Source organism: Treponema pectinovorum (assembly GCF_900497595.1).
GTDB lineage: Bacteria > Spirochaetota > Spirochaetia > Treponematales > Treponemataceae > Treponema_D > Treponema_D pectinovorum.
The window spans coordinates 173015-288357 of the sequence record NZ_UFQO01000002.1 but is presented as its reverse complement, the minus strand read 5'-3'; the positions used below and the strand labels follow the sequence as shown (position 1 = coordinate 288357).

107 protein-coding genes and 5 tRNA genes (1 of these 112 cut by a window edge) are annotated in these 115343 nt (G+C 40.5%); 51 read left to right on the top strand and 61 right to left on the bottom strand.

Annotation, left to right across the window (positions count from 1 at the left end; all coding sequences use genetic code 11):
* Both FXX65_RS03680 and FXX65_RS03675 read right to left on the bottom strand, forming a co-directional pair.
* Positions 1–255, bottom strand: partial view of a glycoside hydrolase family 43 protein gene (locus tag FXX65_RS03680; RefSeq protein WP_147615144.1) — the beginning only. Its footprint begins 1311 nt before the window's first position; 255 of the gene's 1566 nt are visible here — the first part of the coding sequence; it begins with the start codon at positions 253–255; its stop codon lies off the left edge, out of view.
* A 20-nt stretch (positions 256–275) separates the two neighbouring features.
* Positions 276–1946 (bottom strand): DNA adenine methylase, encoded by a 1671-nt coding sequence (locus FXX65_RS03675; protein WP_147615143.1) that lies wholly within the window; start codon positions 1944–1946, stop codon positions 276–278.
* A 233-nt stretch (positions 1947–2179) separates the two neighbouring features.
* On the opposite strand from FXX65_RS03675, the gene FXX65_RS03670 reads away from it, so the two are divergent.
* The 3 genes from FXX65_RS03670 to FXX65_RS03660 all read left to right on the top strand — a co-directional run bounded on the left by FXX65_RS03670 (position 2180) and on the right by FXX65_RS03660 (position 4895).
* Positions 2180–2926: an RluA family pseudouridine synthase gene (locus FXX65_RS03670; RefSeq protein WP_147615142.1), complete on the top strand. Its 747-nt coding sequence runs from the start codon at positions 2180–2182 to the stop codon at positions 2924–2926.
* A 109-nt stretch (positions 2927–3035) separates the two neighbouring features.
* Positions 3036–4169 (top strand): omptin family outer membrane protease, encoded by a 1134-nt coding sequence (locus FXX65_RS03665; protein ID WP_147615141.1) that lies wholly within the window; start codon positions 3036–3038, stop codon positions 4167–4169.
* An 84-nt stretch (positions 4170–4253) separates the two neighbouring features.
* Entirely contained in the window at positions 4254–4895 is a 642-nt protein-coding gene (locus tag FXX65_RS03660; protein ID WP_147613457.1) for a cytidylate kinase-like family protein, read from the top strand.
* Positions 4896–4897: 2 nt separating this feature from the next.
* On the opposite strand, the gene FXX65_RS03655 is transcribed toward FXX65_RS03660, so the two are convergent.
* The 4 genes from FXX65_RS03655 to FXX65_RS03640 are packed head-to-tail and all read right to left on the bottom strand — an operon-like array spanning position 4898 to position 12601.
* A complete protein-coding gene (locus FXX65_RS03655; RefSeq protein WP_147615140.1) occupies positions 4898–6184 on the bottom strand; it encodes a hemolysin family protein in 1287 nt (428 codons plus the stop codon).
* Positions 6181–7461 carry a hemolysin family protein gene (locus FXX65_RS03650; protein WP_147615139.1) on the bottom strand — a complete coding sequence of 427 codons (1281 nt, stop codon included), beginning with the start codon at positions 7459–7461 and terminating at the stop codon, positions 6181–6183. Before FXX65_RS03650 ends, FXX65_RS03655 begins: the two co-directional genes overlap by 4 nt.
* Positions 7462–7488: 27 nt before the next feature.
* Positions 7489–8526, bottom strand: coding sequence for a thioredoxin family protein (locus tag FXX65_RS03645; RefSeq protein WP_187116206.1), 1038 nt, complete (start codon positions 8524–8526; stop codon positions 7489–7491).
* Positions 8527–8581: 55 nt separating this feature from the next.
* Positions 8582–12601, bottom strand: a complete 4020-nt coding sequence (locus FXX65_RS03640; protein WP_147615137.1) for a phosphoribosylformylglycinamidine synthase — start codon at positions 12599–12601, stop codon at positions 8582–8584.
* 344 nt (positions 12602–12945) lie between these two features.
* Here FXX65_RS03640 and FXX65_RS03635 point away from each other — a divergent pair, with 344 nt between their 5' ends.
* From FXX65_RS03635 to proC, 4 genes are all read left to right on the top strand, one after another.
* Complete coding sequence (locus FXX65_RS03635; RefSeq protein ID WP_246104339.1) at positions 12946–13482, top strand: hypothetical protein; 537 nt, start codon at positions 12946–12948, stop codon at positions 13480–13482.
* A gap of 257 nt (positions 13483–13739) precedes the next feature.
* Positions 13740–14984 (top strand): glutamate-5-semialdehyde dehydrogenase, encoded by a 1245-nt coding sequence (locus FXX65_RS03630; RefSeq protein ID WP_147615136.1) that lies wholly within the window; start codon positions 13740–13742, stop codon positions 14982–14984.
* Positions 14985–15179: 195 nt separating this feature from the next.
* Positions 15180–15974: a glutamate 5-kinase gene (proB, locus tag FXX65_RS03625; protein ID WP_147613448.1), complete on the top strand. Its 795-nt coding sequence runs from the start codon at positions 15180–15182 to the stop codon at positions 15972–15974.
* Positions 15975–16016: 42 nt separating this feature from the next.
* Positions 16017–16808 carry a pyrroline-5-carboxylate reductase gene (proC, locus tag FXX65_RS03620; RefSeq protein ID WP_147615135.1) on the top strand — a complete coding sequence of 264 codons (792 nt, stop codon included), beginning with the start codon at positions 16017–16019 and terminating at the stop codon, positions 16806–16808.
* Positions 16809–17187: 379 nt separating this feature from the next.
* Here proC and FXX65_RS03615 read toward each other — a convergent pair whose 3' ends face one another.
* From FXX65_RS03615 to FXX65_RS03605, 4 genes are all read right to left on the bottom strand, one after another.
* Complete coding sequence (locus FXX65_RS03615; RefSeq protein WP_147615134.1) at positions 17188–17820, bottom strand: formyltransferase family protein; 633 nt, start codon at positions 17818–17820, stop codon at positions 17188–17190.
* Entirely contained in the window at positions 17813–18916 is a 1104-nt protein-coding gene (locus FXX65_RS03610) for a GNAT family N-acetyltransferase (protein ID WP_147615133.1), read from the bottom strand. Before FXX65_RS03610 ends, FXX65_RS03615 begins: the two co-directional genes overlap by 8 nt.
* Entirely contained in the window at positions 18913–19038 is a 126-nt protein-coding gene (locus tag FXX65_RS09795; protein ID WP_281282660.1) for a hypothetical protein, read from the bottom strand. The genes FXX65_RS03610 and FXX65_RS09795 overlap by 4 nt, the downstream gene beginning before the upstream one ends.
* A gap of 232 nt (positions 19039–19270) precedes the next feature.
* Complete coding sequence (locus FXX65_RS03605) at positions 19271–19957, bottom strand: recombinase family protein (RefSeq protein ID WP_147615132.1); 687 nt, start codon at positions 19955–19957, stop codon at positions 19271–19273.
* 64 nt (positions 19958–20021) lie between these two features.
* Here FXX65_RS03605 and FXX65_RS03600 point away from each other — a divergent pair, with 64 nt between their 5' ends.
* Positions 20022–20216 carry a hypothetical protein gene (locus tag FXX65_RS03600; protein ID WP_456293461.1) on the top strand — a complete coding sequence of 65 codons (195 nt, stop codon included), beginning with the start codon at positions 20022–20024 and terminating at the stop codon, positions 20214–20216.
* Between the two features lie 4 nt (positions 20217–20220).
* Here FXX65_RS03600 and FXX65_RS09860 read toward each other — a convergent pair whose 3' ends face one another.
* The 29 genes from FXX65_RS09860 to FXX65_RS09825 form a co-directional block, all read right to left on the bottom strand.
* On the bottom strand, positions 20221–20448 hold the full coding sequence (locus FXX65_RS09860) for a gp53-like domain-containing protein (RefSeq protein WP_456293460.1): 228 nt from the start codon (positions 20446–20448) through the stop codon (positions 20221–20223).
* 14 nt (positions 20449–20462) lie between these two features.
* Entirely contained in the window at positions 20463–21902 is a 1440-nt protein-coding gene (locus FXX65_RS03595) for a gp53-like domain-containing protein (RefSeq protein ID WP_147615130.1), read from the bottom strand.
* 3 nt (positions 21903–21905) lie between these two features.
* A complete protein-coding gene (locus FXX65_RS03590; protein ID WP_187116205.1) occupies positions 21906–22457 on the bottom strand; it encodes a putative phage tail protein in 552 nt (183 codons plus the stop codon).
* On the bottom strand, positions 22448–23509 hold the full coding sequence (locus tag FXX65_RS03585; protein ID WP_147615128.1) for a baseplate J/gp47 family protein: 1062 nt from the start codon (positions 23507–23509) through the stop codon (positions 22448–22450). The genes FXX65_RS03590 and FXX65_RS03585 overlap by 10 nt, the downstream gene beginning before the upstream one ends.
* Positions 23499–23828: a phage GP46 family protein gene (locus FXX65_RS03580; RefSeq protein WP_147615127.1), complete on the bottom strand. Its 330-nt coding sequence runs from the start codon at positions 23826–23828 to the stop codon at positions 23499–23501. Before FXX65_RS03580 ends, FXX65_RS03585 begins: the two co-directional genes overlap by 11 nt.
* Entirely contained in the window at positions 23825–24397 is a 573-nt protein-coding gene (locus FXX65_RS03575; protein WP_147615126.1) for a phage baseplate assembly protein, read from the bottom strand. The genes FXX65_RS03580 and FXX65_RS03575 overlap by 4 nt, the downstream gene beginning before the upstream one ends.
* Positions 24394–25455 carry a hypothetical protein gene (locus FXX65_RS03570; RefSeq protein WP_147615125.1) on the bottom strand — a complete coding sequence of 354 codons (1062 nt, stop codon included), beginning with the start codon at positions 25453–25455 and terminating at the stop codon, positions 24394–24396. The genes FXX65_RS03575 and FXX65_RS03570 overlap by 4 nt, the downstream gene beginning before the upstream one ends.
* On the bottom strand, positions 25448–26833 hold the full coding sequence (locus FXX65_RS03565; protein ID WP_147615124.1) for a DNA circularization N-terminal domain-containing protein: 1386 nt from the start codon (positions 26831–26833) through the stop codon (positions 25448–25450). The genes FXX65_RS03570 and FXX65_RS03565 overlap by 8 nt, the downstream gene beginning before the upstream one ends.
* The gene (locus FXX65_RS03560; RefSeq protein WP_147615123.1) at positions 26830–28938 is read right to left on the bottom strand and encodes a phage tail tape measure protein; all 2109 of its coding nucleotides are present in this window, start codon (positions 28936–28938) and stop codon (positions 26830–26832) included. The genes FXX65_RS03565 and FXX65_RS03560 overlap by 4 nt, the downstream gene beginning before the upstream one ends.
* A 148-nt stretch (positions 28939–29086) precedes the next feature.
* Positions 29087–29401 carry a phage tail assembly protein gene (locus FXX65_RS03555; protein ID WP_147615122.1) on the bottom strand — a complete coding sequence of 105 codons (315 nt, stop codon included), beginning with the start codon at positions 29399–29401 and terminating at the stop codon, positions 29087–29089.
* A gap of 9 nt (positions 29402–29410) precedes the next feature.
* Positions 29411–29764, bottom strand: a complete 354-nt coding sequence (locus FXX65_RS03550) for a phage tail tube protein (protein WP_147615121.1) — start codon at positions 29762–29764, stop codon at positions 29411–29413.
* Positions 29765–29774: 10 nt separating this feature from the next.
* Complete coding sequence (locus FXX65_RS03545; protein ID WP_147615120.1) at positions 29775–31247, bottom strand: phage tail sheath subtilisin-like domain-containing protein; 1473 nt, start codon at positions 31245–31247, stop codon at positions 29775–29777.
* The gene (locus FXX65_RS03540; protein WP_147615119.1) at positions 31248–31808 is read right to left on the bottom strand and encodes a hypothetical protein; all 561 of its coding nucleotides are present in this window, start codon (positions 31806–31808) and stop codon (positions 31248–31250) included. It lies immediately after the preceding gene.
* Positions 31805–32269 carry a phage virion morphogenesis protein gene (locus FXX65_RS03535; protein WP_281282659.1) on the bottom strand — a complete coding sequence of 155 codons (465 nt, stop codon included), beginning with the start codon at positions 32267–32269 and terminating at the stop codon, positions 31805–31807. The genes FXX65_RS03540 and FXX65_RS03535 overlap by 4 nt, the downstream gene beginning before the upstream one ends.
* Positions 32269–32709 carry a hypothetical protein gene (locus FXX65_RS03530; protein WP_147615117.1) on the bottom strand — a complete coding sequence of 147 codons (441 nt, stop codon included), beginning with the start codon at positions 32707–32709 and terminating at the stop codon, positions 32269–32271. Before FXX65_RS03530 ends, FXX65_RS03535 begins: the two co-directional genes overlap by 1 nt.
* The gene (locus FXX65_RS03525; RefSeq protein WP_147615116.1) at positions 32706–33026 is read right to left on the bottom strand and encodes a hypothetical protein; all 321 of its coding nucleotides are present in this window, start codon (positions 33024–33026) and stop codon (positions 32706–32708) included. The genes FXX65_RS03530 and FXX65_RS03525 overlap by 4 nt, the downstream gene beginning before the upstream one ends.
* Positions 33027–33036: 10 nt before the next feature.
* Positions 33037–33960, bottom strand: a complete 924-nt coding sequence (locus FXX65_RS03520) for a Mu-like prophage major head subunit gpT family protein (RefSeq protein WP_147615115.1) — start codon at positions 33958–33960, stop codon at positions 33037–33039.
* Positions 33960–34943, bottom strand: coding sequence for a phage protease (locus tag FXX65_RS03515; protein WP_147615114.1), 984 nt, complete (start codon positions 34941–34943; stop codon positions 33960–33962). The genes FXX65_RS03520 and FXX65_RS03515 overlap by 1 nt, the downstream gene beginning before the upstream one ends.
* A gap of 46 nt (positions 34944–34989) precedes the next feature.
* Complete coding sequence (locus tag FXX65_RS03510; RefSeq protein WP_147615113.1) at positions 34990–35451, bottom strand: Mor transcription activator family protein; 462 nt, start codon at positions 35449–35451, stop codon at positions 34990–34992.
* The gene (locus FXX65_RS03505; protein ID WP_147615112.1) at positions 35441–35878 is read right to left on the bottom strand and encodes a regulatory protein GemA; all 438 of its coding nucleotides are present in this window, start codon (positions 35876–35878) and stop codon (positions 35441–35443) included. The genes FXX65_RS03510 and FXX65_RS03505 overlap by 11 nt, the downstream gene beginning before the upstream one ends.
* Before the next feature lie 86 nt (positions 35879–35964).
* On the bottom strand, positions 35965–36288 hold the full coding sequence (locus FXX65_RS03500; protein WP_147615111.1) for a hypothetical protein: 324 nt from the start codon (positions 36286–36288) through the stop codon (positions 35965–35967).
* An 18-nt stretch (positions 36289–36306) separates the two neighbouring features.
* A complete protein-coding gene (locus tag FXX65_RS03495) occupies positions 36307–36486 on the bottom strand; it encodes a hypothetical protein (protein WP_147615110.1) in 180 nt (59 codons plus the stop codon).
* Between the two features lie 11 nt (positions 36487–36497).
* Positions 36498–37355: an ExeA family protein gene (locus FXX65_RS03490; RefSeq protein ID WP_147615109.1), complete on the bottom strand. Its 858-nt coding sequence runs from the start codon at positions 37353–37355 to the stop codon at positions 36498–36500.
* A gap of 20 nt (positions 37356–37375) precedes the next feature.
* Positions 37376–39097: a DDE-type integrase/transposase/recombinase gene (locus FXX65_RS03485; RefSeq protein ID WP_147615108.1), complete on the bottom strand. Its 1722-nt coding sequence runs from the start codon at positions 39095–39097 to the stop codon at positions 37376–37378.
* Positions 39098–39099: 2 nt separating this feature from the next.
* The gene (locus FXX65_RS03480; RefSeq protein ID WP_147615107.1) at positions 39100–39954 is read right to left on the bottom strand and encodes a hypothetical protein; all 855 of its coding nucleotides are present in this window, start codon (positions 39952–39954) and stop codon (positions 39100–39102) included.
* 50 nt (positions 39955–40004) lie between these two features.
* Positions 40005–40304 (bottom strand): hypothetical protein, encoded by a 300-nt coding sequence (locus FXX65_RS03475; protein ID WP_147615106.1) that lies wholly within the window; start codon positions 40302–40304, stop codon positions 40005–40007.
* 144 nt (positions 40305–40448) lie between these two features.
* A complete protein-coding gene (locus FXX65_RS03470) occupies positions 40449–41060 on the bottom strand; it encodes a DUF3164 family protein (RefSeq protein ID WP_147615105.1) in 612 nt (203 codons plus the stop codon).
* Positions 41061–41070: 10 nt separating this feature from the next.
* Entirely contained in the window at positions 41071–41343 is a 273-nt protein-coding gene (locus tag FXX65_RS03465; protein ID WP_147615104.1) for a hypothetical protein, read from the bottom strand.
* Positions 41340–41594 (bottom strand): helix-turn-helix domain-containing protein, encoded by a 255-nt coding sequence (locus FXX65_RS09825; RefSeq protein WP_147615103.1) that lies wholly within the window; start codon positions 41592–41594, stop codon positions 41340–41342. The genes FXX65_RS03465 and FXX65_RS09825 overlap by 4 nt, the downstream gene beginning before the upstream one ends.
* A gap of 179 nt (positions 41595–41773) precedes the next feature.
* On the opposite strand from FXX65_RS09825, the gene FXX65_RS03455 reads away from it, so the two are divergent.
* Positions 41774–42547: an XRE family transcriptional regulator gene (locus tag FXX65_RS03455; protein ID WP_187116204.1), complete on the top strand. Its 774-nt coding sequence runs from the start codon at positions 41774–41776 to the stop codon at positions 42545–42547.
* Positions 42548–42559: 12 nt separating this feature from the next.
* Positions 42560–43165: a hypothetical protein gene (locus tag FXX65_RS03450; protein ID WP_147615101.1), complete on the top strand. Its 606-nt coding sequence runs from the start codon at positions 42560–42562 to the stop codon at positions 43163–43165.
* Positions 43166–43213: 48 nt separating this feature from the next.
* Here the strand turns inward: FXX65_RS03450 and FXX65_RS03445 are convergent, their stop codons facing one another.
* Positions 43214–43696, bottom strand: coding sequence for a phage tail assembly chaperone (locus FXX65_RS03445; RefSeq protein WP_187116203.1), 483 nt, complete (start codon positions 43694–43696; stop codon positions 43214–43216).
* Between the two features lie 120 nt (positions 43697–43816).
* Between FXX65_RS03445 and FXX65_RS03440 the strand changes: the two genes are divergently transcribed.
* The 15 genes from FXX65_RS03440 to FXX65_RS03365 all read left to right on the top strand — a co-directional run bounded on the left by FXX65_RS03440 (position 43817) and on the right by FXX65_RS03365 (position 53201).
* Positions 43817–44374: a hypothetical protein gene (locus FXX65_RS03440; RefSeq protein WP_147615099.1), complete on the top strand. Its 558-nt coding sequence runs from the start codon at positions 43817–43819 to the stop codon at positions 44372–44374.
* A complete protein-coding gene (locus tag FXX65_RS03435; RefSeq protein ID WP_147615098.1) occupies positions 44374–44682 on the top strand; it encodes a hypothetical protein in 309 nt (102 codons plus the stop codon). Before FXX65_RS03440 ends, FXX65_RS03435 begins: the two co-directional genes overlap by 1 nt.
* 119 nt (positions 44683–44801) lie before the next feature.
* On the top strand, positions 44802–45194 hold the full coding sequence (locus FXX65_RS09620; RefSeq protein ID WP_187116202.1) for a hypothetical protein: 393 nt from the start codon (positions 44802–44804) through the stop codon (positions 45192–45194).
* Between the two features lie 76 nt (positions 45195–45270).
* Positions 45271–45657, top strand: coding sequence for a DUF4094 domain-containing protein (locus tag FXX65_RS03420; protein ID WP_147615095.1), 387 nt, complete (start codon positions 45271–45273; stop codon positions 45655–45657).
* Complete coding sequence (locus FXX65_RS03415; protein WP_147615094.1) at positions 45654–45938, top strand: hypothetical protein; 285 nt, start codon at positions 45654–45656, stop codon at positions 45936–45938. Before FXX65_RS03420 ends, FXX65_RS03415 begins: the two co-directional genes overlap by 4 nt.
* 3 nt (positions 45939–45941) lie before the next feature.
* Positions 45942–46499 (top strand): DUF3486 family protein, encoded by a 558-nt coding sequence (locus tag FXX65_RS03410; protein ID WP_147615093.1) that lies wholly within the window; start codon positions 45942–45944, stop codon positions 46497–46499.
* Positions 46496–47980, top strand: a complete 1485-nt coding sequence (locus tag FXX65_RS03405) for a terminase large subunit domain-containing protein (RefSeq protein ID WP_147615092.1) — start codon at positions 46496–46498, stop codon at positions 47978–47980. The genes FXX65_RS03410 and FXX65_RS03405 overlap by 4 nt, the downstream gene beginning before the upstream one ends.
* The gene (locus tag FXX65_RS03400) at positions 47974–49551 is read left to right on the top strand and encodes a phage portal protein family protein (RefSeq protein ID WP_147615091.1); all 1578 of its coding nucleotides are present in this window, start codon (positions 47974–47976) and stop codon (positions 49549–49551) included. Before FXX65_RS03405 ends, FXX65_RS03400 begins: the two co-directional genes overlap by 7 nt.
* 3 nt (positions 49552–49554) lie before the next feature.
* Positions 49555–49740, top strand: a complete 186-nt coding sequence (locus FXX65_RS03395; protein WP_147615090.1) for a hypothetical protein — start codon at positions 49555–49557, stop codon at positions 49738–49740.
* On the top strand, positions 49740–51041 hold the full coding sequence (locus FXX65_RS03390) for a phage head morphogenesis protein (RefSeq protein ID WP_147615089.1): 1302 nt from the start codon (positions 49740–49742) through the stop codon (positions 51039–51041). The genes FXX65_RS03395 and FXX65_RS03390 overlap by 1 nt, the downstream gene beginning before the upstream one ends.
* Before the next feature lie 298 nt (positions 51042–51339).
* On the top strand, positions 51340–51555 hold the full coding sequence (locus tag FXX65_RS03385) for a hypothetical protein (RefSeq protein ID WP_147615088.1): 216 nt from the start codon (positions 51340–51342) through the stop codon (positions 51553–51555).
* A 60-nt stretch (positions 51556–51615) separates the two neighbouring features.
* Positions 51616–51819 carry a hypothetical protein gene (locus FXX65_RS03380; RefSeq protein WP_147615087.1) on the top strand — a complete coding sequence of 68 codons (204 nt, stop codon included), beginning with the start codon at positions 51616–51618 and terminating at the stop codon, positions 51817–51819.
* Positions 51816–52124, top strand: coding sequence for a DUF4406 domain-containing protein (locus FXX65_RS03375; RefSeq protein WP_147615086.1), 309 nt, complete (start codon positions 51816–51818; stop codon positions 52122–52124). The genes FXX65_RS03380 and FXX65_RS03375 overlap by 4 nt, the downstream gene beginning before the upstream one ends.
* A gap of 4 nt (positions 52125–52128) precedes the next feature.
* The gene (locus FXX65_RS03370) at positions 52129–52800 is read left to right on the top strand and encodes a DUF2786 domain-containing protein (protein ID WP_187116201.1); all 672 of its coding nucleotides are present in this window, start codon (positions 52129–52131) and stop codon (positions 52798–52800) included.
* A gap of 56 nt (positions 52801–52856) precedes the next feature.
* Positions 52857–53201, top strand: a complete 345-nt coding sequence (locus tag FXX65_RS03365; protein ID WP_222704216.1) for a hypothetical protein — start codon at positions 52857–52859, stop codon at positions 53199–53201.
* A gap of 23 nt (positions 53202–53224) precedes the next feature.
* Here the strand turns inward: FXX65_RS03365 and FXX65_RS03360 are convergent, their stop codons facing one another.
* Positions 53225–55267, bottom strand: a complete 2043-nt coding sequence (locus FXX65_RS03360; RefSeq protein WP_187116200.1) for a pectate lyase family protein — start codon at positions 55265–55267, stop codon at positions 53225–53227.
* A 108-nt stretch (positions 55268–55375) separates the two neighbouring features.
* Positions 55376–57016, bottom strand: coding sequence for an MBL fold metallo-hydrolase RNA specificity domain-containing protein (locus FXX65_RS03355; protein ID WP_147615083.1), 1641 nt, complete (start codon positions 57014–57016; stop codon positions 55376–55378).
* A 126-nt stretch (positions 57017–57142) separates the two neighbouring features.
* On the opposite strand from FXX65_RS03355, the gene FXX65_RS03350 reads away from it, so the two are divergent.
* Entirely contained in the window at positions 57143–58213 is a 1071-nt protein-coding gene (locus FXX65_RS03350; protein ID WP_147615082.1) for a DUF2804 family protein, read from the top strand.
* A 38-nt stretch (positions 58214–58251) separates the two neighbouring features.
* Complete coding sequence (locus FXX65_RS03345) at positions 58252–60321, top strand: hypothetical protein (RefSeq protein WP_147615081.1); 2070 nt, start codon at positions 58252–58254, stop codon at positions 60319–60321.
* A gap of 4 nt (positions 60322–60325) precedes the next feature.
* On the opposite strand, the gene FXX65_RS03340 is transcribed toward FXX65_RS03345, so the two are convergent.
* The gene (locus FXX65_RS03340; RefSeq protein ID WP_147615080.1) at positions 60326–60937 is read right to left on the bottom strand and encodes a DUF308 domain-containing protein; all 612 of its coding nucleotides are present in this window, start codon (positions 60935–60937) and stop codon (positions 60326–60328) included.
* Positions 60938–61074: 137 nt separating this feature from the next.
* On the opposite strand from FXX65_RS03340, the gene FXX65_RS03335 reads away from it, so the two are divergent.
* The 5 genes from FXX65_RS03335 to FXX65_RS03315 all read left to right on the top strand — a co-directional run bounded on the left by FXX65_RS03335 (position 61075) and on the right by FXX65_RS03315 (position 61766).
* Positions 61075–61159 (top strand) — tRNA-Ser (locus FXX65_RS03335).
* Between the two features lie 19 nt (positions 61160–61178).
* Positions 61179–61263 (top strand) — tRNA-Ser (locus tag FXX65_RS03330).
* 34 nt (positions 61264–61297) lie between these two features.
* A tRNA-Arg gene (locus tag FXX65_RS03325) sits at positions 61298–61372 on the top strand.
* A gap of 37 nt (positions 61373–61409) precedes the next feature.
* A tRNA-Ser gene (locus FXX65_RS03320) sits at positions 61410–61495 on the top strand.
* Between the two features lie 25 nt (positions 61496–61520).
* Positions 61521–61766: a DUF5348 domain-containing protein gene (locus FXX65_RS03315; RefSeq protein WP_147613441.1), complete on the top strand. Its 246-nt coding sequence runs from the start codon at positions 61521–61523 to the stop codon at positions 61764–61766.
* A 144-nt stretch (positions 61767–61910) separates the two neighbouring features.
* Here the strand turns inward: FXX65_RS03315 and FXX65_RS03310 are convergent, their stop codons facing one another.
* From FXX65_RS03310 to carB, 11 genes are all read right to left on the bottom strand, one after another.
* The gene (locus FXX65_RS03310) at positions 61911–63341 is read right to left on the bottom strand and encodes a dihydroorotase (protein ID WP_147615079.1); all 1431 of its coding nucleotides are present in this window, start codon (positions 63339–63341) and stop codon (positions 61911–61913) included.
* Between the two features lie 34 nt (positions 63342–63375).
* Positions 63376–63810, bottom strand: a complete 435-nt coding sequence (locus FXX65_RS03305) for an aspartate carbamoyltransferase regulatory subunit (protein ID WP_147615078.1) — start codon at positions 63808–63810, stop codon at positions 63376–63378.
* A complete protein-coding gene (pyrB, locus tag FXX65_RS03300) occupies positions 63810–64730 on the bottom strand; it encodes an aspartate carbamoyltransferase (protein WP_147615077.1) in 921 nt (306 codons plus the stop codon). The genes FXX65_RS03305 and pyrB overlap by 1 nt, the downstream gene beginning before the upstream one ends.
* A gap of 128 nt (positions 64731–64858) precedes the next feature.
* On the bottom strand, positions 64859–64993 hold the full coding sequence (locus FXX65_RS09790) for a hypothetical protein (protein WP_261793805.1): 135 nt from the start codon (positions 64991–64993) through the stop codon (positions 64859–64861).
* Between the two features lie 385 nt (positions 64994–65378).
* Positions 65379–66596, bottom strand: a complete 1218-nt coding sequence (gene fabV, locus FXX65_RS03295) for an enoyl-ACP reductase FabV (protein WP_147615076.1) — start codon at positions 66594–66596, stop codon at positions 65379–65381.
* A 610-nt stretch (positions 66597–67206) separates the two neighbouring features.
* Entirely contained in the window at positions 67207–70749 is a 3543-nt protein-coding gene (nifJ, locus tag FXX65_RS03290) for a pyruvate:ferredoxin (flavodoxin) oxidoreductase (protein ID WP_147615075.1), read from the bottom strand.
* Positions 70750–70878: 129 nt separating this feature from the next.
* Positions 70879–71514 (bottom strand): hypothetical protein, encoded by a 636-nt coding sequence (locus FXX65_RS03285; RefSeq protein ID WP_147615074.1) that lies wholly within the window; start codon positions 71512–71514, stop codon positions 70879–70881.
* Complete coding sequence (locus FXX65_RS03280; RefSeq protein WP_147615073.1) at positions 71511–71846, bottom strand: hypothetical protein; 336 nt, start codon at positions 71844–71846, stop codon at positions 71511–71513. The genes FXX65_RS03285 and FXX65_RS03280 overlap by 4 nt, the downstream gene beginning before the upstream one ends.
* Position 71847: 1 nt before the next feature.
* Positions 71848–74103: a fibronectin type III domain-containing protein gene (locus FXX65_RS03275; protein ID WP_147615072.1), complete on the bottom strand. Its 2256-nt coding sequence runs from the start codon at positions 74101–74103 to the stop codon at positions 71848–71850.
* Between the two features lies 1 nt (position 74104).
* A complete protein-coding gene (locus FXX65_RS03270; protein WP_147615071.1) occupies positions 74105–78079 on the bottom strand; it encodes a fibronectin type III domain-containing protein in 3975 nt (1324 codons plus the stop codon).
* A gap of 170 nt (positions 78080–78249) precedes the next feature.
* On the bottom strand, positions 78250–81501 hold the full coding sequence (gene carB / locus FXX65_RS03265) for a carbamoyl-phosphate synthase large subunit (protein ID WP_147615070.1): 3252 nt from the start codon (positions 81499–81501) through the stop codon (positions 78250–78252).
* A 340-nt stretch (positions 81502–81841) separates the two neighbouring features.
* Here carB and FXX65_RS03260 point away from each other — a divergent pair, with 340 nt between their 5' ends.
* The gene (locus tag FXX65_RS03260) at positions 81842–82330 is read left to right on the top strand and encodes an NUDIX hydrolase (RefSeq protein WP_147615069.1); all 489 of its coding nucleotides are present in this window, start codon (positions 81842–81844) and stop codon (positions 82328–82330) included.
* An 88-nt stretch (positions 82331–82418) separates the two neighbouring features.
* Here the strand turns inward: FXX65_RS03260 and pheT are convergent, their stop codons facing one another.
* Together pheT and FXX65_RS03250 are read right to left on the bottom strand one after the other, a co-directional pair.
* On the bottom strand, positions 82419–84758 hold the full coding sequence (gene pheT / locus FXX65_RS03255) for a phenylalanine--tRNA ligase subunit beta (protein ID WP_147615068.1): 2340 nt from the start codon (positions 84756–84758) through the stop codon (positions 82419–82421).
* A gap of 80 nt (positions 84759–84838) precedes the next feature.
* The gene (locus FXX65_RS03250; RefSeq protein WP_147615067.1) at positions 84839–85168 is read right to left on the bottom strand and encodes a helix-turn-helix domain-containing protein; all 330 of its coding nucleotides are present in this window, start codon (positions 85166–85168) and stop codon (positions 84839–84841) included.
* Positions 85169–85311: 143 nt separating this feature from the next.
* Between FXX65_RS03250 and FXX65_RS03245 the strand changes: the two genes are divergently transcribed.
* The 3 genes from FXX65_RS03245 to argA all read left to right on the top strand — a co-directional run bounded on the left by FXX65_RS03245 (position 85312) and on the right by argA (position 87903).
* Positions 85312–85623: a YhbY family RNA-binding protein gene (locus FXX65_RS03245; protein WP_147615066.1), complete on the top strand. Its 312-nt coding sequence runs from the start codon at positions 85312–85314 to the stop codon at positions 85621–85623.
* A 244-nt stretch (positions 85624–85867) separates the two neighbouring features.
* A complete protein-coding gene (locus FXX65_RS03240; RefSeq protein WP_147615065.1) occupies positions 85868–86536 on the top strand; it encodes an epoxyqueuosine reductase QueH in 669 nt (222 codons plus the stop codon).
* The gene (gene argA, locus FXX65_RS03235) at positions 86533–87903 is read left to right on the top strand and encodes an amino-acid N-acetyltransferase (protein ID WP_147615064.1); all 1371 of its coding nucleotides are present in this window, start codon (positions 86533–86535) and stop codon (positions 87901–87903) included. The genes FXX65_RS03240 and argA overlap by 4 nt, the downstream gene beginning before the upstream one ends.
* 1417 nt (positions 87904–89320) lie before the next feature.
* On the opposite strand, the gene gyrA is transcribed toward argA, so the two are convergent.
* Both gyrA and gyrB read right to left on the bottom strand, forming a co-directional pair.
* Entirely contained in the window at positions 89321–91837 is a 2517-nt protein-coding gene (gyrA, locus tag FXX65_RS03230; protein WP_147615063.1) for a DNA topoisomerase (ATP-hydrolyzing) subunit A, read from the bottom strand.
* 86 nt (positions 91838–91923) lie between these two features.
* Positions 91924–93855, bottom strand: coding sequence for a DNA topoisomerase (ATP-hydrolyzing) subunit B (gene gyrB, locus FXX65_RS03225; RefSeq protein WP_147615062.1), 1932 nt, complete (start codon positions 93853–93855; stop codon positions 91924–91926).
* A gap of 119 nt (positions 93856–93974) precedes the next feature.
* On the opposite strand from gyrB, the gene dnaA reads away from it, so the two are divergent.
* The 12 genes from dnaA to FXX65_RS03165 all read left to right on the top strand — a co-directional run bounded on the left by dnaA (position 93975) and on the right by FXX65_RS03165 (position 104648).
* On the top strand, positions 93975–95384 hold the full coding sequence (dnaA, locus tag FXX65_RS03220; protein ID WP_147615061.1) for a chromosomal replication initiator protein DnaA: 1410 nt from the start codon (positions 93975–93977) through the stop codon (positions 95382–95384).
* Between the two features lie 240 nt (positions 95385–95624).
* Positions 95625–96740: a DNA polymerase III subunit beta gene (gene dnaN, locus FXX65_RS03215; protein ID WP_147615060.1), complete on the top strand. Its 1116-nt coding sequence runs from the start codon at positions 95625–95627 to the stop codon at positions 96738–96740.
* A 6-nt stretch (positions 96741–96746) separates the two neighbouring features.
* Entirely contained in the window at positions 96747–97847 is a 1101-nt protein-coding gene (gene recF, locus FXX65_RS03210) for a DNA replication/repair protein RecF (protein WP_147615059.1), read from the top strand.
* Complete coding sequence (locus FXX65_RS03205; protein WP_147615058.1) at positions 97834–98382, top strand: DUF721 domain-containing protein; 549 nt, start codon at positions 97834–97836, stop codon at positions 98380–98382. Before recF ends, FXX65_RS03205 begins: the two co-directional genes overlap by 14 nt.
* An 89-nt stretch (positions 98383–98471) precedes the next feature.
* Complete coding sequence (rpmH, locus tag FXX65_RS03200; RefSeq protein ID WP_147613418.1) at positions 98472–98627, top strand: 50S ribosomal protein L34; 156 nt, start codon at positions 98472–98474, stop codon at positions 98625–98627.
* Between the two features lie 17 nt (positions 98628–98644).
* Positions 98645–99028 carry a ribonuclease P protein component gene (rnpA, locus tag FXX65_RS03195; protein WP_147615057.1) on the top strand — a complete coding sequence of 128 codons (384 nt, stop codon included), beginning with the start codon at positions 98645–98647 and terminating at the stop codon, positions 99026–99028.
* The gene (gene yidD / locus FXX65_RS03190; protein WP_147615056.1) at positions 99010–99231 is read left to right on the top strand and encodes a membrane protein insertion efficiency factor YidD; all 222 of its coding nucleotides are present in this window, start codon (positions 99010–99012) and stop codon (positions 99229–99231) included. Before rnpA ends, yidD begins: the two co-directional genes overlap by 19 nt.
* A 95-nt stretch (positions 99232–99326) precedes the next feature.
* Positions 99327–101069 carry a membrane protein insertase YidC gene (gene yidC / locus FXX65_RS03185; RefSeq protein ID WP_147615055.1) on the top strand — a complete coding sequence of 581 codons (1743 nt, stop codon included), beginning with the start codon at positions 99327–99329 and terminating at the stop codon, positions 101067–101069.
* Positions 101070–101116: 47 nt separating this feature from the next.
* Positions 101117–101824, top strand: a complete 708-nt coding sequence (jag, locus tag FXX65_RS03180) for an RNA-binding cell elongation regulator Jag/EloR (protein ID WP_147615054.1) — start codon at positions 101117–101119, stop codon at positions 101822–101824.
* Positions 101824–102612 (top strand): DUF6675 family protein, encoded by a 789-nt coding sequence (locus tag FXX65_RS03175; RefSeq protein WP_147613413.1) that lies wholly within the window; start codon positions 101824–101826, stop codon positions 102610–102612. Before jag ends, FXX65_RS03175 begins: the two co-directional genes overlap by 1 nt.
* A gap of 54 nt (positions 102613–102666) precedes the next feature.
* Complete coding sequence (locus FXX65_RS03170; RefSeq protein ID WP_246104338.1) at positions 102667–103701, top strand: peptidylprolyl isomerase; 1035 nt, start codon at positions 102667–102669, stop codon at positions 103699–103701.
* A 218-nt stretch (positions 103702–103919) separates the two neighbouring features.
* Complete coding sequence (locus FXX65_RS03165) at positions 103920–104648, top strand: putative ABC transporter permease (RefSeq protein ID WP_147613412.1); 729 nt, start codon at positions 103920–103922, stop codon at positions 104646–104648.
* A gap of 137 nt (positions 104649–104785) precedes the next feature.
* Here FXX65_RS03165 and uxaC read toward each other — a convergent pair whose 3' ends face one another.
* Positions 104786–106195, bottom strand: a complete 1410-nt coding sequence (gene uxaC, locus FXX65_RS03160) for a glucuronate isomerase (protein WP_147615053.1) — start codon at positions 106193–106195, stop codon at positions 104786–104788.
* 193 nt (positions 106196–106388) lie between these two features.
* On the opposite strand from uxaC, the gene FXX65_RS03155 reads away from it, so the two are divergent.
* A complete protein-coding gene (locus tag FXX65_RS03155; protein WP_147615052.1) occupies positions 106389–109199 on the top strand; it encodes a PD-(D/E)XK nuclease family protein in 2811 nt (936 codons plus the stop codon).
* A gap of 15 nt (positions 109200–109214) precedes the next feature.
* Complete coding sequence (locus tag FXX65_RS03150) at positions 109215–112709, top strand: UvrD-helicase domain-containing protein (protein WP_147615051.1); 3495 nt, start codon at positions 109215–109217, stop codon at positions 112707–112709.
* Between the two features lie 109 nt (positions 112710–112818).
* Here the strand turns inward: FXX65_RS03150 and FXX65_RS03145 are convergent, their stop codons facing one another.
* Both FXX65_RS03145 and FXX65_RS03140 read right to left on the bottom strand, forming a co-directional pair.
* Positions 112819–114381 (bottom strand): UxaA family hydrolase, encoded by a 1563-nt coding sequence (locus FXX65_RS03145; RefSeq protein ID WP_147615050.1) that lies wholly within the window; start codon positions 114379–114381, stop codon positions 112819–112821.
* A gap of 88 nt (positions 114382–114469) precedes the next feature.
* Positions 114470–114542: transfer RNA gene (locus FXX65_RS03140), tRNA-Ala, on the bottom strand.
* Between the two features lie 427 nt (positions 114543–114969).
* On the opposite strand from FXX65_RS03140, the gene FXX65_RS03135 reads away from it, so the two are divergent.
* Positions 114970–115299, top strand: a complete 330-nt coding sequence (locus FXX65_RS03135) for a YkvA family protein (RefSeq protein WP_222704215.1) — start codon at positions 114970–114972, stop codon at positions 115297–115299.
* Positions 115300–115343: the final 44 nt, after the last annotated feature.

Sequence of the window (115343 nt, the reverse complement as noted above, 5' to 3'; positions counted from 1 at the left end):
AATATAATACATTCCATCGTGATACGCAAAAGACGGTGCCCAAATTCCTTCTGCATTTTGAGGATATTTATAGCGAGCAATCGGGATATTTTCCACAGCATAATTAACGAGTTTCCAGTCAACCAAATTTTTAGAGGTTAAAATAGGAAGTCCTGGAGTAAAATTAAAACTAGAAGCAACTAAAAAAAAGTCTTCGCCAACTCTAATGACATCAGGATCGGAATAATCACATAGAATGATAGGATTTTTGTACATGCAAAATATTTTAGCACGGTTCAAGTATTAAATCGAATTTCTGCAATAGTTTTTATTTCTAAAATTTTTGGTTCTATAAAAGAATACAAGTCTGGTCTTGATTCCAATGCGTTTTTTATATTTTTTAACTCTTCGTAAAATATTTGCTTATATTTTTTTTGTGCCAATTTTTTTAATGTTGCAGGAACAAGGCGAATATACTTTTTTTCATTCCCATTTTTTTCTGTACAAAGCAAAAGGAGTTGTTCAAGTTCTTCTTTTTTTGTAGTGCAAATCGTTTTTTCAAGAACAGTAAGTATTTTAAAAAGTTTATCGCTATTAAATGAATAAAAATTTTCTGGAATTCCAAGCGTAAATTTATCTTTACATGGAAATTCAATTTTTTTATTTCCTAATTTTAAAATCGCTTTTTCATCTGTAAAACTGTCGAATTCTCTTTCCAAACGGTGTCGATAAAATCTTCGCTTTAAAAGCATTAAAACTTTTTTTTCTAAAATTATCCTGTCGATTTTTTCTTCACATTCTTTTAAAGCTTTTCGTTGTGTGTCTATTACGAGTATGAATTCTATATCCGCATTAACACGGCTGTTGCTCTGTTTGCCACCGCGATATGTAGTATAAGTGCTGGTTACGATTGAAACATAACCCCTTTCCAAAGCGATTTTTTTCATCTGCTCAAATGGAATTATTCCGTCGGAACTGTAACTTATCAAAATTAAATCTGCATTTATGTTTTTAATCAGCTCGCTGAATGCTGCCACGGCTGTGTCCTTATAGCAATATTTTGAGCGAGTTTTTATCCAATCGGAGCGAATCCCTGCTTTATTTTTTAAAACACCTTTCTCGTTAAGTTCAAGAGGTTCTGGAATTTTATCCCAACATGCAATCGTATTTAAAATGTGATAGTTGCTCCCGTATTGGTGTTGGTTATATGGAGGGTCTAAATAAACGACATCCATTTTTGGAAGTTTTTTGACCAAGCAATTTGCGTCTTCGTTATACACAAAAACTGGAGCCTTGCCGTCAATCAATTCTGGCAGATTCAATTTTATAGGCGATAAAATTCGCTTTAGAGCATCTTTCCCATGACCGCCAAATTCTTTATGAAAAGCCTTAAAAACTCCGCTCGTATTTGTATGAGTTGCCGCCTCGTACAATAAATTTGCAATCAGAACGTTGCGCAAAACCTCATTTTTTGGAGAGGTTTCAGGAAATTCTTTTTCGATATGATTTCGAATTTTATCTATGGCAAGTGCATTTTGTCGCGTATAAAAAAGACGCTCGGTCTTATAATCCGCTTCCAGGATATCATCGCTTTTTGGAGCGTAATATTTTGCGATGTAACAGTCTTTATCCTGTGGGCAAGGAAGAGAATTCATTTTATTAAGAAAAGATAAAAACTCTTCATCGGTATTAAAAAAATTTTTAAGTGATTTTTTGTCCGCTTTTACACAGCCTTCTGCAATGATTTTTGCATAAGGTTCCCAGTCGTTGCAATGAACTTCAAATCCCAAAAATTTTGCAAATCTGCTTACAACTGCACTTCCGCTGAATAAATCTGCAAATTTCAGTTGTTTTGAAAAATCAATTCCAGATTCTTCTAACGCCTTATAAATTAAAGAAAGCAATTTTCGTTTGTTTCCAATGTATGCGATTATCTGTTTGGTTAAATAAGGCGAATCAAAATCCATAAACAAATTCTATCAGAAAAATTTGCGTTATTCTATAAAGCGTAAATCTGTAAATTTTCAAAAAACGATTGGCTTTTTATGTCAATTTTTGAATGAAAAATTTTAACAAAACAAGTCGATTTCTCATCTCAAAATTTTAATCGAAAATTTGAAATCATAAAAATTCTAATCCGCGTTTTCAACTAAAAGCTCGTTTATTCAGTATTTTTTTTACTTATGTTATAATCCGCATTATGAAAACCACGCCAGACTACACAGTCATTTACAACGATGAAGATATTTTAGTTTTAAATAAGCGTTCGGGACTTTTAATAGCAGCAGACCGTTATGATGAAGCTGCCCCTCGTCTTGATTTAGAAGCAGAAAAAGAATTTGGTAAACTTTTTGCAATCCATAGAATAGATAAAGACACCTCTGGATGCGTAATATATGCAAAAAATCCTGAATCGCATCGAAACCTTTCAATTCAATTTGAAGAACGCAAAGTAGAAAAAATCTACCACTGTCTAGTAAATGGAAGACCTCTTTGGCAGACAGAAACAGTTAAATCAAAATTATTGCCAGATGGAGATGCACGCCATAGAACAATCGTAAATACAAAATTTGGGAAACCTTCGGTAACAGAATTTCGCCTTATAGGAGTATGCGGTCCTTACAGTTGGATAGAAGCCCGCCCAATCACAGGAAGAACACATCAAATTAGAGCACACCTTCGTTCAATAGACCTTTCAATCGTTTGCGACCCACTATATTCTGGAAACCAAAAACCAGTCTGCCTTTCAGATATAAAAAAACGATGGAACGGAGACACGTTAACAGAACGTCCCCTATTAAACAGACTTGCACTCCATGCATACAGCATAAAAATTGAACATCCAAAAACTACCGAGCCTATGACATTTACAGCACCTTATCCAAAAGATATGGAAGCAACACGCAAACAACTTCTAAGCATCTTTGGAGTTGACCCGTTGGCTTAGTTACAAAAACCGGTGTTCCGGGCGCCCCTACGGTTGGTCCAAAGGACCGGCTACGCCGCCCTCCACCCCGGGCTAAGATTTTTCGAGTTGGTATGTAAAAAAAGAGCGGATGATATACAAATTAACAAAAATAAAGATAACTAAATTGATTTCTATCTCTTGTCTTCTTTTTCTTTTTTCAACGTTCGCATATGCACAAACAACCACAAACGAAAAAACAACGACCGAAAAAAAAAGCAGTTCTTCCGCAAAAAAAGAATTTTCGTTAAAAATAGAACCTTTTTTAAGCATAAAAAATGGGAACCTTGGCGAATATGTATTTTTAGATGAACCTCAAAAATCGTCAGATTCGGGAAAAACACCAGATAATAAATTGAGCCATTTAAACTGGCAGATAAAAAATGAAATATTCATCGGGACAAAATTCACTGCAGAGTTTAAACACCTTTTTGCGCAAATAAAATTGACTTCGGCAATTCCTCAATCCAGCGGAATCATAAGCGATAGCGATTGGAAAAACATAATGAGTCCAACCTTATCTGAACACCAAGCATATAAAACAAATTATTCAGAAAGCGACAACTACATTAATTATGACTATTCATTTTCGATAAGTGGAGGCTGGAATTTTAATCCAATATCAACTCTAAAAATCAATCCAAATCTGGAACTTGAATATTCAAAAATAAAATTTACCGCAAAAGGCGGCTGGAAATCATACGGAAAACTCGCAACGGATTCTAACGGCAACTCTTTTTATTATCCTTGGAATGATGAAAACACAACTCATATCGACAAAGGAAATATGCCTTCCAATGCGATTGTTCTTGAATACATGCGAGAAACAACATCCTTTTGGATGGGGCTTGATATAGGTTATATTTTTAATTCAAAGTTAACATTTAAAAAAGATTTGGCATTAAATTTTGGATTTAAAATCGCTCCGTATATCTACACTTTTAATCAAGATGACCATCCTTATAGGGCAACCAAACATTTTACAGATATCTGCGAAGGCTTTTTTAAAACCTTTAAAATTTCCCAAGATTTTTCTTATTTTTTTACAAAGGATTTTGCTTTAAACTTAAATATTACATATTCAAAATTATTTACGATTTCTGGTGTAACCTATAGTTCAAACGATAAAAAAACTTGGTCAAAAAGCAACGATTCTCAAGGTGGAGCCTCTGCTTCAACCTTTGAAATTTCATTCGGTTGCAAATATAACTTTTTACAATTTTAATTTTCCTCAATTCCTTATTTTATGTTATAATTTATTCGCAAGCGTAAAGACAAAATCCTTTTATAATTTGTTGGAGGCTAGATTATGAAAAAAATTATAACTATAAGTCGCGAATTTGGTTCTGGTGGAAGATTGATTGGGAAACTCGTTGCAGAAGCGCTTGACTATACTTTTTATGACAAAGAGATTATAGATATGGCAGCACAAGAGAGCGGACTTTCGGCAGATTTTATTAAAAACACAGAACAAAATATTTCTTCAGGCTTTTTGTATAATCTTCTTTTGGGAACAAGTTATTCTGGAACGGCAAGCAATGCTGCTCAAAGCATAGCAGGAAATCAAATACTCCCATTGGCAGATCAAGTTTTTAATGCAGAGCGAAAAATCATTTTAGAGCTCGCAAAAAAAAGCAACTGCGTAATAGTTGGTCGCTGTGCAGATTATATATTGAGCAATTCACAAGAAATCAATAAAAAAGATTTGTTAAATGTTTTTATCTATGGAGATTTGGACGACAAATTAAAAAGAATCGAAGAACTCTATCATGAACCAGAAATGGCTGCAAAAAAGAATGTTATACAAATAGACAAACGCAGAGCAAATCACTACAACACTTTTACAGAAAACACTTGGGGCGAACGAAAAAACTACGATTTAATGATAAACAGTTCTTCGGCAGGCGTAGAAGGCACTGCTAAATTGATAGTAGATATTGCACGCAAATAATTTTAAGGAAGAGTGATTCTTACACTTTTTATTCTTCTTTGACTTTGGTCCTCTACTTTGTAGAGGATTTCATTTTTTCGGATAGTTTCGCCTGCCTCTGGCAGACAATCAAATTGTTCCAAAAGCCAGCCTGCCAAAGTATCGTAATTGTCGCTTTCTAGGTTGAGTTTTAAAAGTTCATTAACATCATCAATTCGCATATCGCCAGGAACCAAAAATTCCTTGGAAGTTACAGGCACTATCAAAGCTTCTGGAGGAACTTCTTTTTGCTCAACATGAACACTGTGCCCAAAAACTGCCCGCATAATATCATCCATAGTTACAATCCCGACATTAGAACCGTTTTCATCAACAGCAACTGCAAAATTTGCATTTTCACGCCTGAATTTTTGCAAAAGTTCTGTTGCCGTCATCGTCTTAGGAATAAAAAGTGCAGGCCGCATACAACGAACTGCAAGGTTTTTGGAATCTTTTCTAACTCTGCCTGCCAAAAGGATATTTTTATAATACAAGACGCCTATCACATTTTCAAAATTTTCTTGGCAAACAGGAAGTCTGCTATATCCAGTTTCTGCAAAAATTTCTACAATTTGACTAAACGATGCATTTTCCGGGACAAACTGAACATGGCTTCTGTGACGCATTATGTCGTGAACCGTTAAATCTGTAAAATTAAAAATTCTGTAAAGCATTTTCTTTTCGCTAGATTCAAGAGTTCCTTCATTTTCTCCTACGGCAATGAGAGATTTTAGTTCTTCTTCAGTTATAAGCTCTTTATTTTCTTTAACAAATTTCGTTAAAACTCGAGTTATAAAACTCGTAATTGAAGAAAAAATACATACGACAGGAAAAAGAATTTTTTCTACGATTATTAAAATTCCTGCAAAAAGTCCCGCAACTTGAACTGGATAAACGGAAGCCACAGTTTTTGGCATAATTTCGCCAAATATTATCAAGATAAAGGCGATTACAAAGGTTGCGTATGCAGAACCTGCATCTCCAAATATTTTTATAGCAACAGTTGCCGCAATACCAGAGGTCAAAGCGGTTACAAAATTTATTCCAATTAAAATTAGAGAAAGAAGTTTGGCGGTATCTTTTTTTAAAAATTGGATTTTTTTTGCCGAACTGTGTTTTTTATTTCCATCTTTTTTAAGCATTTGATGCAAAGTAACACGATTTATTGAAAGAAACGCTGTTTCGCTCGCGGCAAAGAATGCAATTACACAGACTAAAAAAATATCAATTATCAATGGAAGCAAAATTTCATACAAAAAATTCAAAATCATTCACCTCCTGCAATTCTAGTGCAGTGAACGCTTTCAATTCTGAGAAAATCCATTGAATTTACTTCAAACCTATATTCGCCAACATCGATGAATTCTCCCGGAACTGGAATATGACCGAGTTTTTCGCAAATATAGCCTGCAATCGTTTCGTTATCGTGAGAGTCAAGTTTAATGTGCAATTCTTCTGCAAGGTCGGCAAGGCGTGCACTTCCGTCGAGCATATTATCATCTAAATTTTTTATGTGGACGGTTGTGGCTTTTCCTGCCTGTTCAAAATCATCCGCAATCGCTCCAAAAATTTCTCGTTCAATATCTTCGGTCGTTAAAATTCCATCCGTTCCTGAATATTCATCTATTACAATCGCAAAACTCTGTTTGTTTTTTCTGAGCAGTTCTTGTATAGAAGACATCTTTGTCGTTCCCGGAATAAAAAGCGGAGAACGCATATGCTGTTCAACTTTAAAATCGCTCCTAGAACCTTGGTAAAAAAGCAAGTCTTTTATGTATAACACGCCAATAATATTGTCGATGTTTTCATCTTTATAAACAGGAAAACGACTAAAACGCGTTTGCTCAGAAAGTTGAATTATATCCCTATAAGAAAAATCCGTTCCAATCGCTACAACTTCTGGACGCGGAACCATTATGTCGGTAGCGCTTAAATCTGTAAATTTAAAAACACGACTCATCATGTTTTTTTCGCCAGTCTCCAAGACCCCCTCTTCGCCACCAACATCTATAAAAGTCTTTATTTCTTCTTCTGTAAATGTTGCCTGTTTTTTTTGGGTATTGATTCCAAAGATATTCAGCAAGACGCGCGAAATCCCTGTAAAAAAAATTACAAATGGGCGCAAAACAAAAAAGAAAAACGAAACATAGCCGCTAAGTGCAAAAGAAAATTTTTCTGGATAGCGCGTCGTAAGACTTTTTGGAGTGATTTCTCCAAATATCAAAAGGGCAACGGTAGAAATAAAAGTTGCAACTCCAAGCCCCGCAGGTCCAAAGAGTTTTAAAAAGATAGAAGTTAGAACTACAGAAAGAGCAACGTTTACAATTTCGTTGCCGACAAGGAGCATATTCAAAAGTTCTTCTTTGCGTTCCAAAAGTTTTCCGGCACGAATCGCTTTTTTATCGCCCTTTTCTCGCAAAAAGTGAACTCGCAGTTTGTTTAAACCAAGAAATGCACTTTCTGACGCAGAAAAAAGCGAAGAAAGAAGAACACAAGTAAGAGCAATTATTATAAGAAGAATAAAATTATCCGTGGGATAGCCGTCCATAACATTCCTATAAATAAAATCATCTTTTTATTTTGCAGAATTTTGAGAATCAGCTGACGGCTGTTCTGCGTATCGTTCTTCCATCATACGCATCATGCTCAAAATAGTTTCTGCATAAGGACTTTCTGGAGAAGCATCATAAGCTTTTTTAAAATACTCTCCTACTTTTTGATAATCTGTAGTTCCGCTTTGTACAAAAAGAAATCCTGCCGTATAAAAACACTGCTGTTTTTCGTCAGGAGTTAAAAATTTATTTAAAGCCGCCTTTGCAAATTCTTCGCTTGCGGTGAGAGGGTCTTGATTCAGATACGCCTTTACCGCATTCGCATTTGCAAGAGCAACTACGTGCGTACCAACCATTCCTGTTTTGTTATTTTTATCTGCCTTTATGTAATAGGCGCTAAAATCCTGCAACAAAAAGCGAAGTTGTGGGTCGGTAATTTCAAACAATTTATTGATTGCATTGAGCCTGTCTTCTTTTTTTCCTTTTGTAGCAGAAGTCAAAAGATTTTCATATTCCGTAATTTTTGTAGAAAGTGTTTCATAAAATTTAAAGAAATCATCTGCGGATTTTGGTTCTTTATCAAAAATAATTTCCGAAATAACATAGCCTTCTTTTGTGAGCAAAAAGAATGAAGGAGTTGCCTGAATGTTATACATGGAAGCATCTTTAGAATTTTCTTCGAGTTTTGCCATTATCTGTTCTGCATTTTTCTTATCTTCTTCAGAAGCAGTTGGAGAAGGCATTGCAGATTCATAAAGCGAATTTGAAAAATCCAAATTTGCAAGAACATATTTTTTCTGCATTTCGCTCATAAATTCGTTGGTGTTAAAAACAGATTTTTTTAAAGAAGCGCTCGATTGGTCTTGGTCATCCCCAGAAAAAAACAGAAAGATTTTTTTATTCTCTTTTTGAGCGGCAGCCTTAGCATCTATGAGATTATCAATCCAAACTGTTGAATCAATATTTTTTGATGGTTTTCTGATATTTTCCTGAGTTTTATTTCCGCAACTCATAAAAAAAGTTGTAATTAAACAAATTACTGTTAGTTTTACAAAATTCATCATTTTTCCTTAAGTTTACAACTGCCTAATCTTAGAATCAGTTGTATATCAATTTTTATTTAAAGTATCGAACGCCAGCCGCAAATATATTTTGGCAAGAATTTGCCTGCTTGTCGTAAGCGATATTTTTTATCAAATCTTCGCTGTATCCGCCTATGCCAAGAGTTCTTTCAGAGTGCCCCATTTTTCCGAGCACACGTCCGTCTGGGCTTGTAAGACCTTCGATTGCATAAGCAGAACCGTTTGGATTATCTGGCTCATTCATAGTAGGAATTCCGTTTCCATCGCAATACTGGCTAAAAATCTGACCTTTTTCAAATAGCGACTTTGCAAGACTTTCCTGCATTATGATTCTGCCTTCGCCGTGGCTTGCAGGAACATAATGAGGTCTTTCGTCCAATACGGTTTTATCCAGAGCCCAAGGAGAAGTGGCACTAACCATTCGCGTTCTTACAACGCGGCTTATATGGCGATGAATGTTGTTATAGGTCAAAGTTGGATTTTCCTCTTTTGATTCTACAATTTTTCCAAACGGCAAGAGCCCTGTTTTTATCAACGCCTGAAATCCGTTACAAATGCCAAGGATAAGACCGTCCTTATTTTCCAAATGCGCAGTTATCGCGTCTGCAATTCGTTTTTCTCTTATGACGTTTGCAATGAATTTGCCAGAACCGTCCGGCTCGTCCCCCGCAGAAAATCCGCCAGAAAATGCCAAAATCTGCGATTGTGAAATTTCATTTTCGAATGAATTAAGGCTTTCTTCCAAATCTTGAAGCGTTCTATTTCTAAATACAAAAATTTTAGAATCTGCACCAGCAAGGTTAAATGCACGCGCCATATCAAACTCGCAATTTGTTCCAGGGAAAACAGGAATGATGACTCTAGGTTTTGATTTTGATTTATTTAAAACTGTAAATGAATCTTTTTTAGAACGAGCATCTTGGAGAGAAGGATGAACACTCTTTGCCCAATCATTCAATTCTTCATTCTTTTTAGAACTAACAGGAGGGAACACTTTAGAAAGTTTTTCTTCCCAAGCAGAATAAAGTTCATCGAGCGAAATTTCTGTTAATGGCAAAGGATTTAAGCCAGACATTGCAATGCTTATCATCTTGTCTTGCTGAGTGTTTCCAATGCGGACAACTGTCGTGTTTACAAATCCGTTTGATTCAAATTTTTCATCTTCGGTTTCGACAATTATTGAGCCGTATAAAGGAGTAAACAAATCCGCAATCGTATTATTCACATTTCTGTGGAATCCCAAAGCAGTTGCACTTGAAGGAATCGCCGTAAGCTGAACTCCAATTCTGTTTCCAAATGCCATCTTTGTTATGGCCTCTGCAATTCCACCTGCACCAACAGGATACATTGCAAGAATTTTTCCTGCCTTGTTAGCCTCGTAAAGTGCATCTGAGTTCTTTTTGAATGTTTGCCAGTCTGGAGCAAGTTCCGAAGAATAAGGAGTTTGTACTAAATATATAAAGCTTCCTATCTTTTTAAATGAACCTGATTGAACATTTTTTGCTTCGTCATGAGCAACTGCAAAAGAAACCAAAGTATGCGGAACGTTCATATCTTTAAAAGTTCCAGACATAGAATCTTTGCCACCAATAGAAGCACAGCCCATTTCTTTTTGTGCGTCTACCGCTCCCAAAAGAGCCGCCGCAGGATAACCCCAAGTTTTATCGTCCACAGTTCTACCAAAAAATTCTTGGTACGACATGCGGCTTGTGCTAGCTTTTCCACCAGCACAACTAATTTTTGTAAGTGAAGAAAGAATTGCTGTCTGTGCTCCATGCCAAGAAGACCACTGTGCAACTCTAGGGTCATAACCATAAGACATCAAACTTACAGTAGAAGTTTCTCTAGGAGAAAGAACAGGAATTTTTGCAGACATAGCACATTCTGGAGTTCCCTGATGTTTTCCGCCAAATGGGAACAACACAGTGGAAGAGCCTATAGAACCGTCAAATCTTTCCTGCAATCCTCGCTGCGAACAACAAGCAAGGTCGCCTATATTTGCGATAAAGGCATTTTTTATCTGTTCTTTAGAGGGCACATTTGCCGCGCTTTCACCAGTTGCATAGGCACATTCACCCAGAGCATCTTTTACGCTTTCTAAAGGTTCTACCAAGGGAGAAACATCCACAGGAGCAGGATCTACAATTTGAGCCTTAGCGTAATGAGGTGCTCCAGCGGAATCCAAAAAGGAGCGATCCAAATCAACAATCGTTTTTCCGCGCCACTTCATTGTAAGTTTATTTTTGTCCGTTACAGTGGCAACAACAACGGCATTTAGATTTTCTAAATTGCAGAATTTTATGAATTTTTCGACATCGCTTGAGCGAACAACAACCGCCATTCTTTCCTGCGATTCAGAAATAGCAAGTTCGGTGCCGTTTAAACCTTCGTATTTTTTAGGAACAGAATCAAGATTTATATCAAGTCCTGGTGCAAGTTCTCCAACCGCAACAGAAACTCCCCCAGCGCCAAAATCGTTAGAGCGGCGAATCATTTTGCTAACTTCTGGATTTCTAAAGAGGCGTTGAATTTTTCGCTCTTCTACAGCGTTTCCTTTTTGAACTTCGGCAGCAGCAGTTGTTACAGATTTTTCCGTATGAACTTTAGAAGAACCAGTTGCTCCACCAATTCCATCGCGTCCTGTTCCGCCACCAAGCAATATAATAATGTCGCCAGCTTCTGGAGTTTCGCGCATTACAGTTGAATAAGGGCTTGCCCCTATTACAGCACCTAATTCCATGCGTTTTGCAACAAACCCAGGATGATAAATTTCTGCAACCTGCCCAGTTGTAAGACCAATTTGGTTACCATAAGAAGAAAACCCTTGAGCCGCCTCTCTACATAATTTTAATTGAGGCAATTTACCAGACAAAGTTTTATCCATTGAAACGGTCGGATCTCCAGCACCTGTTACGCGCATAGACTGATAAACCCAACTTCTTCCAGAAAGAGGATCTCTTATAGCGCCACCAATACAGGTTGCCGCTCCACCAAAAGGCTCAATTTCTGTAGGATGATTATGAGTTTCGTTTTTAAACTGCAAAAGCCAGCGTTCAACTTCTTCGTTACCTTTTTCAATCGGATTTCCATCTTTATCCGTCGTATAGCGAACATCAACAAAAATCGAGCAGGCATTGTTTTCTTCAGAAACTTCAAGGTCATTAAGAAACCCATGTTTTTTAAGATATTTGCCACCAATTGTTGCCATATCCATCAAAGTCAAAGGCTTATCTTTTCTTTTTGCATAAAGTTCTGTGTGCATAGCCTTGTAATTTTCAAGCGACTTTTTAAAAAGTTTAGCATAAGGACCTTTTTTGATTTTTATATCTTTAAGAACAGTATTAAAAGTTGTGTGGCGGCAGTGGTCAGACCAATAAGTATCCAAAACACGAATTTCCGTTTCAGTAGGATTTCTTCCAATAGATTTAAAATATTTCTGTAAAAAAACAAGATCAGCCAAATCCATTGCAAGACCCATCTTAGCCAAGAACACAGCAAGCTCTTTTTTGCCAAGGCTCGTAAAACCTTCAACAACAGGCACGTCTCCCGGTTCTTCAGTTTTAATTTCAAGAGTTTGTGGAATTTCTTTAGAAGCGAGCCTGCTATCCACAGGATTTATAAGATAATTTTGAATTTTAGAAGCTTCGTCCGCAGAAACATTTCCAGAAAGAATAACCATCTTCGCACAGCGTACCCTTGGAGGCAAGTCTTCAACTTGCATACTATCTTTAAGCGATTGCCTTAAAAGCACCAAGCATTGTTCAGCAGAATCGGCTCTTTGGTCGTATTGCCCCGGAAGAAATTCCCAAACAATAACAGTATCAGAAGGTTCAGCTTTAACTTCCGAAAGAAGTATACTGTCGCTTTGTGGTTCAGAAAAAATTCTCGATGCACTAGCTTTAAATATTTCTTCCGAAACATTTTCAATGTCATAGCGATTAAAATAACGCACTCCTTTAACAGAAGAAATGCCCAAAAAACCGTTAATTTCCGACAAAATACCTTGCGCTTCACTTTCAAAGCCAGGTTTACGTTCTACATAAATACGAAACATTTTATTATTGTAATGATTTAGAAGAGCGAATTCAACGGAAAGAGCACAATACCGTTCTCGACCCGCTTTTACTGCAAGTCCTCGCAAGCACGCTTGCTGTGGTCTTTCCGTGGCAATCGGGGCTAGGCTTTATCGTTTTTAACAAAAACTTTTTCTCGATGCGCAATTTACAGACACAAAAAATTGAACTTTAAAAATAAAACTTAGCCCAGATGGTAGCGGCGCGTAGCGTTGGCGGCTTGCGCCAATGGAGCGACAGCGCAACCGCGGACAGCTGGTTGTGAACAGGCTCTTGCTCCTGTTTGCACTTGAACATATCCAACAAAAAATTATAGACTTGCCTTATGATAAAAACTGATTTAATAAGAGAATTCGTAGATTCAAAAGCGATTGAAGCTGTAGAAAAAATTATAGATACAGAAGATATTTCCGAGATAAACAGCCTTTCAACAGAGATTGCTGGAATTTTTAATACGGATTCTGACTTTGCAAACATTTTTGCAGGTGCAGATGACTCAAAATTGATTTCTTCATTCAAAAAAAACTTAACACTCTTAATTCAAAAAACTTGGGTAGAAAAAGACGACGAAACAATAAAAGAGCAGCTTTTATATAACCTTGAACAGTTTTGTGCTTATGCAGAAGACGGCAAATACAACAGCGAATACGCACGCTTTGGCCATATTTTGACCGATGTCGTTTACCTTATGTTTGGCAATATGTCAAAAGAAGAAAATTTTACCGAATACGCCTTGCGCATTGATCCACAGTTTGGAATTTTCTGGTGGTACATAAAAAACTTGCCAGAAAACGCAAACTTTTCAAACGAAAAATGCAGAGCACTCATTTTGATAGGAATGTATTTTTTGGCAAATTATTAAATGTAAACGCTTGTGTCGATACTTGCTGCTCACACTTTTTTTAACAAATATTGAAATACAAATTATTTGTGAGTGATTACTGCCAAAATACATATTCTTGAAAAAAACTAAAATCGTGTCTTGGAGATTTTTATGGATATAAACGCAATTTGTGGGTCCTTACGAAAAGCCTCTAATCGTCTTTCTTTGCAAACTGCTTTACAGTCGAGTATTTACATATTCTTGAAAAAAACTAAAATCGTGTCTTGGAGATTTTTATGGATATAAACGCAATTTGTGGGTCCTTACGAAAAGCCTCTAATCGTCTTTATTTGCAAACTGCTTTACAAAAAAATGAAGCTTTATCTTGCGTTGCGCTTTCTTTAGAAGAAAATCGTCGAAATATCCTTACGGCGAACTCGTTTGATGTTCAAAATGCACGGGATTCTGGTATGAGCGAAAGCCTTGTGGAGCGGCTTGCTCTTGATGACAAAAAAATCGATTCGATAATAAACTCCATAAATACAATAATTTCACAAGAAGACCCAGTTGGCGAAGAAACTGCTGGCTGGAAAACTCCAAATGGATTGTCCATAAGACAAATTAGAGTTCCGATTGGAGTTGTTGCTGTAATTTACGAAAGTCGCCCAAATGTTACAGCCGACGCCTTTGCACTCGCATACAAAAGCGGAAATTCAATTTTGCTGCGAGGTTCATCTTCTGCACTCGCTTCTAATATTGCAATCCTGAACGCTATAAAACAGGGACTTACTTGTTCCAAATTTGGCATTCCAGAATCGATTGAACTTGCTCCTTGCAAAAGCCATGCAGAAGTTGAAGAAATTTTAACTGCTGTTGGAAAAATTGATGTTGCCTTTCCCCGTGGCGGAGCAAAACTCATAAATACTGTAACGCAGATTGCAAAAGTTCCTGTAATTCAAACTGGAGCGGGAATTTGCCACCTTTATGTTGACCAAAGTGCAGACTTAAAGATGGCTGTGCAAATCGCTTACAATGCAAAAACTCAACGTCCGGGCGCTTGCAATGCGATTGAGTGTATAGTTGTAAACAAAGATGTGGCAAAAGATTTTCTTCCAATGCTCGCAAAAGAATTTGAGGGCAAAGTTGAATTACGCTGCGATGAAATTTCGTATAAAATAATAAGAAGTTCTGCAAAAAAAGCCTGCCCGGAAGATTTTGGATATGAGTTTTTGGATTTTATCTGTGCTGTAAAAGTTGTTTCTGATATTGAAGAAGCAATTAGTTTTATAAACAGCCACAATACAAAACATTCTGAATGCATTGTTACAAACGACCTTAACAACGCAAGAGTTTTTCAGGCAAAAATTGATTCTGCCTGTGTATATGTTAATGCGAGCACTCGTTTTACAGATGGCGGCGAATTTGGCTTTGGAGCAGAACTTGGCATAAGCACCCAAAAATTGCATGCAAGAGGTCCAATGGGAATTAAGGCTCTTACAACAACCAAATATTTGATAGACGGCGAAGGGCAAATACGATAAGGCTAGTGGCGCAAACTATAATCTAGTTTTCTCCTAAAAACTTAGCCCCGATTGCCACGAAAAGACCGCAGCGAGCACCGCTCGCGAGGACTTGCAGTAAAAGCGGGTTGCGGTACACAAATTGTGCTTCTTTTTATTGAAAAAACGCAGACACATTTTATTGCTCAACGCTTTGCCTTACATTAAGATGTGATTATGACGATTCAAGAAGCGATAAAATCTTCGCGCAAAATTGTAATTAAGATAGGTTCCAATACACTTGCAAAACCAGACGGCACGCAAAATACGGAATTTATGGCAGCGTTTGCCCGCCAATGCAAAAATTTAATTGAACAGGGCAAGCAACTGGTTGTGGTTTCTTCTGGTGCGCAAGTTTCTGGCGTTTCTACCTTAAAAGAGTGGGCACGAAAAAAAGATGTGCATTTTAGGCAGGCTCTGTGTGCCATTGGGCAAGTTGAACTTATGTCGCAATGGAGAAAAGCATTTAACGAACAAGGCTTACACATTGGGCAACTGTTATTCACAAAAGAAGATTTTGAAGATTCACACCGTTCGCTAAATATTCGCAACACGCTTTTTACGCTTGTAGACGAAGGCGCTGTCCCAATCATAAACGAAAACGATTCTGTTTCTACCGATGAATTTTCGATTGGCGATAACGACAACCTTTCTGCATTGACGGCGATTCTTTGGAGTGCAGACCTTTTAATTTTATTCAGCGATATAGATGGAGTTTTTACTGCAAATCCAAAAACAGACAAGCAGGCAAAGCTTATAGAAAGCGTAAAATCAATTTCAGAACTTCGAAATTCAATTAAGATTGGCGAAACGAACAGTTTTGGAACTGGCGGAATAGAAACAAAAATTCAAGCAGCGGAAAAAACGACTGTTTATGGAATTCCTATGTTGCTTGCAAACGGTGCTGTGCCAAATATTTTGGACAGACTTTTGGACGGGACTGCAAAGGGAACTTTGTTTTTGGCAGAATAAAATCTGCTCGAAGAAAAACATTTACAAAGGCGTGGAGTTTTTATGAATAAAATATCTTTTATTGGAATGGGAAATATGGCACAAGCTCTGGTCGCAGGCTTTATAAAAAGTCAAAAAATAAAGGCCAGCGATATATTTGCTTATGCTCCAAATCAGGAAAAACTCAGCACGAACTCGCAAAAATTTGGGTTTACTGCCTGCAAAACTTTAAAAGAGGCCGTGCAAAACACGGATACAATTTTTATCGCTTGCAAGCCCTACCATATAGACAGCGTATTAGGCGAAATTGGAAGAGATTTAGAAGATAAAGTTTTAATTTCAATAGCTTTGGGCTGGAATTTCCACGCTTACGAAAAAGCGCTTTCCGCATACACTGTAAAACCGAGAATTCAATTTGTAATGCCAAACACTCCAGCAACAGTTAGCGAAGGCGTTTTTCTGTTTGAAAAATCAAATTCGCTAAAACAAGAAGAAAGAGCAGAAATTTGGGAACTTTTTTCGACACTCGGCCTTGTAGAAGAAATTGCAGACAATCTAATGCCAATCGCTGGTGCAATAAGCGGTTGCGGACCTGCTTTTGTCGACTTGTTCATAGAATCATACGCAGATGCAGCGGTAAAATACGGACTTCCCCGCGAACTTTCATACCGTTTGGTAAGCCAAACTCTTTTAGGTTCAGCAAAACTCCAAAAAGAAACCGAAGAGCACCCGGCCGTTTTAAAAGACAAGGTTTGTTCACCAGGTGGCAGCACAATCCGTGGCGTTACAGCCTTGGAAGAAGCCGGATTTAGAAACGCCTGCATAAAATCAATCGATTGTATAATGTCAAAATAAATTGGATAAAATAGATTTTAACATGGGCAGTCCGAGCGCAAAGCGCCCGTCGGGTGTTACGCGGCTTGGTGCCCGCGGTCCTTGCGGACTTCTGCTACGCAGAACCGCTCCATACCCTACTGCAACAATCGTTAAACAAAAAAGGCTATTCGTTATGAACAGCCTCAATTTTTTTACTACTTATTTAAAAATTATGGCCAGTTTGCAGTTACATTTGTCTTTGACTGTGCTGCTGTTGTTTTAGTCCAAGTATATGGAGGTTCAAATCCTGCTTTATTTGATGTAACACGCAACGAAAAAACGCACTTTTTGAAGCGATAACTGCTCGCCTTAAAAATCACGCTATGTGCAAACGGCTTGCACATAGCGTTTTCTTTTTCTAGCCGAGCATCATAAGTTCGGGTCTGAAAAGGCGGGTGTTCTGGTCTGTGGGTGGCTCCCATGTCGCTAGGCTCTCGTCCTGCGGTGTCGCCGAATATCTGCCTTCCTCAATCATCTTCAAGGTTTCAAGCACCAATTCCACGCCGAGCGGGAACAGAGCCTCGCGCCACAAGTCCTTGTAAGTCCATTCCTTTTTCACAAGAACGGAACGCTGCAAGACGATTGCTCCGCCGTCAACCTTTTCACTAAGCTCGTAAATCGTGCCGCCAGCAACAGTGTCGCCGAAGCGCACCGTCCACTTGACCGCATCACGCCCGCGATGTCGCGGAAGAAGCGAGGGATGATAGCCCACGGCATACTTCACCTTTTCCCGCGTCTTAGTGCTGATGAAGTGGTGGCTGTGCGCCGCTATGATTACGTCCGTGCCGTCGGGAATGTCCGATGAGCGCAGTTTTTCCGAATCGATTATAACAGGACGCGGATTGTCGCAATATGCGGCTTTCTTTAGCCTGTCGTAATACTGACCGTCGGCAGGGCAAGCGACACCTGTAACGGCATAGCCCGCCTTGCACACGGCTTTGTAAACAGCCGCACCGAACGACTTCTGACCCGCAATGAAAACCTTAATCATCACGCGCCCCCTTGTATGCGAAGCCCTGCACCGCCCGGAAATGTCCTCCGAAGTGACCGCGCCCGCCAGTCATCTGGAATGCCGTCTTGCTCGCCTTCTGATAGAGAACCGCGCTTTTCTGCACCCATAGCGGAGAGCGACGCAAAGCCGCCGCCATCTGCGGATGAGAAGTGTGGAACAGCACGGGAAGTTTCTTTCCGCACCGTCCGTTTCCGTCCAAGTGCCACTGGCAGACCGCGTTCAGGAAACGAGTGCCCACGCCGCATCCCTGCCATTCGGGAAGCACGACGAGCCGCGTCGCCCTGTAGTAGCCGTTCTGGAACATTGGGGCGACCGCCACATGAGCCACTGGCTTTCCGTCAACAAGCCCTACAAAATATTGAGCCGCAACAGGCATCGGCAAGTCTAGATAATAATGTGGCTTAAAGTAGTGCCAGTAACTTCCAGTCGTCCGCATGATTTCAACATCGATTTTAGGTCGCCGAAGACACCTCCTTTTATAGACCATCTCGTTCGTGTCTATAATCCAGTCGGGTTCAAGCCATTCCAAGATGTCATAGTGCGGCGAAAGAATGACGGCTTTCCGACCAGGCTCTCGCCGCCAAGCCTTCTGGAACGCGCCCGCGCCGATTTTCGCGACCTGACGGTCAACCACGCTCGTGAACTCGTCAAGCACGACTTCCTTTTTCCCCTCAAGAAGTAGACGCGCAAGAGCCGCCCTGAACTGCTCGCCGTTTGAGAGCAAGTGGAAAGGACGAAGCCAAGAGGGAACGCTCCCAAGCCCCACGGCAGAAAGAGCGGATGTCACCGCGTTGAAGTCGCCGTCCGGCGCGATTGCGTCGATAATCGGCTTGTCCTCTGCCCACGCCTTTTTCAGGTCGTAAATGCCGCCGTCAAAAAATGTCTCGCCTATTGAAGTCTTCCCCGTTCCCGACGCGCCCACGACAACGCCAACCTGCCAGTCGAACTCGTCAATGTCGGTGTCAAGCTCGATGTCCAGCCTGTCGCCCCTCTCGGCGTTGAAAAGGCTCTTTACCCGCGCCGCACGGTATGTTTCGTAGTCAGTGCAACGCTTGTGAACGCTGATTCTTCTCATACTGCCACCACCTTAAGCCTCAAGCCCAAAGCGAGCAGCTTTTCATAAAGCGACTTCTGTTCCGATTCGTCGGTGCACAGAACCACAATGCCGTATTTCGGCTGATATACAAATTCACTCATTTTAAGTCCTCCCACGAGTGATAAAATTACACTGTCAATGGGGACTAAACCTTGAGACGGAAACAACCGATATTCCTAGTATGTTCTGGGTGGAAGCTGGTTATCCAGTAAGTGTTCGTAGCACTTGTCCGCGTGTTCCAGCACGCGGGTTTCTGCCCTTTGTTTGTATGCCTAAAGGATAACGCTTTTTGAGGTTGGGCATATATTAACGCGCATTACAATCTTCTGACAGTTACTGCCCGTGCCGCTCGAACCACTGCTTTTCCAGTATCGTCGGATGCCCGTGCTTTTTCGGCGGTTCGGTCAGCGGCTTCGGAGGCTTGTCATGGAGGTGTTGCCTGATGAACCTGTCGAGCGTGCACCATGTGACGCCCAGTTCCCGCGCGATTGACAGTTTGCTCCGTCCCTCTTTGAGCCACCGCCGTATCTTGTGGCGATGCGGGGCAAGTTTGTAATGCTGGGGTTTCTGTCCGGGAAGGCGACCAATCTGCTTTCCCGCTTTCCTTGCCCGCTCCAGCCCCTGTTTCGTCCTCTCCGAGAGAAGCGTCCGCTCAATTTCGGCGGAAAGCCCGAACGCAAACGCAAGCACCTTGCTCTGGATGTTGTCTCCGAGTTCATAGCCCTCTTTTATCGCGATGACACGCACCTTCTTCTCCAAGAGTTCCTGAAGCACATCAAGAATCATCATCAGCGACCGACCAAGCCGCGAGAGTTCCGTCACGATTATCGTGTCTCCCTCCCGCGCGTCCGAAAGCAATGTTCCGAGTTTCCGTTTCTCCGGCTTTTTCGTCCCGCTGATTGTCTCCGAAATCCACTGCACATGATGAAGCCGCCTGTAGCGGCAGAAATTCCTGATTGCGAGTTTCTGGTTCTCGACCGTCTGCCCGTCCGTCGAGACGCGGATATATCCGTAAATCATAATTACCTCCTTACTTACGGAGGATTATAAAAAGGATTTTGGTTTTAAGGCGAACGGTTTGATTGTGCAGTGGGGAGCTTACCCTAGTAAAGATGACGTTATTATTCATTTTGATATTTCTTTTTCTAATAAGACTTATGCGTTTGTTGCAGGGGGTCGAACAAGAATTGACAAACAAGAAAAAGAATATATCAGATTTTCACCAAACGCAAAAGTTGACGGCACGTTTGGAGGCTATTGGATTGCGATTGGGCTTTAACATCCTATTTTCCGATTGCAATGTAAAAACTTTTTTTGTCATTGAGATAGGTATCTTCCGCGGTAAAAACAGCAAAAGAAAAATCACTTTTGCTAATGTTATACATAGAGGCTCTCGAGCCTCTTCTGTCAAACTCGGGTGTTATAACGACAATCGGAATTGATGCAAAAGGGATTGAAAAAGAACGCTTAACAGAACTATTGCTGCACGACAACGCAGTTCCCCACTGCACCAACAAACCGTTCGTTATTTACCTATACAAAAAAACGAAAGACTTGAATTTATTATTTCGCCGGAATGGTTTGCGGAGATATTAAAACCTTCAAGATTTTTATTAAACACCTTCACCGTTCCTGAATAAGAATCAGCACCTGTGTGGGACATCGAGCCTAAAACGCTTGGAATTTCTGAGAATTTTATGGGGAAAGACACCCTCGTCGGTTCAGACCAATTTTCAGCAACATTTATCCACTGTAAAATCAAACCGTTCATCAATTTTAAATACCCTTTATCCGCTTCAAATTTAGACTCAACAATTGGAACAAGCATTCCATTTGCGCTTCCTGCATGAAAACCGTCTACGGTATCGGCGTTTCCTGCTGTTTTTGCAGAATTTACATTTTTTTTACTATCTGGAGTGTTATCAACATCCCCTAAACCAATTTTTTCTTTTGTTACAGTTTCACTTATTTCTCCTACAAGCTCGTATTGCGAACCATTATATCTGAAGGTATAAGTGCAATTCGCGGAAAGAATGGAAGATGCAACCTCCGACCCTCTGTAATAAATCGGTTTTGCTCCTGTGTTGTTTACATTCAACATAGGAGAATTTGCTGTGTTTGTCATGGTAAATTTAACGGTGATTTCAGCCCCTGTAACGAGATTAAATCCTGCACAGTCGCAGTTTTTAGCCTGTGTAGCCGCTGGTGTAGAACAAACCGCGTAATTTGTGCGGTCAGCGTTATTTTGAATTCCGTTGAATTTAAAACCAAGATGACTTTCTAGCCTTTGTTTTAAAGCATTCCAGCCTACAAGCGCACCGCCTGTCATTTCTGAATTTTCAGCACGACAAGCAAGCGGTTGTTCATCTCCTTTATCTCCCACGCGTGCAATTCCATCTTTTCCAAATCCTAAAACCCCGTTTTTGGTTCCGTCATATTTTTCAGCAACAAGACCGGCAAGTTCTTTCGCGCCGAGAGCTGTTTGCGCTCCCTCTCGCAAATGAATCATATCTTGCTTTGTATGAACGTGTTCAGCGTGTGTGATTTTGTTTTCACCTCTCTGTACAATATCCCCTTGAACAGTCAGTTTTTTTAACTCAACCTCGCCATTGATTATGTCGTCAACTTCTTTCTTGCGTGCAATATCGTCAGCTTCAACAGGAGGAGCAACTTTAGCTCTTCCTTCAGAATCTCGTTTAATCGCCTTGTTCGCTTCCGCCGTGATAGAAAAGAGTTTTTTCAACTGCTCTCCGTCCGTGTTATTCGCATTTCCTCCGAGGTGAGCAATGAGCGCATTTAGGTTGTCAATAATCAAGTTGACCGTGTTTGCATCAAGAAAACTTGGCGGAATATCCGGATTTGAAAAATCTCCGTTTGTAAATTTGCCGTTTTCATCTACGCCCGGAAATTTGACTGTTTTCCCGAACGCCGTAATTTCTTTGTTTGTAGGAAACATTCCTGCCATAATCTATTCTCCATACACGAAAAATAATACTTGATGCGCAAGCATTGCCTGTCGCACTGCGCTTTCAAACTTGTCGCGATTTTCATCCGCACATATTGCATAGATGAACGCCACCCAAAGCCCCGCTGGTGGCGACATAAAACTAAGCCCGAACTGCGTGCGGGCGAACATTGCAGGCTTATACGGAAATTCCACGCTCTTTATTGTCGCACCGTAGGCTTCGGCTATCGCTCGCAGAATTGCGATGTTCACCCCGCCTGCGCGTCGTACCCGAAGAAGCGTTCTGCGTGAATCGGCGTCAAGCCCCTCGTTCGTGCTGTCAAGGTAAATGCGTTCCCAGTCTTCAAGCGTCTCCGTGGCAAAATCAGGATAGGACTCAAGAAGCGCGTCGTTCATGCGCTTTTTGAATGCGGCAAGGCTCTCAGCCCGCGCCGAAAGCACAAGCGGAACATCACCATTCGCGTTCTCCAAAATCTTATCCCAGTATGAGCCTTGCGGGAGCAGTTTTTTTAGTGCGACAAGATATTCGCCTGTAGTGCCGTTTCCTAAATCCATGCGACATCTCCCAAAATCGGATATTGAAGTACCGTGGTGGAAATCTCCCCGCCGGGCAGTGTGAGAACAGCTTTTGAAATAGTCACGCCATCGATGATGACAGTCTGCAATGTTGATTGAGCAATCGTGCATCCCGGTTCAGCCTTCGCATTTAGGTAGACTTTGAGTCGGCTTATTACGAGGTTACGGTTCGATACGGTATCCTCGCCTTCAAGCAGCTGAATGGTCGGATTCACTTTGACAAGTTCCGGTGTTTGCACGGTAAATAGCGATGGTGGGGCTACGCTTTCTATGTACGACTGCACGGTGGCAAGGTTATGCACCTGACTCACGCCGTCAATCTGGTTTCCGTTTATGACTTGGATTAGAAGCGTTCCGAATGAATCAAAAAGTTTTATTTCGAACGCCTTTGAGACTTCCGATGAAGAGTCTACTGCCCATGCAGCCCAATCACCCGGCTTTCCGTAACGCGTGGTGTTTCGGAGCGTGGCAATGACGCGCGAAAGATACTCGTAGTCGGTCTCGCCATCCACGCCGCCCGCGATTCCGTCAGCAGCGACCTTGACGCTTGAATCAAGTCCTGCCGAAAGAGCGGAAGCCACGGTAAGTTCCGAATCCTCGTCAAGATTCGATGCGCTCCCCGATTCCTCTGCCGTTACCCATACTTCCACTGTACCGTCCTCGCCGACCGTGTACGAGCGTGATGTGAAGTAGCGTTTCCCCGCGCTTGATGTATAGACGAAGCCTTTGGGAACTGCTGCGCCCGCAACACCCGTCTGCACAACTTTTCCGGTCGCCGCGCTCGCGTAGAGCGGCGGTACTTGCAGGGAAAAATGCGCACGCAGGTACTCGCCCGTTGCAGTGTCGGGAAATATCTGGTTTACGAGAAAAGAAAGGTCGCCGAGAAGCTGGTGCGTCTCGCCCGCATCCACGGCAGCAAGCACCTTGATGATGCTGTGCCTAGGCGTTCGGTCAAGCGGCTTCAAGCGACTCATGTAATTGTTGTATGCCCTGTCTAGCAAAGTCTGCAATGTTTCCCGTTCAAATGCCATTCCAACTGTCCTTTATCTCTATCGTATTCCCGTCAGGGCGGGTGACTTCCACTCGGTAGGCAATCGTGTCGCGACCTTTTTGTTCGGCTTCACATTCGATTCCGGACGCAAGAGCATCGTCCACAAGCCATTGGAGCGAATCAAGCACCATCTGTCGGAAAGTTCCAACAGTATTTTCGTTCAGTTTCCCACTATGGCGCAGTTTCCATATTTCCGAGCCGAATTCAGCGTCAGCCCACCATCTGCCTTTGTCAGTGCCGATGCTCATAAGCACGACTTCGCGGATGTCGAGCCAGTTCTCCAGTTTTCCGACCGTCATTTTGAAACCCCCGTGCCGTGAAAAGCCTTGTCACTCTCAATGTTAGAGAAATCCTCTTTTTGCGTTACGGCAGAAAGGGCAGTTACGATTGCGGCTTTGTACGCTGCACCGCCGTCCTGAGCGGCAGTCGGGGAATTCTGCAATGCGTTGTAAACCGCATCAGTGCGGGCGGTCAGAACGGCGAGTTGCTTTTTCAGTTCCGCAGCCATTATCATGCCGCCGTTTTGTTTTCCGTTCAGTTCCACAGTTCCGTCCTGTCGGCACACCACGAGCGAACCGCCATTCGCATAGATTGCCACATCGCCGTCACTCAGGTCGGGAATATTCTCGTCATCAGCCGCCTCGACAGGAAAGACACGAACAGCGTCCAAGTTTCCGCCCGCGCAGAGGATTGTGACAGTTCCTTTTTGTGCTTTTGCCGCAAATCCGTAGGGATAGGCGGGCGAAATATTGTCGATTACACGGTTGTAAGCAGTCTGTATCTGAATTGAGCCGTCATCGTTCCGTTTTACGAAATCGCCCGGCTGGAAGATGTTTCTGATTTTTGCGGCTAGTTCGCCAATGCTCAACGATATGCCTCCGGCTTCACAAGCGTTATGTCACAGGAGAACGACTCCGTATCGGCAGTGTATTCCACCTGTGATATGAGCATATTAGCATTTACGCCACAGGAAGGTAGTTTAACTTGGATTAAAAGGTTCACTTCCCAAAAAATTTCCTTGTGGTATGTGCCGCCGAGTTTCCGTATCTGCTCCTCGGTCAAGCCCCAGCCTGAGAGCGTGCAGGTGATTTTGTCCTCGCGCCGCCGAAGCATTTCTGTCTTTGCCCGCCTGTCAAGCTTTTCTTGGTCTACGATGAATTCGGAAAGGTTTATCGTGAGCTTTCGCTTGTTGGGGCAAGTCCAGTCGGTTGCCTTGCCTTGTCTTCCGCCACTGTTTACGATGTATTCGTGAAATTGCTCCGCCCCGCTTTCATGTCGGCGCGGTTCTCGGACATTAACGCCCTCTTCAACGAAAAATCCCCAGTCGCAGATTCCCCGAGCCGGCTTTTCTATGTACAGCCCGCCGAGTTGGTTTGATGTGATGATTAGCCCCTGCGAGTCGGCTACGGTGAGCAGTTTTGCCCACGGGCTTTCGTTCTCCCAACTGAAAGAAAAAACAGGCTTGGTGATGTCGCCAGCCGTTGTCGGAAGGCAGATTACGTCTTCCTTGTCAAAGCCGAACTCGCCCGCAATCTGCCTGAGAATTTCGAGCAAGGTTGGCTGACCGAGTACCGCTTCGCTCCACTTGCTGTCGATTATGTCTCGTGCTGCGCTCCGACCTATGACCGTGATGACATGCTTCTCTTTGTCGGTTTCTTCGTCTATGTCGTCGATATAGACTGTAGTGACGGGATGGAAGCCGTACTTTCCGCCGTAACTGTCGCGCCCTTCGGTTATATACTGGCTCAGAAAACGCACTTGTACGATTCCGTGCTTGTGGAAATTCGCGCGTTCGGCTTCGGGAATATTAACCTCTACATAGTGGCAGATTTCATCAAGCGACTTTCTGACCATAACGCGCGTCCACGAAACATTGATGTATTTTTTTGCACTGGAATTCCAGACTGCTACGGCAACCTCAGACATAAATCACGCTCCCCTTTATGCGGAACGAATCCGCGACTGCGTTCAACGTTCTGATTCGTTCCGCGTCACAGCCGAGATATTCCGCAAGTGCAAGTAGCGGCATAGCCTGTCTGATTTCCCGCGTCAGTTCCACATCGTAGCTGAACGATAGCAATGTCTGCGCACAAGCCGCGCGACATTCGTCCACAGCCGCATAAATGTCCGAATCTTCTAGGGAAAGCGACTCTTCAAGTTTTTGGAACAGCGACCAAAGCCCCTTCTGGCTCTCGTAGGTTTCCGTACTCGCATCAAGTCTTGTGAGAAGCAGTGCGCATACACCGAAAGATGCCACACGGTACAGGTTTTCAAGCGCGGTCTTTGTGTTGTGTTGCATTTCGGTGATTGCCTCTTCGTCGATTGTGTATGTTGCCGCCGAAAGAAACTGCATAAGCGCGTTTTTTTCGTTCCGCTTTATGAACTGTTCTGCGGGATTTGTGTTTGAGTCACCGTCATCACTGTCGCTGCTCCCACTGGAAGTAGAAGTGTCATCATCATCGCTCGCAAAATATGAGGCGGTTTCGGCAATGGCATTCTTGATTTCGAGTATTCCAGATGCGATTCCGAACACGGCGGACACAAAGGCTTGCGCGAGTTCTTTTGGGGCGCGGATTCCCTGCGCAATCAAATTCATAACGGAATTCACTTTGTTCGTCATGTCGTTCATTATGCTTCGCGCTCCCTGCACCCTGCCGATAATGCTTGCAAGTTCTTTCGTCATTTTCCCGAATCCCGATGCAAGCGTGTCGATGTCTTTCGATTTTTCCACGGCGGTTTCGAACACGGATGCAGCCGTACTTTTTAGCGTCTCTGCCGCTCCATCGACATTCATTGCCACAAAACTTTTCGCTGCTTCGTCAAAACGCTTCGTGTCGGAATAGCCCGCCCTGACAAGTTCAATGGAAAACTCGGACATTCCTGTTTTTGACTGTTCTTCATCTATATTCCATTTCTTCACGACAACCTTGAACCGCCCCCAGAGCGGAAGCTCTAGCCAGCCGGGATTGTCGTCGTCCGTTGCGATGCGCAGGGCTTCGGCAAGTTTGTTGCGTTGCGCGATATATGACGAGCCGATGACATGTCCTTTGACCGTTATTGTCTGAGTTTTTTCACCAAGCTGCTTGTTGCTCCAGAAACCATGCGGGTATTCTGCCGTGTCCACATTCTGCCCGCCTGAGAGCGATATTGAGTCGTAGGCAAATACGACCGGTTTTCCTTCTGGTGCCTGATATGAGGAAAGACGGTGTGTGTCTTCCGTTTGTCCGTAAGCCTCGCGCCAAGAATTGCTGTATGGTCTTGGGAGAGATGAATCGAAGTTGAGTGCCGCTGACGATGTACTCATAGCATACTCCTTGCCTCAACCGCGCTTCCTGTGTTCACGCGAATGTTCCTTGCCGTGTTGTTTGCTGTTTCGGCTGTAAGCGTTGTCCGAGTGTCAGTAAGCGTAAGGTTTAGGTTCACATCGGCAGAGCCTGAAAGTTCGGCTGTCGTGCCTGTGAACGGCTGATTTCCTGTCATATACTGGTTTGTCAGTTCGGACGGGAGCATATCAGCGGAAATTGAATTTTCGGGCAGTTGATTTATAAGTGTATCTGAAATCTGTTCTTCATCATTTCCTGCAACTGCGCTTCCGATTCCCTCTCCGATTGCACGACCTGCTTTTCCGCCAAGCCAGGCACCCAATGCACCGATTCCCGCACCAACAAGTGCGCCAACGGCTGTTCCAAGTACAGGAACTATAGAGCCGATAGCCGCTCCAGCTGCCGCTCCTGCAGCGACACCCGCAGCACCGCCAACGGTAGCACCGACTACAGTTCCCGCAGCGTCTCCGATTGCGCCGCCTTTCATCGTTGACTTTTCTTTGTTTGTCAGAGTTTCATCTGCATTTATGGCGGCAACTTCATTCACGGCATTTGGAATGGCGACAAGTGCAGTTCCGATTCCAGCGGCAGCACCACCCATAGCCATTTGAGTTTTTGTTGTGTTTTGTAAAGCCTGTGAAGCCGCTCCGCCCATTCTCTGGAGCGTATTTCCCTGCGAACCCGCGTTAAGCGGAGTTCCTGCGGGCTGTCCTGTCGGTGTTCTGCCCGCCGTTGTGTTTGCCGAGCCAGTAGACGGAAGAGGGCTTGCACCTGCCTTGCCGCCCCAGTTGGTAACATACACGGGCATTCCCATGTCGCCCGCACCACCCATGCTCACAGAAAGGTCTGTTTTGCCGCCGCCTTTTTTTAGCGACACGAAACTTGACACAAGGTTCATCACGCTTGCAAGACCTTTGACGGCGGCGATTGAGCCGATTCCGACCGCGATTCCAGTAAAGATTCTGTTGAATGCGTCGGGGTCTTCCGCAAGACGGTTCAAGAGGTCTGTCAGTTTTTCAAGTGGTTCTGTAAGTTTTGCGTCCGCAAAGCGAACAAAAGCTGTCTGGACTTGTTGCAAGTTTGCGGCGAGCGTTCCTGCCATAGTCGCGGATTTCTGCTCCATCGCACCTGTCGTGTCGCCCAAGTCCATCAACTTCGGATACATATCATTGTAGAAGTTTGAGTATGCGCGGATTGCTTGCATTGAAGTCTGACCGAAGATGTTTCCAAGAAAATCCGTGTTTCCGACTTTTTCCGAAACTTTGAGCAAATCCGCCATGATGTCATTGAAGTCGCGGAATTGCTCCGCATCATCACGGACGCGCACACCGATAGCCATGAGTTTTTGTTGCTTGTCAGGACTGCTCAATTCCGACATTGCAGAGCCGAGTGCTGTAACCGCTATCTCCGCGCTCTTCGTACCCATCATAATAATCTGCATGGCAGCATTCGCGCGTTTAATGTCGTCGGGGGCAGTGCCTATCGGAGAATATGCGGAAATGACCGCAGAACCAGCTTTAGCGAATTCGCCGAAAGTAAATGCGCCTTGGTCGCCCTGCTTGACCATATCGTCCATAAGTTTGGAGATTTGGTCAGCCGTATATCCGAACTTTTGAAATTCCGCAAACACAGAACCGATAGACGCTCCCTGTTCCCCAGTTGCCTGAATTGCAATGGCTATATTGCGGATGTTATCCTCGGTATATTTGAGGTCGCCTGTTTTTGTCATAACGACATCGAGAGCGTCGTTTATGCTTGTGGTGTCTATTTTTATGCTTGAATCGGAAGCCGCCTCAAAAACCTTTTGCTTGAGTGCGTTTACTTGTTCCGCCGATGCGCTTGCGGTCAGCCCGATTCGAGTAAGTCTGTTGTTTAAATTGATTATTTCTTTTGTGGCAGCACCCAAAGAAAGCGAAACGCCCAATGCGCCCGCCGCCGTGCCAAGTCCTGAAAATGCTTTGTCTATGCCTTGAATTGCGGAAGCAGCGGACGATGCGAATTTCTGCACCGTGCCGCCAGCGTCCTTTATTCCCTGAGAAAACTTGTCTTTCAAAAAAAACAGTACGCCCGCCTTAATCTCGTTCATCTATGTCCTCTCAGTCGTTGTGTTTTTGTGTGCCAGTATTTGAGTTCGTCCCATGTAAAATTCATCACGGTTTCGTAACTCATACCGTTAAGAACAGCCAGCAAGTCCACGACCATGCTTGCCACACAGTCTTGGACTTGCTCTATTGTTAAGGATTCTGCTTCGCCGTTTCCTCTGCTTCCGCGTCCGCTTTTTTTTGCGGTTTGATTCCGAAGAATTTAAGCCACGCTTTTTGAAGTTCCACACGGATAACAGCCCAGTCTTCAATGTCGATTGCCGAAACTATGACTTCTGGTTCTCCTGTAAGCGCGGAACACAATGCTTGGTCTGCGCCTATGGAATCGACGGCAAATCCGTCAGTCCGCAAAAAATCGCGGACTTTAGGACGATGGAAGTTCAACTGCTCAACGGTTCTTTCTCCCACCGTAACAGGTGTTTTAAGCGTATATTTCCATTCTTCCATACGCGCCCCTTACACCAGTTTCTGGCTTTTTGCCGAATGGTACTCAATGTCGAATTCGCCCTTGCCGAGTTCGGGCATATCAACCGTCCACGCCTTTGGCATCACATACTGGCTTCCGCTCGTGGTGTAGATGGTGAGCGTGTCGTCCGTGGTGTTGAAAGACTGCGGGTCAATCGAAGCGTTGAGTTTCAACTTCAATTCGGCGTGGGTCGGCGTTTCCACGAAGTATGTGTTTTCGGGCTGCTCGCCGTCCTTAGTCTCCCGCTGATAGCCCGACGGCTTGAATGTGCCACCGTCAGCCTGAATCGGCAGCTCGCCTAAATTTGCCGAAACCACGCGGTTTACTTTGCTTAATCCTGCCATTTCTCGCTCCTTACTGGAATTGGTTCAAGCCCGCACCGATGTAGAACTGACCGATGAGGACTGGTCTGTGCTGATATTCAAGCCGTGTCTTTGAACCCGACTTGACTTCCACAAGAATTGAATCCTTGTATGCCTCGAACTCCTGGCACCATTGGACTTCCTGAATGAAGTAGGACTGGTAGAGTTCCGCAAGGAAACTTCGCCATACGCCCGGTGTCATGACCTTTGAACCCGCGCCGAAATTCTCCTCAGTCCGCGCGAGTTTCCAAGTCTTGAACCGCTTGCGGGCTTCCTGATTGATTTTCGTGCGGATTGCCGAGACGGTCTCCACCACCTGAATGTCAAGGTAGCTCGTGTCACGCGCACCGTCGGTGTTTTCCGTGTAGCTTGTTACAGCCCGCTCAACGAGCATTGTTCCCGTGCTGTCAAGGCGATAGGTACAAATGCCATTTTCAAGCATGGTCTGCCTGTCGTTGAAGCCGAACTCGTCAGCCGCCAAATCGTCAATCTCGATGTACGTTGTGTTTGCAGCCGGGTCGTCGGAAAGTCTGCGCGAAAGAACCGCGCACCATGCCGCCGCCCAGACTGCCGGATGTTGCACGGCGTTTCCGCGCGGAACAAGGATGATGTGCGGGCTGTTGATGGACTGCGCCGCATAGAGCATTGTGTTCTGTGTGGAAGTGTCGCCGAGTTCGCCTGAAAGGGCAACGAAACAGCGACCGTCAATCTGGCGGAGCGCGGTATATCTGTCTTTCAGCTCGGCAGCAAGTGCCTTCAAGTTTGTAGAATCTGTGAATTCGCTTGCCATATAGTGGTAGCGAACCGCACCAAGATTTTCGAGCGGTTGCTCGATTTCCGGCGAGAGAGTGCCAAGAACCGCAGTTTGTGCGGTGATTGTAACGCCGCTTGCGTTGCTTTCGATTGCGACCGTGTTGGAGTTTCCTGTAACGCCCTTTACCACCGAGCTGACCTTTACGGAAACCTTGCTTGTTTCCGTGTCTGTTACAACCTCGGCTTCAACAGGACAGTTTTCCGCTCCGTTGATTGCCGCTGTGATTGCTGCGGCAACTGCTTCGGCGGTCGCACTTTCCGCAACTGCCGCCGAAAGTTTCGTTCCGTTCAAGGTTATTGACACAGAGCCGCTTGCCGCATTGCTTGCCGCAACCGCAAAACTTCTGTTCCACTTCGTTCCGGCTGTCGGCTCTACAATCGGAAGAACATAAAGCTCTTCCGTCGTGTTGTGCGAAAGAAATTCCGCCGCCATTACCGAAGCAGGGCTTCCGTTCCCGAACAGGACTTTAGCCTTGTCCGCGCTCCGCACCTGAACGGCTTTTCCTGCGGTTGCAGTTCCACTAGCCGCCATCGTGGCAATCATAAGGGCGCGTTTCACATCGCTCACGCTTCCCGCAAGCGAATTGTCGATTTCCTGATACTGCCCAGGAACGAGCAGCGAAGCAGGAATTTCAGTAAAAGGTATTGCCATTTAAACCTCCATATCTGCCTTTGAGCCGACCGCCCGTTCCTCAACCTCAAGAGTTCCGTCCGCGCCTTCAAACATTTCAAGTTCATCGTCCGTCGCAATAGTTCCTTCCGGAATCTGTGTCGCACGGACATTCCAAGTCCAAGAGACAGCCCACATTGATATATTGATGCTGTCTAGCGTTCCTGTGTACAGGTTCTCCGCTTCAATGTCCGTTACATCTGTTCCATTGTAAACCGAACCATTGGGTATATTTCTGATAACTGGGATTAAAAGAGAAGTGAGTTTAAGCCCCTCGTCATAGATTTTGTCTGCGTTGTTTGCCCTCACAAGCACCCAGCTCACAAAACGGCACTCCGAGTTGTCCGTTCCCTCGCCGTCGTTTATCTGCATGAGCGATGTAAGCACCGCCGGAGCTTGGGTGGCAAGCCGCCTGATTTCCTGCTCGGTGAATCGCCCCGCGTGTGGGGCAACCTTCAAGTTCTTGAACCTATCTTTGGGAAATCCGTCCTTTATGAGCCTTATGGCTTCATCCCTTATGTCAAGGTAATTGTATCTGCTCATGCCGACCGCCTTTCCAAGAATCCGTTTATGATTCCGATTATTTCCGTCTTGTCGTCCGCACTCAAACCGAGATACGGTCGGGCGGGAATGTTGTTCCACATATAGCCGAACTGATGCACGGCTGCATAAATCTTCGTCGCGCCCACAAGCACTTTCCAAGAATCCGCCTGTTGGGTGAGCGAATCCATCAATCCGCCCTGCCGCCAAAGAATGCCGTTGTACGGATTCGGGTCGCTGAACTTTTTTCTGTAGTAATCCTTTGTGGACTGGGCTATGTCCGCCCAGTCGTCGCCGTCCGGCGTTTTCTTTTCAGCAAACCTGTCTTTGGTTTGCGTTATCATTTCCTCACCGACATCACCGAGCAGCTGCTTGCGTTCGCTTGGTGTCAGAGCCATTTTGTTGAGCCTAGAACATAAAGCTCTCAGCTCGTCGTCCTGTACCGTTACAACTGCGCCAGCCACTAGAACAACCGTCCTTTCTTGAAGAAGCGGGTTTCGGGGATTCCGTTCTCCTCGTCCGCCTCAACGACAAAACTTTCCTGCAAGCCAGGTCCGGAAAGACCGCCCTTGTATTCCTTGTCGATTTTCTCGATAAGGCTCATGGTCGTCTTGAACCATTCCCTCTCGTCCTCGCCCGATGTCACCGTGTCGGTCAGTTTGTGCCGGGCAATATCGGCGCAGAACGAACGGGTTGCAAAATCGAACTGTGGCGGAATGTCGTCGCGTATGTCGCCGTTTTCTTCATCAAGAAGCCACGGAAGACACGCAACGATTATTCCGGTCGCGTCGGCAAGTGCGATTTCTATGCGCTTTGTGTCTAGGTTTTCGCCGTCTGAATCAAGAGGGAGCGTACCTGGTGGGAGACGATCCTCTAGCTCCGTTGCCGTCAAAAGCGACTTCATTTAGAGTCCTTGACTTCAATCCACTTGTCACCCTTGATGCGCTCCACGCAGTCCTCGCTCACTTCGTATTCTGCGAATGTCTTTGTGAGCGTAAGTCCGCATCGGTGGTAGTGCGGCGTGTGGCTTTTGTGGCGGAGCGTCAGCTTGACCGTCTTTGCCTTTTCCTTTTCGGAATCGGCTTCGCCCTGTTGTTCTGTTGTTTCAGAATCAGCGGGTTGCTCCGTCTGTGCGTCTGTCTGATTTTCAGCAGTCTGCTGAACTTCGCCGTTCTGCACGACGGTCTGTTCTTTTTCAGCTTCGGTTTTCCTGTTTGCCATGTCCTACTCCTTATGAAAGCCACGGGTTGACGATGAGTTCAACCACATGGTAGTTGATGTTGCCTTCGCCGTTTTCGAGCGTGTCGCGTTCCAAGATTTTTCTTGCCGCAGCTTCAAGGCTTGCGGGAACGACAAGCGCGGTGGGTCTGATTCCCATCGGGTCGCCGCCGTCGCGTTTAAAACTCTGCGATTGTGCAAGAGCCGCTTCGAAGTTGTCCGCGTTGAGTTCGGCTTTTGAAGCCAAAGCCTGCTGCCACAAACCGTAGCCGAAATTTCCGCGCCAGCGGATTCCGTACTGATACAAATCTTTGGTGAACACGGTGTCGTTCTTCGTGTCGGTGATGGATTCCATCTCCATTCCCGTGCGCTGCTGGAGAATGAACGGCTTTAGCGGGCGGTTCAAGGAAACCAAGAACCAAGCCGAGCCGCTGTCTGAATTGGTCTTTTTGTAGATGTTTGAAACAAGGGATTTTGTTCCAGTTCCGTCGGCATTGGCGAAAACAGGATGTTCCTCGTCAAAGAATTTCTGACCGTCGTAGCAAAGCGAATCAAAGCCGTCTTTGAGCAGAGCCGCAACCCTGCGGTCAAGGAAGTCGTTTGCTTCCTGACCCATACTCTGCGCGATTGCCGAATACTGACCGAGGTTGTCGTCCTCGATGTCCGCACGGTCTACGCCGAGCGTGGACTCGTACTTCTTGTTTTCAATCGCGTAGCTGGATTCAGACATCGATTTTACCACGCGGTCGCCAACCCATTCGCGCATCTGCGGAAATTTCGAGAGCCAACCGTAGGTGTTCGTTTTGCTTGTTGACTTGACTTCCGTCACAAGCCTTTTGTACAAAGAATTTGCGTTCGCGTTCTGGAACGCAATCTTGAATTCCCCGCGAACTGTCGTGCGGAGAGTGTCCAAAGTAGCGTTTGAGATGATTGCCATTATTTACCTGCCTCTTTGATTTTGTTCCAATCTTCTTCCGTGTAGCCCATAGAAGAAGCCCAGTCTTTTTCAGCCGCGTTCAGCTCCGTTTTTTCCTTGCCGTCGGGGGCTTTGTCGGGAACTTGTGTTGCCCCGGTGATTGACGGAGTGGCTGCCACAATCTTCTCGAACTTGGCGAAGCCGTCCTCGCTTGCACAAAGTTCCATGTAGACATCCTTGCTTGCGGGGGCAATCTTTCCGTCCTTTACAGCCTGTTCAACGGCTGCCGTTGCCTTTGCCTTCAAGTTCGCCGCATTCAGTTCCGCGTAAGACTTTTCGGCTTTTTCAGCGCGTTCCTGCATTGCGGCGAGGTCTGCTCTTGGCGCGTAGGCGGCAAGGTCTACGCCCTTGCTCTGCGCTCCGTTCAGCTCGGTCTTGAGCTTCGCGATTGCCGCAAGAGCGTCCTGTGTTGTAGCCGTTTCGGGAATGCCCAAAGCGGCACAAAGTTCTTCGTCCATATTTTGCTCCTCCTCAGTTTCCTGAGATGAATTTAATGCCGGGTTGTCAAGGTTCGGGTTGTTCGTGAGAGCAGCCCGCAAAATTTCGGTGATATTTCCCTCCTTGTCGCGGGTAAACACCGGGCTTATGTACCTGTATTCCTTATTCCTGATTGCCTGTTCGCCGCGCGAGTTCCATTCCACATCAGCCCAGATTGAGCCGTCCGTTTCTGCGGTGAAATTCTTGAACCACCCGAAAGCCGGGGCTTCGCCGCCGTGCGGAGCGGAAAGGTCTGTCGAATGGTTCTCGTCGATTACACAGCCATTCCTCACCGTCACTCGGTCGCTCGCATTCATCTTGGCGCAGAGCGACAAGGGGTCTGAGTTCTTCCACCTGCGACCGTCAACACCGACAATCTCTTTTCCCGCCGGGAGAATCTGAATGCGGCAGGGGATTTTTCCGTCAAATGAGTTGAGGCATAAAAAAAGGCTATCAGTAGTTTTCATACTGATAGCCTAACTCTTTTTTCTGCCGAACATAGTTTAACCGCCGTTACAATTCGTCAAACAATGACGGTTGATTTTTTTCCTGCCGCAATTCAACGGCTCGCGCCCTAAGCCTGTAAATCTGCGTGAATGTTATCTTGTATTCCCTGCAAAGCTCGCCGCGCGATTCGTCTGTTCCGTCATAACGCTCATAGATTTCTTTTGCGACCTCATCGCGGAATGCCCGCACCTCCTGCGGAATATACACTTGAACGCCGCCGAACTGCGACATAATCACATCAAGCATGATTTCCGCCGTTCCGTCCCCCACAGCGTCCGCAAGGATTCCGAAAAGTTGCTCCGCCGTCTTTGAGTTGTCGCGCTTGAACTTCGGAAGGAAAATCATCTGACCGCCGTAATACTGGCAGATTGCACGGATTCCCTTGACGGCTGTCTCATGCTCGCCCTTGCCGAGCCGTGCGGAACAGGAAGCCACCATTTCGGCGGTAAGATTCAGTTCATTTGTCATTGCCGCTCTCCTTGTGGTCGGGGTTGTAGCCAGCGTCCGCCATCATCTTGCGCAGGGCAAGAATTACTTTCTGCGCATCCTTCTTGTCCATGAATCGCGGGTGGTCTGCCCCGGTTATCCGCTTTATGAACCTATACAGGGCACGGTCTGACTTGTCGCGGGCGACCAGTTCCCACATTCCCTTGATGTAGTCCATCTGCTCTTTTTTCGTGTCCCATCCGAGTTCAATTTCCTTTGTCTCAAGTTTCTTGACGCGGAAGCCCAGTTTCTTCGTTGCCCTCAAAACCTCGTCCAGTTCAAAAAGCGTCATGTCGGAGCAACTTGATTTCTTCGCCGTGCTTTCCAAGACCGCCCGATAATCTTCTTCCGAAAGACCCACCTGAGCCTTCGCAATGTGAATCAGCTTAATGAGTTTTGACCTATCCAATTTGCCGCCCCTTTTTCACTCCTTGCCGAGCCGAAAAATCACCCCGCCAACGCTCTTTGCAGTAGTGCGAAACGGGGTAATTTGGTTTATTTGATACTTTTCCCGATTCTTGCTTTTTGCGCCTCTGTGAGTTGATTTCTCTGCATCACGCTTTCCATCGCAAAAGTGGCAAACGACTCAATAGAGCCGAATCTTTTTTGCTCCACATAGCCCGCAAGTTCTCGGTAGTTGTTCACATGGAGCGTGATTGTCTTTTTGTCCTCATTCGGTTCAAGCCAGTTAAACGCGGCTTTGACAACTTCGCTTTTCGCAAGAACCGAAACGCGACCAAGCCCGCGCTCCTCCGCCATTCTCTCCAGAGCCTTGTACTGCTCGTCCGTGACGGTAATCAAAACTTTCTTTCCACCCATTCTCAATCCCCCCCTTCATCAGTGATGTTGCTCTACTTGTGCGCGAAACCTTTTTTCCTGCCATTCAAGAAGACAGCCGTCAACCATTTTTTCAAGCGATTTTGCGGTCAGCAAGTCTTCCTTGTCTCTCGTGCTGAAATACTTGATTTGTGCAAACCGCATCTGCTTGACCATTGCAAAGAATTCCTCTACAACCATTTTCCGCCCCCTTAAAGCGAATTGACCACATCGCGGTCTACCAAGTCCGCGCCAAGCTCGGCGCAGGCGTTCATAGCCATGCGCGTCCAGTTGTTTATGAGGAGCGGATAGCCCACGCTGTAGACCACATTGCGCCGTGTCTGCTTGCGAAGCCGCTCGGCGATTGCCTCGCACCCTTCGTCCGTGATGATTTTTGCACGTTCCTTTCCGAGCCGCTTGAACTTGATGTCAAGGTAGTCTGCGATTTCTTTTCCAGTTCCGAGCGGTTTGAGTTCAAGCACTTCAATTCGGCGGATAACCTCGCGGGCTTCCCAGTTCTGGCTTTCGTCAAGTTTGGCTTTCATTTCCGTCTGACCGATAAGCACGATTGCGAGCAGTTTCTTGAAGCCGTCCTCCAGCTCCCAAAAACGCTTCAAGTATTTGAGCGTCCAGATGTTGAGGTCGTGCGCTTCCTCAATCATGAGAACATGGTTGTAGCCCGCGCGTGAGCTGTTGGTAAGAATAAGCTCAACCTGTCGGCTCTTTGCCTCCAGTGTTCGCTTGGGCTTTTCCGCCGAGCAATCTTGAATGATTGCGTCGCAGATTGCGCTCGTTGTGAGCCGTGCCTTGTCGATTGAGTGCGGCGCGACGATTTTGATTTTCTGACCTTCCGCTTGGATTCTGTCCATAGCGTAGCGGCGGATTGTCGTCTTTCCGCTGCCCGATTCTCCGAGCAGGGCGACCATGCCGCCCACCTTTGCGGTCTGATAAAGAAACTCCGCAATAAAGCGGGTTTCGTCGGTGAGGTAGACATCATCGGCTTTGGTGACATCTCCGTTGAATGGGTCTTGGAAAAGACCGAATTTTTTATACGCTTTCATCGTCAGCATACTTTCATCTCCTTTTGGCTTTACGCCATCTTCTCGGCGGTCACGCCGTCGTATTCTGCAACCAAATCATCGACCATCTGAGCGGGAACTCCGTCGGGATATTCCTTTTTCAGATAGGAAATGAAACCGTCAGGCAGGTAGCCCGCCCTTGCCTTGAATCGTTTCGCCATCTCCACCGTGCTGATAAGAATGTCGTGGACTTCCACAGTTCCGGCGGCAATCTCAACTTGCTTTCCGGTCTGCGTCTTGAGCCACGGATTCTCCTCGTTGCGGATAAGGCTGTGCGTCTTGAATCCCTGACCGTCCGTAATGCCCGCGAACGGAACTGCGGACTTGTCGTCAGCCGCCGCGATTTGTGCAAGTGCCTTCGTGTTCTTTTCGCGCAGGGTGTCCGGGAGGCTCTTGTATTCCTTGCCGAACACGGGCGCGTCAACATCAAAGCCAGCCGCATCGTATTCAATCGGCTTCACCTCGTAACTTACGATTTCGCCCGCGCCGTCCTTGTAGCTCACGAGCGTAAGCGCGTCATCGGAAACAAGAATCGGCTGGACGTTCACCGTCTGACCTACCATGATGTCGGGGAGGTGAGACAGGCTGTAGCGCGTGGCGGTCTTCCGCTTGGGATGCACAAAGCTGATTGCAAGGTCGCCGCCCACCGTGCGCACCTGTATTCCTGTCGTGAAAATCTGGCGGCAGATTTCCGCGTCGGGAAGCTCGCGCAGCTGGTCTTTCTCTATCCAGTTCCAAAGCTGAGTCCTGCTCCCGATTTTCTTTCCGTTGCGGATTATCCGCGTATCGCGCCCTTCAAGGGCGTTTGCGTTGAACGCCGCGCACCACCTTTCCGCCGCGTCGTTCAGCTCCTCAATGGAGCTCACAGGCTCAAGCCTCAGAAGACTCTCGAACTGCCGCTCCACTATGTCGTTTGACTTCTCCACCTGTCCTTTCGCTCGCGGGTTTCCGGGCATGTGCGGCTTAGTCTCCACGCGGAGAGCCTTCAGCGCGTTCGTCACCGGCTTTGAGATGTTTGCAGAGCCGCAGTCCCAAATCAGCAGTTCCGGCAAGCCGTGGAAGTTGTAGAGCGGGTCGCTCTTCTTCCCCCACGCATAGAGCAAAAAGTCGTACATGTTAGCCGAGTTCTCGCCCGCCGCCGCGTAGTATTTCACGCAGATTGTCCCGGAGAAGTGGTCTGTCAGCACATACCGCCAGCACTTCAAGCTCTCCCTGCCTTCAAGGAACGGCTTGTTTTTGTAGACCTCATCGTCGCGCAGGAATTTCTGCCCGCCGTTCGGGGCAAAGTACATAAGAGCCACGGAAGGGTCTGCAAAATGCACTTGGTTCGGGTATTCCGTCCTCATGCGCTGGTAGGGGCTTTGCTTCGCCGTGCTTTCCGTGGAGAGCGTCCGGCTTTTCAGAAGCCCCGCGAGCTGCCTGTTCCCAATCGGAATGTCGAAGCCGTTCTGCATCATAATGCTCCTTGCATTCTCAATGCTCATCGTCTTTTTGCCGTTCTTTCGGAGGCTGTTCTGCAAAAGGGCGGCGACGGCACTAAGATTCTTTTCGCTTATGCTCGAACTGCCCGCGTCGCTCCTTTTCTTGCGGTTGCTTTCCCACCCGCATTCTTTGAGCGCACGGTACGCGCTGTCCTTGCAGAAACCGAATATACGGCACATCTCGGCTATAACCTCGCTCCGCCCTTTTGCCGTCCGCACCGCGTTCATTTTCAGAACAAAATCCTCATACACGGCTATTCCTCCTGTCTCGCGGGGCGGATGTTCTCCATGTCCTGCATAAGTTCTTGGTAGGTGTCGTCAAGCAGGGAAGCAATCCAAGAAGCGTCCTCAATCCACTTGTCAAGCTGCTCTACCGTAACGCCCTCGGTTTCCTGTGCGTTGGCAATCAGAATCCGTGCGCTCGTAAGTGTGTCTTTTGCCACCGAGAGCGAGCCCACAAGGCTCTTGCGCATTTCGTCAAGAGCGAGTCCAGCAAGTTGCTCCTGTGTTGGTGGCTGTCTGCCAGCCACTTCCATTTCAAGCGCGGAGATTGTGCTTTCCTTTTTGCACACGACTTCTTCAAGTGCAATCCGCTCGTCCTCGCGCTCTTTCTTTTCCTTGCGGAGCGCGTTTCGCAATTCGCGGATTGACATTTTTGCGATGTCGTCAACCGTTCCAAGCCCGGAAACTTCCGCTCCGTCAGAAAGTTGAGCCACATCGTCATCATCAAGAACTGTAAGTGCCTTGATTTTTGAACTGCCCAAATTCGCCAACGTTGGCGAATTTCCGAATTTTCTAGCCGCCGCCATTGCATAGTTTGCACTTCGAGAGGCAAGCCCCAAATCTTCAACGGCAGCCATGAAACTGCCGTGTTCCTCGTGGTTCTTTATCAGAATCAACTGCGCACCAAGACCGAGCAAACCGTTAGCCATCTGCTCTTGGTACATACGAGCCTTTTCCATGCAAAGATGAAGATTGTATGTTTCCCCATTTTCCAAGAAACGCTCGTCGTCAGAACGGAGCACAAGCTCACGGTTTTCTGCGTCTTGCGACATAGCGTCAAGAGCCTGTGTCGCTCCGTCTGAATCTTCAAGTTTTCGTCTACCCATTGTTTTTCTCCACCGTTTTCAAATTCGCCAACGTTGGCGAATTTGATTTTTTATTGCATTGCGGAAGCGTAACGCGCCTCTTCCTCGCTCAGCGACAGCCGGGCTTTCTGATAACTTTTCATTATCTGCCCGGCGACACCGCCGAACTTCTCGGAGAGCCTCCAAGCCCCCTTTCTGTTGCGGGTAACAAGTTCAAACTTTTCAAAGATTGCCATGTCCCTGCAAATGTTTGATTCCGAAGTGCCAAGCAAAGCGGAAAGTTCCTTGTTGCTCATGCCGTCTTGGTGATTTTTACCCAAGACAAGTGCCTCCGCCAAAATTCGCTCTTGGCTTGAAAGTTTTTCGTTCATACACACCTCACCGGATTTTCATCCGCAATGCGGCATCCCTAATCGCAATCCCCATGCGCTGAATGCCGCGACAATGAATGCGCTCGCCGAAGTCTTTGATTCTCATGCCCCACCTGTACACAAAGCCCATCACCGCGCACCCCCTTACAAAGCCGCCACATCAAGCGGAATCTGCTTGTAGCTGCCGTCCTGCTGACGCTCATAAAAGCGCATGTAGGTTTTTGAACTTGCGACCTGCATACTCTCGCTGATTGCGTCCATCGCTTTTTTCCAAGTGCTGTCCTTGATGTTGAGCCGTCGCAAGCCCAAGACACGGCTCGTGCTGACAAGCCCGCTTTTTCCAACATTGAAAGCATCATCCACGATTGCCCGCAGATTTTCGTTTGCGCCCTCGCTCCAACTGGCAATGCATTTGTCAATCAACTGCTTTGCCACCTGCAACTTCTCGTTGAACTGGATTGTGTCATTAACGGCGACCATGATCTTGTATTTGCCGTCAAAACTCGTGAGCGTAACATTGCCCTTAGAGCCGCCGTATTTCCGTGCGCCGGAATCCTTCGCGCTTTCCGCAAGGAAGTCCTGCACACGAAGCCAGATGTCGCGCTTGAACTCAATGAGCCTGTCGCGCTCCGCGAAGGTGTCCTTCATGATTGAGGTAACAGTTTCGTGCCGTTTCCAGTCGATTGGTTTGATTGCCGAAATAGGGGTGAGTTTTCCCTGTGCGTCCTCAATGTAGTCTTTTAAATCTTTTGCCATAGTGGTCTCCTTAATAAAGTCTTTTCAAAATGTCCTGCATAAATGCAGTAGGTGAATCGCCTTCAACCATAACGGACTTTCTGTATCCGTTTTTGAAAACGATGTCCACGCAACCGTTACGGTCGCTCCATTCAAGACAGCGAACGGAAAGTCTTGGTGTGTTTGAAAGCACCCCCCCGAACTGAATTCGCGTACGCTCCAAATCTTCCTGCCACCGCAACAAACTTCGTCGTCTTTCGGTTTTTGGTTTTGGAAACATCGGATTTGAAAAATCCCATTTCATGCAGCGCCCCTTCTCGGAATTGCCAAGAGGTCGCTCAGTGATGAGAAGCCTAAAATGTCGCAGAGAACGATGTAGACTTTTGATGATGATGTTCGCCCTGCAAGCACATTTGACACTTGCGATTGGGAACACCCAGCGCGGGCGGCAATCTCTGTCTGCGTAACCCCACGCAAACGAAGCTGATAACCAACCCATTTACCCTTGTCAGAATTCAACCTTTGCAGGCAGGGGCTTTTTGTGGTATAATACATAAAATCTTCCTTGTAGGATTTTTCCTACGGCTTGTTTTTTCAACCGAAAGAATCAGTTTCAGAGCCTTTTCTTTCGGTTTTTTTGTTAGCAGTAAATAAATAATTATTTATTGCCGATAATTTAATTATAGCAGAAACTTCTAAATTGTCAAGAAGAAAATGCTAAAATAGAGGTTTTCTTGGAAAATTTAGCAGAAATTCTAAAGCAAATTCGGCTAGAATCGGGGGTAAGTCAAGCAGAATTTGCTAAAAAAATCGGTGTATCGCAAAGAACTTGGTCGGCTTATGAATCGGGGGAAACGCGCCCGAAAGTCGCAACTTTACTCGCATTGTCAAGCATGGGCTATGAAATTCCCGATGTTACTTTAGGTTCATATCAAGGCTCTGAAACAACAGGAAGTGCGGGCGCGGCGTTAAGGCGGCAACTTGAAGCAGAAACGCAACTTTCCGCAGTGAGGGATTTTGACATTTTTAGATTAAAACACGGAACAACCGTGCCAATCGCCGCAAAGGAAACTGATTTTGATGCGCTTGTTCTTCTTCCAGTTTTCACACAAACAGCGGCGGCAGGTCGAGGTCAGCCCGAAACTCAATTACAAGAAATTGACAGATACATCCCGATCGTGTTGGAAATGCTCGGCGGTGCGAATCCCAAGAACTGTGGTATCGTGCGTGTCGTAGGCGACAGTATGACGGACATGAACTTGTTTAACGGCGACTTCGTGATTTTTGACCGAACGCAAACAGAGGGCGATGGCGTGTATGTAATCAGCATTGGAACTGATGTGCGCGTCAAGCACTTGGAATATCGTCCGATTGAGCGCAAAATCGTCATCAGCTCGGAGAACGCAAAACGCTACCCTAATCCGGAAATCATCTCGTATGAACAGGCTGAAAGCCTTTTGCAGATACACGGCAAAGTGGTTAGTTGGCTGCACAGAAATCCGTATTAGGGGAGATGAAACATGGGAGCATTGATAGGTACTTGTGTTTTTGGGTTAGTATTGTTTCTTACAGGTTTTCTTTTTTTGAAACTTCAAAAAAAAGGTGTTGCAATTTTTGAATTTATAGCTGGCGGACTTTTTCTTGTTGCAGGAGTTTTGGCAATTATTCTTTCTGCCAACCAAGCAAAAAGTGAGCATTATAAATTTTCGCAATTTAAGTCAGATTACAAGAAAGCCGCAAAAATATGTGGAGTTCCATATACACTAGAAAATGATGTTAGGCAAAACATATATTTTCTTACAGATACAACCGTACTTTATATAACGGAAAATAAGATACACGAAATAACGGGGTTCAATGTTTCCATATCAGGAAATAAAACCGATGGTTTCTTTGACGACAGTAATTATGCGCTTGCCGTTGTTTGTGCCGTTGAAGATTTAAAAACTCCAAATGAAGCGGCTGACTTCATAAACTCCGTTCTTGATTTGCCACTGGATAAATACATAACAGGAAAATCTGGCTTCAAGTATTCTCACGGCTTGCAAGCAGAAAGCACAATAGGCTTCAACATTTCCAAAACTTTTATGACTTGGGATGAAGTTGTAAAAAAAGCGAATCAGTAATTCCTTTTTCTTTTAACCGCCGCTAATGCACAACGGCGGCTTTTTTCTCTACACCGCCAGCACGGGAAACACCACATCACGTGGGAATCCGCTCTGGCTTGGAAGGTCGCGCAACTCCTGCACATAGACAAGAATCGTCTCGTAAACTTCCGTACTGTCGGTGGTCTCCAAGCCGAGCGCGGACTGCTGCTCGTACCTCTGAATTCGCCACTGCACAGCCTCAATCAGAGCGTCACGCTCACGCCGCACACGCTCGGCAATCTCCTCGTCGCTCGGTGGCGGAGGGTCTTCCAAAGTCGGTTTTTCACCTTTATGGAATGTTATGACCTTGCCCGCCGACTGTCCGTCCATCAGAGCCATGTGTTCGGCATTCGTCAGTATGACAAAATCAGAAAGCCCTATCGTTCCGTCCTCGTCCAAAACCGAATCGGGGAGATAAAATCCGTAGTTCTCGCCGTCTTTCGTTCCAGCGAACACGACACCACTGTAGTCGGGCTTGGCATCTTCCGAAGTCTCTTTTTCTTCGTCCATAGGAATCTCCTTGAAAATTGATATGTCAAAGTATACAGCCCCGCTCGTTTCCATATCTTTTAACCGCAGTTAAGACATCCGAAAATCCTCTCCCTGCTATTCTGTGGGGAGAGGTGAAAAATGAACAATCTGAAATTCGAGATGTGGCGCGACAAGCGGAGCTACGACTTCCGCGCCGAAAAGTCCAAGCCCGACAGCTTCGGCAACAACTGGCTTCACAACAGCATTGACCATATCCTTCTCATCAAAGGCGACAAAGTGCTTTTCACGGCTAACTGCCAGAGCGTGGCGAACTACTGCTTCGGGGAGATGTCGCCGGGCGACAGTCTGCCACACGGAGACACCGTCGCGCCCGGAAACTTCACCGTGCGCTGCTTCGTAGAGCCGAGGAACTTCCACGGCGAAATCCACGCAATCACAAGCACGACCGACCTTGACGGTCAGAGAATAGACAGAAACGCCATGCAGATTTCCGCAAGGGGCTTCCAAAACGGACGCTGGCTCATCCACGACCGATTCTCAAAGAAGCTCGGACGCGACACGAACTATGCTTGGAGTGCGGGCTGCTTCATTCTCTCATCAATAGACCTTGAAGCCCTGAACGAAACGCTAAAGAAAGAGGGCGTAAAGCCGGGCGACGAGATATTGGGCGAACTAATCGAACAGAGGGTAATGTGATGAATGTTGACTTGCAGCAGTTTCTTCCGGCGGCGGTAATAGTCGCCATAATACTCACGGTTTTGCTCACGGAAATCGTCAAAAAGGCGGACAAGAAGGACAAGCTCAAAGGCTACAGGATTTATGTTCCGGCACTGCTGAGCGGGCTTGAATCAGCATCGCTTGCGTTCGGCGAGTTCTTCACTTGGAAGCAGGCACCGTTCTACTGGGCTGTCATCTTCGCGGTGAGCGTGTTCGGCTACGAGGCAATCTACCGAAAAATCAAGGCATGGATTGGCGTTGATGAAGAGACTTCTCCAAATAATTAAATCAGTGCTTTGCGTAATCGGCTTGCTGGCGGTCGGAATCCTTACGGGCGCACTACTCACAAAGAAACTGAAGCTTGAAAATACCGATGAAGCAGAAAAGGCAAAAGAGGACAAGAAGAATGAGATTGAAAGCACTCCCGCTGATGTGCTTGTTGCTTCTAGCGACAACGCAAACGAACTGGGCGCAATCAAGGACGGAATCAAGTCTGACTTCCGGGAGCGAATACGGAATAGACTTGAATCGGAGCTACACGGGCTCGGAAGTGGAAGCCCTGCTACAGATAGTGACGGAGGAATCGGAACAGGCGATTGACCGCGCATTCAACGAGGGCTACAAGCAAGGTCTGCTCGCTTCCGCTCCCGATGCGGAATACTGGAAGGCAAAAGCCATGCAGTCCGAATTGGAAATCAAGCGTCTAAAGCGCGCGCGGTGGATTTTTGCGGTCGGCGGATTCGGTGTGGGCTTCATTGTCGGCGGCGGATTCGGCTTTTCCATACGGCTACAGAACTGACCTCACTCTTTTTAATAACGCCTGTTAAAGTACGGGCGTTGTTTTGTTTTGGTAACATTCATTCAACGGAGCAAATATGGAAATCGCAAAATTCGTACTTTCATGCGTGGGAAGTTTCATAGCCGTGTCAACCTTCTTCATGGGAATTTGGAAAGCCTACGCAAAAAAGACAGACGACAGAATTCAGTCAATCAGACAGTCCGCAGACAGGCAGATTCAGGAAGTAAAGGCGGAATCTGCGGCAGAAATAAAGGACGTGAGGCAAGGCTCTATCGCTAAGACGGAGAAACTGGAGAAGCGCATCGAATCACTTGAAAAAGCAGTCACCGAACTTCAGAAGGATTTGAACGCGAATGTCGGACAACGGCTCTCGAACATAGAGGGCGAGATGAAGGGCATGAACAACATCCTGAAGCAGATACAAGGCTGGTTCATCAACAACACGCCGAGAGGTGAAAAATGAAAGACATATTCATCGGCAACCAACGAATCATAATCCTGCAGGGAATCGAAAAGAACATAACGCTCTCAAACGAAATGGCGCAAAGGCTTCTGCGTGTCTACGGACACACGATCCCGCTTGAAAGCGTGAATGCAATCTGCTTTTGGCTTGAAAATCGGGGGCTTGTTCTGATAGAACGTCTTGCGGAGAACCTTTTCACAATGAAGCTCACAAAACACGGTCGGGAAGTTGCTCTGGGCTATGCCCGCGAGGACGGCGTGGATTTGCCCGTGGAGGATTAGCACATGGGACAGAAATCAAGCATCGACAGGCTTCCGCCGGAGCTGCGCGAAAAACTGATTGAACTCTTGCAGAACCCGGCAATAACGCAGAAAGAAATCGTTGACGAAATCAACAAGGCTGCGGGCGAAACCGTTGTGTCAAAGAGCGGCGTGAACCGCTACAAACTGCGCATGGACAGGTTCGCCGCCAAGAGCCGGGAAGCCCGTGAGGTCGCGGACGCATACATCGAAAAATACGGCACGGAGAACCGTAACAAACTCGGAAAAGTCGTGAACGAATATATCAAACTGATGGTGTTTGACCTCACCACCGAACTGGAGGAACTAAAAGACTCGGACGGCGAAATAAAGCCGGAGGACTTGGCGGACATCATCTATAAGGTCTCACGCGCAATCAAGGAACTTGAACAGGCTGAAAAATTAAACGCTCAGCGTGAGGCGGAAATCAAAGCCGCCGTGCAGAAAGAAACTGCCGAAAAGGTGGAGACAGTCTGCAAGCAAAACGGCGTGTCAAAAGACACTATGGACATGGTTCTCAAAGAGGTATTCAACATACAATGACACTTGAGGAAGCCCGCAACACAGCAATTTTTCTCCAATACCAGATAGACTGGCTGATGGACGACTCCCCATTGAAACTTTGGGAAAAGAGCCGCCGAATCGGCGCGTCTTGGTGCGAGGCGTTCTTCACGGCAAAACTCGCATCGCTCACAAAGCCGTCGGGCGGCATGGACTGCTTCTATATGGCTTACGAAAAAGAAATGACACAGCAGTTCATCTCCGATGTGGCATTCTGGGCAAAGGCACTGAACAAGGCTTGCGGCGACATTGAGGAAGTCGTCATAAAGGACGAGGACAAGGACATTCTTCTTTACAAAATTCGCTTCGCTTCTGGCTTCGAGGTGTGGGCTTTGCCGTCAAAGGCTAGGCTTCTGCGCTCCAAGCAGGGACATTTCATCTTTGACGAGGCGGCGTTTGCTGACGAGTTCCGCGAAATCATTAAGGCTGCCCATGCGTTCCGGATCTGGGGCGGCTCTATCTCAATTCTCTCAACGCACAACGGGGAAGAAAACCCATTCAATGAGCTGATTCAGGAAGTCAAGGACGGAAAGAAAAAATGGTCGCTCCATCACACCACAATCGAAAACGCACTTTCCGACGGACTTTACAAGAGAATCTGCGCCGTGCAGAACAAAAAATGGTCAAAGGAAGCACAGGACGATTGGCTTAAAGACTTGCTTGACGAGGCTGGCGACTTCGCAGATGAAGAATACTTTTGCATACCGACAAGGGCGGGAGAGCGTTACTTCCCAGTTGAACTCGTGCGCTCGGTAGCCGTCAAGGACAAGAGCGTTTTCCGCTTCGCCGCTTCCGATTCATTCACATTTGAGAAGTCAGATAAGCGCGAAAAAGAAATCAGAAAATGGTTCAAGACCGTAAAGCCGACATTGCTTTCAACCGACCTTCCCGTCTGCGTTGGCGAGGACTTCGCGCGTAGCGGCGACATCACCGTGCTTCACTTCGACATGGAACTTCCTGACGATTCGACCGACACGCTATGCGAAATCGAGTTGCGCAATGTGCCGTTCGAACAGCAAAGGCAGTTCATTCAGTTGTGCTTTGACACGCTGAAAAACTTTGACGGTGCGGCATTTGATAGCCGTGGAAACGGTCAGATGATTGCGGAATGGGCGGCTCAGGAATACCCCGGCTGTATCTTCCCGGTGATGATTACCCGCAAATGGTACGCGGAGAATTTTCCGTCACTCAAAAGTGCGTTCGAGGAAAACAAATCGAACATTCCCGACGACAGCTTCATAAAGGACGATTACAGGGTTGTAGGACTTTTGCAGGGCGTTCCGCTCATAACCGACAGAACCGGAAGCGGACGAAACAAACGGCACGGCGACTCGTGCATCGCAAAGCTGATGGCACATTTTGCACATCGGGAACTTGAAGGAGCGGGCTATCAGGAGATGACTTATGAGGCGGTCGAAACGCCGAACAAATACAGATTTTCAAAAGAGGATGACGAATGGTAGACGGCAAGACAGAAACTGACGAAAAAAAAGACATCAAGAAAAATCTCGGAATCGAACAGGCGTTTGCTGTTCCCTATACAAACAGAACTCCGTGGGCTGATTTCGGCATACTGCAACGGCTATCGCCCGAAAAACTTTCCGGCATACTCCGTGATGTCCGTGACGGCGAATGTCCCGCCGAATACCTGGAGCTTGCGCAGGACATGGAGATGCACGACCTTCATTACCGCTCGGTTCTTTCCACAAGAAAGGACGCTGTTTGTGGTCTTGAAATCAGAGTTGAGCCAGCAAGCGACGACAAGCGCGACATGGAGATTGCAAAGGCAGTCGAAGACGACATCATTCAGAATCGCTCGGCGCGTTTTGTGCCGCTTGTGCGTGATATGCTTGACGCACTCGCAAAGGGCTTCTCCGCTGTGGAAATCACATGGAACACAAGCGGAAAAACTTGGAAGCCGCAGAAATACGCATGGAAAGACCCGCGTTGGTTTCAGTATGACAAGGAGACGGGACAGACGCTCATGCTACGCGACGAGCTGACAACCGAACTTCATTCGCTGCTCCCCAATAAATTCATAATCCACGAGCCGCACTTGATAAGCGGAACGCAGATTGCGGGCGGGCTTGCGCTCCCTGCGCTCTTTTATTTCATGCTCAAAAGTTACGATGTCACTAGCTGGGCAGCATTCATCGACCGCTACGGCTTCCCGATAAGGCTCGGAAAATACAGCCGCAAGGCAACGAAGGACGACATCAACACGCTCCGCCGTGCGGTCGCCTCAATCGGGGCAGACTTCGGCGCGGTCATTCCCGAAGGTGCGGAAATCGAAATCATCGAGTCCAAGACATCAAACGAGAATTCCGAAGCCTATCAGAAAATGGCGACTTGGATAGACAAGCAGATTTCAAAACTCGTACTCGGTCAGACGATGACAACGGACGACGGCTCAAGCCGTGCGCAGGGCGAAGTCCACGAGGAAGTGCGGCAGGACATTGCCACGGCTGACGCGCTCGCCGTAGCCGACACTCTCAACTCAATGCTCGTCGTGCCTTATGTCAAACTCAACTTTGGCGAGCAGGAACGCTATCCCGAAATCGTGCTTTACAAGCCCGACGAGCAGAACATTGAGCAAGTCGTGGACGCAATCGAAAAGCTCGCACCGCACGGACTTACGGTAAAGGCAGAGGAAATCCGCTCAATGCTTGGACTGTCAAAGCCGGAGGAAGATGACGAGATAATCGGCGGCAGAATGCCCGTGTCCGACTTCCCAAGTGACGAGTCGGAGCGGAACGCCACAGAACTCAACGCCGCTAAAGCCGGAAAAAGCAGCGCGGACGGCGGCGGCATGGTCGGCGACTTGGAAACTGAATTTTCGGGCGACTTCATTCCGATAAGCGACGAGATAGCCGAGGTCTTGGAAAAGGCTGCCGACAACTCAACGGATTTTGACGGCTTCAAGTCGGAACTTGAAAAACTCGCCGCCGACTGGTCGCCCGACAAAATCGCCGAGCTTATGGCTGTCGCCTTCTTCTCCGCACGTGCTAAAGGCGACAGCAAATTTGAGGGGTAGATTATGGACGAAAGAGAAAAGGAAATCGTAAAGAAAATTGTACATCCGTTATACACGGTTGAATATCTTGAAAACTGGATAAAGCGAAATGACAATGTTTTCACGAACGCGCCTGCTGCATTGGAAGCCTGCACCGCAAAGGGATTCTATGCCGCCGTTAGACTGATTGCAAAATGGGAGCGTGAATAATGCCTGACACTCTCATTCCCAAACGCGCTCTGGACTACATCAGGAACAAGAAACTAAAGCCCGCGTTCTCATACAAGGACGTGTGGAACGAGGAACACGCGGCATCGTTCACCGTGGCAAAAGCCATGCAACTTGATGTACTCGCCGACATCAAGGGCGAGGTTGAAAAGGCAATCAAGGACGGCACGACATTCGAGCAGTTCAAGAAAAGCCTGAAGCCCACGCTTATTCAGAAAGGCTGGTGGGGTCGGCGCGAAATGACAGACCCGCTCACAGGCGAAACCGTGAACGCACAGCTCGGAAGCGACAGGCGGCTAAAGACAATCTATCAAACAAACCTCAGAAGCGCGTACCAGAAAGGACAGTACGACCGCACGATGGAAAGCACATCACACCCATACCTGATGTACAGAATCGGAGCGAGCGTACACCACCGCGAGCAGCACTTGCGATGGAACAACCTCATTCTTCCGAAGGACGACCCGCTCTGGAACTCAATTTTTCCGCCCAACGGCTACGGTTGTAAGTGCTACACCGTAGCCGTCAGCGAAGCCCGCAAGCAGAAATACGAGCAGAACGGAGTGCCGGCATACAACCCCGGCACGCAGAAAACCATGCGGCTTCCGGTTCAGACCACCGCGCCGCGCATGACATATACGCTCTATGAAAATACCAGAAAAGGAATAATAGAGCGAATACCGAAAGGCATAACTCCCGGTTTTAATTGGAATCAGGGAAAAGCCGACAGGGTGTTTTCCTCTGTTCAGGCATTGGCAAATAAAAGTGAAGTGAAACTGGGAGAGCATAATTTTGATTTCTTGAAAACCGTGATTAACAACAAGATTTTCAGAGACAATTTTCAATCTTTCGTTGATAAAAGTTTCAGTGGAACATACAAGGGGCATGAGATTACGCCAGTAGGATTTCTCAATCCGAGAGTTACGAATTGGCTCAAAAAGAATGTCGGAATTGATGTCGGTACGAATACTGTAATCGGTCTTGAATCAAGGCTGATAAAAGGCATAAAAGCCACCCGCCATGCAATTCAAAAAAACGATGCGGAAATTTTGCTTGACACTATGCTGAACGGCAAGACCTATTGGTTAAAGGACAGCAACGGCAATTCGGCTAAAGACGGACTTCTGTATCTTTTTCCTGTAAACGAAAATGAATGGTTTAAAATCGCGGTAAGACCGAATGCAAGTGTGAACGGAATAACATCGGCGTTTATCCGCTCAGTTGGCTATGTACCGAATTCTACAATAGCGGATATGCTGTTGTGGCTGACAGAAATAAAATAAGGCTTGAACAGGGACGCGACCGCGATAGCTGACAGCCCGATGACATCGCAATATGAACAAGCCTATGTCCCGATAATAACTCCCCCCGCAAACTAAGTCAAGAAGCATTTTAACCGCCGTTAAGATACTCAGGCGGTTTTCTTTTTCTATACTTAACATACACTTTCATCGGACGCAGGACGCTGGCGGAAAGCCCACCGCTCAAAGCCAGCGTCCTTTTTCTCCGTTGAAACCCTGAATTCGAATGGTGATTCATTTTCAGAAAATCTAACCGCGCAAGTGGAAGGAGGTGATGCCGATGAGCAAAATTGTCAGGTGTCTGGTCAGTTTCTGGCTTTGGATTGCGGTGATACTCGTGTCATTCATGATGCTCGTAATCTCCATAGTCGCGAGCCATGTTCCGACCGTTGCCGTAGCGATTTTTGCGGTGGTCATATTCGCCATGTCACTCACCGTGGCAATCGTGAACCCCGGAATCTTCGCGAAGCAGACCACCACGGCGACAGCCACCTAGCGCGACCAAAACCGTGAGGTGAGAAAAAAAAGAAAACTTGTGCATTTTATGGGGCGGACAATGGCGGTATGGAAGAACGGCAGGAACATGGATTTTCTGCACGGCAAAAACAAACTTACGCACGGAGATGTGCAAACGGCTGTGAACAGCATGACTTTCTGCGGATTGCAGACCGCCGCCGCCTCATTCTTTTTGCTCTGCCAAAAAATCGGCATCCCGCCGAAAGAAGCGGCAGAAATCCTAGAAAACGAGGGTAGGAAATGAAAGTGTATGTCGCGGGGAAAGTCACAGGACTTCCGAAAGACGAAATCTTCAAGAAATTCTACGAGAGCGCAAAGACGCTCAAAAAGGACGGGCATACCGTGATGTCGCCCGCCGTGCTTGCTCTGAACGAGGGCTTCGAGCATGGCGACTACATGCACATCTGCTTCGCGATGGTCGATGTATGCGATGCCGTGTTCATGCAAAAAGACTGGCAGCAGTCGAAGGGCGCAAGAATGGAATTGCAGTACGCGACCGACTGGAAGAAACAAATCCTCTACGAGGACGAATCCACGCGGGAGGAATAGGACGATGAAAGATGAAAGTGCAACGGAAAATTTAGAATCGGTTAAGCGCAGAGTAAAGAAACTGCTCGCCCTGTCAAAATCGCCGTGCGAGGCGGAAGCCGAGAGTGCGATGCGCAAGGCAAACGAACTCATGGCGGCGTATAAAATCAGCCAAAAGGAAATCTTGGACTTTATCTCAAAATCGGTGAAAGGAACTAAGCGAGTTAGCCGCTGGCGTACCATATTGGCGAATGCCGTTGAGAATGTATATGCGACTTGCCACTACAGAACGCCAGACGGGAAAGTCATTTTTTATGGCGAGGAACTTGATGTTTTCATGGCAACGGAAATGTACACCTACCTCTGCAAGACTATAGACCGAATGGCGAAGCAGAACATCCGCAAGAACGCAAAATACAAATATCGACAGTCATACCGCACAGGAATAGCAGACCAACTATGGCGCAGAATGTTCCATCTCGGCTGGAACTGCTCGTGGCGCAACCCCGAAGAACTGGATGCCCAAAAAAAAGCCGTGCAGGAATTCGTCAACACGATGGTCAAACTGGAAACACAGCCTATGAAAAAGAAAGCGGAAAATTCAACAGCCTACAACCGTGGCAGAATCGATGCCGACGGTGTGAGCCTTGCCCGGCAGATGACAGGAAGCGGCACAAGACGAATCGGGGATTGGTGATATTATGAAACCCAAATTCGCCAACGAGTGCGAATTTGGAATTAGGAGCATGGACGATGAAAGAAATACCGACACAAGGTTTTTACTTGAAAAAATACGGCACGCTCCCGAAACTGATAATGCCGATAAAAGGCTTTTGGCAGCGTCAAATTTGGGAAGGAATAAAGCACGAGGAATACCGCGAGATAAAGCCCTACTGGGAAAAACGGCTAGAAAAATTCAATGGCTTTGATGATTTTCCTGTCGGGCTTCGGGCAGGGTACAGCCGAAATTCGCCGTTCATAACCTGTCTTTGCACCTTGAAAAAAGGCGAAGGCTTTGAAAAATGGGGCGCAGAAAACGGCAAAAAATACTACATTTTCAAGATTTTGAAGGTCTACGATTCCGATTTTTGGAACTAAAAAAGGCTTTTTGACCGCTTGATTTATCGCACTATATGCAAACGCTTTGCACTATATTCCCGATAAATCCCGCCTTTTCCCAAAAATTCCCGCCTTTTCGCTTCCAAAACTCTATCTTTTCTTTGCTCTTTAAAATTTGAATCGCTTTGTCCAACACAATCTTTAACAGTCCAAACCCCTTGTCCAAGTCCAGAACTTGTATTCCAACATCCTACGGTTCTATCTGCACGAATATCTTTAAAATAGCAGTTATCTACATAAACTTTGCTTTCTGCACGGACTTCAATACCAGTAGATTGTGTGCCACCTGCAATTCCTTTGTAATAACTTGAATAGATATGTGCGCGTCCAAAGCGGAACAAAGGCTGCCTTGCATGAATATCTTTAAAATAGTTGTTGTAGAAAGTAAGGCGCACCAGAGAACCCATTGGCTGAGTTTCTGCCTTGTCGTTTGAACCACCACAGAGGCAAGCTTTCCAGTGGTCATGGAAAAAACTGTTAGAAACAGAAACAAACCTGCTCATTTCGCTTATATCAAGAAGTCCATCATAAAAGTCTTTCTTCCACTTTTGTTCAAGAGTAGTGCTTTCACCTTCTAAGTCTACAGGAAAGTTATGGTCATTAAAATTGATTGCGGTACCGTCAACTTCTTTTGGCTCAAGCGAAGAACTAAATTCGCAACTGTCAATCCAAACGTTTCGTCCGCCTTTAATGCTCAACGCATCGTTTCCTTTGCCACCAAAGTAGTCGTCGCCTATTACATCTCCAAAATGCAAATTTTTAACGATGACATTTGTTCCCATTATTTTTGGGTTTATGTTTTTAAATCCAAAATCGCTGCCTTGCACACCAATTACAGTTTTATTGGAGCCAATGTCAAATGTTGTACTTCGGTTTTTTAAGATGAATTTCGCTTCAGCTTCTGTTTTTCCTTTTTTGGTAAGTTTTGCAAGTTCTCTCTTATACTCTGCATTGTCTATCCATTCTGCTGCACTTATTCTTGCTTTTATCTTTATGATATAAGGCTCATTGCCAGAAATTTTTCCTCTATTTGAAACCAATTCTGCAAGAGTAGAAATTTCTATTGTTCCGCCACCAAAACCACCAGTTATTGTGTATGCAGTTCCTTCATCGTTAATTACATTTGCGTAACCTTCAAGCCCTGCCAATTCTGTAGCCTTATTAAAAGATTCTGGAATAAAGTGCGCATAAATCTTTGAATCATCTGATACAGTAAGGTTACAAGGATTTGCATTGGAATTTACATCGCCCCACCAAGCATCAAATTTATAGCCAGAATTTGCGGTTGCAGTAAGAGTTATTGTAGTTCCAGAAGTAACTGCACCTCCAGAACTTACAACAATTCCGTCAGCCTTTGCAACAGAAACACTACCCATAGAAGAAGTCCCTGGTTCTGAAGAATATATAACAGAAGCATAAGTTTCCGAAGGAGTTCCACCAGCTGTAAGACCTTTTCCAGTAACTATTAAATAGTCAATATTTGGCATTGCCTTTTGATCTGTTGTGTAAGTCTCTCCATTAAACGTATATGTTGTTGCCGCTTCGGCAGGCATAAGCGCTATTGTGTTTACACCTTTACGTAGACTCACACCTTCAACAAAGCCAGAATCAATCCATCTATTTGGGTCAACAACACCAGGAGTACCTTTTGCAGTAAATGCAGTTTTTATAGGAGACGTAGGATTTACGCAGGTTCCATTTACGTGTACAAAAATACCGCGCACAGGATTTGACCAATGACCGTAATGTATACCTATCTTTGCGTCTGTTATTGCAGTAGAAGCGGTTACGGTATAATAGATATTTGACGTTTCGCCTAAGTTTTCAATGTAGCCCTTAGAATAGCCAATCCATTTTGTATCATCAGTTTTTATCTTTCCATTTGTTTTTAAAAACCCAGTCGCATTTTCTTCAATATTTAAAGTCACAACTTCATTAACATTAGGAGAACTTCCTGAATTTCCTCCATCATCACTTTTACAAGAAAATGTTGCAAACATCATGGCAAAAGCCATTATAAAAGCGAGAGTTTTCACTTTTTTCATAATTCCTCCAAATTTAGTACTCATATCTCAAGTTAGAGATATTGAATTTTATGATATATATTGCCTTCAAAATAAAGGAATAAAATATTGTTTAATCTATGAAAAACTTTAATCAAGCGAATAAGTTTTTCCGTATTTTACAATTTCTACGTCTTTATAACCGTGTTTTTTTAGATATTCTTTAAGATAATCCTGTGCCTCTTTTTCTCCGTGTACCAAAAAAATTCTTTTTAAACGGCTTGTATCAATTTTTTTCAACCATTCAAGTTCTTCTTGATAATCCGCATGTGCAGAAAAGGCATTTATAGTTTCGATATGAGCATTAACCTGATACCATTCATCCATTATCTTAACTTCTTTTGCTCCGTCGCGGATTTTTCTTCCTAAAGTATTCTGTGCCATATAACCTACAATTAAAACAGTATTTTTAGGGTCGCTTATTCCATTTGCAAGATGATGAACAACTCGCCCGGCCTCACACATTCCATCGGCTGCAATTATTATCATAGGACCAGATTTTGTGTTAAGTTTTTTTGATTCTTCAACACTGGTTATCAAACTTAAAGAGGCAAAGCCAAAAGGATTTTTATGATGATCCAAAAATGCCTGTTCAATATCTCTACTATAACATTCTGGGTGAATTTGAAAGATACTTGTTGCATTTACAGCCATAGGAGAATCTATATAAATTGGAATCTGTGGAATTTTTTTCTGATCTACTAAAAGATGCAAATAATAAATCAATTCTTGCGTCCTTTCTATTGCAAACGCTGGAATTATGACCTTTCCTTTTCTATCTATTGCTCGACGAACAACTTTCCTTAATTCATCCATCGCAATTTCTGTGCCTTCGTGTCTACGGTTTCCGTAAGTGCTTTCAAGAAAAATATAATCTGGTGGCGGAACGTTGGTGCTAGGGTCTCTGATTATAGGTTTTGAAGTTCTACCAAGGTCGCCTGTATATAGAATACGGATTTCATCTTTGCCTTGCCTTCTGTCAAATCCAGAACGCCTTTCTTCGCCAGTATATTTTTTTTGCTCCTCCAAAGTTGCACGGCGGCGGTCATTTAGAGAGCGTCTTTCTTCCAAAGTTTTTTCTGACATTTCAGCAGATGTTAAAACATTTTTTTGAACAGAATGGCTTTTCCAGAAGAAGAGTTTGTTCCAAAGATTAAGTTTTTTTTCATCGAAAACCGCTTTTTCTCTCCCTCGCTGCCCTTTTATCGTAATAGAAGCGAACGCAGAACCCAAAATATGCCCCGCATCAAAAAACTCAAGTTCAACATCTGGCGCAATATACATCTTTCGATTGTAGCCCAGAGTAATTATTTGATTTTCCGCTTTTATGCAATCGGATTCTGTATAAAGTGGTTGCCAGTTGAATTTTTCGCCTTTTTTTAAAGCCTGCTTTCGTAAATATTCTGCATCTCTGCTTTGAATGCGTGCGCTATCCATTATCACCAAATCTGTAAGATCTCTGGTCGCTGGAGTCGCGTAAATATTTCCATCATATCCTTTTTTTGCTAAAAGTGGCAAAAGTCCACAATGGTCATAATGAGCGTGAGTCAATATGACGGTTTCTATTTTGTCGATGGGAATTTCAAAATTTCGGTTTTTTTGATCGGCAACTGCTCTCTTTCCTTGGAAGGCTCCGCAATCTATCATAAAAGCCCTGCCATCAATCTCAAAAATATGTTTAGAGCCAGTTACTTCTTCCGCAGCTCCCAATGAATAACATTCTACAGACATTTTTTCTCCTAAATAGATTTTATGCTGTAAAAATTGAATTCTCAAGCATTTTTAATAGGTAGCAAATTTTTAAAGATTTTTTAGGCATATTTGCATTTGTGTAACTCCCTGTTATATAATTGAATAATGTACTTTAGACAGATGTCGCCCCCTCCAGAATCGTTAATTAAAAACGGGCATGCAAACTTTGGCACTTTTTCAGGAGCCATTTCGCGTCTGGATATAAGGGGAATGAGAGCGCCTTTTGGAGGTGTTCCGCTTCCAGTTTTTATTTCAAATTTTCGCATAAAAAGTTTTTTGACTTTTACATTTAATGTAGGTCAGTATCTTGGCACAATAAGTTTTTTCGATGCAAAATTTTTTGGTCTTGCAGAAATAGACCTTTGGAACAAAGAAAACGGAAGAAAATATTGCTATAAAAGTATAATGGGACCTCGCCGTAGATTTATTCCACACAATATAGAACAAGGATTTTGTGCAAGTTTTAATCCACATCGATATATAAGGATTAGTTGGGATCACAAGCGGGATCGAATTTCAATAATTTTTAATGTAAAGGGTGATTCTGCCAGGCCTTCGTTCCAGGCAGCGCTTTCTGGACATTTTTCTGACCCTTGTGCTGCAGAAGTTACACAGTGCGTTCCTTTAAAATCTAGAAGGAGATGCTCTGCAACATATTGCGTTTCCACAGTTTTAAAAGGAAGTTTAACAACTGGAAAAACAAAAAAAAATTTGGGTCAAACAATAACCGAAGAAAATTCAAATTCGCTTTTAACAATAAATCGAGCATACTACGGCTATCTTTGTGAAGGTCAATCAATTTATGCAGCAGGTACAAGCAAAGGTCAAAATGTAGCATTTTCCATTTTGAACACACAAAGTTCAACTGTAGATCCAGAAGCAGAAAACCAAAATATTTTAATTGTAGATGGAGTTTCAACTCCGCTACCACCTGTAAAAATGACTCATCCATTTGGTATAAACAAAAAATGGATTATTCAAGACACACAAAATATGGTTGATCTGACCTTTGAACCTATATCGCAAATATACAGAGATGTTCAAGCGTTTGCACTAAAATTTTTAATAAAGACAATCTATGGGAAATTCGAAGGAGTATTAAAAACAAAAGATGGGCAAGACATACAGATAAACGGATTTGCAGGAATCGCAAAAGACCAATTTTTAAGAATCTAGTTTTACAATTTTTGATTTTCTAGCGGAGGTGAATTTTTATGAGCGATGATTTTACTAGAGTAAAAGTTGAACAATCTTGGGAACCTGGCACACTAGATGCAACAAGAAAAGCAATCGGTCCTGTAGATAAAGAAGAAGCCGTAAGAATGCAAAAAATCTTGGGGGGACAAATTTTACAAGAAAAATCAGCCCCTATAGATTATTCGGCATTTCCTCCAAAAGAAAAATCGTATTCAAGAAGAGCGAGCGGTCGTTCAGCATCAGATGTCGCTTCAATATCATCTAGCTCATCTAGTTCCTCTCAAGCCGAAAATCAGAAATCTCAAAAAAATTCAAAAGTAGGATACGCGGTAGTTTCTGCGAGAAGAAAAAACACAGAAACTGGGCTACCAGAAATTCCACAAAAAGAGCGCAACCTAATGGACAAGCTCATGATGAGCGACGATTACAAGATAAAACCAAATTTTGGGATATTCAATTTTGTTCGCTATTTAAAAAAGAATGGCACAGAATTATTGAGACACGATTATATTATTTACGATTTACAAAGCCACTTGGATCACTTTCAACTTTTTGTAACTACAGTAAAATCCATAATTCAGATTTCCCCAGATACATACAAGTCTAAAATTGTAAATGATCCTTCGCCAAAATTTAAATTTTTAAGAACTGCTGGCGGTTGGACTATGAAAAATCTAAAATTGCTTGTTTTGGATGTTCAAGACCATCCTGATGAAGTTACAGTTGCCATGATGATTCCAATCGTAAAGTGTCTGTATAAAGATATTTTAAAAATCTACTACATTGGCGAAAATGCAATTCCAAAGTTTTTTAAAGAAATTTATGCAGATTTGATGAAATATCCAAATGCAGACCAACAAAAATTGGTTATGCTTTCAAAGCAAGGCATAACGGAATGGCTTTATGTTTACACTCAGATAATAAAAGGAATGTATCCGCTTTTAATGAGGATGTGCAGTCCAAAGTTTGAATATTTTCCAACTTTTTTTACAACAGAAACTGCCAATATATTCAGCTTTCTCGGAATTTCAAAATTTGATTTAATTCTACCTGTAAAAAAAGAAGATGTTCAAATTGCGCAAAAAAAGGCAGAAGAAGACCGCAAACAAAAAGAAGAAGAAAGGATAAAAAACAAACCGGAAAATCAACGTGGCAAAAAAACAGAAATCGTTGACGCCGGATTTAAAATTTTAGATAAACTTTTTCCAGACGCAGGATTTACACATTTGGAATCTCTTCCAGATATGTATCCGTATTTCCAGCCGATATATGAATTTCCAGACGGATATAACCTTTTAAATCCCAAAAATCCACTCCAAATAACAATAACATTGCTACGAATTTTGGAAGATGTTTTTCATGGTTGCCGAAGTATGATTTTTACAGAAGAAGACGATGGTTCATCTTCTTCAAAAAACAAAGACAAGCTTTCTACAGCGTTAAATGAATGGTCGGTTTATCGAGAAGAGCTTTTTGACAAGCAATATGCAACAACTCTAAAAGATTTTGTAAATCAGGAATACACATCAGGCGATTTTAAATCTTCGCTTTTTGGGAAAAAAATGCTCACTACAATGTTATGGCAAACAAAATTTAACTTTTTGCCTCATTTTGAATTTGAACAACTACTGCTAGAAAAACCAAGAAATGACGTAAAATATATCTCTTTATTCATGCGCACAGATTTTTTAAGAAAAATTTTTACAAATATGTCAAAAGATATTGATAAAGCGTATGCAAATAAATCTCTTGTAATGGGAATTTCAAATCCTTGGGCAAAATACGAATTTGATATACCAAATCCAATTTCAAAACGGCTTGATGTAATTTTAGGGAAAAAATCCGCTGGCGAAACAAATGCAACAAATGCAAACTTGATAAAATATGCCATGTGCATAATGAGTGTTCTTGACTGGTGGATAAACAATCCCGAAAGTCCAGCCTATTCCGCAGAAGCGCAGAAAATATACAGAATTTCGGAAACTGATGGAGGTCCTGCTTTTAGCGTTCCTGTAAGAACAGACCAAAACAAATTATTCGCAGAAAGCATAAAAGCAAGCGCCGCAGAAAAACAGGATAAAGAATAAAAAACTATTCTTCAGTCGTTTCATCTTTAGAAGATTCTTCTGATTTTTCTTCTTTGGAATCCTCTTCTGTACTGACAAAATCTGGAACAACTGTTATAGGCCTGTTTTTCCATTGCAAAAATGCACTTATCAAACCGCTTACCAAAAGAACAAAACCGCAGATTCCAACAATAATGCCACCAGCAGTTTTTGCAGGAATTATAAAAAGCACAACTGCAAGCAATACAGAAATTATAGTTTCAATGACAGATTGCTTTATCATTATTCCATTGCGGTGAAGTTTTGTGATTCCATAAATTTCAAGCCCTGCGGAAATCAAAAGATAAATCGCAAGTGCATAAGCCATCATTTTCCAAGCGATTGCAGCAACTAAAAGAGGAAGCAAAATTGAAATTGCACCAACAAAAATGCTCATCAGCCCTCTTATAGTCATCATCAATTTATATTGAGGATCTAAAATTAGATTTCTTGTTGTTACCATTATAAAAAAACCGTCGGCAATTGCAGCCGCACCTAAAATTATAACAACCATTGCAATAAAAGTTTCTGGACTTACAAGCATCAAAAGCCCAACCAGCGAAACTAATAACGAAAGTATAAATTTATTCTTATCCATAGCAAGTAGAATATAACCAAATAGTTTGTCTTTAGTCTAGTTTTATTTTCCTCCTGAGACATATAAAAATTGAATATAAATGCTTTCCTTATTGACACAAATATTTGTTTAATGTAATTTAATAAAGCATCAATTTTGGAGCGGTGGCCGAGCGGTCGAAGGCGGCGGTCTTGAAAACCGTTATATCGCAAGATATCGGGGGTTCGAATCCCTCCCGCTCCGTTTTTTTTGATGACGTATTGGAGGCGTGGTAGAGCGGTAATACAACGGATTGCTAATCCGTCAGTTCCTTACGGGCTGGGCAGGTTCAACTCCTGTCGCCTCCGAGTAACCAACGCTTCTAGGTGTTATCGATTTTTTGAGATTGTAGCTCAGCTGGATTAGAGCACCACCCTGCGGAGGTGGGGGTCGCACGTTCGAATCGTGTCAGTCTCATTTATAGCCGGTCTTTTGACTGGCTTTTTTTATATTTGGAAAGATGTCCGAGTGGTTTAAGGTACACCCTTGGAAAGGGTGCGTGTTCACAAGACACCGGGGGTTCGAATCCCCCTCTTTCCGTTAATAAATTTTGCAAGGTTTGTTTATGGAAAAACGCGAAGGTATTTTAGTTTTCAATGAAGCAGATGGAAAATTTGCTTTAGCCGCTGATGAAGAAAGCTTTCCTTTTGAAAACATCGAATTTGGAGACTCTTTTGAAATCAAATATAAAAATGAATGGATTAAAACAAGTCTCTTTATTTCTACAGGAAGCAATAATCAATTAGTTTTTAAATTGAAAGGACTAGAAAATTACGAAGGCGATATAACAGGGTTTGACGCTAGAAAATAAACCCTAGGTTGATTCTTATAAAAATTTATGCTAGTTTTTTGATGCCAGGATCTAACAAAGCGCATTTTTAGCACCGTGTCAGAGGGGGAACTCAGCAGCACACTAATTTTGCCGCTTGTGTATAGAAACCCTGGCATTTTATTTTTAAAGCGAATAAACCTGTTTTCCTTTATAAAAAGTCGCGTGAACACGCCCAGTCAACTGTTTATCTTCCAACGGAGTTGATTTTCCTTTGCTGTAGAATTTTTCTGGATTTACAGTCCAAATTTCATCTGGGTCAACAAGCACAAGATTTGCATCATATCCAGGAAGAATTTTTCCAGAATTCAATTTCAAAAGCTTTGCAGGATTTTCCGACATCAACTGACTTAATCGATTTAAGCTTAAGCCTTCCCTTTTTACCAAAACTGAGTTACAAACCGCAAAAGAAGTTTCAAGACCTGTAAATCCTGGACTTCCATTATCTTTATCTTCTTGAGTATGTGGAGCATGGTCTGTAGATATAACATCAACAGTTCCATTTTTTATCGCTTCAACAAGAAATGCTCGGTCTTCTTCGCTTCTTAAAGGCGGATTTACAAGCGCCCTAAGATAAGGAGCCTCCGTTCCTACAAGCCCAAGATGATGAGGCGTAACTTCGACAGTACAATCAAATCCCACTGGAGTTTTCGCCGCTTTTATGAGTTCCTTGGCTCTTTTTACAGCATCCATACTAATTGCCGTAGAGCAATGGCAAATATGTATATGGCAACCTGCTTGTTTTGCAATCTCTATGTTACGCTCGGTTGCAATATCTTCTGCAAGTGCCAAAAGTTTATTCGCCGCAGTAAGACATCCATCAATTTCAAAATTCACGGAATTTGGAACATTCTCTGTTTTTGCGTTAACTTTTCCTGCAGGAATCCCATATTTTTTCATAAAATCCAGAGCTCTTGCTCTATAGGATTTTGCTACAATCGAAAGAGATTTGTCCTCGCAATGGCAGGCAACCATTATGTTTTTTTCCCCTGCAAGCTTCATGCCTTCGAGCATAACAGCAGCAGAATGAACATCGCTCCCATCTTCTGTTATAACAGGGAATTCTTTTGAACTTAATTTTGAAATTTCAGAAACATCTTCGCCTTCAAAATTTTTCGTGATTGCAACTGTTTGAAAAACCTTTGCTAGTGATTTTTCTTCAACTTCTTTCATTATTTCTCGCGCCATACCTGCAGAAGAAATTACTGGCGAAGTATTTGGCATTGCAACAACAGTTCCAAATCCGCCTGCAACAGCTGCTGCAAGACCAGAATCCAAATCTTCTTTTTTTGTTTGCCCAGGATAGCGAAAGTGAACATGCATATCTATAAAAGAAGGCATAAGTGTCAAAGCTTTTGCATCAAAACAAACTGGTTCTCTTTTATCTTCCAAAAAGATTGAAGACGCAATTTTTTTTGCAACTTGCTCATCGTTCACTTCCCCCAAAAAAACTCCAAGTATTTTCCCGTCTTGAACAGCGAGCATTCCTTTGCTGTTTACAGAAGAATCAACAAGATTTGCATTGTATATGATTAAATTTGAACTATTTAATTTCATTTTTGAGGCCTCCAAATATCCATAAAATAAAAAATCAATCTAAAGTGCCTGCACTATAAAAAGCGTCGCAATATTCACAGCGATATATCGCTTTTGATTTATCTGCAAGAATAAACACTTTTGGAACATAATGCTCCGTCATCGTTATACAGCGAGGATTTTTGCATTTAATTACATTTTCAACTCGTTCTGGCAATTCCATGCGAATTTTTCGAACGATTTTTTCATCTTTAATTATATTGACGCAGATATTTGGATCTATAAAACCCAAAACTGAATAATCGATGTTTATTATGTTATCTACTTTTATTATATCTTTTCGCTCCAGTTTTTTTGAAGGAACATTCATGATAAGCGCACTCGTAAAATTTGCTTTATCTAATCCCAGCCAATGAAAAATCTGTGCTCCGCAACCAGCTTTTATGTGGTCAATTACAAGTCCGTTTTTTATCGTGTCGACATTAAGCATTAAAGAACCCCCAAAATTTTAGAAATAAGAGCCATTCTTGCATACATTCCATATTTTACCTGTTTAAAATATGCTGCGCGTGGGTCATCATCAACTTCAGGAGAAATTTCGTTTACTCTAGGCAGAGGATGAAGGATTATCATATCCTTGCGGGCAAGGGTTAATTTTTGGCGATTGAGTATGTATGTGTCTTTTAGACGAAGATAATCCTGTTCGTTAAAAAATCTTTCTTTTTGAACTCTTGTCATATAAAGGATATCCAAATCCTGAATCACATCTTCCATTTTATTTGCAAAAGTGTAAGGAATATTCGCTTTATCCAAAAATTTTGCAACCCAATCAGGAATTTTCAACTCCTCTGGACTTACAAAAACGAATTTTACATTAGCATAACGACTCATCGCTTCTGCAAGCGAATGCACGGTTCTCCCAAATTTTAAATCTCCACAAAAACCAATCGTAAGACCTTCAAAATTTCCTTTTAAAGCTCGTATTGTAACCAAATCTGTTAGAGTTTGCGTAGGATGATAATGACCGCCATCGCCAGCGTTTATCACAGGACAAGAAGAAAACTTTGAAGCCAAAAGTGCCGCGCCTTCTTTTGGATTTCGCATTGCAATTAAATCAACATAAGAACTAACGGTGCGAATCGTATCTGCAAGCGACTCCCCTTTTGAAGTTGAACTATTTGCAGCATCGCTAAAACCTTCTACCATGCCTCCCAAGTGCAGCATAGCCGCTTCAAAACTTAGACGCGTTCTTGTGCTTGGCTCAAAAAAAAGTGTCGCGAGAATTTTCCCGCGACACACATCCTGAAAAGATACTGGATCGACAATGATTTGTTCAGCAAGTGTACATATCTCATCGATTTCCGAAACAGTTAAATCGTTTGGTTGAATTAAATTTCGTCCTTTAAGCATGGGCTAAGTTTATCACAACGCAAGATTTTTACCAATAATTTTATTGTTTTTACGATTTATACAAATAAAAGTTATAAGTTAAAAACTACATCGATAAAATTGAACAAAATTATAAAGGTATCTTTTAATTAAACCTCTTTTTCAAAACTATAGACAACTGTTTCGTCAACAAGACTGTCAACACAGATTAAAATCCAACCCAACTTCCGTAAATTTTCAAATTCCACATCCGTAAGGTTTTCTACCGTCATGAAAGAACCCATAGTAATGCCTCCCAAGGTTTTTCAGACAAATCTCTCACGCTTTTTTTACATATCAATAGTTTACCACAGAATTTTATTCTGTCACTAATTTTTTTATTGAATTTTCAACAACAAGCGGCAAGGATAGGAGCACCGCCACAGGCGTTCGTAAGCAAATGCGCCAGCGTTTGCGTCGAATGTAGCGAATAGCGAAAGTGCGGATAGCCTGTTTTTTGCGACTTAGAAAAAAATTGTCTGCAACGCAGTCTTAAAAAGTTTTGTCGCAAAAAGCGCCCAAATAAAAAAATGCACCTCCTAAAATTGAACTTTATTTGTCCAACTTTTGAGGTGCACTTCATTTATCCAAATTCAAGGTGCCTTTTTGAAAATTGTTTTTTAACAATAACTATTCGATTTCGTTCATTTTTACGATTTCTTTGTTGTAGTCAACGCCTGGAACGTCAAAACCGTTTATCATCAAAAAGTCGTGTCGCAAACCTTCGAGGTCGCAAAGTTCGTTCAAGTTTTCTTCTGTAATTTTTGGCATAACTTTATCCACTTCTGACTGAACAGCATCCGACATTTCCCAGTCGTCTATGCGAATTCTGTTTTCGCTGTCCACAGGAACTTTTTTGTCCGCAGTGTAAAGCCTTTCTGTAAAAAGGCGTTCCATCTGCTCAATACAGCCTTCATGAGTTCCCTGCTTTTTCATAATCTTAAAGATAACTCCAAGATACTGCGCAATAATCGGGATTACGGCAGAAGAGCGTGTAACCAAGCCCTTGTTTACAGAAACATAGCCTGCACCGTCCAATGCTTTAAGTGACGAATCGATATTATGAGCGCGTGCTTCCAAATCTTTTTTTGCTTCGCCAATAGTGCCATCACGATAGATTGGATGTGAATATTTTGGTCCGATGTATGAATAAGCAACCGTTCTAACGCCTTTTTCGAGGACATCGGCTTCTTTTAACTGCTTAATCCAGCGTTCCCAGTCTTCACCACCCATTACTTTTACAGTGTTAGGAATTTCATCACCTTCTGCAGGCAAAGTTTCTTGGAATGAAATTTTTCCAGTCATCATATCGAGTGCAGGTCCACTAAAAGGTTTGCCAATAGGTTTAATAACAGATTTATACAAAACTTTTGTGTCTGGGTCAGTGCGAACTGGGGAAGCAAGCGAATAAACTACGAGATCAAATTTAACTCCCCATTTTTTTGCTTCTTCAATTACAGCCGCTCTGCATTCGTCAGAAAAAGCGTCCATATTGAATGTAACAGATTTTAATCCAGCTTTTTTAGCTTCTCTATCAAATGTTAAGTTGTTATAAAAGCCCGGAGTTCCAGCCTTAGTTTCTGTCGCTTCTTTTTCAAAAGAAACGCCAATAGTGTTAGCACCATACTCAAAAGCAGCAGCAATGCGGCTTGCAAGTCCATATCCAGTTGAACATCCCAAAACAAGCACATTTTTAGGAGCATATCCGCCATCTTTTGCAGATTTAATCCCTCTTTCCGCCTTTTTAGAAATCACATAAGCGATTTGATTTCTAGTGTCCTGAGCGCATCCAAGAGGGTGCGAATTGATACAGATGTTCGAACGAATCATCGGTTTAATAATTGCCATTCTTTTCTCCAAAAAAAATCAAAACGTAAAAATTCCGCTTGATTTTAAGCATTTCTGCAAAACAGAAGACGCCTTTAATATAAGTTTGCTATAAGTCTGCAACGCAAACACAAATTTTATAATAGTATTATGACAAAATTAAAGTTTTTGTCAATTTGATAGAATTTTCATAACCAAATTTATTTGGGCGTATCCCGCTAAAGCGGGTCGGGCTATCCGCAGTTCCGCGACTTGCGCGCTACATTCGACGCAACCACTAACCGCGCTTGCTTACGAACGCCTTCGGCGCTGCTCCTATCCCTTACGCTGTGGGCTCGCAGGTGGGCAGCGGGGCTACAAGTAGACCCTTACGCATCGTCGCACACGGAGGTGCGACTTACAATGCATGGCGACAGTTTTGTCAAAAACTGTCTGTCAAATAAAATCACGGACGATTTTATTTGACCACTATCCCTTACGCTGTGGGCTCGCAGGTGGGCAGCGGGGCTACAAGTAGACCCTTACGCGTTGTCGCACACGGAGATGCAACTTACAAATAAAAATGGGCACTGGAAAAACTCAAGTGCCCATTCATCATAACTTGCAGTAAAAACTGCTAAAGTTATAAAACTTATTTGTAAAGTTCAACAAGTTTCTGCAAGTGAGCAAATCTTGCTTTTGCAGCTTCTTCGTTTCTGTCGAACAATACTTTTGCTCTTTCTGGGAATTTGCGGCTAAGAGCCGAGTAGCGGGTTTCATTGCTAAGGAAGCTCTGGTAAGTTCCGTCACCTTCTTTAGAAGTAAGTGTAAACGGATTCTTGCCTTCTGCCTTAAGTGCTGGATTAAAGCTGAATAAGTTCCAATATCCAGATTTTACAGCAGACTTCATTACATCTTGACAATGATTCATACCACCCTTAATTCCGTGCAATTCACAAGGAGCATATCCAATTATCAAAGAAGGACCATTGTAAGATTCTGCTTCTTTGATTGCTTTAAGAGCCTGTGCAGGATTTGCACCAAGAGCAATCTGGGCAACGTAAACATATCCGTAACTCATAGCAATTTCTGCAAGCGATTTTTTGCCCATTTCTTTTCCGGCAGCAGCAAACTGACAAACTTCACCGATATTAGAAGCCTTAGAAGCCTGACCTCCAGTATTGGAATACATCTCTGTATCAAATACCATAACGTTAACATTCTCGCCAGAAGCCAATACGTGATCCAAACCACCAAATCCAATATCGTAAGCCCAACCATCACCACCAAAAATCCATACAGACTTTTTAGAAAGGTAATCTTTTTGTTCAAGAATTTCTTTTGCAGCATCGCAACCACAACTTTCAAGTTCTTTTACAAGAGCTTTTGCAGCAGGTGCATTTGCTACAGTGTCATCCTTTGTTTCCATAAATTTCGCAATAGCATCCTTTACAGAAGCAGCAACATCTGTGCCTGCCAATTCTTCGAGTTTAGAGATAAGGCTTGTGCGGATATAGTTTTGTCCAAGATACATACCCAAACCGTGCTCAGCATTGTCTTCAAACAGAGAGTTAGCCCAAGCAGGACCGCGTTTTGAGTCCTTGTTGATTGTATAAGGAGCTGTTGCAGCAGGTCCGCCCCAAATTGAAGAACATCCAGTAGCATTTGAAATATACATCTGTTCGCCAAAGAGTTGAGTAACAAGACGTGCATAAGAAGTTTCTGCACAACCTGCACAAGAACCAGAGAATTCAAGCAATGGTTGATTAAACTGAGAAGTCATAGGTGAGAGTGGCAATGTGTCAACTTCTGGCTTTTTAGAAACATTTTCAAACAGATAATCCCACTGTGGCTGTGTATCAACACGAGTTTCTTGAGGAACCATAGTAAGAGATTTTGTAGGACAAACAGTTGTACATTCTCCACATCCCGTACAATCCATTGCAGAAACAGAAAGAGTATATTTGTACTGTGCAATTTTTGGATTTTTTACAGCAAGTGTAGTTGCTCCCAAACTTTCAACTTTTGTTGCTTCATCAGAAGTAAGGAGATAAGGACGAATTGTCGCGTGAGAGCAGACAAATGCACAATTATTACACTGAATACAAGTTGCAGAATTCCAAGATGGAACCATAACGGCAATTCCGCGTTTTTCGTAAGCAGAAGCACCAAGTTCCCACTGTCCGTCTGCATTGTCTTTGAATGCAGAAACAGGAAGATTGTCACCGTCCATGAGTCCAATTGGATTCATCAAGTTTTCAACCATTGCAACTGTCTTTTTCTCACCACGTAAAGTAGGTTTTGGAGCATCAGGAGCTGGATTTGCCCAACTAGCAGGAATTTTTACTTCGTGTAGAGCACCTGCACCTTGGTCAATTGCCTGACAGTTCATATCTACTATGTCCTGACCTTTTTTAGAGAACTTTGCTACAACTTTTTCTTTCATGTACTTGATTGCTTCTTCAGAAGGAAGAACATTTGCAAGTTTAAAGAATGCAGATTGTAAAACGGTTGAAGTTCTCTTACCAAGACCAATTTTTGTAGCAATATCTACAGCATCTACGGTGTAAAGTTTGATATTATTATCAGCAATGTATTTTTTAGATTCAGCAGGAAGGTGCTTATCCAATTCTTCATCAGACCACTGGCAGTTAATTAGGAAAGTTCCACCTTTCTTTACATCTTGAACCATCTTATAGCCTTTGATGATATAAGATTGATTATGACAAGCAACAAAGTCTGCCTGATTGATGTAATAAGGTGATCTTATAGGATTGTTTCCAAAACGAAGGTGAGAAATTGTTATACCTCCAGTCTTTTTTGAGTCATACTGGAAGTAAGCCTGAATGTATTTATCTGTATGGTCACCAATAATTTTTGTAGAATCTTTGTTTGCACCAACAGTACCATCACCACCAATACCCCAGAATTTACATTCAACAGTTCCTGCTGATGCAGTTACAGGTGCTGGTTTTACTTCTGGAAGAGAGAGATTTGTAACATCGTCTACGATACCAATAGTAAAGCGGGATTTTGGTTCAGATTTTTCAAGCTCTTTGAAAATTGCAAATACGCTTGAAGGTGGAGTATCTTTTGAACCCAAACCATAGCGACCGCCAGTCAAAACAACGTCATTCATACCTGCTTCGCGCAAAGTTGCAGCAACATCAAGGAACAAAGGTTCTCCAAGAGAGCCTGGTTCTTTTGTGCGGTCAAGAACTGCGAGTTTTTTTGTTGTTTTAGGCAATTTTTCAAGGAATTTTTCGCTAACCCAAGGGCGATATAGGTGGACTTTGATGAGTCCTACTTTTTCGCCTTTCTTTGTAAGATAGTCAATAACTTCTTCTGCAACATCGCAGATAGAACCCATTGCAACAATCACACGATCAGCATCATTTGCACCGTAATAGTCGAAAAGACCATAATTTGTGCCGAGTTTTTCGTTAATCTTTTTTAGATATTTTTCAACAACAGCAGGAAGAGCGTCATAAGTTGAATTGCAAGCTTCTCTGTGCTGGAAGAAAACGTCTCCGTTTTCATGAGAACCACGCATTGCTGGGTGTTCAGGATTTAAAGCATGTTCACGGAACGCCTTTACTGCATCCATATCTAGCATTTCTTTAAGATCTGCATAATCCCAAGTTTCAATCTTTTGAATTTCATGAGAAGTGCGGAAACCATCAAAGAAGTTTATAAATGCAACCTTGCCTTCGATAGCAGCCAAGTGTGCAACAGGAGATAAGTCCATTACTTCTTGAGGATTGCTTTCTGCAAGCATTGCAACACCGGTCTGGCGACAAGCATAAACGTCAGAATGGTCTCCAAAAATGTTTAAAGATTGAGTTGCAACACAACGAGCAGCAACATGGAATACACCAGGAAGTTGCTCAGCAGCAATCTTGTAAATGTTCGGAATCATCAAAAGAAGACCCTGAGACGCAGTGAACGTTGTAGTGAGTGCACCAGAAGCAAGAGAGCCATGTACCGTACCTGCGGCTCCAGCTTCAGATTCCATTTCGATAACTCTAACTTTGTTACCGAACACGTTTTTCTGACCATTTGCAGACCAGTTATCAACCCAGTCCGCCATTGGTGAAGAAGGTGTAATTGGATAAATACCAGCTACTTCTGTAAAAGCGTAGGCAACATGAGCTGCCGCCTGGTTTCCATCCATTGACTGTTTTTTTCTGGACATATTTGTCCTCCTAAATGTGTGTGGGGTTTTGATTAGTAACAGAAATTTTATTTCTGAACATTATAAACATTTGATTTATTTTACATCGAAAAAACGGTTCTTTCAATAATAACAATTATAAATACAAGGCTACCAAGTTGTTCCCAGCCTTGAATAGCGCACTCCTATCGAAGAACCCCATTGCCAACTATAATCATAAGGTTGAACATTCTTATTACTTCCAACATTTGCATTATCCCAAGTAAAAGTTCCGTCCAAAATAATAGTCCATTTTTTAGTAACAGGAAATTCCACGCCAAAAATTCCTCCTGCACCAACATAGCTATAATGATATTCATCTGAAAGTTGATACATATAATGGAGACCTGGAGTTACGCTAAAATTATAATGCTTAAAAAGATTCCATTTAAAATATGGACCTAGAAATCCATCAAAAGCATATAAAATTGTCTGCTTAGAAAACTGTTCCATTCCGTTAAACTGGTGCTGAAAAGGATAAAGTGCTTGCAATCTAAGATTCACATCTAAAAATGGAAGATTTTTTGTTTTAACCGAAAAAAATGCTCCAATCATCGCATCCGACCAAACAAAATTGCTGCGCCTGCTTTCTTTTTGAATTCGAGTAACGCTAAGCAACGAAAAACCTTCGTCAAATTGAAGATAAACTTCATCAAGCCAACTAGATTCTTCGCTGTTTACATCTTGTGCATAAATTGTGGAAATAAATAAGAATAAAGCTACAAGACAAATTTTTTTCATCATCATTTGCTCACATGATATAGAGAAAGATTATAAGTAACTTTATTTTTTGTCCAAGTTATGTAAAGCATCGCTCCTCTTATATCCCATTCAGAATTTACAACCTCACCTGAAGAAGTTTTAAAAGATACTGTATTGTTGATGACGCTATAATCTCCTTCGTAAGTAGTTCTTAATCCTGTAACAGAGTCTTTTATGATAGAAACAAAAGTTCTGTCTTCCATAAATGAAATTTTATTTCCATCATTATCTGCCCAAGTTCCGTATAATGGAGAAGGAACATAACAGGATAAAAATATTAAAACTAATGGTAAACAAATTAAAATTGATTTTTTCATCTTATTCTTCTCCTACAAGCCAGCTTATATTAGAAGCGGATAAAAGTTCTTTGCCATCGAGATTTTTTACAGTAACTTTATAGACTCCGCCTCCAGCAGCACTTCCTTTTATTTCAAGCCCGCCGTAATCTGCACTTCCAGGATACATTCCTGTACAATCCATAATTCCGTACATATTACCATTTCCGTTCACGTTGGCTCTTGTATTCGAGTTACCTGTGCAATTAAAGTAAACACCAAGGTTTTTATCATCATTTATATAAAAATCCGCATAATTTTCAAAACGCATTTCTACAATTCCACTAAATCCCGATGCTCTTGCATTGTAATGCAAAGTTCCGCTTATGCTTCCATTTATAGTTTCGCTTCCAAGTTTATCTAAGTTTGATGCCTTATGCATAAGAGTGAGTTTTGTTTGAGAATTTTTACTAGTTTTATTGTATTCTCGAAACCATTGCTCTCGCGTTAAAGCGCCATAGCCCAAGCATTTTATTCCAGAGATTCCCATTCCATTCGAAATCGCATTTTCGTATTCCTCTTTTGGATTGTTGCCTTTTTTGCCTTGTCCAAGAGAATTTACAGAAACAACTTTGTAATAATAAACAACGCCAGCTTTTGTAAGATTTTCTTTTCCTTCGTCTACAAATTCTAAATCCTGAATAGGCTCGCTCGTCAGTTTTCTAAAACCAGAATCATTTTTAATAGAACGATAAACAACATATCCAGCAGGGTTATCTTCCTGTGGTTTTTTCCAAGAAATTTTTACCGGATATACATTGTTAGAATTTGGCAAAAGATTTTCTTGCATAAAATCTGTTTTAGTGGCTGTAACTTCTACAGGTGCGGCAGGCATAGGAGAAGCAACAGAGCTTAGAGCACTTTCTTTATCTCCAGTTGAAGCAAGATTTTGTGTTGAAACTTTATAAAATGGATTTTTTGCAACTTTATAACGCAAATATCCATCATCGCTTTTTTGAGGAATAACAGAACCTTCTAAGAGTTGATATGCTCCATCCTGCGTGTGCGAAATATAAATTGAATATGAATATTCAACTTTTTTCGAGCCGACAGCATCGCTCCAGACCAAAAATACATTTTCATCTGTATCGCCATCTTCAACTTCAAGAAAAGATGGCGGACTTAACAAAAAGCCATAGGAAGTTGCAGAGATTTCAGAAAATGCACCTTTTATAGAAACCCCATCTTCTGTGCTCACCGCCTGAACAAAATAATAATAAGTTAGACCAATTTTCAGAGAGGTATCTTTATACGAAGTAGTAGAAAGATTTCCTGCAACTCTCGTATAAACAGAATCTTCTGAACTTGTCCTATAAAGATTGTATGTCATAACTGCATTTTCAGAAGTTTTTGCAACCTCTTGCCAAGAAATATTTAATTCGGTTGTGCTGGTTGCAAATCCATCCACAACTTTTACTTCGGAAGAAATTGCAGGCGCCCCTTCTGATAATGAATATCCCATTGCAGCGTCAGTAAAAGCAGATTTATTTCCAGAACGATTTATTGCCACAACTTTATAAAAAAATTCCTTTCCTTGAAGATTTGAAGCAATCACATCTGAATATTTTAAAGTATTAGCATAAACAGTTTTAAGATGAGCAACACTAGAAGGAGTTTCTCCTCTGTAAATTTCGTAGCGAAGTGCTTCTTTTACCTTTGTCCACGATACTTCAATCTTAGAAACAGATTTTCCTTTTTGAGCCTCTATTTTGGTCGGTGGTGCAAAAAGCCAGCCTTCGCCTCGAGTTTCTGGAAGAAGTCGATTTGTTGCTTCAGAAATCAAATTTTTTTCTTTGTTTTCCGCATATATCCTATAAAAATAATGATAAGAATACTCTTCGTTATTTGCAGCAGGATTCGTCAAAATTTCATCTTGAAAAGACGTACTTAAAACATATCTCTGACAAACTTCATATTCACTTTCATCTGGCAAAAGATATGTTCCGTCGCTTTGTGCATTTTTTACAACCGCTCGTTCAATTAAATAACTCGTTGCATTTTCTACGGGACTCCAGGTCAAGTTGATTTTTCCAGAATAGAGTGCTTGGCTTACATAGAGTTGCCGAGGGGCTTTTAAACTTTCCAACTCTTTAGTCTTTTTAAAAAGTTCCGAAATTGAAACGATATTTGAATCTGTATTCATATCGACCTTTCCCTGCAACCAGCTTGCACAAGAAAATATAGAAAAAATACCAGCCGTTAAAAAAAAGCTAAAATAGATTTTAAATTTTTTATTCAACCTAATCCTCCCACCAGCCAGAAGAAGAATTCTTTATTTCATATTGGCTATCAGGATTTATCTGCATAGGAAACCACTTTTTTCTTTCGCCGCTGTTGGAAATATTTGCAATAATTTTTGTGCTACCAGAGCGAGTTATAGAAAGAGTAAAGTTTTTTTCATCCTTTGCTGTAAAATTTATTGTTGCCGCATAATCGGTTTTTAAATCTGAATTTGCCGCTTTTATATCTAACTTATTTTCTCCCAAAAATGTGTAAAGATAATAATCAGATAAACCTCGCATATTAAAGGTATTGCTAGAACCCGTAGCACTCGTAAGACTAAGAAAATTCGTCTTTGTTCCACTAGGATTTAATTGAATTGGAGCATAATTTTTTAATTTATAATCTGCATAATATTTTCCTATATATTTGCCAACCCAATAATATGAGCCTTTTTTAAACTCTGCACTTCCGCCGTTGTCGCTTGTAAGTGTATGCGCATCTCCATATTTGAACTGACTTGAAGCATTGCTCAAATCTTCTTTACCGCCGTCATTTATAAAAAATGTATACGAAAGAGCCAGTAAAGCACTTTTTGCGAGCTCTTCATCTGTAATATTTCTATATGCAAATGCAGATAAATCGCTACCAACGCTTGCCTCTACGACGGTTTCATCGACTTTTCTCATAGCTACCAAACGGTAGTAATGTTTATAATCTCGTAAAACTTTTAAAACACCAGAAGTATTTGTGCCATTTAAATCGAAAATAGGCTTTATCTGCAAAATATTGTTGCCGTTTTTTACCAAAGAAATTTTTGCATCGCCTGCATATTTTGAAATATCAGCGACTGTTCCAAAGTCCGAATTTGCAGTGTCAACGCCAATATCCGCAATCGTAACCCAACCTTTAGAACTGTTCATATTTTTTACTTGAATTTCATATTTTTGAGGTCCTACTTTTCTTGAATCAAAATCGTAAGGATTCCAAGACACTTGTTCGGTAAAACCTTCAACATAGTCGGCGTATATTCCTTGCAAAGCAAGCGTATATCCTTTGTTTAAGGTTTCTTTTGAAGAATATTTTTCATCAAAAACAGATTTTAAGTTTTCTTCAAAAGAAGGAAAAATAGAAACAGTTGTACTAAAATTATTGTAAACAACAGCAAAATCGTATGCTGTAGTCAATTCTTTGGGTTCAATTTGAGTAGAGCAAATTTCTTCTGTAGAACTTAGTACACTCTTAACAAAAGTCCATTTCTCTTCTGAACTTCCACTTTTTTTGCAATATATTGCAGGAGTTTTTGTCGCAGTTTTTACTCCAAATGGCTGTTTCCACGTTAAATTGATTTTAGAAGCATCGCTCGCTTTTGAGGCTCTAAGTTCAAGACCATAACCAGTTGCTCCCGCACTCACAAAAGAAAGATTTTTATACAAAACTTTTGAAGAATCGGTCAATTTTGCAGAAGAATCATTTTTAACTTCAAAAACAAAATCGTTCTCGCTCAAAACTGGAATTACGCAATATTTGTATTCAAGTCCCCACGATATTTTCGATTGATTTTTTTTGTAAGCAATTTGACTTGTTTCTTTCGCAGAAGTTTCCGCATATTTATCTTTAAGAATAAAATACGAATCCTGAACTAAAACTTCTGCACGCGCAGAGTCAACTCTTTCACCTTCAATATTTATTTTTTCTCCATCTGCGCTTATAAAATAAGTGTCAACACTTTCAAGTTTTGCGCTTGTACCATCGGAACATCTTGCCCGAGCAACGATATAACCTTTTGCACCAACAACAGATTTCCATTTTATGCTGATAAAATTTGTTCCGCTTGAATAAAAAACCGTATCTGTTAAAGCAGGTCCCAAAGTCGAAGAAATCTCTTGGGAAGTCGTTTCTTGATTCGTCGAAGAATTTTTTGCAATCACTTTTATCTGAACTTTTTTTCCAGAAATTTTTGCGTCATTCCAACCAAAAGGTTTTTCTATTGTGCAAACAAAGTGATCCGAATCCAAAATTGTATCCGACTCTGTTACTGTAAAAGGATTAGAAGGTTCATCTTGATAAAAAGCTTGCACTTTGTACCAATCTGCTTTTTGAACAGGTTTCCACGAAAAAATGATTTTATCGTACAATGGCGAATGAAATTCAATTTTTGCAGTTCCAAGAGTTTCAAAAGTTCCTTCCGCCTGTTTTTCTACAGAAATTCCCAAATTATTTGCTTCAAGCGTGTAAATTCGCCTTTCGCCACTAACAGCAGAATGTTCAAAATATGCAATTCCAGATGCTATAGTTAGGCTTTCGGTTGTAAGTGCAAGAATTTGCTCATCTTTGGGGATACTTTCAACAATATTTTTCCATTTTAACTTGTAGGAATAAGAAGCATTATAAGAAAAACTTATTTTAAATTTATCCGAATAACCGTCTTCAACTGTAAAATTTTCGATTTTAGGAATTCCACTTGCATTATCGGTTACTATAAATTTTCCAAGCGAGTCCACACTTGTATATATTTTTGATTTATCTTCAAAATCGGCAACAAAGAGAGAATATCTGTAATATCCTTTTTGCTGTGATGGAGAATCGAAAATTTTTACATAAGATTTTATTTCGTCAATCGAAGAAAAATCGATTTTTGTTTCTATCGGATTCGCATCGTCCAAATCGGTTCTTGTTTCTTTTAGAATATAAGAATAACTTTCTCCAAAATTTTCAAATTTAATATCAAATTTTATTTCGATTTTTGTAAACTCTGTAGAATCTTCATTTTTTGTATAAAAACTATTTGCTCTAAAATCTGCGATTGGAATTAACCAGCCTTCCACTTGTGAACAAGATTTTTTAGAACTTATACTTTTTGAAACATCATCAACAAAACTTTGAATTTTATAAGAATATTTTACGCCGCGCCTAAGTTCAAAACTGTCTTTATAAGTTATTTTAGAAAGGCTTACATACGAATAAAGATTGCTTTTTTCTGCCTGAACATCATTAGAACACACGACGGAAAGTTTTGCGTCGCTCGTGGAATTTGAGGAACAGTCAAATTTGTATTTTTTACTTCCTGCATCGCCTTGTAAAACAGAACCGATATAAGAAACGATTTCTTTGTATTCGCTGTCGTCCGAGCCTTCTTCTTTTCTAAAAATTTTAAAATAAGGAGGATGCCTTTCGTAAGTTTCTGTCCCAGTTTTTACATCAACATATTCGGGTAAAATCCACGAAAGTTCAATTTCATCTTCGCCTATTCCCCTTGCAGCAACAAAATCTTTAGGGGCAGAAGGAATTAAGGCACGAGCGGTTTTTTCGTCAACCAAATCACTTTTTTCGGACTTAGATTGAGATTGTGTGCAGTAGGCTTCGATTTCAAAATTATACGAAGTATTTGGAGAAAGGCCTTCAACTTTTGCTGAATAATCTGTATCAGAAGAAAATGAAAGGGTTTTTACGATAGTCGTTTTATCTTCTTTATAAACATTAAGCGTGTAGTTAATTTTATTTTGATAAGTATTCTTATCGCAATTTTCCATCCACCAGTTTACATTTGCAATAGAACCTTCATCTTCCATTTCTATAGAAGTTATAACTGGCTTTGCAAGACTAGAGCCCAAAACAAAAGTGCTAAATGCTGATTTTACACCTGCATAATTTTCGGCAACAACTTTGTAATATTTATTTTTTCCAGAACCACATTCATCGCTAAAATTTAGGGAAGAAGTTTCCCAAATTTGTTTAAAAGGTTCACTTGGGTTCTGTGCTGCAAATACAAAATATCGTTTTGCGCCTTTTACAGCATTCCAGGTTAAATCGATTTTTCTAAATTCTCCGTTCGAAGCACTAAGTCCAGTCGGCGCTAGGACAGAAGAAGACATATTTGCAGAATTATCCAAGTTTTCGTTTTTAGGAGTAGAAAGCGTAACCGTGTCACAAGATAAAATAACAAAAATGAATAAAGATAAGGTGAACTTAAAAATAAAACTTTTTTTGTCCATGATAAAAGAGTATATCGAATTTTTTTATAAAAACAAAATTTAACTTTTTCTGATAATACCAAAAATCATAAAAATGAAAAACTCATCCATTGTGGCGTTGCATAAAGATAAAAAAAAGACTGCCGGAAATTCGGCAGCCTTACAAAAGGTTTTCTATGTCTTTTTAAAATTTACTTCATCATAGCATGGTACTCTTGCAGTGATTTTACTCCACCTTCACCACCATTGCCATTTTTAACCGCTTCAATTCCTTGAACAGCCGCGTATGCTCCAGCAAGCGTTGTAATATATGGCACTTTATATTTTAAACATATCTTTCTAATGGTCTTTCGGTCTTCGTCGTAATTTCTCTTGGCTTTTGGAGTATTGATTACGAGGCAAACTTCTTTATTCATTATTATATCAACAACATCAGGTCTTCCTGCTCCAATCTTGTTCACTTCTTCGCACTTTATGCCATTTTCTCTGTAAAAGTCCGCAGTTCCTTGAGTGCAAACCAAAGTAAAGCCCATTTTATAAAGCGCTTTTCCAATATACAAAACCTGATTTTTGAGTGAAGTTTTGTCGCTCAAAGAAATCAAAACTTTTTTGTTTTCCCAAGGAGCTGGAGCGTGAGGTAATTCTTCGCCAGACGCTTCCTGCGATTTGTAGTATGCCAAAGCAAAGGTATCAGAAAGTCCCAAAACTTCTCCAGTCGAGCGCATTTCTGGTCCCAAAATTGGATCAACTCCAGGGAATTTTGCCCACGGAAGAACAGCCTCTTTTGCACCAAAATATGGAATAATTTTATCTTTAAGACCTAAACTTTCAAGCGATTCTCCCAACATCATTCTTGTTGCAAGTCTAGCCATTTGAGTGTTGCAAACTTTTGAAACAAGAGGAACTGTGCGACTCGCTCTAGGATTTGCTTCTATAACATAAACCTTACCGTCTTCAATCGCATACTGCATATTCATCAAACCGCAAACGTGCAAATTTTCTGCAATCTTTTTTGTATACTCTTTTATGGTCTCAAGATTTGCCAAAGGAATTGAAACAGGAGGAATTACACAGGCACTGTCGCCAGAGTGAATACCTGCAAGTTCAATGTGCTCCATCACGGCAGGAATATACACATGTTCCTTATCGCAAAGTGCATCGGATTCACATTCAAGTGCATTTCTTAAGAACCTGTCGATTAAAAGTGGACGGTCTGGAGTAACGCCAACAGCCTTATCAACATATTCTTTTAAGGTTGCTTCGTCATAGATAACTTCCATTCCACGTCCGCCAAGAACGAACGAAGGACGAATCATTATTGGATAACCGATTTTTTCTGCAATCGCTCTCGCCTCTTCAAAATTAACAGCCATTCCACTTTCTGGCATTGGAATTTCCAATTTTTCCATCATATGACGGAACAAATCGCGGTCTTCTGCAATATCTATAGAATCAATAGAAGTGCCAAGAATATTTACTCCATTTTCCTGAAGTTCGCGAGCAATGTTGAGCGGAGTTTGACCACCAAATTGAACAATAACTCCAAGCGGTTTTTCTTTTTCGTAAATCTGCAAAACATCTTCTGTCGTAACAGGTTCAAAGTAGAGTTTATCGGAAGTGTCATAATCTGTAGAAACTGTTTCTGGGTTACAGTTTACAATTATAGTCTCGTAACCCATCTCCTTTAACTGCATAGCCGCATGACAACAGCAATAGTCAAATTCAATTCCCTGCCCAATTCTGTTTGGTCCACCGCCCAAAATCATAACTTTCTTTTTGTTGTCGGTAACAGGCGATTTATCAAGTGTTGCATTGTAAGTTGAATAATAATAGCAGGCATTTTCTACACCGCTTACAGGAACTCGTAACCAAACCTCTTTTATTCCAAGTTCGTAGCGTCTTTTACGAATATCTTTTTCTGCAACTTTTAGAATTTTAGAAAGATACTTATCGCTAAATCCATCCTTTTTTGCCTTTATCAAAAGTTCATCAGGAGGAAGTCTCCCAGGATTTTTCAATATTTCTTCTTCAAGTTCAACGAGTTCTTTCATCTGCTGCAAAAAGAATTCTTTTACATAAGTCAAACTTGCAATTTTTTCAATGCTAACGCCTTTTCTCAAAGCCTCGTAAATCTGGAAATATCGTTCGCTGGAAGCAGTCTTTAACATTTCGCAAAGTTCTTCGCCAGACTTTTTATTAAAATCTTTAGCAAAACCAAGCCCTGCACGTCCATTTTCCAAACCACGCACAGCTTTCTGGAAGGTTTCCTTAAAGTTTTTACCAATCGCCATAACTTCGCCAACGGCCTTCATAGAAGTTCCAAGGCTGTCTTTTGCACCACGGAATTTTTCAAACGCCCAGCGAGCAAATTTCAATACAACATAATCGCCATCTGGAGCGCCGCCAAGCGTGTATTTTTCCAAAGTTCCATCACGCCAGTAAGGAATTTCGTCCAAGGTAAGACCTGCTGCCAATTTTGCAGAAACCAACGCGATAGGAAAACCTGTAGCCTTAGAAGCCAAAGCAGAAGAACGAGAAGTCCTAGGATTTATTTCTATAATAACAATCCTGTCGAGTTTTGGATTATACGCAAACTGAACATTTGTACCGCCAATAACGCCAATCGATTCAACAATTTTAAATGCCAGTTCCTTTAACTTTTCTTCAACCCTTTTATCAATAGTCATAAACGGCGCTGCACAAAAAGAATCCCCAGTGTGCACACCAACTGCATCTATATTTTCTATAGTACAGATAGCAACCATCTGATTTTTAGAATCTCTAACAACTTCAACTTCAAGTTCTTCCCAACCAAGGATAGATTCTTCTATTAAACACTGGTGAGTCATGCTCAAATCAAGACCATTTGCAACAGTCGTTCTCAATTCTTCAACGTTGTAGCAAAAGCCACCTCCAGCGCCACCCATCGTATACGCAGGGCGAACAACCAGAGGAAATCCTATAGACTCTGCAATTTTTTCTGCACCTTCAACAGTGTGGCAAATATCAGAACGAGGAGTATCAATTCCAAGAGATTTCATCGTTTCTTTAAAAATCTCACGGTCTTCACCGCGTTCAATCGCATCAAGATTTACGCCAATAACTTCTACGCCGTATTTTTCAAGAATTCCTGCCTTGTTAAGTTCCATCGCCATATTAAGCCCGGTTTGACCACCAAGGTTAGGCAAAAGAGCATCAGGTCGTTCTTTTTCAATAATTTGGCTCAAACGCTCAACATTTAAAGGTTCAATGTAGGTTGCATCCGCCATAACAGGATCGGTCATAATGGTTGCCGGGTTAGAATTTACCAAAACAATTTTGTACCCCAATTCTCTAAGAGCCTTACAAGCCTGCGTTCCAGAATAGTCAAACTCGCAAGCCTGCCCAATCACAATCGGTCCAGAACCAATAATCAAAACTTTCTTGATGTCTTCTCTTTTCATTTTTATAACTCCTAAACAAATAAAAGCAAATTTAAAGGGCGTTCCGGCGCAACTTACTTAGCGCCGTCGGGTCTTTCGCGGTTCCGCTTTCGCTCCATTGGACGCAGCAAAACTGCTTACCAACGGCTACGCCGCCGCTACAGCCCCTAACGCAAAAAAAAACTGACTTCAACAGGAAATCAGTTTTTACAAACAAAAATAATATGGACTTCAACTTTTTCACCGAGAATTTCAATATGTTTCGCAAAGCATTCAACCATACTGAAAAGCCATTGTAGCCACTCGTTGCGGTTTATTCAATACTTTGCAAAGATTTTATTTTTACCGCATAATCTTCTATATGAAAAGTCAATTAACAACCCTTTGCTATATAGAAAAAGACAAATCGTATTTAATGCTGCACAGAATAACAAAAAAGAACGACATAAATCGCGACAAATGGATAGGAGTTGGCGGACACTTTGAACACCACGAAAGTCCAGAAGACTGCCTTTTGCGCGAAGTAAAAGAAGAAACAGGCTTAACACTAAAAGATTTTAAATTCCGCGCAATAGTAACATTCATCGCAGACGACGAGCCAGCAGAATATATGTGCCTTTACACATCCAACAATTTTACAGGAAATTTGATAGACTGTGACGAGGGCAAACTTGAATGGGTTCCTTTTAAAAAAATCGAAACCTTAGAACTGTGGCAAGGCGACAAAATATTCTTACGCCTTTTGCAAAAACCCGTCCCGTTTTTCTCATTAAAGTTGGTATATAAAAACGGCAATCTTATAGAAAAAGAATTAAATCCTCCAGAATTGTGGAAAGAATTGGAAGATTAAATAATATTTTCGTAATGAGTATTTTATAAAAAAAGCTGCCATTAAAGCAAAACTTCTTTGGCAGCCCCTAAATCTCTATTCAAAAATCCTATTCAATATCGCAGTTGTCTGCTTTTTCGGTTTTTATTTCTTTTCCGTCGGCAAGTGCTTTTTTTCCTGCAATGATTACCGTGTGATTTTCAATTTTGTAACTAACTTTTGCAAATTTATCAAAATCGATTTTTGCTGGTTTTTCAACAAGTTCTAAACCTTCAAGTGCAATCACAGTTCCTGGTTTTGCCCACGGAGCAGTCAAAAGTTCAACTTTTTCTTTTCCGTCTTCAACATAATCCGCAGCCAAAAGCATTCCTCGGCTTTCAACACCTTTCATTTTGCGTGGAGCAAGGTTTGCAGCGATTATTACATTTTTTCCCAGAAGTTCTTCTTCTTTTAAATAAGGACGCAATCCCGACTGAATTATTCTAGGAGTTCCTGAACCGTCATCCAAAGTTTCGATATATAATTTATCGCCCTCTGGATTACATTCAACTTTTTCAATCTTTGCGACCATAAGCTGAACATGGCTATTAAAATAAGCGGCAGGATTTTCTTCCGCAGAATTTGCTGAATTTTCATTTTTAGTTTTTTCTGCTTTTTTTGGCTCAGAAGTTTTTGAATTTTTTCTAGGCATTAACGCTTCAATATCAAGTTCGCCAGCAACACAAGGAACAGTTATATTCCAGTTCTCCAAAACCTGTGGATGAACTTCTCCAAAAACGCCAACCTGTCTTCCGTCTAACATTATAGCAGCCTGTCTTCCAGGAATAAATCTTGAATCTTCAACTTCTTTTACATCGTATTTGTGATCAAGAAGATAAAGCAAAGCACTAACTTCGCTAGCCAAATCGTTAAAGTTGGCATTGTTGCAAGCGGTCATAAATCCCAAAGATTGAATTGTTTTAGTTCCTGTATTTTCGCTTGCATCCAAAAAGGCAACTTTTCCAATCTCAAAAATTTTATGAGGAAATACCGCCTGCCCTGCCTGACTTTCTGCACGCAATAAAGAGGCAATTATCGACGGGCGAACAAATTGATAATTTTCGCTCATTGGATTTGAAATCTCAATTACGTTATCCGCACTAACGCACATTTTTTCGATATAGTCGCGCTTAGAACCAAGATAATTGAATATCATCTCCTGGTAGCCAAGTCCAACCATAATTTCTTTTGTTTTACGGCTAAAAACTGTTACATCCGAAAGTTGACCAACTGTAAAATCGCTAGGACGGATAGGTTTAAAATAATCCAATCCAATTCCAATCATAACATCTTCTATAATGTCAACTTCGTGTAAAAAATCGTTTCTATAAGGAGGAGGAGTTAAAATAAATTCAACATCGCTCTTATTTTTCTTCAAATATTTTGCAGTTTTTTCTGTAGCATCAAAATCTGTTGCAACAACATCGTTGTCCATTCTGTTCAACGCATCCAAAACCTGTGCTTTTGTCAAATCGCAACCGAGTTTTTTGTTTATTGCAGAAAGTGTTGTCTTAGTCGAAGTTTGGAAGAAGAACGGTGCTACAACTTCTTTTCCGAGCCCTGTTTCATAAGGATGAATAACTTTTGCTGGCAGAATTTCATATCCAGCATCAAAAAAGTCGCAAGCAACGATATTTGCAGCAAGCATAAGATTTTCCATATTGTCGCCAGTAAGTTCAACCATCAAATCTTTATCGCCAACTTGAACAGCACCGAGTGTTGCAGAGTTTATAACAGGAGCCATAGAAAGAACTTCGTCACTTGCATCTGTTAGCAATGGAAATTGGGGAAGGTCTTTTATAATCCAACCAAAATCTTTCCCTTTAGGATGCTCTGTAAGTATGCTTCGGCAAGTCATAGGCGAATCACACAAAAGAGGAACAAAAGAAGTTTTGTCTGGATCAACAGCTTTATATGAACACGGCCATTTGATTTCCTGCATTCTATAAACGCCCATCGAAATAGACTTTCGCTTGCGGCCAAAATTCCAACAGAGTTTTTCTTGAGTTTGAATTATGTCTTTGAGCATCGGGTCATCGATCGGTTTACCGCTAATCACAAAGCTCACCATAAACGGACGAATATCTTTCATTTTTTCGTCAACATTTATTACACGATTTTCGCAATTTTTTAGGTTTCCTTTTTTAGATAAAAATTTTGAATAATCGGAACGCTTTGCACCTTCATGAATTCTTAACGCTCTGGCCACACCGCCAGTAGACCAAAGATCAGGACGATTTGTATCGTTCAATTCAATCTTTACAACTCGTTCATCTTCGTTTTGTGACAAATCTGGTTTTTCGTCAAGTTCAGCTTTTGCAAATGTAAGTTTTTTTTCGAGAGTATCGTAATCGTATTTTTTTCCAAGGAGATTAAAAAACAGTTTTTCATTGACTTCAATTTTTGGCATAGTATTCCTCTATAATATAGAAACAATGGGAAAAATTATATCGAATTAAAAGTCACCTGTCCATAAAGTCTGTTTTTGTATTAGTTTTTGCGAGGGTCAATGTGGCTAGTCAAAAATTGAGGATTCTCCAAAATTGAACTTAGAGCTATCTTTACTTTGTTTTCAACTTCTTCCCTAAGATAGAATTGGTCTGTCTCGCCACCAAAAAGAATTTTTGCTTCTACATCCAAAGCATTTGCGATAGAAGTTATTGTATGCTCCGAAGGCCAGCGTCCGTTTTCAAGATTTCTGATTGTATTTATGGAAACTCCACTAAGTTCCGAAAGTTTTTCTTGCGTAAGATGTTTTAACTTTCTTCTGTTTCTTACATTTTGTCCTAACCTTTGACCAAGGCTCTCATTTTTGCTCATTATAAAAATTTATAATGGAAAGGCATCGTTTAACAGTTTTGTAGATTGGTTTCTTAAATCCAAAATACACAACTTATTGGTTATTTTAAAATATTGATAAATTCAAATTGATATTTATCTTTCTAAAAGTTATCATCTAGCCCATGATTGAATTAACAAGCAAACAGCGAAAACTACTCGAAAAAGCAGCTCAACCAATGTCCGCATTGATGATAATCGGAGGTTCAGGTTTAAGCGAAGAACAGATTAACCAATTCCAAAATATTGCAAAAACTCATGAAATAATAAAAGTAAGATTTAACGATTTTAAAGAAGAAAAATCGGATTTGAGCAAAGACTTGGAAGAAAAAACGGATTCGACTTTAGTTCGCATAATAGGAAATGTAGCAATCTTCTACAAACAAGCAGAAAAAACTCAAGACAGAAAATACGAAAAATTGCTTTTAAAAGCGTAAAGCCACAACTACTTGGTTATAATTTTCTTAAGACCCAACAAGTTCACTTTCAAAATGCATTTTTTCTATTAACATTCAAGAAGTTTAATAAGCAGTAAAAATTCGTGGGTCTTACCAAACTAAAAAATCACGTTCTTTTTAGAATCTGTTTATTGGGCATGGGTCGCTGGTAAGTTTTATCTGCGACTCTTTTTTTTGCTAACCATTTTTAAACGTTACTCGATAATTTAAAAGTAAAATTCCTATGACAAAAATAAATTATCAAAAAGAACTCGAAAAAATCATTTCATCTTTTTCTAAAGACCTTTCTCCAAAAAAACCTTCCCTTTTGTTGCACGCTTGCTGTGGTCCATGTAGCAGTTATGTCATAGAATATCTCGCTTCGATTTTTGACATAACAATTTACTATTACAATCCAAATATTTATCCTCAAGCAGAATATGAAAGACGCCTTGAGGAATTAAAAAAATTCCTTTCGATTTTTCCAGAAGCCCTAAAAAATCAGGTAAAGTTAATCGTCGATAATTACGAACCTAAAGATTATTTTAAGGCAACAAATGTTCTAAACGAACCAAATCTTCAAACAGAAGCAGAAAAAGGAGAACGCTGTAGAAGATGCTACAAACTGCGGATGGAAAGGTCTTGGAACTTTGCCTGCAAAAATAAGTTTGACTGGTTTACAACAACTCTAAGCATAAGTCCTCATAAAGACAGCGAAATGATAAACGAAATTGGAAGAAATCTTGAATCTTCAAAAAAAGAAAATTCTATAAAAACTAAATTTCTTCCTTCGGATTTTAAAAAGAATGGTGGCTATTTAAGGAGCACCCAGCTAAGCAATGAATACAATCTGTGGCGACAAGATTACTGTGGATGCATATATTCAATAAGAAATAGCGAGGAAAAAAAATGACACAAATAGAAAAATCAATTCAAGCAAAAGCAGAAAGCATAAGAGATGTAATTCGCTATATCAAACGTTTTAATGATGCAACAGTTGTAATTTATATCGACGACAGAATAATCGATTCGCCATTTTTTTCAGGACACATACACGATATAAGTTTAATAAAACAGGCAGGTTTAAAAGTTTTAATAGTTCCAGGCGCACACAATCGAATCGACAAAATTCTCTCTCAAAATTCAATACAGTGGCAAATTCACAACGGCAACAGAATAACAGACCAAAATGCTATGAGCTTAATAAAAACTGCGGCCTTTGAAGTTGCAAATAATGTTATGACAAGCTTTGCAGGAGAACACATAACCGCAGTAATCGGCAACTGGATAAGAGCTCGCGGAAAAGGTGTAATACAAGGAATAGATTACGGCTGCGCAGGAGAAATAGACAAGATAGACGATTCAAGTTTAAGCACCGTTTTGAAAAACGGTTTTATTCCGATTTTCCCATGCATAGGCTGGAGTTTAAGTGGAAAACCGTACAATATTTCTTCCAGACAACTTGCAAGCCAACTTGCAATGCATTTAAAAGCAGACAAACTATTTTTCCTTATTCCAGATGCAGAACTCACACAAAAATATTTTATCGTTCCAAAAGATATAGGACTTTCTCCAGAAGGCCATATTCCAGCAATGAATATCGAAGAATTAGACGAATTTATTTTAAAAAATCAAAATGAACAAAAATCTAATTCGACCAATCAAGAAAATTTAGAAGTCAAAAAAAATATCCTTTCAATCTTGCACCTTTCAAAAATCGCCTGCACAGAAGGGGTTGCAAGAACGCACATTTTAAATGGATTTATGGAAGGCACGCTTCCCTGCGAAATATTCAGCAACTTAGGCTCTGGAACAATGATTTATTCTTCAAATTACGGAAAAATTCGTCCAATGCGAAGAGAAGATGTTTCTCAAGTTCTCGCTTTGATTCGACCCTTTGTATTTGAAGGATTTTTACTTCCACGAACAGAACAACAATTAGAAACCGAATACAACGACTACATAATCTACGAAATAGACGGAGCAATACGAGCCTGTTCCGCCCTACACATATACGACAGAGCTCAGGCGGAAATAGCAGCCGTTGCCGTAGACAAAAATTATGCGCACATCGGAATCGGTCCAAAAATGATTGAATATCTCATCGAAAAAGCAAAGACAATAAACTTAGAAAGCGTTTTTATATTGACGACGCAGACAGCAGACTGGTTCGAAAGTCTCGGTTTTACTCCCGACAGCATAGAAACCCTCCCTCAAAAACGAAAAGAACTCTGGAATAAAGCAAGGGCATCAAAACTTTTTAGATTAAAGTTAAAATAAGAAAAAAAATCGGTTTATTTAATTTTATTTTGGGCGGCTTTTTGCTCCACTGCGTTTTGCAAAAATCGGGCTTTGCGAGGCTACGGCTTTCGCCTACGAACAAATGCCTTACATTTATAAAAAATCCACAACAAAAATCAAAAACACAATCATTGTAAAATGCGCAACAATTCACTAGGCATTTGTTTTCGCTACGCTCACCTCTCCAATCCCTTGCCGTTGTAAGCTCGCAGGTAGATAATGAGGCTACAAATAGACTTTGCCGCTTAGTCGCACAGGAGGTGCGATTTACAATAAGTATCGGCAGTTTTGAAAAACTGCTGATTAAAGCAATCAAAGACATTTTTCTAAAGCAGCACACGAATATGCAATTAAAAAAACAATTCCGGCCGTTTTACAAAACAACAAACTTTTAATTAAAAAACGTTGATAAAAACAAATCTTATTTTCATTAACCAAAAAGCAATTTTAATAAAACGCAATTTTCTACAAATACCTTTTATAAAACAAGCCATTTTTAAATGACGAACAGTCGTCATTTAAAAAGCATTTAAACTGACTAACGAAAGTAAGTTTAAAATACATAAAAAAGATTTATAAAGAAATGTTTCTCATGAAACATTAAACAAAAAAGTTACAAAGTTTCTAAAAAATATATACACAGAAGGTGTTTTATGTGCAATAAAAAAATCTTTCATTAGTGCTCACCTATTCATCTTAAAAAAAAAATACACATATAAAATTCATCAACTAAGAAAACAAATAAAAAGTTTCTCGTGAAACACTACTGTATTGGTTTGTTTTTCTAAAATATAATAATAGGAAGTTTCTCATGAAACAAAAAACAATAGGTTTTATAATGCAAAAATTATTTTTTTTGAAAAAAACTTGTATCAATATTAACAAGTCTGATGTTTCTCATGAAACATCAGATTAAAAACCATCAATACGACAATAGCGTTTTATCCGCAAAACTTATCCACAGGTAATCAACATTAAGTATAAAAATTTTAAAAAATCAAAAATACTCTAAATTCTTTTAAGATAAGAAATTAGCAAATTTTCACAAATTTCACGAATTTTCAGAATTTAGTTTTAAACAAGTTATCCACAAGCAAGGTGCTTATATTCATTTTAAGAAATCTATAAAATCATTGTAACGAAAAATAAATAAAAAAAGCCAGAGTTTAATCTCTGGCTTACCTGATGGTCATTTGATCGCACTAGACTTTCGTCTTAAAAGATCATTTAGTGATTAATATCCCCTCACACGTTTCATTATATTTTAATAATAAACATTTGTCAGTAAAAAACGAAAAAAAATTAACAATTATTAACTTTTTTATCTTTTAAAAAAGAAAATCTCTAAAATCTTTAGTGTGGTTTAATTCTTTATAATACAAAGAATTAGTCAAGTTTATTTTTCTTCATCTTCATTTGCAACTTTGTCAAATCCAACTACATAATCAGGTTCTTCAATATTTATTACCCTTGTTCCTGTAGAAGCTCTACCTTGTTTAGAAATTGTAGACGCTGCAACTCTAAGAGTTTTACCCTGACCTGTCATACAGATTACTTCGTCTTTTTCAGAAACGGCAACGGCTCCAATAATCTCGCCCTTGTTTTCGATGTTTCCAAAAATTCTCTGCCCACCAGTGCCTCTACCGTGATTTCCAAATTCATCAAAGTCAACGCGTTTTCCAACACCTTTTTCTGTTATGATGAGAGCATCCATATTTTCTTCAACTCTGAGTGCGGCTGCAAGTTCATCGCCAGAAGAAAGTCTAATTCCTGTAATTCCAGAACTTGCTCTACCCATTGGGCGAATTCCACTTTCTGTCATTCTAAGAGCCTGTCCCCTTCTTGTTATTAACATTATGTCGTCTTTACCAGAAGTTGCCATCGCAGAAACAAGTTTATCTGCATCACGCAATTTTATTCCAATCACACCGCGTGTTTTTGCATTTGCAAATTCTGTTGTTTTACATTTTTTCACAATTCCGTTTGCAGTTGCCATAAAAATATAAGAAGTTTCGCTGTAATCTTTCATCGTTACAATCGTCGAAATTTCTTCATCCGGGCTAAGCTGAATCAAAGTTTTTACGCTCGAGCCTCGACTTGCCCTGCTCGCTTCTGGAATTTCATGAACTTTTATCCAATAAACTTTTCCTGCATTTGTTAAGAAAGTGATATAAGATTTTGTCGTCGCAGTAAAAATCTGATTTACATAATCGTCTTCGACCAAAGTCGCACTCAAACTTCCTTTTCCGCCTCTGCTTTGAGCTTTATATTGAGTGAGCGCCACTCTTTTTATGTAACCAAGTTTAGAAATCATGACAACGACTTCTTCTTCTTTTATCATATCTTCTGTGTTTATCTGTTCAACTTCGTCCGCAACAATATCGGTTTTGCGCTCATCACCAAATTTATCCGCAATTTCGTTTGTTTCTGTTTTTATCAATTCAAGAATTTTTTCGTGGTGAGCAAGCAAATCTTCCAGGTGATCTATCAACTCCTGTAGTTCTTTTATCTGATTTTCTAAATCTTCAACAAGCAGATGAGTAAGGCGTTTAAGTGGCATATCAACAATGGCCTGTGCCTGCTCATCGTCAAAATTGAATCTATGTTCAAGGCGCAACTTTGCTTCTTCTGTATCGCGACTTGATTTTATTATTTTTATGACTTCGTCGATATTATTGATTGCAGTTATCAACGCTTGCAAAATATGCATCTTATGTTTTGCAATTTTTAAATCGTATATCGTTCTACGAGTTATAACTTCATCGCGATGTTCAACAAAGTATTGAACAAGTTGTTTTAAAGTTAATATCTGAGGCTTTAAATAAACCTCTGGAAGTTTTAATTGTTCTTCGTCATACCGAAGTCCAGATTCTTTTTTAACAGGAACTAAGGCAAGATTTATAACGCCAAAATTTGATTGCAAATCGGTTTTTGCAAAAAGTTGATTCAGGACGATTTTTGTTATCGCATTCTTTTTTAAGTCCACAACAAGACGCATTCCAACTCTGTCAGAAGTTTCATCATTTGCGTCAGCAATTCCTTCTATAACTTTGTTGTCTTTTAATTCGTTTATGCGTTTTATTATGTTTGTCGTATTTACTCCATACGGAACTTCTGTAAATACAATTTTTTCGTGTCCGCGCTTGTCGGTTTCTATATTGAATTTTGAACGAATTGTTATCTTTCCGCGTCCTGTTCTATAAGCTCGTTTTATTCCTTCGCGTCCATAGATAACACCACCAGTTGGAAAATCAGGACCTTTTATGTAATTCATCAATTCTTCTATGGAAATTTCAGGATTATCGATATAAGCACAAATTGCTCCAGCAACTTCTCTTAAGTTGTGTGTTGGCATATTTGTTGCCATTCCAACAGCAATTCCTGTTGTTCCGTTACAAAGCAAAAAAGGAAATTTTCCAGGTAGAACAGAAGGCTCAACGGTTGTGTCGTCAAAGTTTGAAACCATATCGACAGTTTCTTTGCTTATATCTGCCGTCATTTCTTCGGTTATCTTTGACATCTTTGCTTCTGTATAACGATACGCTGCTGGAGGGTCGCCTGCTATAGTACCAAAGTTACCCTGAGGAGTTACAGTCGTATAACGTTGCGCAAAATCCTGCCCAAGACGAACCAAAGCATCATAAACCGAAGCATCTCCATGAGGATGATAATGACCCAAAACTTCGCCGACTATAGTTGCACATTTTTTTGTCTTTCCACCGCTGGAAAGATTCAACTTGTCCATCGCATACATTATTCTTCTGTGAACAGGTTTTAAACCGTCGCGAATATCTGGTAACGCTCTCTGAACAATTACAGACATCGAATAATCTATGTAGGCTTGTTTTACTTCGTCCTCAATGGGAATTTTTATTACAGTTCCACCTTCTGGTGTTTTTTCTTCTTCTAACATTTTTAGTCCTAATAAATGATAAATGAGTTTGTCAAAATACTATCTTTTGAAAATCTATTTAGACAAACTCAATCAAAATAATTTACTTAAATATCCAAATTTGCATAACTTGAATTTGATTCTATGAATTCGCGTCTTGGTTCAACTTCTTCACCCATGCAAACGGTAAATATTTTGTCTGCGGCTTGTGCGTCTGGAACAGTTACAACTCTCATTTTTCTGCGCGCAGGATCCATTGTCGTTTCCCAAAGTTGTTCGCCGTCCATTTCGCCAAGACCTTTGTAGCGTTGAACATCTGCTTTATCTCTTTGGTCACCAAGGGCAGCAAGGGCTGCATCTCTATCCGCATCGGAATAGCAATAAACAGGTTCTTTTTTTCCAAGTTGAACTTTAAAAAGAGGAGGCATTGCAAGATAAACATAACCGTTTGTGATGAGTTCTGGCATATATCTAAAAAAGAAAGTCAAAAGCAAAGTGCGTATATGAGAACCATCTACATCAGCATCCGCCATTATGATTATTTTGTGATAGCGCAATTTTTCTATGTTAAAATCTTTTCCAAATCCTGCGCCCAAGGTTTTTATAACTGGGTCTAATTTATCGTTTCCTACAACTTTTGAAGGATCAACTTTTTCAACATTTAGCATTTTTCCCCAAAGAGGAAGAATTGCCTGCGTTTTTGAATCTCTGCCTTTTTTTGCTGAACCTCCAGCCGAATCTCCTTCGACTATATAAACTTCGCATATAGAAGGATTATCTTTTATAGAGCAGTCAGAAAGTTTTTCTGGTTTTACAAAGGATGTCCCTACAGTTTTTTTTCTTGTATTCTCCTTTGCTTTGCGAGCAGCAATTCTTGCAGCAGCTTCTCCAATGGATTTTTCAAGAACTTTTTCCAAAACATCAGGATTCAACTCAAAATAAATAGTGAGTTTTTCTTTTATCAGAGAATCAACAATTCCTCTAACTTCTGGATTTCCAAGTTTATCTTTAGTCTGCCCTACAAATTCTGGTTCAGGTATTTTCATCGATAAAACTGCAACAAGACCAGAGCGTACATCATCTCCTGTTAAAGTTTCATCTTTATCTAGTTTCTTCTTCATCTTTTCGTTGGATTCAAAAGCCTTTTTCAATACAAAAAGCAGGGCAGATTTAAATCCGTCGAGATGAGTTCCTCCATCGCCAGTGTGAATATCGTTTACATAAGAATATATAGACTCTGAATATTTATCGTTATATTGAAAAGCCAATTCTGTTATAACGTTGTCTTTTTCGCCTGTTATAAAAATTGGCTCTTCTGGATAATAGAATTTGCTTTTTATAGTGTTATTTAATTCTTTTACGTAATGAACGATTCCACCTTCATATTTTAAAACTTCTTCTTTTGGATTTTCTAACCGTTCATCTCTAAAGATTATGACTATTCCACTATTTAAAAATGCAAGTTCTTTTAAACGCTGAATTAATACATCCCAATCGTAAGTTGTTGTGGTTGTAAAAATTGATTTATCTGCTTTCCATCTTATAATTGTTCCGTGATCTTGAGTGTCACCAATTATATCGACCTTTGTTACAGGAATACCTTTTTCGTATTTTTGACGATATATATGTCCGTCTCTTTTTATAGTTGCTTCAAGCCAGTCCGAAAGAGCATTCACACAAGAAACGCCTACTCCGTGCAAACCACCAGAAACTTTATAGGAATTTTTATCGAATTTTCCGCCTGCATGGAGTCTAGTCAAAACTAATTCCAAAGCACTTACTTTTTCTGTAGGATGAATTGCAACAGGAATTCCACGACCATTATCTTCAACACGAACAATATCATCTTTTTCTAAGGCAACTACAATTTTATCGCAGTGACCTGCCATCGCTTCGTCTATACAGTTATCAACAGTTTCATAAACAAGGTGATGAAGTCCTTTTGGTCCTGTTGAACCTATATACATTCCAGGACGTTTGCGTACAGCTTCAAGCCCTTTTAAAACTTGAATACTTCCCGCATCATAAGAAGAAGCCATTTTTATTTCCTTATATTATATTATTTTAGGATTTGTGCAAAAGACATGAATAGACCTTTCCAGTTTTGGAAATTATATTTGTATTGAAGAAAAAAGTAAAGGTGAATTATAATCAGCGTATGTCTAATCAGAATTATAAAGAATTTTTTGAAGAAGCGATAAATCAGATTCACAAAGAACTTAACTCTGCTGGCAGAGAAGATGAATTTTTACTTTGGTTCAATATGGAATATTTAGGCGATAGCCTTTCTTTAATAAAAGTTTCAGTTTCTTCGGAGTTTATGTGGGTTCAAATGGTAAAAAAAGGTTTTGTTGCAAAAATAGAACAAAAAATAAACGAACTTACAGGCCAATCAATAAAACTTGAACATATAGTAAAAGAAAAAAAACTGGAACATACAGAAAATTCTGCAAAAACTCAGGAAAAACAAATTGAACATAAAAAAACTATTCCAACTCAAAATAAAAAAGATTCAGAATCAAATCAAAAAAAACATCCTCAACTTAGAGATGATTTTATTTTTGAAACTTTTGTTCCGGGAGAAAACAGCGTATACGCTTATAACGCTTCTATGGCAGCCGCAAAAAATCCTGGAAACGCTTATAATCCAATATTGATTTACGGTGGAGTTGGTTTAGGAAAAACTCATTTAATGCAGGGAATTGGAAATTACATATATCAAAATAACGATTCAAAGATGAAAATTTCTTATTTGAGTGCCGAAAGTTTTACAAACGAATTTACATCTTCTTTAAAAAATCAAACTATCGATTTGTTCAAAAAAAAATACAGAAGTTTAGATGTTCTTTTACTTGATGATATTCAATTTCTAGAAGGCAAAGACGGAACTCAGGAAGAACTTTTTCACACTTTCAATTCTATATACGACAGAAACGGTCAAATAGTTTTTACAAGTGATCGTCCTATAAAAGAAATCAAAGGTTTTACAGAGCGTTTAAGTTCCAGGTTTAGCCGTGGTTTAAATGTCGATTTGCAACCACCAAATTACGAAAACAGACTTGCGATAATTCAAAAAAAACTTGAAATACAAAAAAAACAAATTCCTCAGGATGTAATAGAATACATAGCTAAAAATTGTCAAACAAATGTCCGCGATATAGAATCCTGCATAACAAAGTTGATTGGATATGCAGAACTAGTTGGAAAACCAATAACTGTGGAAATCGCTCAATCTCAGTTACGAGATACGATAAACAATCCTTATTCTGGAAGCATTACGATAGAAATAATACAAAAAGTTGTTGCAGATCATTACAATGTTTCAATTTCAGATTTAAAAAGCAAGAAAAAAGATAGAAAATATGTAACTCCACGCCAAATATCAGTTTATATCTGCTGCGATTTAACTGAATATTCCACAACAGAAATTGGGAACGAATTTGGAGGAAGAGATCACACTACGATTATGCACGCAAGGGATAAAATTGCAGACCTTTTAAAAACCGATTCATCTATGAATTCTACAATAAATCTTTTAATAAGAGAGGTAAAAGATTACAAAAAATAAAACAACAAATTTGTTTATAATTATGATAAAATCCTGTTGATAGCCTGTTGATAAAAATAAAGGTTGTGCAATAGTGAATTTAAAGTGAATTTAAAACTTGAGTTATCAACTTTAAAAATACTTGCTTTATAAAGAGATATATGAGTTTTCAACAAATTCACAGGAATTATTATTACTATTACTAAATTTATTTAAAATTTAGAATTTAATATAAATGTGTATAACACGCAGGAGATAAATATGAAGTTTACTTTTGATAGAAATTCAATGATTAACGAAATTTCAATAGCACAGGAAATAATTTCCACAAAAAGTGCTCTTTCAATTCTTTCCAATGTTTTATTCATTGCAAAAGATAATACTTTAACAATCAAAGCAACTGATATAAAAGTAAACTTTGAAACAAAAATTCCAGTTGATATTGAAGAAGAAGGGTCAACAACTGTTTTTTGCGATAAATTTTTAGGAATTCTTTCTGGTCTAGATGAAGGCGAAATTGTTTTTGAAATTCAACAAAAAGATAATCAAATAATCGCTTTGATTCGTCATTCTACAAAAAAAATAAAATTCCAATTAAAATGCACATCTCAAGATAAATTTCCTGAATTTCCAGTTGCACAAGAAGTTCCATTTTTTGAAATTCCTTCTAAAGATATAAAAAAGATGATAAGCCAAACTTCTTTTGCTGTAAGTTCTGATGAAACACGATATTTTATGAACGGTGTTTATTTTGAAAAGAAAAATGATAAACTTGTTTTAGTGGCAACAGATGGAAGAAGACTTGCTTATGTTTCTAAACAATTTGAATCTGGAATTCCTGATTTTCCGTCTGCAATCGTTCATCCAAAAGTTTTGAATATAGTTGCAAAGCATCTTTCAGATGAAGGAAATATTTCAATAGCAATCGTTGATAAAATGATTTTCTTCCGTTTTCAAAATTATGAGCTTTCTTCAACTTTAATTGAAGGTCAATTTCCAAACTATATGAGAGTAATTCCTGAAACTCAACTTTATAATTTTAAAGTTCAAAAAAATGAACTTGTAGAATCTTTAAAAAGAACTTCTATCATGGTTGATAAAAAAGCTGGCAGAATTTTCTTTAACATTTGTCCTGGAGTTTTAAAACTTACTTCACAAGAATCTGATTCTGGAGATGCAGAAGTTGAAATTCCATGCGAATATGCAGGTGACGAAGTTACAATCGCTATGAATTACAGATATATTGAAGAACCACTTCGTTTTATGAATGTTGAAATGATTAAATTTGAATTTTCAGGAGAAATGAAAGCAGTAACAATGCTTTCTGAACCGGCAGAAGATTACTTCCACATAATTATGCCTATGCAAATGGCTTAAAATTGGATGCCAATACTTTCAATCTCTTATGTAAATTATAGAAATATTCAAGACTCAACTATAAATCTTTCATCAAGAGAAGTTTATTTTGTAGGCGAAAACGGTCAAGGGAAAAGCAATCTTCTTGAATCAATTTATTATTCTGCTTACGGAAGTTCTTTTAGAACGAGAGCGGACGGTGAAGTTGTAAAAAAAGGATTTAAAGATTTTTCCATAAAAACTTTGTACAAAATGGAAAATGGCTCTACAGAAAATATTTCTATTTTTTACGAAAACGATAAAAAACGAATCGACAAAAACGGAAAATGGATAAAAGACAGAAAAGAACTCATAAATACAGTTCCGTGCATTTTGTTTTGTCATGACGATTTAGAATTTGCTGTTGGAGAGCCAGAGAGGCGACGTTTTTTTATTGACCAATGCCTTTCTATGTACGATTTAATTTATATCGACACAAACAGAAATTACAAAAAAATTTTAAAAAGCAGAAATATATCTCTTAAAGAAAAAAATTATGAAATGCTCGATATTTTTGATATTCAGCTTGTTCAAAACGGAATAGAAATAATAAAAAAAAGAAGAGATGCAATTTTTCAATTCAACCAAATTTTTGGAAAGCTGTATGAAAAAATTACTGGGATAGATGGAATTTTTATAAGTTATGAGCCTAGTTGGAAGTCAGAAGAAACAAGTAATATAGTTCCAACAAAAGAAAAAGTATTTGAAATTTTAAATTCAAAAAGAGAAATCGATAAGACAATAATGACAACAATGAGCGGCCCGCATAGAGATAGAATAAAATTCTTGCGTAATGGAAAAGATTTTATTTCTACAGCATCTACAGGGCAGAGAAGACTTATTGCAATTCTTTTAAGGATAGGTCAGGCGATTTTTTATTCAAACGTAACAGGAAAAAAGCCTGTTTTGCTTATGGACGACGTTCTTTTGGAATTAGATCCAGAAAAACGGCAAGCGGTTACACAACTTTTGCCAGAGTATGACCAGCTTTTTTGTACTTTTTTACCTGGCGAACCTTATAGCCGTTATATGAAAGAAGGCACGAAAGTTTTTGAAATTGAAGAGGGGCGATGGAATGAAAGAAAATGATATTATGAATGCTTCTGAAATGATAACTCGCATTTTTAAAAACATAAGTCCTTCTCAAATTGAACAGGGAAATAAAATTTTTAACTTATGGCGGGAAATTGTAGAGTCAATAAAATCTAACAGCATAAATGGCGAAAATATCGGAAAAAATATGGCAAGCCATTCAAAAGTTGTGGATTTAAAAAATGGAATTTTACTTGTAGAAGCAGATCATCCAGGCTGGATTCAAATGCTTGGAAATTATAAAAAATATATTCTTCGTGGTTTTGAAATGAAAATTCCAGAATTAAAAATCAATTCGCTCGCTTTTCGACTTGCAGGAACAAATGCAGAACTTTCAAAGGTTAATTCAAAAATCAATGAACAAAAAGAACGCCTGAACGAAGAAAAAAAGATTGAAGAAGAACAAAGAATTTTAGAAAATAGTGGCTTTGCATATAAAAGTTCTCAAGAAAAAAAAGAAGAAAACAAACTTCCTCCTGAATTACAAAAAATGTTCGATGATATGAAAAAGGATATGTTGACCAATATTTAATATATCTGATATATTCTACAACACTATATTTTTTTAATAAAATTTGGGATTTGTAATGACAAGTTCCGTAAAAATAAGGAGATGTTCCAATGTTAAGAACATATCAACCAAGCAAAGTAAAAAGAAATAGAAAATTCGGTTTCCGTGCTCGCATGGCAACTCGTGGTGGACGCGCAATTCTTGCTCGTCGTCGTGCAAAAGGTCGCACAAAGCTTTCTGTTGCAGACGAAAAAAAGAAATACTAAGATTTTATTAAAAGAAAATGGAAGCGCTATTATCACATTCTAAGTGTTTTAAACTAAGAGAGAGGATAAAATGCGCTTCAGAAATTAGAAATCTTTTTAAAAATGGGAAAAGAGTCAGTGTTTTGGGAGCAAAACTTTTTTATCTTCCAAACAATAAAGAATTCAACAGAATTTGTTTTTCTTTTCCCCATGGTTTTGGCAATGCTGTTCAAAGAAATCGTGCAAAACGATTTGGACGTGAATCTTTCCGAAATCTAAAATCACACCTGAACATCGGTTACGATATGATTTTTCTTTTATATCCTCTTTCCGAAAATAATTCGTTCCTCTCGCGGTGTGAACAATTTCAGATATTATGTAAAAAAGCTGGACTGTTAAAGGAATGCGAAAATTCTTTGTGATTTTTTTATGTTTTATCATAAAAATCTATAGAGCGTGTATTTCTCCATTGTTTCCTAGATGTTGCAGATATTATCCGACTTGCTCTCAATATGCGATGGATTCAATAAAAAAATATGGTTCTTTAAAAGGTTCGTATCTTGCAGGAAAAAGAATTTTAAAGTGCAATCCTTTTTTTAAAGGTGGTTACGATCCAGTTCCTTAAACGTGATTTTTAGCGATTTCTTATCGAATAAAGTAGATTTTAAATAAAACAATTATCCATATCAAAACTAATAAAAATTTTGGAGAATATTTATTATGGAAAAAAATACCGCTTGGGCTATAGGACTTTCATCTGTTGTTCTTATAGGATTTTTTGCAGTGCAATCGTATCTTATGCCAAAAAATACGCCGCCTGTAGAGGATGTTTCAAAAAATTCTGTGGGAGTGGAAAAAGAGAATAATGTTCAAAATGATGTAAATTCCCAAATTGCAGATACTTTTGTAGAAAAATCTTTAACAGCTTTAAATGACGAAAATCTGCTTGAAGAAAATTTTACGATTGAAACAAAAAAAGTGAAAGTAATTTTTACAAATCGCGGTGGCGATGTATTAAGCTATCAATTAAAAGATCATTTTGATTCTGAACGAAACAGCTATATTGAAATGGCAGATAATATATCTGCAAAAAATAGAGCTTTTTCTCTTTCAATTGGTGGAGCAGACGCTTCAATTTCTAATGAAATTTTTACAGCAAAAAAGATAAATGATAAAACTATTGGTTTTTTCAAAAACTATAAGGTTAAAAATTCCGATGGTACGATAGGCGAATTCACTATTGTAAAAACCTATTATTTTGATGATTCCGATTACGTTTTTAAACTCGATGTTACAGTTTCTCCTGGAGAAAATTTTAAGGGTCTGGATTTAGACAATGCTGCTTATTCTTTGAGAACTTCTCCACAGATGGGACCTTTCTATAATCCAAAAATGAACAGATACGAAAATCGTCAGTTCATCTCTTACAACGGCAAGAGCAAAAAAAGCGTTGTTCTTGGAACAAATCAGACAAAAACTTATGACAAACCTTGGAAGTGGGTTTCTATGGCAGGAAAATATTTTGAAGTTTTAATTTATCCTGCTTCTAATGATGTTATGTCTGAAAAAGTTACTTATACTTCAAAGTCAGATTTGAGCGAAAAAAATAATGCGCAGGCAATAATTACAAGACAAGCCGTTAATGCGGAAGGTTCAAATGACACTTATTACATTTATGTGGGACCTCGTAACGAAAAAGATTTAAGAATCTATAATGTTCCAGAAAATAATGTTTGGAAATTGGATTCAGTTAGATTTGATGACAGCATGCAAACCAGTGGATTTTTGAGTTGGCTGGAAGTTATATTAAAATTCTTGCTCGAATTTATAAATAAGTTTGTTCATAACTGGGGAATTTCAATAATAATCGTTACGGCAATTTTAAAATTTGCGATGTTCCCAATAACTGCAAAGACGGCAAAAAGCACTGTAAAAATGCAGGAAGTTCAGCCTAAAATGCAGGCACTTCAAGAAAAATACAAAGGAAATCCACAAAAGTTAAACGAGCAGACTGCAAAATTGTACAAAGAGATAGGATATAATCCTCTTTCTGGCTGTTTGCCGATGTTGGTTCAATTTGTAATTTTGTTTGCGATGTATAATCTTTTTAACAATTATTTTGAATTCCGAGGAGCAAGTTTTATTCCTGGTTGGATAAGCGATTTGAGCACTGGAGATACTGTAAAAACTTTGGGATTTGATATTCCTTTATTGGGTAACCAAATAAGACTCTTGCCTGTTATTTATGTTATAAGCCAGTTGCTTTTTGGAAAAATAACTCAAAACGGAGGAACATCCGTAGGACAGTCAAATACTCAAATGAAGTTAATGATGTATGGAATGCCGATTTTGTTTTTCTTCCTGTTTTACAATGCTCCTTCTGGATTGTTGCTTTACTGGACTGTAAGCAATTTGATTCAACTTGGACAACAGTTGTTCATCAATTCAAGGATAAAAAAATAAACTAAAAATGGAAGATGCAAATAATTCGCTTCTTCCTAAGGGGATATATGAATTACGAATTTGAAGGAAAAAATGAAAAAGAAGCGATTGAAAAAGCAGCCTCTGAATTGGGACTGGAACGCGATCATTTTGATGTTGAAATTATTGAAACTCAAAAAAAATCACTTTTTAAATCAGGATATGTAAAAATCCGCGTTCATCCTGTGAATGATGGCAGTGTAAACCCACCCGCTAAACATTCTTATGAAATGGAAAAACCTTATAAAAAAGCAGTTGTAAATCCTATTGCTAAAGATGAATTTGAACAAAAACTTTTGGATTTTATTTCAAATATTATCGAAAAAATGGGTTACGACGTTGCCGTAGAAATTTCTTTTAGAGAAGAGAAAAAGGTTTGCATTAAACTTTCTTCATCATCATCTTCGATACTAATAGGTCGCAAAGGAAAAAATTTGGACGCGTTGCAGCTCCTTGCAAATGTTTATGCTGGCAGACTTGGAAGGGAAGATGTGCGCGTTATATTGGACACAGAAAACTACAGAGTGCGCCGCGAAGAAAACCTTGTACATCTCGCTTATAACGTAGCAGACAGAGTACGCTCAACGAGACAGTCTGTGTTGCTCGAACCAATGAATCCTTTTGAACGTCGCCTTATTCATACTACATTAAACGACATTCCTGATGTAGAAACTATTAGCGAAGGCGAAGGTCTTTACAAACAGGTTAGAGTTATTTACAAAGGTTCGGGATTTTAATGAATAAAAAGTTTTGCATTTTTGGTGTTGTTATTTCACTTTTTGCACAACTTTATGCAAACTCTACAGATATGTTTTTGAAGCCAGAACTTGTTAGCGAATTAAACGAAAAAGGGTCTATAAGAAGAATTTTTCAAAATGAAGATGTTTCTTTAACCCTTACTCCTAATACAGTTTGTTCACAGAAAGTGGCAAATTCTTGGAATCTTTCGGAAAAACCTAATTTAGTTTCGGAAAATCTTTTTTTGGTAAAAAAATCTGAATTAAAAGAAAAAAGTTCTTTTCCAGAGGAAGTTGATTTTTCAATCGATAACGTTTCAAAAATTGTGCGTTCAATTTCAAAGATGAAAGGAATGCGATATTATTCTGAGACGAGAAAAAAATGGCAAACTCTCTATCACGAGGCGTATGTTTGCAAATCGTTGGAAGAAAAAAATATTTCCCTTGCAGATGTTACAGAAGGTTCTGCGGACGGTCTTAATATCTTTTGTTTTTTGGAAGATAATTCTTTTGGAAAGAGCGTTTATTCTGCGAATTATTTGCAAAAAGAAAATGAAGTTGGATTCACTCTTACCAATTCTGAAAGTTGGACTTATTCATTTGTTCGTGCTTTAGAGCCTAACAGTGTAAAGATAAGCATGGTTGTGATAGATAACGATGATTCTTATCTTGTTTATATGCTTTTGCAAGCAAAACACAAAACAATACCTCTTTTGGGAGATAAAATTCAAAAATCTTTGGCGAATCGCATAGATGCTATTTTTAATTGGTTTACTTATCAGTTTTGATAGAATTTTATGCGAATAAAAAATTTGTGATAAACCTTTTTACGTGGAGGGAATATGAAATCAAAAATTCTAGTGGCTATTATGGGCTGTCTGGCAATAAATTTTGGGGGATGTAAATCTATGGATAAGGAATTAAAAGCTATAGAAGGAAAAGATGGAGTTTTTGCGATAATGGAAACTTCTAAGGGGCCAATCGTTCTTGAGCTTTTTTATGAAAAAACTCCGTTGACTGTAACTAATTTTGTTGGTCTTGCGGAAGGAACTTTAGATGCTTCAAAAGGTAAGAAATTTTATGATGGGCTTACTTTTCATCGTGTAATTTCTGATTTTATGATTCAAGGTGGCGACCCTGAAGGGTCTGGTCGTGGTGGTCCTGGTTATAGGTTTGCAGATGAATGTTTTGAAGATTTGACTTTTGAAAAACCTGGTCTTTTGGCAATGGCAAATTCTGGACCTTCTACGAATGGCTCGCAGTTTTTTATTACTCATGTTCCAACAACTTGGTTGAATGGCAAACACACTATTTTTGGTAAAGTTGTTAATGATGAAAGCCAAAAAGTTGTAAATGCTATTGCGCAGGGTGATAAAATTATAAAAGTTACTATCGTGCGACAAGGTGAAAAAGCAAAGAAATTTACTGCAAATCAAGAGAATTTTGACAAGCTTTCAAAAGAAGCTGGTGCAAAAGCGCAAGAAGCAAAAAAACTTGCAAATGCAAAAAAAATTGCAGAAGTTGAAAAGAATTTTAAAGGATTTGCTGTTGATTCCAACGGAATTTATTGGAAGACAACAAAAGAAGGAAATGGTGCAAAAATTGGTGGAAGAAAAAACGTTGCTTGCGAATACAAAGGATATTTGGTTGACGGACGCGTTTTTGACCAATCGGCAGGCAGAGGACCTTTAGAATTTGTAACAGCAGGCGGACAGATGATTCCCGGATTTGACATAATGGTTCAAGATATGAAATTGGGAGAAAAAAGAACTGTTGTAATTCCATCAGATTTGGCTTATGGAGATCAAGGATATCCCGGTGTTATTCCTGGTGGTGCATATATCGCTTTTGATATTGAAGTTGTAAAAGCAAAATAGACAACGCTTCGTAAGTGAAGCATTGTTTGTTAGTATAAAATCCATTGCAGTGCGACATTTTCGCTTTGTGATGGATTTTTTTGTGCCAGGGATCGTTGCGGAAACACCGCAGGGCTTGCCCGAGGAGTTGTAGCAAGAGCCCGACCCGAACTTTGTGAGGGTGGCACCCTGCCCCATATAAATTTGACCTGTCTTTAGTTCTAAGGTATTTTTTAACTATGAGTTTTTTGCTTGTCATATTATTTTTATTTTTTGCAGGAAGTTCTCTTGGTTGGGTTCTTGAAGTTTTTTGGCGCCGTTTTTTTAGTGCAAACAATCCTGAACGCAAATGGATAAATCCCGGTTTTTTTATTGGGCCATATTTGCCATTGTATGGTTTTAGTTTAATCATTCTTTTTTCGCTTAGTTTTATTGATGTGAGTTTTGTTGAGAACAAGATTTTGCAAAAAATTGTACTATTTGTTTTTATGGCGATTTCAATTACTTTTCTTGAATACATTGGCGGTTTGATTTTTATTAAAGGAATGAATATAAAACTGTGGGATTATTCTGGAATGTGGGGAAATTTTCAGGGGCTTATTTGTCCGCTGTATACTTTTTTTTGGTATCTGTTGAGCGCCTTGTATTATTTTATTCTGCATCCGAGAATCTTAGACTGGCTTTATTGGTTCACCAATCATTTGGCTTTTTGCTTTTTTGTTGGATTTTTTTATGGTGTTTTTGCTGTGGATTTAGGATATTCGCTTAATTTGATGGCGAAGATTAGAAAATTTGCAACGCAGAGCGAATTCGTAGTAAAGCTTGAAAATCTTAAACACACTATAAGAAAAATCAATGATGAAAATAAAGAAAAAGTTCACTTTTGGCTCACTACAAAATCTAAAAATGTTGGATTAAAGGAAGCGATTGAGCGGATGAAAGAAAAAATTGAAAAAAATGATGTTTAAGATGAATTTTAAATTTTTTAGGTTTTAAGAAAAACTTTGCAATTAAATAATATATTCAGCAATAGATGAAAAAGAAAAAGGCACTTCATTTTGAAGTGCCTCGTTTTTTATTTTTGGGGTTTTACTTTTTAGACGAGTTATTTTCCAAAGTAGTTAAGTGCATTGCCAAAGCTTATGTCTTTTACTATTTTTGTGAGCATTTTTTCGTCATCAGGATATTCACCGTTTTCTACCCAAGTTCCAATGATGTTGCAGAGTATGCGGCGGAAATATTCGTGGCGCGAATAAGAGAGGAACGAGCGGGAATCGGTTAACATTCCGACAAATGCAGGTATCATTCCGAGATTGCCCAGAACTTTTATCTGCTGTTCCATTCCATCTTTGTGGTCACAGAACCACCAGCCTGAACCCATCTGAATTTTGCCTTTGATTCCTCCACCCTGGAAGCAACCCATAATTGTACCCATAGAATAGTAATCTTTTGGATTTAAAGTATAGAGAATTGTTTTTGGAGTTCCGCCTGCTGCTTCGATAAGAGAAAGAAGACCAGCAAGATTTTCTGCCATTGGCTTGTCGTGTGAACCGTCGAATCCTGTGTCCGGACCTAATTTTTTGAACATTGCTTTATTGTTGTCGCGGATTGCATTCATGTGCCACTGCTGTACGATTCCTCTTTCTGCATAAGCGCGTCCGAGTGCTACTAAAACTTTTGTTTTGTATGCTTCTGCTTCGCTTTCTGAAATAACTTCGCCTTTTAATGCACGTGCAACAACTGCATCGATGTTTGCATCTGTGTCTACTTTGCAAGGAGGATATTCAAGTGCATGGTCTGACGCTTTGCAACCAACTTCGACAAAGTAATCGAGGCGTTTTATGAGAGCAGCAATTACATCATCTGAAGTTTTAATATCGATTCCAGAAACTTCTGAAAGTTTTTTCATATAATCTTTATAAGTTGGAAGGTTGATATTTAATGCTTTGTCTGGGCGATATGAAGGGCGAACCTTTGTGTTGATTTTTCCGATAGGAGCGGTTCCTGCTGCGATTGCCTTGTGGTATTCAAGGTCATCGATTGGGTCGTCTGTTGTTCCTACTGCATAAACATGAAATTTCTCGAAAATTCCTTTTACAGAAAGTTCATCTGTCTGTAGCATTGCATTTGCTTTTTCCCAGATGCGAGGTGCTGATTCTACAGTGAGTGGTTCATAAATTCCAAAATAGCGCTGGAGTTCCATATGTGTCCAATGGTAAAGAGGATTTCCGATGAGATGCTCAATCGTTTCTGCCCATTTTAAGAATTTTTCATAATCTGGTTTATCGCCTGTGATGTAGTCCTCGGTAACTCCGTAAGTTCTCATCTGGCGCCATTTGTAGTGGTCTCCACCAAGCCAAATTTCTGTTAAATTTTTGAATTTTTTATTTTCTGCAATTTGAGCAGGAATAAGGTGGCAATGGTAGTCCCAAAGCGGTTCATCTTTGCAAGCGTCAAAAAGTTTTTGAGCAGTTTTTGTTTCTAGCAAAAAATTTTTGTCCATGAATTTTTTCATTTCGTAACTCCGTTAGTGTTATTTTTGGTTTTGAAAATACTCAAACCATAATTTATGGCATATATTTTATTACGAATTTTACTATTTGTGTATATAAAGTTTTGGCAGTAAATCTCAAATGAAAATTCAAAACTTATTTGTGCAAATAATAAATTATTTTTTCGTGATATAATTTTTTTATAACGAGATAAAAATGCAAGAAAATTTAATTGAAAAAAATCTGAGGGAAAACATAAGGGATGAAAATTGTATTTTCGTTTTTCCGACAGAAATTTCCGCTTCGATGTGGGCAGATAGGATAATTTTTACAAGCGACTGTTCCGCAGTGAGCATGGAAAGATTTCTCGCATGGGACAAATTTAAAGCGCAGGCGGTTCGTGGTGAAAATCAAGGCAAAGAGTCTATTCCTGCAACGATGCGTTCTATTTTTGCTTCGTTGGTAATTCAAGAAAATGCTAAAAATCCTTTTTTTAAAAATTTAATTCCACAAGAATTTGCAAAGACAGCTTCGAGTTTTACAAATTGGCTCGCATCGATTTTACCTTCTTTGGGATTGTGGAAAGAATTTTCTGAGAAAAATGGTGGTGCTAAAGATTTAGAAGATTTTGACCTTGAAGAACTTTATAAAAGATATAAAGCATTTTTGGATAAGTACAATCTTTTTGATCCTGCGTGGGAACGTCCGCCTTTTAAAAATAATGGCAAAAAATATGTGATTTTTTTTCCAGAGATAAATTCCGATTGGGAAGAATATCGCTCGATTTTGGAGAATTCAACGGAATTCATAAAAATAGTTAGAGTTTCTGATGAAGAAAAAATTTTGGGCGGAGTAAAAGTTTTTAATAATTCACGGGTTGAAATAAAAAATTTGGCGAGCGAGATTTCTATCCTAAATAGAAAAAAAGGAGTTCCCTGGTCGCAGATTGCTGTTAGCGTTCCAGATTTAGAACTTTTTGGGCCTTATATTGACCGCGAATTTGAACTGATGGAAATTCCTCATGTTATGAGATTTTCAAGAGCATTGGACGCAACTGGAGCTGGCTGCCTTTTTAGACAAATAAAAGAATGTGCGGAAAGTCAAAACGCTTATGAATCTATAAAAAATTTTCTTTTGAACAATGAGCTTCCGTGGAAAACTGGCGATTTGGGTGAAAAATTGGTTCAATACGGAAGAGAAAATCACTGTATATGCAGTTTTAAATATGAAGGGAAAAATATTGATATATGGAAAGAATCTTTTAAAGAAAATCGTCCAGAAGAAATTGTTGAAAGTTTTTACAATAAATTAAAAAAATCGCTGGAGCTTTTTAAAAGCGCAAAGACTTTTGCTCAAGTTCGCGAAAATTATTTTTCGTTTAGAACTCAATTTTTTGATATGAACCTTTGCAGTCAAAAAACAAACAACATATTGAGCCGCTGCATAAGCGAATTGGGGGCAATAATCGATTTAGAAGGAAAATACGAAGAATGTATTGTTCCTTGTCCTTTTGATTTTTTTGTCGATTTTTTGTCGGATGTAAAATATCTTGAACAGGCAGAAGAAGGTGGTGTTCAGATTTATCCTTATAAAACTGCGGCCTGTGCACCTTTTTCGTGCCATTTTGTCGTAGATTCAAGCCAGAATTCCTTAAATGTTGCGTATAAAGAACTTTCATTTTTAAATGATGAAAAAAGAACTCGTCTTTTAAAAAGAGATGAAACAAATGTTTCAGATAAATATATTTGGCTTTATCTTATGAACAGCGTTGGCGAGCAAGTTCAATTTTCCTGTTCAAAGCGAACTTTAGACGGTTATTCGCAGGCGGTAAGTTATTTAAGAGAAGTTGATTTAGATAAAATTGATGATGAAGAAAAACTTTTTCCAGAAAATCCTTATAACGCAGAGAAAAAATGGTTTTGTGGCGAAAAAATAGAATTTCCTAAAGTGATTACGCAAATTCAAAGTGAAAGTTTTTTTAATTGGCTCAAAATTCAAAAAACACAGGCGAGTCCTCAGGAAAAATCTATTCTTGCTCTAAGCGATATTACTTTTGGTAATGATAAAAATGGAAAACAAAAAAAACTTCATATTTCTGCGACGGGTTTGAAAAAATTTTATTCTTGTCCAAGAATTTATTTTTTTGAAAAAATCTTGAATCTTAAAAAGCAAGAAAATGCTGGAGAGTTGATTGACCAATATGCCAGCGGAAATTTATATCACAAAATACTCGAGTGTTTTTGTAAAAAGCTTTTAAAAGATAGAATTCAATTAAAAATTGAAGAGAATGCTCTTTCGCCAGAATTTGCTAAAATGCTGAAAATTTCAATTGACGAAGCGATAAATTCCTGCGAAAACGGCGAAAGTAGTTATTTAAAAAAACAGCTTTTGAACACGACAAAACAGACGATAAGCGATGTTATTTTTAAGTTTGTAACACATTTTTGTACAGTTTTTAACGGTTGTTTTGTTGAAAAAACAGAAGGCAGTTTTTATTTTTCTGAGGAAGGCAAGGATTATAGCTTTATGGGAAAAATCGACTGTCTTTTAAAAGATGCAGCAAACGAGCAGTATTATCTTGTAGATTTTAAAAATTCGAAATATGCAATTCCTGAAAATTTGTTTTACGAAATTCCTCAAAACGAAAATGATGAAAAAGAAATTGCGTTAGAAGAACAAGATTTACCGGATTTTCAAATGCCACTATATGTTTTCCTTTTGGAAAATCAGGAAAAACCAATAAAGGTCGAAAATGCTGCTTTTTTTGATATTTCAAATGCAGTCTGTGTTCCAGTTTTTGGAAAAGAAATTGCAGGTCGTGCAGGAAAAAATCGGGAAGAAATTTTTAACTACGATGATTTTAGAGCAACGATTGAAAAGACCAAACAAGCCTCTTTTAATTTTGTAAACCGAATAAAAGATGGCGATTTTAGATTGAATGATAAAATTCAGACTTTTACAAAGTGTTCAGCGTGCGATTACAGAACAATTTGCAGAAAAACATTTAATGTAGCAAAAGGCGAATAGATAGCAGGAAAAAAAATGAACGAAGAGAAAAAAAGGAGTCCTCTGCCAGAACAGCAGAGAGCTATAGAAAGCATAAAAAATACTGTGGTTGCCGCTGGCGCAGGCTCTGGGAAAACAACCGTTCTTTCGCAACGATTTCTAAATCTGGTCAAAAAATTTAATTATTCAGTGGACGAAATTTTGACTTTAACTTTTACAAAAAAAGCGACTGTTGAAATGTCCGAAAGGATTTACAAGGTTCTAAAAAACGAGGCTCCTGAACAAGCGGCTCTGTTTTATAAAGCAAATATAAAAACTTTGGATAGTTATTGTAACAGTGTCGCAAAACTCGGTTCCAGATTTTATGGAATTAGTCCGGATTTTACGCAAGACGAAAAAAAAGTTTTTGCTCAGGTAAGGGAAAAAGCGCTGCCGTTTATTTTGGAGCACAGGGAAAATCCTGCAATAAAGCATTTTGTAAAAATTCAGGATTATGAACAGATTGCAGAAGATTTATTTGTAGAACCAATTTTAAAAAAATCAAAAATTGCAGAGCCCATAGATTTTTATGGCGATTTGGAAAAGCAGTATAAAAAAATTGAAATTGAATGGGAAAAAACGGTTCAGTCGATACACGGGCTTCTTGAAGAAGCAGAAAGATTTGAAGATGAATTTGAAGGAAATCGGGAAACAAATTTTTTTCAAGCTTACCTTAAAATAAAAAATTCTACAGAAATTCCAGAAGCAATATTCATTTCTGCACAGCAGTTAAAAGATAAAAATTATCAAGATGAAATATCAGATAAAAATTTTACGCTGGAAAAATATGTTTTTAGTTTAACTCAATTTAAGTATCCAAAGGCAGGAAATACAAAGGGAGGAAAAGAATTTTCCTGTCTGGTTGACGAATTGCGAAAAAATCTTTCATATCTGATTTCGCTTTTTAACTACATTTACGGAATTCCTTTTGTAAACGAATTGATTCCTCTCCTGCAAGAATTTCAGCAGATTGTTATGGAAACAAAACGTTCTTTGAATTGCCTTACTTTTTCGGACATTTCCAATATGGCTCTCTGTATTTTGCGTGAACATCCTGAAATTAGACTTTTGGAAAAGAAAAAATACAAAGCGATAATGATTGATGAATTTCAGGATAACAACAAAGACCAGCGGGATATGCTTTTTCTCCTTGCAGAAAAAATTGAACGACAGGAAAAAGGCGTTCCTTCAATCGCAGAAATTTTGCCGGACAAGTTATTTTTTGTTGGCGATGAAAAACAGAGTATTTATAAATTTCGTGGAGCAGATGTAGAAGTATTCAACAATCTTACAAAGGATTTTCAAGACGGAAAACTCGAAATGGCGACAAATCATCGCTCGCACCCTGAGCTTATAGCCGCTTTTAACACGATTTTTGGTGGAGAAAAATATCCTCTGAACAATACAAAATGCAGCGAAAATTTACCCTCAGTTTTTTATAAAGAAACGCAAATCAATGTGGAGATTCCAAGTTATGAAGCGATTTATCACAATGTTTGCATTCCAGACTATAAAGATAAGACGATAAAAGAAAAGCGGATTCACCTTGCGTTTTTTGAGAAAGATGAAGAGCAGGAAGAAAATTCACTCTTTAAAGAAAGTGCAGAAGCGCAATGGGTTGCTTTAAAAATAAAAGAAAAAATTGAAAATGGAATAAATCCGTCTGATATAGTGATATTGATGAATACGTATTCGCATCAGGCAGTTTTTGAGCGTACATTTTTGGCTCACGGAATTCCGTATAATACTGAAAATATAAAGGGATTTTTTTCTGACGGTCCAGTTTGCGATATAACTTCGTATCTGCGTTTGTGTGCTTATCCAAAAGATAGACTCGCTTATGCACAGGTTTTGCGTTCACCTTTTGTAAACCTTTCTTTGCAGGAAAGTGAAGCGGTTTTATCACAAAATTTAGAACCCTTTGCAAACGAAAGTGAAAATCTTTTAGAAGAAGATTCGCTTTTAAGATTTAGACAAGCATCGATTTTTTTTGAACGAGTAAAAAATTTTTCCAAAGAAAATTCGCTTGCAAAAACAATTTCTCTGCTTTGGTATGAAGGCGGATATCGCTTTGAAACTATGTGGAATAAATCTGTAGAAAATTACGGAAAACTCTACGATTTGCTTTTTGAACTTTCCAGGCAAGCAGATGAAGCAAATTTGAATCTTGCAAGTTTTGTAGACAGTTTAGATTCATATAGCGAGGAAAATTCTTCGTTAGAAATAAATATTCCGCTTGAAAAATCAGATGGCGTTCACATAATGTCGATTCACAAGAGCAAGGGTCTTGAATTTAAAATCGTTTTTGTCTGCAACACTCAAAATTCAAAAGGATATTCAAAAAATGATATGCCAATTTATTTAAGCCGCGATTTTGGAATTACCGTAAATAGTCCCTTGTGCGAAACTTTTAGCGATTCTGCAAAAAATTTTTTCTTTGAATATGCAAAGGAAGAAAATTATGCAATGCAGAGTGCAGAAATGCGCCGTCTGACTTATGTTGCACTCACTCGTGCCATCGATGAAGTTTTTATAACAAACGGCAAATATTCAAAAAAAGGCTGGGATAAGAGTCATAAGTATTTGCCAGGGAACGAAGGAAAAATCTTGAGCATTTACGATTGTCTTTCGCCAATAGTCGATTTTTATCAAGAAGATGAAAACAAAGTTTTTTCTCCGTTTACAGAAATCGAGTATATTCCGCAATATCCACGAAGCGAGATTTTTATTGAAAGCGGAAGAAAAAATATTTCAAGCGAAAAAACTAAATTTGTAAAAGGACTCAGGAACAAAAATCCCTATGAAAATTCGCAGTTGTTAAAAAAAGAAATCGTAGAAAAGATTCATCTTTCTCCGAGCAAACTTTATAAAGAAGAATTTGAAGAAAATACAAGCGATATAAAAAATCTGCCCTATGCGCAAATAAACGAAATTGTCGAAAGTCAAAGGCACAAAAATTTTGGGTATAACGATTTTGGAACGATTGCGCACGCATATATGGAAAGCGCAATAAATAAAACAGAAGACAAAATTCCTTACAGCAATAAAGATATAACCCATCTTGACGGTAACCGCGAAGACTTGCTGATAATTGAAGAAGCCTGCATAAAAATGAAAGAAGAATTTAAAAATTCGCAAATTGGGAAAAAGGCGATAAATTCTGTTTGGCATAGAGCAGAAGAATCTTTTAGAAGCCGGATTGGAGATAAAATTGTAAACGGAACGATAGATTTAGTTTTTAAAGATGAAAATGGCGACTTTGTGATTGTTGATTATAAGACAAATCAGGATATAAAACCTGAACTTTACTATGTTCAACTCGCTTCTTATGCACAGGCTGTTTCCCAGATGTATGGTGTGCAACCCGAAAAAATTCGCTGTTTTTTATATTACTTACGATTTGCAAAAGAAATTGAAATTAGCGATGAATGCAGAAAAATCGATTTAAATGCAACTATAGAAAAATATTTATATGACAATAACGAAGAATAATTTTTTTACAAAGCGTGATAAGCATCTATAAACAAAAAACCGCCTCTTGAACTTATAGGAATCCCATATTCAAAAAGCGGTGATTTTATTTTTTTGTTTTAAATGTATTTTACAGAGTTACGCCATCTTTAAAAATTGCAATTTCTCGATAGTTATTTTTTTCGTTTTTAGCCATAAGTCTTCCAGAAACGACATCGCAAATCTGCTGCAAAAGAGAATCTCTAACTTCATCGCTTGGTTCGTCTAAGAGCCTTGCTGCATCAAAATCAATCCAGTTAGATTTTTTTTCTGCAAGCGGATGGTTTGTTGCAATTTTAATTGTAGGAACTGGAGAGCCAAGTGGAGTTCCTCGCCCTGTAGAGAAAAGAATTATGTTTGCACCAGCAGAAGCTAAATCCGTAGTCGAAACAATGTCGTTTCCGGGTCCTTCCAAAAGCGAAAGTCCCTTTTCTTTAATTCTTTCGCCGTATTTTAGAACGCCCATAACTGGAGCTTTTCCACCTTTTTGAACACAACCCAACGATTTATCTTCCAAAGTTGTAATTCCGCCTGCTTTGTTTCCAGGAGATGGATTTTCGTAGCAAACTTGATCGTGTTTTGTGTAATAGTCTTTAAAGTTGTTTATAAGGTCGACGGTTTTTTCAAAAACTTCTTTATTAACCGCTCTGTTCATCAACATTTGCTCTGCGCCAAACATTTCTGGAACTTCTGTCAACATTACTTTTCCACCCATTCCAGTTAAAGCGTCGCAAACTCGCCCTATAAGAGCATTTGCAGTTATTCCAGACATACCGTCAGAACCTCCACACTTCATACCCAAAACAACTTCAGAAAGCGGAGCAGGTTCTCGTTTAAAATCCTTAACATAGTCAACAAGTTCTGTTATGAGTTTTTTTCCTTCTTCAAGTTCGTCATCGCAAAGTTGAGAAGTCATAAATTTTACGCGGTTTTCATCATATTCGCCCAAAAATTCTTTGAAATATGGAATATTGTTTTCTTCACAACCGAGCGAAACAACTAAGACGCCTCCTGCATTAGGATGATGAACTAAATCGGCAAGAATTTTAGCAGTTGTTTCTTTGTCGCCACCCATCTGCGAACAACCATAAGGATGAGTCCAGGTAAATACGCCTTCAAGGCCGCCTTCAACATTTGGACCAGGTTCGCCACCAAGGAATTTGCCGTTTGCCCATGCTGTAAGAGTTTCAGAAATTTTATTGACGCAGCCAACAAGTGGAACAATCCAAATTTCGTTTCGGCTTCCAACGCGACCATCTGGGCGTTTATAAACATTTACGGTTGGAATATTTTTGCGTAAAGATTCAGTTTCTTTAAACCAATTTTCGTAAGCAGTTTTTGCCGCTTTTTCGTTGTATGAATATTCAAATTTTTCAGAAAGAAGAGTGTGAATATTGTGCGAGTGAACATGTGCACCCTCTTCAATATTCTGAGAAGCTGCACCGATCGGATAACCGTATTTTATTATAGGTTCATCTTTTTTTATATTGCGAAGAGCAAATTTATGACCAGGAACAATGTCCTCTTTGAGCGTTACAGTAAGTGCAGGAGCGTTTTCCATAGCTTCAAGAGAAACAGAAGTTCCCTTTGCTAAAGGCTGGAGTGCAACTGCAACAATGTCTGCTGGATTGATTCTTATAGCGATTTTGCTCATTTTGTACCTCTAAAAATAAAGATAAAATAATTTATCATTAAAAAGAGGCTTTGTACACAGAAAGGAAAGTCGAGTTTTTAGACAAAAGTGGAGATAGCCGGAGTCGAACCGGTGACCTTATGATTGCGAACCACACGCTCTACCAACTGAGCTATATCCCCAAGATGCTTAATTATATAAGAAAAATGCCTCTTCCCGCAAGTTTTGAATTTCCTATTTGATATTTTGTGATTGATTATCTATTCTTTAGAATTTTAGCCAGCCGAATTACAATCCAAACTTGAATAATCTGGGCGTTCGCCTGAGAGTTTTGACCGCTTTGCTTGCAAAACTGTCAGGCGGCGGGCTTTACGGGGCTACGGCATTCGCCTACGACCACGCCTGTGGCGTGTTTTCGCTGCGCTCACCCCTACAATCCCTTACGCTGTAAGCTCGCAGGCGGGATTCGGGGCTACAAGTAGACCCTAACGCGGCAGGGGTTGGCGTTTCAAGAAAACTTCCGTGTTTTCTTGAAACAGACAGTTTTCTTACGAAAACTGTCAATATCGTTTGTAGGTCGTACCTCCTGTACGACTGCCTGCTATATTTTTGGCTCTAAAAGACAAGAAAACTCCCATTTTTGCAAAGTTACTTGCAGCGCTTACACTTGCATACGCATTTTCTCCAATAGATTTAATACCAGATTTTATTCCAGTTGTTGGATATTTTGATGATATAATAATTTTGCCAATACTTATTGCATTGACCGTAAAGTTTATTCCGAGCGAAGTTTTGGAATGCAGCAGAAAACAATCACAAAAATTTTGGCAGGAAGGTAAACATAAAAAATGGTACTTTGCAATTCCTGTTTTGATAATCTGGATTTTATTGATATTGCTGGTTTTGAAATTCTTTTTTGTAAAAACAAAGAATAAATAACATAATCAAAATTGCAGAATCGTGCGTTGTGATTATCAACAAAA

Coding starts and splice junctions, on each gene's coding strand:
- FXX65_RS03675 (WP_147615143.1), bottom strand. CDS start 1,946: ATGGATTTTGATTCGCCTTATTTAACCAAACAGATAATCGCATACATT.
- FXX65_RS03670 (WP_147615142.1), top strand. CDS start 2,180: ATGAAAACCACGCCAGACTACACAGTCATTTACAACGATGAAGATATT.
- FXX65_RS03665 (WP_147615141.1), top strand. CDS start 3,036: ATGATATACAAATTAACAAAAATAAAGATAACTAAATTGATTTCTATC.
- FXX65_RS03660 (WP_147613457.1), top strand. CDS start 4,254: ATGAAAAAAATTATAACTATAAGTCGCGAATTTGGTTCTGGTGGAAGA.
- FXX65_RS03655 (WP_147615140.1), bottom strand. CDS start 6,184: ATGATTTTGAATTTTTTGTATGAAATTTTGCTTCCATTGATAATTGAT.
- FXX65_RS03650 (WP_147615139.1), bottom strand. CDS start 7,461: ATGGACGGCTATCCCACGGATAATTTTATTCTTCTTATAATAATTGCT.
- FXX65_RS03645 (WP_187116206.1), bottom strand. CDS start 8,526: ATGAATTTTGTAAAACTAACAGTAATTTGTTTAATTACAACTTTTTTT.
- FXX65_RS03640 (WP_147615137.1), bottom strand. CDS start 12,601: ATGTTTCGTATTTATGTAGAACGTAAACCTGGCTTTGAAAGTGAAGCG.
- FXX65_RS03635 (WP_246104339.1), top strand. CDS start 12,946: ATGATAAAAACTGATTTAATAAGAGAATTCGTAGATTCAAAAGCGATT.
- FXX65_RS03630 (WP_147615136.1), top strand. CDS start 13,740: ATGGATATAAACGCAATTTGTGGGTCCTTACGAAAAGCCTCTAATCGT.
- proB (WP_147613448.1), top strand. CDS start 15,180: ATGACGATTCAAGAAGCGATAAAATCTTCGCGCAAAATTGTAATTAAG.
- proC (WP_147615135.1), top strand. CDS start 16,017: ATGAATAAAATATCTTTTATTGGAATGGGAAATATGGCACAAGCTCTG.
- FXX65_RS03615 (WP_147615134.1), bottom strand. CDS start 17,820: ATGATTAAGGTTTTCATTGCGGGTCAGAAGTCGTTCGGTGCGGCTGTT.
- FXX65_RS03610 (WP_147615133.1), bottom strand. CDS start 18,916: ATGAGAAGAATCAGCGTTCACAAGCGTTGCACTGACTACGAAACATAC.
- FXX65_RS09795 (WP_281282660.1), bottom strand. CDS start 19,038: ATGAGTGAATTTGTATATCAGCCGAAATACGGCATTGTGGTTCTGTGC.
- FXX65_RS03605 (WP_147615132.1), bottom strand. CDS start 19,957: ATGATTTACGGATATATCCGCGTCTCGACGGACGGGCAGACGGTCGAG.
- FXX65_RS03595 (WP_147615130.1), bottom strand. CDS start 21,902: ATGGCAGGAATGTTTCCTACAAACAAAGAAATTACGGCGTTCGGGAAA.
- FXX65_RS03590 (WP_187116205.1), bottom strand. CDS start 22,457: ATGGATTTAGGAAACGGCACTACAGGCGAATATCTTGTCGCACTAAAA.
- FXX65_RS03585 (WP_147615128.1), bottom strand. CDS start 23,509: ATGGCATTTGAACGGGAAACATTGCAGACTTTGCTAGACAGGGCATAC.
- FXX65_RS03580 (WP_147615127.1), bottom strand. CDS start 23,828: ATGACGGTCGGAAAACTGGAGAACTGGCTCGACATCCGCGAAGTCGTG.
- FXX65_RS03570 (WP_147615125.1), bottom strand. CDS start 25,455: ATGTCTGAGGTTGCCGTAGCAGTCTGGAATTCCAGTGCAAAAAAATAC.
- FXX65_RS03565 (WP_147615124.1), bottom strand. CDS start 26,833: ATGAGTACATCGTCAGCGGCACTCAACTTCGATTCATCTCTCCCAAGA.
- FXX65_RS03560 (WP_147615123.1), bottom strand. CDS start 28,938: ATGAACGAGATTAAGGCGGGCGTACTGTTTTTTTTGAAAGACAAGTTT.
- FXX65_RS03555 (WP_147615122.1), bottom strand. CDS start 29,401: ATGGAAGAATGGAAATATACGCTTAAAACACCTGTTACGGTGGGAGAA.
- FXX65_RS03550 (WP_147615121.1), bottom strand. CDS start 29,764: ATGGCAGGATTAAGCAAAGTAAACCGCGTGGTTTCGGCAAATTTAGGC.
- FXX65_RS03545 (WP_147615120.1), bottom strand. CDS start 31,247: ATGGCAATACCTTTTACTGAAATTCCTGCTTCGCTGCTCGTTCCTGGG.
- FXX65_RS03540 (WP_147615119.1), bottom strand. CDS start 31,808: ATGAGCAGATACAATTACCTTGACATAAGGGATGAAGCCATAAGGCTC.
- FXX65_RS03530 (WP_147615117.1), bottom strand. CDS start 32,709: ATGAAGTCGCTTTTGACGGCAACGGAGCTAGAGGATCGTCTCCCACCA.
- FXX65_RS03525 (WP_147615116.1), bottom strand. CDS start 33,026: ATGGCAAACAGGAAAACCGAAGCTGAAAAAGAACAGACCGTCGTGCAG.
- FXX65_RS03520 (WP_147615115.1), bottom strand. CDS start 33,960: ATGGCAATCATCTCAAACGCTACTTTGGACACTCTCCGCACGACAGTT.
- FXX65_RS03515 (WP_147615114.1), bottom strand. CDS start 34,943: ATGAAAACTACTGATAGCCTTTTTTTATGCCTCAACTCATTTGACGGA.
- FXX65_RS03510 (WP_147615113.1), bottom strand. CDS start 35,451: ATGACAAATGAACTGAATCTTACCGCCGAAATGGTGGCTTCCTGTTCC.
- FXX65_RS03500 (WP_147615111.1), bottom strand. CDS start 36,288: ATGGGTGGAAAGAAAGTTTTGATTACCGTCACGGACGAGCAGTACAAG.
- FXX65_RS03495 (WP_147615110.1), bottom strand. CDS start 36,486: ATGGTTGTAGAGGAATTCTTTGCAATGGTCAAGCAGATGCGGTTTGCA.
- FXX65_RS03490 (WP_147615109.1), bottom strand. CDS start 37,355: ATGCTGACGATGAAAGCGTATAAAAAATTCGGTCTTTTCCAAGACCCA.
- FXX65_RS03480 (WP_147615107.1), bottom strand. CDS start 39,954: ATGGGTAGACGAAAACTTGAAGATTCAGACGGAGCGACACAGGCTCTT.
- FXX65_RS03475 (WP_147615106.1), bottom strand. CDS start 40,304: ATGAACGAAAAACTTTCAAGCCAAGAGCGAATTTTGGCGGAGGCACTT.
- FXX65_RS03470 (WP_147615105.1), bottom strand. CDS start 41,060: ATGGCAAAAGATTTAAAAGACTACATTGAGGACGCACAGGGAAAACTC.
- FXX65_RS03465 (WP_147615104.1), bottom strand. CDS start 41,343: ATGAAATGGGATTTTTCAAATCCGATGTTTCCAAAACCAAAAACCGAA.
- FXX65_RS09825 (WP_147615103.1), bottom strand. CDS start 41,594: ATGTATTATACCACAAAAAGCCCCTGCCTGCAAAGGTTGAATTCTGAC.
- FXX65_RS03450 (WP_147615101.1), top strand. CDS start 42,560: ATGGGAGCATTGATAGGTACTTGTGTTTTTGGGTTAGTATTGTTTCTT.
- FXX65_RS03445 (WP_187116203.1), bottom strand. CDS start 43,696: ATGGACGAAGAAAAAGAGACTTCGGAAGATGCCAAGCCCGACTACAGT.
- FXX65_RS03440 (WP_147615099.1), top strand. CDS start 43,817: ATGAACAATCTGAAATTCGAGATGTGGCGCGACAAGCGGAGCTACGAC.
- FXX65_RS03435 (WP_147615098.1), top strand. CDS start 44,374: ATGAATGTTGACTTGCAGCAGTTTCTTCCGGCGGCGGTAATAGTCGCC.
- FXX65_RS09620 (WP_187116202.1), top strand. CDS start 44,802: ATGAGATTGAAAGCACTCCCGCTGATGTGCTTGTTGCTTCTAGCGACA.
- FXX65_RS03420 (WP_147615095.1), top strand. CDS start 45,271: ATGGAAATCGCAAAATTCGTACTTTCATGCGTGGGAAGTTTCATAGCC.
- FXX65_RS03415 (WP_147615094.1), top strand. CDS start 45,654: ATGAAAGACATATTCATCGGCAACCAACGAATCATAATCCTGCAGGGA.
- FXX65_RS03410 (WP_147615093.1), top strand. CDS start 45,942: ATGGGACAGAAATCAAGCATCGACAGGCTTCCGCCGGAGCTGCGCGAA.
- FXX65_RS03405 (WP_147615092.1), top strand. CDS start 46,496: ATGACACTTGAGGAAGCCCGCAACACAGCAATTTTTCTCCAATACCAG.
- FXX65_RS03400 (WP_147615091.1), top strand. CDS start 47,974: ATGGTAGACGGCAAGACAGAAACTGACGAAAAAAAAGACATCAAGAAA.
- FXX65_RS03395 (WP_147615090.1), top strand. CDS start 49,555: ATGGACGAAAGAGAAAAGGAAATCGTAAAGAAAATTGTACATCCGTTA.
- FXX65_RS03390 (WP_147615089.1), top strand. CDS start 49,740: ATGCCTGACACTCTCATTCCCAAACGCGCTCTGGACTACATCAGGAAC.
- FXX65_RS03385 (WP_147615088.1), top strand. CDS start 51,340: ATGAGCAAAATTGTCAGGTGTCTGGTCAGTTTCTGGCTTTGGATTGCG.
- FXX65_RS03380 (WP_147615087.1), top strand. CDS start 51,616: ATGGCGGTATGGAAGAACGGCAGGAACATGGATTTTCTGCACGGCAAA.
- FXX65_RS03375 (WP_147615086.1), top strand. CDS start 51,816: ATGAAAGTGTATGTCGCGGGGAAAGTCACAGGACTTCCGAAAGACGAA.
- FXX65_RS03370 (WP_187116201.1), top strand. CDS start 52,129: ATGAAAGATGAAAGTGCAACGGAAAATTTAGAATCGGTTAAGCGCAGA.
- FXX65_RS03365 (WP_222704216.1), top strand. CDS start 52,857: ATGAAAGAAATACCGACACAAGGTTTTTACTTGAAAAAATACGGCACG.
- FXX65_RS03360 (WP_187116200.1), bottom strand. CDS start 55,267: ATGAAAAAAGTGAAAACTCTCGCTTTTATAATGGCTTTTGCCATGATG.
- FXX65_RS03355 (WP_147615083.1), bottom strand. CDS start 57,016: ATGTCTGTAGAATGTTATTCATTGGGAGCTGCGGAAGAAGTAACTGGC.
- FXX65_RS03350 (WP_147615082.1), top strand. CDS start 57,143: ATGTACTTTAGACAGATGTCGCCCCCTCCAGAATCGTTAATTAAAAAC.
- FXX65_RS03345 (WP_147615081.1), top strand. CDS start 58,252: ATGAGCGATGATTTTACTAGAGTAAAAGTTGAACAATCTTGGGAACCT.
- FXX65_RS03340 (WP_147615080.1), bottom strand. CDS start 60,937: ATGGATAAGAATAAATTTATACTTTCGTTATTAGTTTCGCTGGTTGGG.
- FXX65_RS03315 (WP_147613441.1), top strand. CDS start 61,521: ATGGAAAAACGCGAAGGTATTTTAGTTTTCAATGAAGCAGATGGAAAA.
- FXX65_RS03310 (WP_147615079.1), bottom strand. CDS start 63,341: ATGAAATTAAATAGTTCAAATTTAATCATATACAATGCAAATCTTGTT.
- FXX65_RS03305 (WP_147615078.1), bottom strand. CDS start 63,810: ATGCTTAATGTCGACACGATAAAAAACGGACTTGTAATTGACCACATA.
- pyrB (WP_147615077.1), bottom strand. CDS start 64,730: ATGCTTAAAGGACGAAATTTAATTCAACCAAACGATTTAACTGTTTCG.
- FXX65_RS09790 (WP_261793805.1), bottom strand. CDS start 64,993: ATGGGTTCTTTCATGACGGTAGAAAACCTTACGGATGTGGAATTTGAA.
- fabV (WP_147615076.1), bottom strand. CDS start 66,596: ATGGCAATTATTAAACCGATGATTCGTTCGAACATCTGTATCAATTCG.
- nifJ (WP_147615075.1), bottom strand. CDS start 70,749: ATGTCCAGAAAAAAACAGTCAATGGATGGAAACCAGGCGGCAGCTCAT.
- FXX65_RS03285 (WP_147615074.1), bottom strand. CDS start 71,514: ATGATGATGAAAAAAATTTGTCTTGTAGCTTTATTCTTATTTATTTCC.
- FXX65_RS03280 (WP_147615073.1), bottom strand. CDS start 71,846: ATGAAAAAATCAATTTTAATTTGTTTACCATTAGTTTTAATATTTTTA.
- FXX65_RS03270 (WP_147615071.1), bottom strand. CDS start 78,079: ATGGACAAAAAAAGTTTTATTTTTAAGTTCACCTTATCTTTATTCATT.
- carB (WP_147615070.1), bottom strand. CDS start 81,501: ATGAAAAGAGAAGACATCAAGAAAGTTTTGATTATTGGTTCTGGACCG.
- FXX65_RS03260 (WP_147615069.1), top strand. CDS start 81,842: ATGAAAAGTCAATTAACAACCCTTTGCTATATAGAAAAAGACAAATCG.
- pheT (WP_147615068.1), bottom strand. CDS start 84,758: ATGCCAAAAATTGAAGTCAATGAAAAACTGTTTTTTAATCTCCTTGGA.
- FXX65_RS03250 (WP_147615067.1), bottom strand. CDS start 85,168: ATGAGCAAAAATGAGAGCCTTGGTCAAAGGTTAGGACAAAATGTAAGA.
- FXX65_RS03245 (WP_147615066.1), top strand. CDS start 85,312: ATGATTGAATTAACAAGCAAACAGCGAAAACTACTCGAAAAAGCAGCT.
- FXX65_RS03240 (WP_147615065.1), top strand. CDS start 85,868: ATGACAAAAATAAATTATCAAAAAGAACTCGAAAAAATCATTTCATCT.
- argA (WP_147615064.1), top strand. CDS start 86,533: ATGACACAAATAGAAAAATCAATTCAAGCAAAAGCAGAAAGCATAAGA.
- gyrA (WP_147615063.1), bottom strand. CDS start 91,837: ATGTTAGAAGAAGAAAAAACACCAGAAGGTGGAACTGTAATAAAAATT.
- gyrB (WP_147615062.1), bottom strand. CDS start 93,855: ATGGCTTCTTCTTATGATGCGGGAAGTATTCAAGTTTTAAAAGGGCTT.
- dnaA (WP_147615061.1), top strand. CDS start 93,975: ATGTCTAATCAGAATTATAAAGAATTTTTTGAAGAAGCGATAAATCAG.
- dnaN (WP_147615060.1), top strand. CDS start 95,625: ATGAAGTTTACTTTTGATAGAAATTCAATGATTAACGAAATTTCAATA.
- recF (WP_147615059.1), top strand. CDS start 96,747: ATGCCAATACTTTCAATCTCTTATGTAAATTATAGAAATATTCAAGAC.
- FXX65_RS03205 (WP_147615058.1), top strand. CDS start 97,834: ATGAAAGAAAATGATATTATGAATGCTTCTGAAATGATAACTCGCATT.
- rpmH (WP_147613418.1), top strand. CDS start 98,472: ATGTTAAGAACATATCAACCAAGCAAAGTAAAAAGAAATAGAAAATTC.
- rnpA (WP_147615057.1), top strand. CDS start 98,645: ATGGAAGCGCTATTATCACATTCTAAGTGTTTTAAACTAAGAGAGAGG.
- yidD (WP_147615056.1), top strand. CDS start 99,010: ATGCGAAAATTCTTTGTGATTTTTTTATGTTTTATCATAAAAATCTAT.
- yidC (WP_147615055.1), top strand. CDS start 99,327: ATGGAAAAAAATACCGCTTGGGCTATAGGACTTTCATCTGTTGTTCTT.
- jag (WP_147615054.1), top strand. CDS start 101,117: ATGAATTACGAATTTGAAGGAAAAAATGAAAAAGAAGCGATTGAAAAA.
- FXX65_RS03175 (WP_147613413.1), top strand. CDS start 101,824: ATGAATAAAAAGTTTTGCATTTTTGGTGTTGTTATTTCACTTTTTGCA.
- FXX65_RS03170 (WP_246104338.1), top strand. CDS start 102,667: ATGAAATCAAAAATTCTAGTGGCTATTATGGGCTGTCTGGCAATAAAT.
- FXX65_RS03165 (WP_147613412.1), top strand. CDS start 103,920: ATGAGTTTTTTGCTTGTCATATTATTTTTATTTTTTGCAGGAAGTTCT.
- uxaC (WP_147615053.1), bottom strand. CDS start 106,195: ATGAAAAAATTCATGGACAAAAATTTTTTGCTAGAAACAAAAACTGCT.
- FXX65_RS03155 (WP_147615052.1), top strand. CDS start 106,389: ATGCAAGAAAATTTAATTGAAAAAAATCTGAGGGAAAACATAAGGGAT.
- FXX65_RS03150 (WP_147615051.1), top strand. CDS start 109,215: ATGAACGAAGAGAAAAAAAGGAGTCCTCTGCCAGAACAGCAGAGAGCT.
- FXX65_RS03145 (WP_147615050.1), bottom strand. CDS start 114,381: ATGAGCAAAATCGCTATAAGAATCAATCCAGCAGACATTGTTGCAGTT.